This is a genomic window from Streptomyces sp. NPDC002669 (assembly GCF_042889165.1).
Lineage (GTDB): Bacteria > Actinomycetota > Actinomycetes > Streptomycetales > Streptomycetaceae > Streptomyces.
In genome coordinates this window covers 170,997-284,484 of record NZ_JBIAQQ010000006.1, presented here as the reverse complement: position 1 = coordinate 284,484, position 113,488 = coordinate 170,997, and the positions used below count along the sequence as shown (strand labels likewise).

The 113,488-nt window shown below is 72.3% G+C and carries 101 protein-coding genes and 1 tRNA gene (2 of these 102 only partly in view); 41 read left to right on the top strand and 61 right to left on the bottom strand.

All coding sequences use genetic code 11. The features are described 5' to 3' along the window. Together ACFYW1_RS12305 and ACFYW1_RS12300 are read right to left on the bottom strand one after the other, a co-directional pair. Positions 1-116, bottom strand: the start of a protein-coding gene (locus tag ACFYW1_RS12305) for a M48 family metallopeptidase (RefSeq protein ID WP_388990621.1). 2,797 nt of this gene lie to the left of the window's left edge; only the first 116 of its 2,913 coding nucleotides appear in the window; the start codon lies at positions 114-116; its stop codon lies off the left edge, out of view. A 3-nt stretch (positions 117-119) separates the two neighbouring features. Further along, positions 120-701 carry a hypothetical protein gene (locus tag ACFYW1_RS12300; RefSeq protein ID WP_388990619.1) on the bottom strand — a complete coding sequence of 194 codons (582 nt, stop codon included), beginning with the start codon at positions 699-701 and terminating at the stop codon, positions 120-122. Positions 702-913: 212 nt separating this feature from the next. On the opposite strand from ACFYW1_RS12300, the gene ACFYW1_RS12295 reads away from it, so the two are divergent. After that, positions 914-1,558: an XRE family transcriptional regulator gene (locus ACFYW1_RS12295; protein ID WP_388990793.1), complete on the top strand. Its 645-nt coding sequence runs from the start codon at positions 914-916 to the stop codon at positions 1,556-1,558. A 92-nt stretch (positions 1,559-1,650) separates the two neighbouring features. On the opposite strand, the gene ACFYW1_RS12290 is transcribed toward ACFYW1_RS12295, so the two are convergent. Then, positions 1,651-2,664 (bottom strand): helix-turn-helix domain-containing protein, encoded by a 1,014-nt coding sequence (locus ACFYW1_RS12290; protein WP_388990617.1) that lies wholly within the window; start codon positions 2,662-2,664, stop codon positions 1,651-1,653. Between the two features lie 241 nt (positions 2,665-2,905). Continuing rightward, the gene (locus ACFYW1_RS12285) at positions 2,906-3,931 is read right to left on the bottom strand and encodes an ATP-dependent 6-phosphofructokinase (protein WP_356930727.1); all 1,026 of its coding nucleotides are present in this window, start codon (positions 3,929-3,931) and stop codon (positions 2,906-2,908) included. A 294-nt stretch (positions 3,932-4,225) separates the two neighbouring features. Between ACFYW1_RS12285 and pta the strand changes: the two genes are divergently transcribed. The 3 genes from pta (at position 4,226) to pyk (ending at position 9,061) form a co-directional block, all read left to right on the top strand. Then, a complete protein-coding gene (gene pta / locus ACFYW1_RS12280) occupies positions 4,226-6,301 on the top strand; it encodes a phosphate acetyltransferase (protein ID WP_388990615.1) in 2,076 nt (691 codons plus the stop codon). 4 nt (positions 6,302-6,305) lie between these two features. Next, complete coding sequence (locus ACFYW1_RS12275) at positions 6,306-7,556, top strand: acetate kinase (protein WP_388990613.1); 1,251 nt, start codon at positions 6,306-6,308, stop codon at positions 7,554-7,556. Between the two features lie 74 nt (positions 7,557-7,630). Next, positions 7,631-9,061 carry a pyruvate kinase gene (pyk, locus tag ACFYW1_RS12270; protein ID WP_388990611.1) on the top strand — a complete coding sequence of 477 codons (1,431 nt, stop codon included), beginning with the start codon at positions 7,631-7,633 and terminating at the stop codon, positions 9,059-9,061. A gap of 85 nt (positions 9,062-9,146) precedes the next feature. Here pyk and ACFYW1_RS12265 read toward each other — a convergent pair whose 3' ends face one another. The 4 genes from ACFYW1_RS12265 to ACFYW1_RS12250 all read right to left on the bottom strand — a co-directional run bounded on the left by ACFYW1_RS12265 (position 9,147) and on the right by ACFYW1_RS12250 (position 13,252). Then, positions 9,147-10,385 (bottom strand): hypothetical protein, encoded by a 1,239-nt coding sequence (locus ACFYW1_RS12265; RefSeq protein ID WP_388990609.1) that lies wholly within the window; start codon positions 10,383-10,385, stop codon positions 9,147-9,149. Further along, positions 10,375-10,941, bottom strand: a complete 567-nt coding sequence (locus ACFYW1_RS12260; protein WP_388990607.1) for a DUF6114 domain-containing protein — start codon at positions 10,939-10,941, stop codon at positions 10,375-10,377. The genes ACFYW1_RS12265 and ACFYW1_RS12260 overlap by 11 nt, the downstream gene beginning before the upstream one ends. 93 nt (positions 10,942-11,034) lie before the next feature. Continuing rightward, positions 11,035-11,676, bottom strand: coding sequence for a DUF6230 family protein (locus ACFYW1_RS12255; protein ID WP_388990605.1), 642 nt, complete (start codon positions 11,674-11,676; stop codon positions 11,035-11,037). Positions 11,677-12,277: 601 nt separating this feature from the next. Beyond that, complete coding sequence (locus ACFYW1_RS12250) at positions 12,278-13,252, bottom strand: tetratricopeptide repeat protein (protein WP_388990604.1); 975 nt, start codon at positions 13,250-13,252, stop codon at positions 12,278-12,280. 339 nt (positions 13,253-13,591) lie between these two features. Here ACFYW1_RS12250 and ACFYW1_RS12245 point away from each other — a divergent pair, with 339 nt between their 5' ends. Continuing rightward, entirely contained in the window at positions 13,592-14,221 is a 630-nt protein-coding gene (locus ACFYW1_RS12245) for a TetR/AcrR family transcriptional regulator (RefSeq protein WP_388990603.1), read from the top strand. A gap of 58 nt (positions 14,222-14,279) precedes the next feature. Here the strand turns inward: ACFYW1_RS12245 and ACFYW1_RS12240 are convergent, their stop codons facing one another. From ACFYW1_RS12240 to ACFYW1_RS12225, 4 genes are all read right to left on the bottom strand, one after another. After that, positions 14,280-15,980, bottom strand: coding sequence for a methylmalonyl-CoA mutase (locus tag ACFYW1_RS12240; protein WP_148839272.1), 1,701 nt, complete (start codon positions 15,978-15,980; stop codon positions 14,280-14,282). A gap of 110 nt (positions 15,981-16,090) precedes the next feature. After that, positions 16,091-16,423, bottom strand: a complete 333-nt coding sequence (locus tag ACFYW1_RS12235) for a DUF3817 domain-containing protein (RefSeq protein ID WP_388990602.1) — start codon at positions 16,421-16,423, stop codon at positions 16,091-16,093. 96 nt (positions 16,424-16,519) lie between these two features. Then, the gene (locus ACFYW1_RS12230; RefSeq protein ID WP_388990791.1) at positions 16,520-17,029 is read right to left on the bottom strand and encodes a MarR family winged helix-turn-helix transcriptional regulator; all 510 of its coding nucleotides are present in this window, start codon (positions 17,027-17,029) and stop codon (positions 16,520-16,522) included. Positions 17,030-17,039: 10 nt separating this feature from the next. Then, complete coding sequence (locus tag ACFYW1_RS12225; RefSeq protein WP_388990600.1) at positions 17,040-18,440, bottom strand: MFS transporter; 1,401 nt, start codon at positions 18,438-18,440, stop codon at positions 17,040-17,042. Positions 18,441-18,511: 71 nt separating this feature from the next. Between ACFYW1_RS12225 and ACFYW1_RS12220 the strand changes: the two genes are divergently transcribed. Next, entirely contained in the window at positions 18,512-19,498 is a 987-nt protein-coding gene (locus tag ACFYW1_RS12220; protein WP_388990598.1) for a DUF5937 family protein, read from the top strand. 50 nt (positions 19,499-19,548) lie between these two features. On the opposite strand, the gene ACFYW1_RS12215 is transcribed toward ACFYW1_RS12220, so the two are convergent. Then, complete coding sequence (locus ACFYW1_RS12215; RefSeq protein WP_388990596.1) at positions 19,549-19,842, bottom strand: MTH1187 family thiamine-binding protein; 294 nt, start codon at positions 19,840-19,842, stop codon at positions 19,549-19,551. Next, on the bottom strand, positions 19,839-20,189 hold the full coding sequence (locus ACFYW1_RS12210; RefSeq protein WP_384227851.1) for a DUF3817 domain-containing protein: 351 nt from the start codon (positions 20,187-20,189) through the stop codon (positions 19,839-19,841). The genes ACFYW1_RS12215 and ACFYW1_RS12210 overlap by 4 nt, the downstream gene beginning before the upstream one ends. 293 nt (positions 20,190-20,482) lie before the next feature. Between ACFYW1_RS12210 and ACFYW1_RS12205 the strand changes: the two genes are divergently transcribed. The 4 genes from ACFYW1_RS12205 to ACFYW1_RS12190 all read left to right on the top strand — a co-directional run bounded on the left by ACFYW1_RS12205 (position 20,483) and on the right by ACFYW1_RS12190 (position 23,165). Further along, entirely contained in the window at positions 20,483-21,115 is a 633-nt protein-coding gene (locus ACFYW1_RS12205; RefSeq protein WP_148840413.1) for an AIM24 family protein, read from the top strand. Next, positions 21,115-21,765 (top strand): AIM24 family protein, encoded by a 651-nt coding sequence (locus tag ACFYW1_RS12200; protein ID WP_388990594.1) that lies wholly within the window; start codon positions 21,115-21,117, stop codon positions 21,763-21,765. Before ACFYW1_RS12205 ends, ACFYW1_RS12200 begins: the two co-directional genes overlap by 1 nt. Then, positions 21,762-22,571 (top strand): AIM24 family protein, encoded by an 810-nt coding sequence (locus tag ACFYW1_RS12195; protein WP_388990592.1) that lies wholly within the window; start codon positions 21,762-21,764, stop codon positions 22,569-22,571. Before ACFYW1_RS12200 ends, ACFYW1_RS12195 begins: the two co-directional genes overlap by 4 nt. Before the next feature lie 117 nt (positions 22,572-22,688). Then, positions 22,689-23,165 (top strand): MarR family winged helix-turn-helix transcriptional regulator, encoded by a 477-nt coding sequence (locus ACFYW1_RS12190; protein WP_148839266.1) that lies wholly within the window; start codon positions 22,689-22,691, stop codon positions 23,163-23,165. A gap of 56 nt (positions 23,166-23,221) precedes the next feature. On the opposite strand, the gene ACFYW1_RS12185 is transcribed toward ACFYW1_RS12190, so the two are convergent. Then, positions 23,222-24,670, bottom strand: a complete 1,449-nt coding sequence (locus ACFYW1_RS12185) for an ATP-binding protein (RefSeq protein WP_388990589.1) — start codon at positions 24,668-24,670, stop codon at positions 23,222-23,224. Further along, positions 24,667-25,329, bottom strand: a complete 663-nt coding sequence (locus ACFYW1_RS12180; RefSeq protein WP_388990587.1) for a response regulator transcription factor — start codon at positions 25,327-25,329, stop codon at positions 24,667-24,669. The genes ACFYW1_RS12185 and ACFYW1_RS12180 overlap by 4 nt, the downstream gene beginning before the upstream one ends. Positions 25,330-25,447: 118 nt before the next feature. Between ACFYW1_RS12180 and ACFYW1_RS12175 the strand changes: the two genes are divergently transcribed. Continuing rightward, a complete protein-coding gene (locus tag ACFYW1_RS12175) occupies positions 25,448-26,071 on the top strand; it encodes a PepSY domain-containing protein (protein ID WP_388990585.1) in 624 nt (207 codons plus the stop codon). 24 nt (positions 26,072-26,095) lie between these two features. On the opposite strand, the gene ACFYW1_RS12170 is transcribed toward ACFYW1_RS12175, so the two are convergent. The 4 genes from ACFYW1_RS12170 to ACFYW1_RS12155 form a co-directional block, all read right to left on the bottom strand. Beyond that, positions 26,096-28,411 carry a protein kinase gene (locus tag ACFYW1_RS12170; RefSeq protein ID WP_388990583.1) on the bottom strand — a complete coding sequence of 772 codons (2,316 nt, stop codon included), beginning with the start codon at positions 28,409-28,411 and terminating at the stop codon, positions 26,096-26,098. Between the two features lie 28 nt (positions 28,412-28,439). Next, the gene (locus ACFYW1_RS12165) at positions 28,440-30,929 is read right to left on the bottom strand and encodes a protein kinase (protein ID WP_388990581.1); all 2,490 of its coding nucleotides are present in this window, start codon (positions 30,927-30,929) and stop codon (positions 28,440-28,442) included. A 342-nt stretch (positions 30,930-31,271) separates the two neighbouring features. After that, positions 31,272-32,231 carry a methylmalonyl Co-A mutase-associated GTPase MeaB gene (gene meaB, locus ACFYW1_RS12160; RefSeq protein ID WP_388990579.1) on the bottom strand — a complete coding sequence of 320 codons (960 nt, stop codon included), beginning with the start codon at positions 32,229-32,231 and terminating at the stop codon, positions 31,272-31,274. An 88-nt stretch (positions 32,232-32,319) separates the two neighbouring features. Then, positions 32,320-33,522 carry an acetyl-CoA C-acetyltransferase gene (locus tag ACFYW1_RS12155; RefSeq protein ID WP_388990577.1) on the bottom strand — a complete coding sequence of 401 codons (1,203 nt, stop codon included), beginning with the start codon at positions 33,520-33,522 and terminating at the stop codon, positions 32,320-32,322. Positions 33,523-33,657: 135 nt separating this feature from the next. Here ACFYW1_RS12155 and mce point away from each other — a divergent pair, with 135 nt between their 5' ends. The 7 genes from mce (at position 33,658) to ACFYW1_RS12120 (ending at position 43,338) form a co-directional block, all read left to right on the top strand. Beyond that, positions 33,658-34,086, top strand: coding sequence for a methylmalonyl-CoA epimerase (gene mce / locus ACFYW1_RS12150; RefSeq protein WP_283854063.1), 429 nt, complete (start codon positions 33,658-33,660; stop codon positions 34,084-34,086). 203 nt (positions 34,087-34,289) lie between these two features. Further along, complete coding sequence (scy, locus tag ACFYW1_RS12145) at positions 34,290-38,147, top strand: polarized growth protein Scy (RefSeq protein ID WP_388990574.1); 3,858 nt, start codon at positions 34,290-34,292, stop codon at positions 38,145-38,147. Positions 38,148-38,331: 184 nt separating this feature from the next. Beyond that, positions 38,332-39,270, top strand: coding sequence for a cellulose-binding protein (locus ACFYW1_RS12140; RefSeq protein WP_388990572.1), 939 nt, complete (start codon positions 38,332-38,334; stop codon positions 39,268-39,270). Positions 39,271-39,416: 146 nt separating this feature from the next. Continuing rightward, positions 39,417-40,421: an ABC transporter ATP-binding protein gene (locus ACFYW1_RS12135; RefSeq protein ID WP_388990570.1), complete on the top strand. Its 1,005-nt coding sequence runs from the start codon at positions 39,417-39,419 to the stop codon at positions 40,419-40,421. Between the two features lie 5 nt (positions 40,422-40,426). Further along, on the top strand, positions 40,427-41,206 hold the full coding sequence (locus tag ACFYW1_RS12130) for an ABC transporter permease subunit (protein ID WP_388990568.1): 780 nt from the start codon (positions 40,427-40,429) through the stop codon (positions 41,204-41,206). Positions 41,207-41,389: 183 nt separating this feature from the next. Then, on the top strand, positions 41,390-42,490 hold the full coding sequence (locus tag ACFYW1_RS12125) for an ABC transporter ATP-binding protein (protein ID WP_388990566.1): 1,101 nt from the start codon (positions 41,390-41,392) through the stop codon (positions 42,488-42,490). Next, on the top strand, positions 42,487-43,338 hold the full coding sequence (locus ACFYW1_RS12120; protein WP_388990564.1) for an ABC transporter permease subunit: 852 nt from the start codon (positions 42,487-42,489) through the stop codon (positions 43,336-43,338). The genes ACFYW1_RS12125 and ACFYW1_RS12120 overlap by 4 nt, the downstream gene beginning before the upstream one ends. Before the next feature lie 33 nt (positions 43,339-43,371). Here ACFYW1_RS12120 and ACFYW1_RS12115 read toward each other — a convergent pair whose 3' ends face one another. Continuing rightward, positions 43,372-43,701: an ATP/GTP-binding protein gene (locus tag ACFYW1_RS12115; RefSeq protein WP_388990562.1), complete on the bottom strand. Its 330-nt coding sequence runs from the start codon at positions 43,699-43,701 to the stop codon at positions 43,372-43,374. Between the two features lie 212 nt (positions 43,702-43,913). Between ACFYW1_RS12115 and ACFYW1_RS12110 the strand changes: the two genes are divergently transcribed. After that, positions 43,914-44,954: an LLM class flavin-dependent oxidoreductase gene (locus ACFYW1_RS12110; RefSeq protein ID WP_388990560.1), complete on the top strand. Its 1,041-nt coding sequence runs from the start codon at positions 43,914-43,916 to the stop codon at positions 44,952-44,954. 188 nt (positions 44,955-45,142) lie between these two features. On the opposite strand, the gene ACFYW1_RS12105 is transcribed toward ACFYW1_RS12110, so the two are convergent. Then, positions 45,143-45,535 carry an SCO5389 family protein gene (locus ACFYW1_RS12105; protein WP_129800535.1) on the bottom strand — a complete coding sequence of 131 codons (393 nt, stop codon included), beginning with the start codon at positions 45,533-45,535 and terminating at the stop codon, positions 45,143-45,145. A gap of 271 nt (positions 45,536-45,806) precedes the next feature. Here ACFYW1_RS12105 and nucS point away from each other — a divergent pair, with 271 nt between their 5' ends. After that, positions 45,807-46,478, top strand: a complete 672-nt coding sequence (gene nucS / locus ACFYW1_RS12100; RefSeq protein ID WP_148839250.1) for an endonuclease NucS — start codon at positions 45,807-45,809, stop codon at positions 46,476-46,478. 84 nt (positions 46,479-46,562) lie between these two features. Here nucS and ACFYW1_RS12095 read toward each other — a convergent pair whose 3' ends face one another. The 4 genes from ACFYW1_RS12095 to ACFYW1_RS12080 all read right to left on the bottom strand — a co-directional run bounded on the left by ACFYW1_RS12095 (position 46,563) and on the right by ACFYW1_RS12080 (position 51,661). Next, positions 46,563-49,070, bottom strand: coding sequence for an ATP-binding protein (locus tag ACFYW1_RS12095; RefSeq protein WP_388990557.1), 2,508 nt, complete (start codon positions 49,068-49,070; stop codon positions 46,563-46,565). Between the two features lie 376 nt (positions 49,071-49,446). Next, a complete protein-coding gene (locus ACFYW1_RS12090; RefSeq protein ID WP_072486732.1) occupies positions 49,447-49,770 on the bottom strand; it encodes an STAS domain-containing protein in 324 nt (107 codons plus the stop codon). 235 nt (positions 49,771-50,005) lie between these two features. Further along, a complete protein-coding gene (locus ACFYW1_RS12085) occupies positions 50,006-50,854 on the bottom strand; it encodes a 3-hydroxyacyl-CoA dehydrogenase family protein (RefSeq protein ID WP_148839248.1) in 849 nt (282 codons plus the stop codon). Between the two features lie 165 nt (positions 50,855-51,019). Next, positions 51,020-51,661, bottom strand: a complete 642-nt coding sequence (locus ACFYW1_RS12080; protein ID WP_388990554.1) for a TetR/AcrR family transcriptional regulator — start codon at positions 51,659-51,661, stop codon at positions 51,020-51,022. Positions 51,662-51,744: 83 nt separating this feature from the next. Here ACFYW1_RS12080 and ACFYW1_RS12075 point away from each other — a divergent pair, with 83 nt between their 5' ends. Genes ACFYW1_RS12075 through ACFYW1_RS12065 form a run of 3 tightly spaced genes read left to right on the top strand, consistent with a single transcriptional unit; the run spans position 51,745 to position 53,910 of the window. Continuing rightward, on the top strand, positions 51,745-52,527 hold the full coding sequence (locus ACFYW1_RS12075; protein ID WP_388990552.1) for an ABC transporter ATP-binding protein: 783 nt from the start codon (positions 51,745-51,747) through the stop codon (positions 52,525-52,527). Between the two features lie 8 nt (positions 52,528-52,535). Further along, on the top strand, positions 52,536-53,285 hold the full coding sequence (locus tag ACFYW1_RS12070; RefSeq protein ID WP_388990550.1) for an ABC transporter permease: 750 nt from the start codon (positions 52,536-52,538) through the stop codon (positions 53,283-53,285). Between the two features lie 52 nt (positions 53,286-53,337). Beyond that, positions 53,338-53,910 (top strand): cob(I)yrinic acid a,c-diamide adenosyltransferase, encoded by a 573-nt coding sequence (locus ACFYW1_RS12065; protein WP_388990548.1) that lies wholly within the window; start codon positions 53,338-53,340, stop codon positions 53,908-53,910. Between the two features lie 63 nt (positions 53,911-53,973). Here the strand turns inward: ACFYW1_RS12065 and ACFYW1_RS12060 are convergent, their stop codons facing one another. Then, positions 53,974-54,549: a hypothetical protein gene (locus ACFYW1_RS12060; RefSeq protein WP_388990546.1), complete on the bottom strand. Its 576-nt coding sequence runs from the start codon at positions 54,547-54,549 to the stop codon at positions 53,974-53,976. A gap of 151 nt (positions 54,550-54,700) precedes the next feature. On the opposite strand from ACFYW1_RS12060, the gene ACFYW1_RS12055 reads away from it, so the two are divergent. From ACFYW1_RS12055 to ACFYW1_RS12045, 3 genes are all read left to right on the top strand, one after another. Then, the gene (locus ACFYW1_RS12055; protein WP_388990544.1) at positions 54,701-55,894 is read left to right on the top strand and encodes a sensor histidine kinase; all 1,194 of its coding nucleotides are present in this window, start codon (positions 54,701-54,703) and stop codon (positions 55,892-55,894) included. After that, positions 55,891-56,544 carry a response regulator gene (locus tag ACFYW1_RS12050; protein ID WP_388990542.1) on the top strand — a complete coding sequence of 218 codons (654 nt, stop codon included), beginning with the start codon at positions 55,891-55,893 and terminating at the stop codon, positions 56,542-56,544. The genes ACFYW1_RS12055 and ACFYW1_RS12050 overlap by 4 nt, the downstream gene beginning before the upstream one ends. Positions 56,545-56,719: 175 nt before the next feature. Further along, the gene (locus tag ACFYW1_RS12045) at positions 56,720-58,591 is read left to right on the top strand and encodes a glycosyl hydrolase family 18 protein (protein ID WP_388990540.1); all 1,872 of its coding nucleotides are present in this window, start codon (positions 56,720-56,722) and stop codon (positions 58,589-58,591) included. Between the two features lie 253 nt (positions 58,592-58,844). Here ACFYW1_RS12045 and ACFYW1_RS12040 read toward each other — a convergent pair whose 3' ends face one another. From ACFYW1_RS12040 to ACFYW1_RS11920, 25 genes are all read right to left on the bottom strand, one after another. Then, complete coding sequence (locus ACFYW1_RS12040) at positions 58,845-59,291, bottom strand: DUF2550 domain-containing protein (RefSeq protein ID WP_148840410.1); 447 nt, start codon at positions 59,289-59,291, stop codon at positions 58,845-58,847. A 141-nt stretch (positions 59,292-59,432) separates the two neighbouring features. Further along, complete coding sequence (locus tag ACFYW1_RS12035; protein WP_388990538.1) at positions 59,433-59,807, bottom strand: F0F1 ATP synthase subunit epsilon; 375 nt, start codon at positions 59,805-59,807, stop codon at positions 59,433-59,435. 110 nt (positions 59,808-59,917) lie between these two features. Continuing rightward, the gene (atpD, locus tag ACFYW1_RS12030; protein ID WP_388990536.1) at positions 59,918-61,360 is read right to left on the bottom strand and encodes a F0F1 ATP synthase subunit beta; all 1,443 of its coding nucleotides are present in this window, start codon (positions 61,358-61,360) and stop codon (positions 59,918-59,920) included. Then, entirely contained in the window at positions 61,360-62,274 is a 915-nt protein-coding gene (locus ACFYW1_RS12025) for a F0F1 ATP synthase subunit gamma (protein ID WP_388990534.1), read from the bottom strand. The genes atpD and ACFYW1_RS12025 overlap by 1 nt, the downstream gene beginning before the upstream one ends. A 3-nt stretch (positions 62,275-62,277) precedes the next feature. Next, the gene (gene atpA, locus ACFYW1_RS12020; protein WP_388990532.1) at positions 62,278-63,849 is read right to left on the bottom strand and encodes a F0F1 ATP synthase subunit alpha; all 1,572 of its coding nucleotides are present in this window, start codon (positions 63,847-63,849) and stop codon (positions 62,278-62,280) included. Positions 63,850-63,984: 135 nt separating this feature from the next. After that, on the bottom strand, positions 63,985-64,800 hold the full coding sequence (locus ACFYW1_RS12015; protein ID WP_388990530.1) for a F0F1 ATP synthase subunit delta: 816 nt from the start codon (positions 64,798-64,800) through the stop codon (positions 63,985-63,987). Then, positions 64,797-65,342 (bottom strand): F0F1 ATP synthase subunit B, encoded by a 546-nt coding sequence (locus tag ACFYW1_RS12010; RefSeq protein ID WP_388990528.1) that lies wholly within the window; start codon positions 65,340-65,342, stop codon positions 64,797-64,799. Before ACFYW1_RS12010 ends, ACFYW1_RS12015 begins: the two co-directional genes overlap by 4 nt. Positions 65,343-65,380: 38 nt before the next feature. Beyond that, on the bottom strand, positions 65,381-65,614 hold the full coding sequence (locus ACFYW1_RS12005) for a F0F1 ATP synthase subunit C (protein ID WP_072483720.1): 234 nt from the start codon (positions 65,612-65,614) through the stop codon (positions 65,381-65,383). A gap of 72 nt (positions 65,615-65,686) precedes the next feature. Further along, positions 65,687-66,523, bottom strand: coding sequence for a F0F1 ATP synthase subunit A (gene atpB / locus ACFYW1_RS12000; protein ID WP_388990788.1), 837 nt, complete (start codon positions 66,521-66,523; stop codon positions 65,687-65,689). A 210-nt stretch (positions 66,524-66,733) separates the two neighbouring features. Continuing rightward, positions 66,734-67,171 carry a hypothetical protein gene (locus ACFYW1_RS11995; RefSeq protein ID WP_388990526.1) on the bottom strand — a complete coding sequence of 146 codons (438 nt, stop codon included), beginning with the start codon at positions 67,169-67,171 and terminating at the stop codon, positions 66,734-66,736. 263 nt (positions 67,172-67,434) lie between these two features. Continuing rightward, positions 67,435-68,826 carry an MraY family glycosyltransferase gene (locus ACFYW1_RS11990; protein ID WP_388990524.1) on the bottom strand — a complete coding sequence of 464 codons (1,392 nt, stop codon included), beginning with the start codon at positions 68,824-68,826 and terminating at the stop codon, positions 67,435-67,437. Between the two features lie 164 nt (positions 68,827-68,990). Then, the gene (glyA, locus tag ACFYW1_RS11985) at positions 68,991-70,256 is read right to left on the bottom strand and encodes a serine hydroxymethyltransferase (RefSeq protein ID WP_388990522.1); all 1,266 of its coding nucleotides are present in this window, start codon (positions 70,254-70,256) and stop codon (positions 68,991-68,993) included. Between the two features lie 242 nt (positions 70,257-70,498). Further along, on the bottom strand, positions 70,499-71,140 hold the full coding sequence (locus ACFYW1_RS11980; protein WP_148839229.1) for a protein-tyrosine-phosphatase: 642 nt from the start codon (positions 71,138-71,140) through the stop codon (positions 70,499-70,501). After that, on the bottom strand, positions 71,137-71,784 hold the full coding sequence (locus ACFYW1_RS11975; RefSeq protein WP_388990519.1) for an L-threonylcarbamoyladenylate synthase: 648 nt from the start codon (positions 71,782-71,784) through the stop codon (positions 71,137-71,139). The genes ACFYW1_RS11980 and ACFYW1_RS11975 overlap by 4 nt, the downstream gene beginning before the upstream one ends. Positions 71,785-71,848: 64 nt before the next feature. Further along, the gene (gene prmC, locus ACFYW1_RS11970; protein WP_388990517.1) at positions 71,849-72,694 is read right to left on the bottom strand and encodes a peptide chain release factor N(5)-glutamine methyltransferase; all 846 of its coding nucleotides are present in this window, start codon (positions 72,692-72,694) and stop codon (positions 71,849-71,851) included. Between the two features lie 40 nt (positions 72,695-72,734). Next, positions 72,735-73,811: a peptide chain release factor 1 gene (prfA, locus tag ACFYW1_RS11965; RefSeq protein ID WP_388990515.1), complete on the bottom strand. Its 1,077-nt coding sequence runs from the start codon at positions 73,809-73,811 to the stop codon at positions 72,735-72,737. Between the two features lie 151 nt (positions 73,812-73,962). Then, positions 73,963-74,187 (bottom strand): 50S ribosomal protein L31, encoded by a 225-nt coding sequence (rpmE, locus tag ACFYW1_RS11960; RefSeq protein WP_351204959.1) that lies wholly within the window; start codon positions 74,185-74,187, stop codon positions 73,963-73,965. 209 nt (positions 74,188-74,396) lie between these two features. After that, positions 74,397-75,500 (bottom strand): LCP family protein, encoded by a 1,104-nt coding sequence (locus ACFYW1_RS11955; protein ID WP_388990512.1) that lies wholly within the window; start codon positions 75,498-75,500, stop codon positions 74,397-74,399. Between the two features lie 398 nt (positions 75,501-75,898). Beyond that, complete coding sequence (gene rho / locus ACFYW1_RS11950) at positions 75,899-77,896, bottom strand: transcription termination factor Rho (protein ID WP_388990510.1); 1,998 nt, start codon at positions 77,894-77,896, stop codon at positions 75,899-75,901. 384 nt (positions 77,897-78,280) lie between these two features. Further along, positions 78,281-79,198: a homoserine kinase gene (thrB, locus tag ACFYW1_RS11945; RefSeq protein ID WP_388990508.1), complete on the bottom strand. Its 918-nt coding sequence runs from the start codon at positions 79,196-79,198 to the stop codon at positions 78,281-78,283. 542 nt (positions 79,199-79,740) lie between these two features. Next, complete coding sequence (gene thrC, locus ACFYW1_RS11940; RefSeq protein WP_388990506.1) at positions 79,741-80,811, bottom strand: threonine synthase; 1,071 nt, start codon at positions 80,809-80,811, stop codon at positions 79,741-79,743. A 6-nt stretch (positions 80,812-80,817) separates the two neighbouring features. Then, the gene (locus ACFYW1_RS11935; RefSeq protein WP_388990504.1) at positions 80,818-82,146 is read right to left on the bottom strand and encodes a homoserine dehydrogenase; all 1,329 of its coding nucleotides are present in this window, start codon (positions 82,144-82,146) and stop codon (positions 80,818-80,820) included. A gap of 95 nt (positions 82,147-82,241) precedes the next feature. Next, positions 82,242-83,633 (bottom strand): diaminopimelate decarboxylase, encoded by a 1,392-nt coding sequence (gene lysA / locus ACFYW1_RS11930; protein ID WP_384218681.1) that lies wholly within the window; start codon positions 83,631-83,633, stop codon positions 82,242-82,244. A 26-nt stretch (positions 83,634-83,659) separates the two neighbouring features. After that, the gene (nrtL, locus tag ACFYW1_RS11925) at positions 83,660-84,658 is read right to left on the bottom strand and encodes an ArgS-related anticodon-binding protein NrtL (protein WP_388990501.1); all 999 of its coding nucleotides are present in this window, start codon (positions 84,656-84,658) and stop codon (positions 83,660-83,662) included. 55 nt (positions 84,659-84,713) lie between these two features. Continuing rightward, positions 84,714-85,148, bottom strand: coding sequence for a response regulator (locus tag ACFYW1_RS11920; protein WP_388990499.1), 435 nt, complete (start codon positions 85,146-85,148; stop codon positions 84,714-84,716). A 231-nt stretch (positions 85,149-85,379) separates the two neighbouring features. Here ACFYW1_RS11920 and ACFYW1_RS11915 point away from each other — a divergent pair. Beyond that, a tRNA-Arg gene (locus tag ACFYW1_RS11915) sits at positions 85,380-85,451 on the top strand. A 138-nt stretch (positions 85,452-85,589) separates the two neighbouring features. On the opposite strand, the gene ACFYW1_RS11910 is transcribed toward ACFYW1_RS11915, so the two are convergent. After that, positions 85,590-85,967: a hypothetical protein gene (locus tag ACFYW1_RS11910; protein WP_388990497.1), complete on the bottom strand. Its 378-nt coding sequence runs from the start codon at positions 85,965-85,967 to the stop codon at positions 85,590-85,592. Between the two features lie 271 nt (positions 85,968-86,238). On the opposite strand from ACFYW1_RS11910, the gene ACFYW1_RS11905 reads away from it, so the two are divergent. From ACFYW1_RS11905 to ACFYW1_RS11870, 8 genes are all read left to right on the top strand, one after another. Beyond that, complete coding sequence (locus tag ACFYW1_RS11905; protein ID WP_388990495.1) at positions 86,239-88,200, top strand: protease pro-enzyme activation domain-containing protein; 1,962 nt, start codon at positions 86,239-86,241, stop codon at positions 88,198-88,200. A 408-nt stretch (positions 88,201-88,608) separates the two neighbouring features. Further along, complete coding sequence (locus ACFYW1_RS11900; protein ID WP_388990493.1) at positions 88,609-90,783, top strand: HEAT repeat domain-containing protein; 2,175 nt, start codon at positions 88,609-88,611, stop codon at positions 90,781-90,783. Next, on the top strand, positions 90,780-91,103 hold the full coding sequence (locus ACFYW1_RS11895) for a zinc-ribbon domain-containing protein (protein ID WP_388990491.1): 324 nt from the start codon (positions 90,780-90,782) through the stop codon (positions 91,101-91,103). Before ACFYW1_RS11900 ends, ACFYW1_RS11895 begins: the two co-directional genes overlap by 4 nt. Positions 91,104-91,323: 220 nt before the next feature. Next, the gene (locus ACFYW1_RS11890) at positions 91,324-92,082 is read left to right on the top strand and encodes a hypothetical protein (protein ID WP_388990489.1); all 759 of its coding nucleotides are present in this window, start codon (positions 91,324-91,326) and stop codon (positions 92,080-92,082) included. After that, positions 92,079-93,593, top strand: a complete 1,515-nt coding sequence (locus tag ACFYW1_RS11885; protein ID WP_388990487.1) for an ATP-binding protein — start codon at positions 92,079-92,081, stop codon at positions 93,591-93,593. Before ACFYW1_RS11890 ends, ACFYW1_RS11885 begins: the two co-directional genes overlap by 4 nt. 120 nt (positions 93,594-93,713) lie before the next feature. Continuing rightward, positions 93,714-95,093 carry an FtsW/RodA/SpoVE family cell cycle protein gene (locus ACFYW1_RS11880; protein WP_388990485.1) on the top strand — a complete coding sequence of 460 codons (1,380 nt, stop codon included), beginning with the start codon at positions 93,714-93,716 and terminating at the stop codon, positions 95,091-95,093. 97 nt (positions 95,094-95,190) lie between these two features. After that, the gene (locus tag ACFYW1_RS11875; RefSeq protein WP_388990483.1) at positions 95,191-96,648 is read left to right on the top strand and encodes a penicillin-binding transpeptidase domain-containing protein; all 1,458 of its coding nucleotides are present in this window, start codon (positions 95,191-95,193) and stop codon (positions 96,646-96,648) included. Between the two features lie 4 nt (positions 96,649-96,652). Next, positions 96,653-97,723, top strand: coding sequence for an amidase (locus ACFYW1_RS11870; protein ID WP_388990481.1), 1,071 nt, complete (start codon positions 96,653-96,655; stop codon positions 97,721-97,723). Positions 97,724-97,845: 122 nt separating this feature from the next. On the opposite strand, the gene ACFYW1_RS11865 is transcribed toward ACFYW1_RS11870, so the two are convergent. Next, the gene (locus tag ACFYW1_RS11865) at positions 97,846-98,742 is read right to left on the bottom strand and encodes an ADP-ribosylglycohydrolase family protein (protein WP_388990479.1); all 897 of its coding nucleotides are present in this window, start codon (positions 98,740-98,742) and stop codon (positions 97,846-97,848) included. 176 nt (positions 98,743-98,918) lie between these two features. Further along, positions 98,919-100,037, bottom strand: a complete 1,119-nt coding sequence (locus ACFYW1_RS11860; protein WP_388990477.1) for a ferritin-like domain-containing protein — start codon at positions 100,035-100,037, stop codon at positions 98,919-98,921. A gap of 177 nt (positions 100,038-100,214) precedes the next feature. On the opposite strand from ACFYW1_RS11860, the gene ACFYW1_RS11855 reads away from it, so the two are divergent. Continuing rightward, positions 100,215-101,150 carry a diiron oxygenase gene (locus tag ACFYW1_RS11855; protein WP_388990475.1) on the top strand — a complete coding sequence of 312 codons (936 nt, stop codon included), beginning with the start codon at positions 100,215-100,217 and terminating at the stop codon, positions 101,148-101,150. 49 nt (positions 101,151-101,199) lie between these two features. On the opposite strand, the gene ACFYW1_RS11850 is transcribed toward ACFYW1_RS11855, so the two are convergent. Beyond that, on the bottom strand, positions 101,200-101,697 hold the full coding sequence (locus ACFYW1_RS11850; RefSeq protein ID WP_388990473.1) for an SgcJ/EcaC family oxidoreductase: 498 nt from the start codon (positions 101,695-101,697) through the stop codon (positions 101,200-101,202). Positions 101,698-101,765: 68 nt separating this feature from the next. On the opposite strand from ACFYW1_RS11850, the gene ACFYW1_RS11845 reads away from it, so the two are divergent. The 5 genes from ACFYW1_RS11845 (at position 101,766) to ACFYW1_RS11825 (ending at position 107,515) form a co-directional block, all read left to right on the top strand. Further along, on the top strand, positions 101,766-102,230 hold the full coding sequence (locus tag ACFYW1_RS11845) for a MarR family winged helix-turn-helix transcriptional regulator (RefSeq protein WP_388990471.1): 465 nt from the start codon (positions 101,766-101,768) through the stop codon (positions 102,228-102,230). A gap of 42 nt (positions 102,231-102,272) precedes the next feature. Beyond that, positions 102,273-103,052, top strand: coding sequence for a TetR/AcrR family transcriptional regulator (locus tag ACFYW1_RS11840; RefSeq protein ID WP_388990468.1), 780 nt, complete (start codon positions 102,273-102,275; stop codon positions 103,050-103,052). Beyond that, positions 103,049-103,315: a hypothetical protein gene (locus tag ACFYW1_RS11835; RefSeq protein WP_388990466.1), complete on the top strand. Its 267-nt coding sequence runs from the start codon at positions 103,049-103,051 to the stop codon at positions 103,313-103,315. The genes ACFYW1_RS11840 and ACFYW1_RS11835 overlap by 4 nt, the downstream gene beginning before the upstream one ends. Before the next feature lie 138 nt (positions 103,316-103,453). After that, on the top strand, positions 103,454-106,114 hold the full coding sequence (locus tag ACFYW1_RS11830) for a PQQ-binding-like beta-propeller repeat protein (protein ID WP_388990464.1): 2,661 nt from the start codon (positions 103,454-103,456) through the stop codon (positions 106,112-106,114). A gap of 225 nt (positions 106,115-106,339) precedes the next feature. After that, the gene (locus tag ACFYW1_RS11825) at positions 106,340-107,515 is read left to right on the top strand and encodes an NlpC/P60 family protein (protein ID WP_388990462.1); all 1,176 of its coding nucleotides are present in this window, start codon (positions 106,340-106,342) and stop codon (positions 107,513-107,515) included. 89 nt (positions 107,516-107,604) lie between these two features. On the opposite strand, the gene ACFYW1_RS11820 is transcribed toward ACFYW1_RS11825, so the two are convergent. The 5 genes from ACFYW1_RS11820 to ACFYW1_RS11800 all read right to left on the bottom strand — a co-directional run. After that, positions 107,605-108,843: a styrene monooxygenase/indole monooxygenase family protein gene (locus ACFYW1_RS11820; protein WP_388990460.1), complete on the bottom strand. Its 1,239-nt coding sequence runs from the start codon at positions 108,841-108,843 to the stop codon at positions 107,605-107,607. A gap of 104 nt (positions 108,844-108,947) precedes the next feature. Beyond that, positions 108,948-109,598, bottom strand: coding sequence for an ATP/GTP-binding protein (locus tag ACFYW1_RS11815; protein WP_388990457.1), 651 nt, complete (start codon positions 109,596-109,598; stop codon positions 108,948-108,950). Next, entirely contained in the window at positions 109,579-109,992 is a 414-nt protein-coding gene (locus ACFYW1_RS11810; RefSeq protein ID WP_388990455.1) for a DUF742 domain-containing protein, read from the bottom strand. Before ACFYW1_RS11810 ends, ACFYW1_RS11815 begins: the two co-directional genes overlap by 20 nt. Next, the gene (locus ACFYW1_RS11805) at positions 109,989-110,468 is read right to left on the bottom strand and encodes a roadblock/LC7 domain-containing protein (RefSeq protein ID WP_388990453.1); all 480 of its coding nucleotides are present in this window, start codon (positions 110,466-110,468) and stop codon (positions 109,989-109,991) included. The genes ACFYW1_RS11810 and ACFYW1_RS11805 overlap by 4 nt, the downstream gene beginning before the upstream one ends. Further along, positions 110,465-113,488, bottom strand: partial view of a nitrate- and nitrite sensing domain-containing protein gene (locus ACFYW1_RS11800; RefSeq protein WP_388990451.1) — the 3' portion only. The gene runs 45 nt beyond the window's last position; the window shows 3,024 of its 3,069 coding nt (coding positions 46-3,069); the start codon falls outside the window, past its right edge; the stop codon is at positions 110,465-110,467. The genes ACFYW1_RS11805 and ACFYW1_RS11800 overlap by 4 nt, the downstream gene beginning before the upstream one ends.

Genomic DNA, 113,488 nt, shown 5'->3' with positions numbered 1-113,488 from the left:
ATGTACAGCAGCATCAGGCCGCTGGTCACCAGCACCAGCACGGCCAGCAGCACGAACCGCATGGTCGTGCCCGCGCCGACCGGCCCTCCCACCGGCCGGGCCGGTGCGCCCGTCACCCGCTACTCCCGCGGGCGGTCGCCGCCGTCGGGCGGGGCGCCGTCGGCTCCACCGTCCGCCGAACCGTCCCCGTCCGCCTCCGGCTCCGGTTCCGGTCGTGCCGGGCGGAGCATCAGCCGGGCCAGCACCGCGTCCGCGAGGATCTCGGCACGCTCCCGCTCGAAGCCGCGCCCGGTGGCCGCCTCCCGCACCTGCCGGTGGACCTCGGCGAGCTGGTCGGACGTCAGCGGCGGGACGGTCGCCTCGGCGCCCGGCCGTCGCCGCATCCGGCCCAGCAGCGAGCGGACCCCGGCGGTCACCCCGCCCGCGGCGGCGCTCCCGAGCTGCTGTGCCGTCTGGTCCACCACCAGCCACACCACCGGCGTGGCGATCACCGCGATCTCACCGAGGCCGAAACCGAGCGGTTCGCGGCGGCCTCCGCGTCTCCCGAGCAGCCGCACGACGGCCGCGTCGTCGAACCGGGCCAGCCCCTCGACGACGGGTGACTCCTCCGGAGCCACCTCGGCCACCACGTCACGCACCACGTCGCGCACCCGTACCGTGCCGTGCGCCGACGCGTCAGAACTCGTTCCGATCCCCCGCATGTCTTCAGTCTCGCCCGGCCGGTGAAACCGCGAAGAGGCGTATTCCGGCCGAGGTTCTCCCGGAAAGGAATCCTCTAGGAGGTTCCTATGATTCATGGATATCGGTGGAACACACCGTAGTCATGCCACTTCTTGACTCCTACGGTGGGGCCGTGCACCCCTCACCCCCCTTCGACGCCCCCGCCGCCCGCCGGCTCCGCGAGGCCCTGGGAATGCTGCCGGGCCATGTCGCGTACGGGCTCGGCGCCCAGTACGGACTGCGGGTCGCCACCGAAACCGTGATCGCCTGGGAGCGGGGCACCGCCGTGCCGAGCGAGTACGAACTCACGGCGCTGGCCGGAGTGTTGTGGTGCTCCCCGGGCGAACTGCTCACCGGGGCCCGCACCCTGCGGGAGCACCGGATGGCCAAGGGTCTGGACCCGGCGGAGTTCGCCCGGCTGCTGGGGCTGACCGGGGACGCGTACCGGCGGATGGAGGAGTCCGGGCGCTGGCGCGGCAACGACCGGCAGTCGGCGCTGCTCAACAAGGTGCTGGGGCTGACCGCCGCCGGGTTCGTGACGGTGTCCGGCCGGGACGAGGAGCTGACCGGGCTGCTGCGCGACGCGGTGACGACGCGCTGGCAGGCCCGGGTCCGGCCGGTGGCGAAACTGGTGCCGCTGGAGCGCGGGGCGGTCCAGGACGTGCTGGAGCAACTGCACGCCGACTACCAGGCGTTGATGGTCCCGACGCTGAGCTGGAGCGGTACGGGCACGGGTGCGGAGCGGGCCGGGACGACGGGTGAGGCGGGGCGGGACTTCCTGTCCGGGGTCCTGGAGCGGTTCTGGCGGACGGCCGGGGTGCACGGGCCGCACGTCTGAAGCCCGCTCCGGCCGGCCGCCCGCCACCGCTCCCGCGACCGGTCCGGAGCCGGTCGGCCCGGCAACGGACCGGGTACCGGCCCGGACCGTTCTCAGCCGTCCGTCCTCGGGGCCACCGGGTCGAAGGAGAACAGGCTCTTCCGCTCCCCCGCGCAGTTCGTCTGCACCAGCTCGGCGCCGCGCTCCTTGCTGTACTTCTCGGCACCGACGCACAGACGGGTGTGGACGGGGCGGATCCGGTAGCCCTCGACGGGGCTGCCCGCGGGCTCGATCCGGAACTGCTCCGCCTCGTCGCGCTTGCCGCACTCCTGGTCCTGGAGCGGGGCCCCGTTCTCCCGCACCCCGTTCCAGATCCCGGTGCAGCCCGGACCGTAGACCGGGTGGTCGGTGGCGATCCGCCAGACGTCCCCGCCCAGCGGCTGGAGGGAGAAGCCGGGGATCGTCTCCTCCTCGCACGGCACCTGGTGCAGCTTCCCGGACTCGGTCCCCCGTTCCTCGGAGAGGCAGAACCCGGAGTGCACGGACCGTATCTGCACCGTCCGCCCCGCCACGGGCCCGGTCGCCCGGCGGGCGTCCGGGCCGTCGTCGTCCCGTCCGAGCAGGACGACGGTCGTCGCGACGGCGGCGGCGAGCACGACCGCCCAGAGCACCGCCGCCAGGACGAGGGGGACCCTCCGGCGGCGGGCGGGGTCCGGACCGGCGGGCGGGGCGGACGGCGGCTGTGCCGGCCCGTCCGCGGGATCGCCCCCGACTGCCCCGGCCGCCCCGCCGCCCTCCACCCGGTCGCCGCTCCCGTTCCCGGCCGCCGCGCTCCGCCGCCCGTGCACGGCGAGTTCCTTGCGCACCGCGAGCCAGTCCCCGACCTCCGCGGGTCCGCATCCGCAGGCCCGTACGAACGCGGCGAGGAGTTCCTCGCGCGGGACCGAGGTGCGCCCGAGCATGTTGGCGATCGTGGACCTCGGCAGGACGTCCCCGACGGCGTCGGCACGCTGGCTCAGTTCGCGGAAGGTCAGCCCCGACTCGTCCTTGAGCGTCCGCAGAAGGGCGACGAACTCGTCCGCGCTCCGCGCCTCCCGGGGATCCGGAGCTCTGCCCTCGACCACCATGCTTCTGTGCCCCTCCCCTGGAATCCGTGTCCGGACAGCGTTGGGACATGTCCCGGACAGGGACAAGCCTTGTTGATCCGGGTCCCGGGCTCAAGAGTTGATTCCGGCACCGGGGCGGTCCGGCACCGGTGCCTCCGTACGGCCACGTGGCCGTGGGAACGGCGAGCGGCCCTGACCGTTCACGGGGGGACAGTCAGGGCCGCCGGGTGCCGGGGGGCGACGGCGTCGTCGCGCGGGTGGGTCAGAAGACCGATTCCGCCTCGTCCATCCGGTCCTTGGGAACCGTCTTGAGCTGGGTGATGGCGTCGGCGAGCGGAACCATCCGGATGTCGTTGCCGCGCAGCGCCGTCATCCGCCCGAAGTCGCCGCGGTGGGCCGCCTCCACCGCGTGCCAGCCGAAGCGGGTGGCGAGCACCCGGTCGTACGCGGTCGGCGTGCCACCGCGCTGGACATGGCCGAGAATGACCGGTCGGGCCTCCTTGCCGAGCCGGGTCTCCAGCTCGATGGCCAGCCGGTTGCCGATGCCCTGGAAGCGCTCGTGGCCGTACTGGTCGATCTCGCCCTTCGCGTACGGCATGGAGCCCTCGGCCGGGTGCGCGCCCTCGGCGACGCAGATGACCGCGAACTTCTTGCCGCGCGCGAAGCGTTCCTCGACCATCTTGACCAGGTCGTCGACCTCGAAGCGGCGCTCGGGGAGGCAGATGCCGTGCGCGCCGCCGGCCATGCCGGACTCCAGCGCGATCCAGCCCGCGTGGCGGCCCATCACCTCGACGACCATGACCCGCTGGTGCGATTCGGCGGTGGTCTTGAGACGGTCTATGGCCTCGGTCGCGACGCCCACCGCGGTGTCGAAGCCGAAGGTGCGGTCGGTGGCGGAGATGTCGTTGTCGATGGTCTTGGGCACGCCGACGACGGGCATCCCGGCGTCCGACAGCATCCGGGCGGCGGTCAGGGTGCCCTCGCCGCCGATCGGGATGAGGGCGTCCATGCCGTAACGGCGGCTCAGCTCGGCGCAGTTCTCGGCGGCCTCGCGCAGCCGGTCGCGCTCCAGCCGGGCCGAGCCGAGGATGGTGCCGCCGCGGGCGAGGATGCCGCTGACCGCGTTGAGGTCGAGGGGGCGGAAGTGGCCGTCGAGGAGGCCCTTGAACCCGTCCTCGAAGCCGATGACCTCATCTCCGTGCCCCACCACGGCGCGGTGGACGACCGACCGGATCACTGCGTTCAGCCCTGGGCAGTCGCCGCCTGCGGTGAGAACTCCGATACGCATCGTGCTGTGTCTCCTGCTCGTTCGTGCCGGGCGCCTGGGGTCGGTCGCCGACGTTCCCCGTACCGTGGCCACGGCAATTGTTCCACGCTGGTACGGACCTGGCGCTCCCGGCGGGCCGGGGACGCCCGCACGGGTGCTCCGACGGTGCGCCGGGCCGTGCCGACGACGGGGCCCGTCGGAGCCTTTCCCGGCCCTGTGACGGGGCCGTTCGCCCGGCGGGCGGCGCCTCGCCCCCCACGGGTATCGTCAACATGTCAATACCATCCCAAACCGCAATCGGACGGGAGAGCACGCGTGACGCGCAGCGTGTACGTGACCGGGATCGACCGGGGAGACGGCCGCCAGGTCGTCGATCTGGGAGTCATGGAACTCCTGACGCGTCAGGTGGACCGGGTCGGGGTGTTCCGGCCCCTCGTCCACGACGGGCCCGATCGGCTGTTCGAACTGCTGCGGGCCCGTTACCGGCTCTCCCAGGACCCCGGTTCGGCCTACGGCCTGGACTACCACGAGGCGTCCGCGCTCCAGGCGGAGCAGGGCACCGACGAGCTGGTGGCCCGGCTCGTCGAAAGGTTTCACCAGGTCGCCCGGAAGTACGAGGTCGTGCTGGTGCTCGGCACCGACTTCGCCGAGACCCAGCTCCCCGACGAGCTGGCGCTCAACGCCCGCCTGGCCAACGAGTTCGGCGCCTCGGTGGTCGTGGTGGTCGGCGGGAAGGGCCAGGACGCCCGGTCCGTGCGGGCCGAGGCCCGCAACGCCCACCGCGCCTACGCCGGGCTGGGCTGCGACGTCATCGCGATGGTCGTGAACCGGGTGGCGTCCGAGGACCGCGACGCCATCGCGGACCGGCTGACGGCCCGGCTGCCCGTCCTCTGTTCGGTCCTGCCCGACGATCCGGCGCTCTCCGCGCCGACCGTCGCCCAGATCACCGCGGCGCTGGACGGCACGGTGCTGCTCGGTGACGACTCCGGCCTGGCCAGGGACGCGCTGGACTTCGTCTTCGGCGGCGCGATGCTGCCGAACATGCTGAACGCGCTGACGCCGGGCTGCCTGGTGGTCACCCCCGGGGACCGGGCGGACCTGGTGGTCGGCTCGCTGGCCGCGCACAGCGCCGGGACGCCGCCCATAGCCGGTGTGCTGCTGACCCTGGACGAGCGTCCCGGCGAGGAGATACTCAAGCTGGCCGCGCGACTCGCACCGGGCACCCCGGTCGTGTCGGTGGCCGGCGGCTCCTTCCCCACCGCGGCCAGGCTCTTCGCCCTGGAGGGCAAGCTGAACGCGGCGACGCCCCGCAAGGCGGAGACCGCGCTGGGCCTGTTCGAACGCCATGTGGACACCGGCGCCCTGCTGGAGCGGATCTCGGTGGCCCGCAGCGACCGCGTCACCCCGATGATGTTCGAGCACGAACTGCTGGAGCAGGCCCGCGCCGACCGGCGCCGGGTGGTGCTGCCGGAGGGCACCGAGGAACGGGTGCTGCGCGCCGCCGACGTGCTGATGCGCCGCGACGTCTGCGACCTCACCCTGCTCGGCGACCCGGACCTCATCCGCAAGAAGGCGGCCGACCTCGGCATCGACCTCGCCGAGACCCGGATCGTCGACCCGCAGACCTCCGAACTGCGCCAGGCGTTCGCCGAGCGGTACGCGCAACTGCGGGCGCACCGCGGGGTCACGGTGGAGCTGGCGTACGACGTCGTCGCGGACGTCAACTACTTCGGCACCCTGATGGTCCAGGAGGGCCTGGCGGACGGCATGGTCTCCGGCGCCGTGCACTCCACCGCGGCGACGATCCGCCCGGCGTTCGAGATCATCAAGACCAAGAAGGAGGGCGCCTCGATCGTCTCCTCCGTCTTCTTCATGTGCCTGGCCGACAAGGTGCTGGTGTACGGCGACTGCGCGGTCAATCCGGACCCGGACGCGGAGCAGCTCGCCGACATCGCGGTGCAGTCGGCCGCCACCGCCGCCCGCTTCGGCGTGGAGCCGCGGATCGCGATGCTGTCGTACTCGACGGGCACCTCCGGTTCGGGTGCCGACGTCGACAAGGTGCGCGCGGCCACGGACCGGGTCCGGGCGGGCCGGCCGGACCTCAGGATCGAGGGCCCGATCCAGTACGACGCCGCGGTGGAGCCGAGCGTCGCCGCGACGAAGCTGCCCGGTTCCGAGGTGGCGGGGCAGGCGACGGTGCTGATCTTCCCGGACCTGAACACCGGCAACAACACCTACAAGGCCGTGCAGCGTTCGGCGGGCGCGGTGGCCGTCGGACCGGTCCTCCAGGGGCTACGGAAGCCCGTCAACGACCTGTCCCGCGGCGCGCTCGTCCAGGACATCGTCAACACCGTGGCCATCACGGCGATCCAGGCGCAGGGCGAGGAGTGAACGGATGACCATCCCGACCACAGAGGGTTCCGGCACGGCGGGCGCCTGCCGCGTACTGGTCCTCAACTCCGGCTCCTCGTCGGTGAAGTACCAGCTGCTGGACATGAACGACCGCTCCCGGCTCGCGGTGGGACTGGTCGAGCGGATCGGCGAGGAGACCTCCCGGCTGGTGCACACCCCGCTGCTGGGCGGGGGTGCCGAGCAGCGCGAGCGCGTCGGTCCGATCGCCGATCACGAGGCGGCGCTGAAGGCGGCGGCCGAGGAGCTGGCCGCCGACGGGCTGGGGCTGGACTCCCCGGAGCTGGCGGCGATCGGCCACCGGGTGGTGCACGGCGGGCTGCGGTTCACCGAGCCCGTGGTGATCGACGACGAGGTGCTGAAGGAGATCGAGCGCCTGGTGCCGGTGGCCCCGCTGCACAATCCGGCGAACCTCACCGGCATCCGCACCGCGCGGGCCCTGCGGCCGGACCTCCCGCAGGTGGCGGTCTTCGACACGGCCTTCCACACGACGATGCCGGAGTACGCGGCGCGGTACGCGATCGACACGGAGACCGCCGACGCGCACCGCATCCGGCGCTACGGCTTCCACGGCACCTCGCACGCGTACGTCTCGCGCAAGGCGGCCGAGCTGCTGGGGCGCACCCCCGAGGAGGTCAACGTCATCGTGCTGCACCTGGGCAACGGCGCCTCGGCGTCGGCGGTGGCCGGGGGCCGGTGCGTGGAGACCTCGATGGGGCTGACCCCGCTGGAGGGGCTGGTGATGGGGACCCGTTCCGGGGACGTCGATCCCGCCGTCACCTTCCACCTCGAGCGGGTCGCGGGCATGTCGACGGACGAGATCGACGTCCTGCTCAACAAGAGGAGCGGTCTGGTCGGGCTCTGCGGCGACAACGACATGCGGGAGATCCGGCGCCGGGTCGACGAGGGCGACGAGCGGGCGGCGCTGGCGTTCGACATCTACGTGCACCGGCTGAAGAAGTACATCGGCGCCTATTCGGCGGTCCTCGGCCGGGTGGACGCGGTGGTGTTCACGGCGGGGGTCGGGGAGAACTCGGCGCCGGTGCGACAGGCTGCCATCGCCGGTCTGGAGGAGCTCGGGCTGGTGGTGGACGCGGATCTGAACGAGGCGCGGTCCGGCGGGCCCCGGCTGATCTCGCCGGACTACGCGCGGGTCGCGGTCGCCGTGGTGCCGACGGACGAGGAGCTGGAGATCGCCGACCAGACCTTCGCACTCGTCGGACAGGCCCACAACTGAGCACCCCCGCGCCCCTTTGTACCTTCCACCAGACGGAATATTCCGTAGCGAAACAAACCGATAGGATCCGCCCCATGCGCCGTTCCAAAATCGTCTGCACACTCGGTCCCGCCGTCGACTCCCACGAGCAGCTGGTCGCTCTGATCGAGGCCGGCATGAGCGTGGCCCGCTTCAACTTCAGTCACGGCAGCCACGAGGAGCACCAGGCCCGGTACGACCGGGTCCGCCGGGCCGCCGCCGAGACCGGCCGGGCGATCGGCGTGCTCGCCGACCTCCAGGGGCCGAAGATCCGCCTGGCGAAGTTCGCCGAGGGCCCCGTCGAGCTGGTCCGCGGGGACGAGTTCACCATCACCGCGGAGGACGTCCCCGGCGACAAGTCGATCTGCGGCACGACCTACAAGGGGCTGCCCGGCGACGTCGCCAAGGGCGACCCGATCCTGATCAACGACGGCAACGTCGAGCTGAAGGTCGTCGCGGTCGAGGGCCCCCGGGTGCGGACGATCGTCATCGAGGGCGGCGTCATCTCCGACCACAAGGGCATCAACCTGCCCGGCGCGGCGGTCAACGTCCCGGCCCTGTCCGAGAAGGACGTCGACGACCTGCGGTTCGCCCTGCGGATGGGCTGCGACCTGGTGGCGCTGTCCTTCGTGCGGGACGCCGACGACGTCAAGGACGTCCACCGGGTGATGGACGAGGAGGGCCGCCGGGTCCCCGTCATCGCCAAGGTCGAGAAGCCGCAGGCGGTCGAGCACATGCAGGAGGTCGTCATGGCCTTCGACGGTGTGATGGTGGCCCGCGGCGACCTGGCCGTGGAGTATCCGCTGGAGAAGGTCCCGATGGTGCAGAAGCGCCTGGTGGAGCTCTGCCGCCGGAACGCCAAGCCGGTGATCGTGGCGACCCAGATGATGGAGTCGATGATCACCAACTCGCGGCCGACCCGCGCCGAGGCGTCCGACGTCGCCAACGCGATCCTGGACGGCGCGGACGCGGTCATGCTGTCGGCCGAGTCCAGCGTGGGCGCGTACCCGATCGAGACGGTCAAGACGATGTCGAAGATCGTCGTCGCCGCCGAGCAGGAGCTGCTCTCCAAGGGGCTCCAGCCGCTGGTGCCGGGCAAGAAGCCGCGCACCCAGGGCGGTTCGGTGGCCCGCGCGGCCTGCGAGATCGCGGACTTCCTGAACGGCAAGGCGCTGGTCGCCTTCACCAAGTCCGGCGACACGGCCCGCCGGCTCTCCCGCTACCGCGCGCAGCAGCCCATCCTGGCCTTCACCACGGACGAGTCCACCCGCAACCAGCTCGCGCTGAGCTGGGGCGTCGAGGCCCATGTGGTGCCGCACGTGGACAACACGGACGCGATGGTCGACCTGGTCGACGGCGAGCTGCTGAAGCTGGGCCGTTACAACGAGGGCGACACCATGGTCATCACGGCCGGTTCGCCCCCCGGCATCCCCGGCACGACGAACATGGTCAGGGTGCACCACGTCGGCGGCGGCGAGCGCGGCTGACCCGGCCCGTACCCCCGTACGGCGCGGCTGTGGGCCGCACTCCCCCGAGGAGTGCGGCCCACAGTGCCGTGCGGGGTTACGGTTTCTAGCCGTTCCCGCCGGTGAAGTAGTTGTGCAGCCCCGGGATGGTGAGGGTGCCGCCGAACTGACCGGCCTGGACCACCTTGACCTTGGTGAAGATGGCCAGGGGCACGTTCAGCGGGGGCGGTGCCTGGGGGCTGAACGTCACCGGGATCAGGCCGAAGAGATTGCCCTTCAGCTCCTCGGTGTACATCGTGACCTCGCCGTCGCGGATGGTGGACTTGGAGCCCTTCCGCGCCTCCACATGGGCCGTCGTGCCGTTCGGGCCGACGGTCTTCTGGTGGAGGTCGTCGATGTCGATGGAACTGGCGGTGAACTTCAGCACCTTCTTGACGGTGCCGCCGTACGTCTTCACCTCGACGATGCCCTTGTAGTCCAGCCCCTTGAGGGTGAGCGCCGAACTCTCCAGGATCCACGGGTCGTCCGGGAGCAGCGGGATGCCCGTCTCCAGGTCGGCCGCGGCCAGCGCCTCGGCGTCGAGGGTCGGACAGGGGAAGGGCTGCTTGGCGCCGTCCGGGATGTCCTCGTCCTTCTTGGCGTCGAGGCCCTTGACGCTCTCGTCGAGCTCCTCGACCGGCTTGCCCGCCTTGCCCGCGGCCTCGCGGATGGCGTCGGCGGTCCTGCCGGCCGTCTCGTCCGCCGTCTTCTTCGCGGTGTCGGCGGGCTTCTCGGCGCTCTGCGAAGGCTTCGGGGACTCGGTGCTCCCGGTCGGGGCCGGGTCCGCCTCCTCCTTGTCCGGTCCGTCGAAGAGGTCCCGCAGCGCGTCGCCGATGCCCAGCGGGTCGAGCGGGTTCCTCGACTGCGTCGGGGCGGGCGATTCGCTCGGCGTGACGGCGGGCGCCCCGGCCTTCGTCTCCGGCTTCGCCGCCTCGTCCGCGGACGGGGTGGCCGAGGGCTTCGGGGCCGTCGGGTCGCCCTTTCCGGCACCGGAGTCGGTGGCGGACGGGGACGGTGACCTGGTCTGCGAGGCGGACGGCGAGGGCGACTCGCTCGGCTCGTCGGAGCGGGTCACGCAGGGGCCGGGAGCGAACGGGATCTCCGGGTTGTCGTCGGCCATCGCGAGCTTGGGGGTGAGACCCATGCCCACGAGGACGGCCGTCGGCATCGCGGCGAGCGCGAACGCCTTGCCGACCGGTATGTGCAGCTTCGTCAGCAACGGCTTCCTGGGGGCCGCGTGACGCGGCCCGCCCCTCGGCCGGAGGTCCTCCCCGGTCGAGTTCAGCTGCGTCTCGTCACCCCGCACGATTCCTCCCGCCGTCGACGTCGACTGTCGTGTCGTACTGCTCCGGCTGCTGGGACACCGCCGCCGTGGTGTGGAACTCGGGGCCGGGCTCCTGTGCGCCCCGGCCGTTCCCGGCCGTCTCGAAGTCCACCGCGCCGGCGGACTCGGGCTCGGGCTTCGGCTCGCCCGGGGCCCACGAGACGGAGAGCGCGCCGCCCAGCATGGAGAACAGGAAGCCGATCAGGAAGCCGCCGAGGTTGGCCACCGGAATCGAGATCAGTGCCAGCAGGATCGCGGCGATGCCGGCGAACACCCGCACGATGTGGTGGAACCACATCGTGAGCCCCAGCGTGATCAGCAGGACCCCGATGATCAGGGACCCGGCCCCGGCGGTCGTGGACATCGCCAGCGTGACGTTGCCGAGGTGCATGTTGGCGTACGGGAAATACGCGATGGGAAGGCCACCCACCATGGTGAACAGGCCCGCCCAGAACGGCCGATTACCCCGCCAGACACGGAATGCGCGCCAGAAGACGCGAAGGTAATGGTCGTTCTGCCCTGTGGACTCGGGGCTCATGGAAAACAGCTCCCTGGAACCGGTACCGCTGTGAGAAGTGAAAGGGTGGGCGGCCGGGGCCCCGCGAGGAGACCCCGGCCACCCGGCGGGTGCCTAGTAGCACTCCTTGACGCCACTGTGCAGCCGCAGGCTCAGGTTGCTGAGCTTGAACGTACCGGCCGTGGTCGCCCACGCCGTCTGCTTCACGTTCTTCAGCGTCACCGACTCGGCGCGCTGCGCGAAGCCGTTCGGGTTGACCCGGTCCTCGGTCTTCGGCTGGATGCCGGGCTTGCCGACGTTACCGGCCGCGACACCGATGTCGATGTTCTTGAACGACGCGTCCGCGTCGAGCTCGGCGACATCGAGGTACAGGTTGGTCGCCCGGACCGGCTTGGCCGGGTCCGTACCCGCCTTCAGCTGCAGCGTGACGGTGCCGAGGCCGAACGGCAGGCCCGGCGTGACCACCGACTGGCACATGTTGGTGATCGTGGCCTTGCTGAAGCCGGACACGGCCACCGCGTGCGCCGCGTCGCCGCCCTTGAGGTCCTTGCCGACAGCGACGCTGCCGTACTGGACGAAGTCCTCACCGACGAGCTTGTCCGTGCTCACCTTGAAGCTCTGGCCGGACACGCTGAAGGACGCCGCGAGGGCACCCTGCGCGAGACCGACACCCACCGCCGCGGTCGCGACGACGCTCGGCACCATGACCAGAGCGAAACGCTTCCATCTGGTGCCGCCACGAACCTGGGAACTCATATTTTTCCTCCTTCTCGGACGTACATCTCCGGTCCGGGCCTCGGCCCGTCCTGGGATGGGAGAAGTGCTACGTCCTCGGGAAGGAGAGCGCCTGCGTACGGAGGCACGAACCGCGCCCGAATCACCGGCGATCACCCCCGAGCGACAACCACTGGTCACGCGTGCGCGCAACCCGTATCGGACAGGCCCTGCCGGACGACAGGAACCCCCCTGTCCGGAGCCGGCCACAGCTGCCGCCGACCCACTCGGTGGGGACCCAACGGGGCCGCCGCACCGACTGGCGGTCGGGCTGACGTTATTGGACCGAGCCCGGCCGATCGTGGTGCATTCCCGCCCGCGACACAAGGGGGTTCGTTACTCGCTAGTAACGGCCTGATAACCAACGCTCGACCGACCGAGACCGGGCCACCACACAGGGTGGCCCCGAATCGGCGGACGAAAGGGCGGATCGGGGCCTCAAAGGGGACAGATCCCGGGCTTCGATTTACTCCGAGTAACAGCCTCTGCCTTTATCAAGATTTGGTAAAGCAGAGGTGTCTCTTATCGCCCGATCGCGAAAACGGCCGCGGCAACCGGCGGGCGCCGCGGCCGTGTTGTCACATCAGAACAAGACCCGCGCCAGCGCCGTACGCGCGGCCACGACCCGCGGGTCGTCCGGACCGATCACTTCGAACAGTTCCAGCAGCCGCACCCGCGCGGCGTCCCGGTCGTCGCCGAAGGTGCGGCGCACCGTCTCGACGAGCCGGCCGAAGGCGTCCTCGACGTGACCGCCGACCAGATCCAGGTCGGCCGCCGCGAGCTGCGCGGCGACGTCGGCCGGCCCCTCGGCCGCGTCCTTGCGGACCTGCTGCGCGTCCATGTCCTTGACCCGGGAGAGGAGTTCGGCCTGGGCGAGGCCGAGCTTGGCCTCCGCGTTGGCCGGGTCGTCGGACAGGACGTTGCGGTACGCCTGGACGGCGCCGGCGAAGTCATTGGCGTCCAGCGCCTGCGCGGCGGCTTCGAGCAGGGCGTCGTACGGGCCGGCGGGCGCCTCGGCCGGGGCCCGGTCGGTGTCCTCGGCGGCGTCCTGGTCGACCACGATCCCGGTGAGCCCGAACCGCTCCTCGCCGACCTGGATCAGCTGGTCCAGCGTCTGCCGGATCTGGGCCTCGGGGGCCACGCCCTGGAAGAGCGGGAGGGCCTGGCCGGCGACGACGGCGAAGACCGCGGGGATGCCCTGGATGCCGAACTGCTGCATCAGCATCTGGTTGGCGTCGACATCGATCTTGGCCAGCACGAAGCGGCCGTTGTACTCACGGGCCAGTCGCTCCAGGAGCGGGCCCAGCTGCTTGCACGGCTCGCACCACTCGGCCCAGAAGTCGATGACGACCGGGACTTCGGCGGAACGCTGCAGGACATCGCTCTCGAAGCCCGCCTCGTCGACATCGATCACCAGGGCGGAGGGGGACACGGCACCGCCACCGCCCTGCCGGGCCGACTCGGCGCGGGCCTGCTCCGCTTTCGCCTTGGCCTCACCGGCCGCCTTCACCGCGGCGAGGTCGACGACGCCGCTCATGGACATGTTCCTAGGCTGCATGCGTACATCCTCCCCCCTTGGCACGCCGATCCGAAAAGCGAGACGGGAACCGCGCCCGTCCACCACCCCCGCCGGTGTGCGGGGGACGTGCGGACGGACACGGTCCGAGGGCCCCTGAAAGACCCGTTGGACCCCTGAAAGGTCCGTTTCGGCGCCGGGTCCCCACCCGGTGCCTGTGGTTGTCATTCGGTCGCGGCGTCACGACGGCATGACCGTCGCTCTTACGCTACGACCCGTAGCGTAACTTCCCCGTACCCCTCGCGCACAAGTGCGCCCGGTGATCTGTCTCACGGCTCCGGGGACCGGTCGGTTCTACTTACTGACCGGTATGGTCACGGCATGCCGAGCCGCCCCCACCCCGAACCCCCGCGAACGGGACGCCCTCGCAGCGTCGCGGCCGACGAGGCCATCCTGGAGGCGACCAGGGCCTCCCTGGTCGACCTCGGCTGGTCGAAGCTGACGATGAGCGACGTGGCGACGCGGGCCGGGGTCGCCAAGACCACCCTGTACCGACGGTGGGCGGGCAAGAACGAACTGGTCGTGGACGCCGTCGCGGTGCTCTTCGACGAACTGGAACTGCCCGACCTGGGCAGCCTGTCGGCCGATGTGCAGTCGGTGGTGCTCCAGTTCGCCGCGCTGCTGGAGCGGCCGGAGACCCGGACGGCGCTGATGGCGGTGGTCGCGGAGTCGACCCGCGACGAGGCGCTGCGGACCCGGATACGCGACTCGATCGTGGACCGGCAGAAGCGGCTGGTGCTCCAGGGGCGCCGACGGGCCCAGGAGCGCGGGGAACTGCCCCGGGAGCAGGACGAGGACGTGGCGGCGACCACCGCCGACCTGATCTTCGACGTGATCGCCGGGGCGGTGGTGCACCGGGTCCTGGTGAGCGCGGAGCCCGTGGACGCGGACTGGGCCCGTCGCTTCACCGTGCTGCTGCTCGCGGGGCTGGGCGCGGCGGCCGCCGTCTGAGGACCGCCCCGGGAGCGGGGCCCCGCCGCCCCGCCGCTCCCGGGAACCCGTCCGTCCGTCAGAAGCCGGGCGGCTCCGTGTAGATGCCCCACTCGTCGCGCAGGACGCCGCAGATCTCGCCGAGCGTGGCCTCGGCCCGCACCGCGTCGAGCATCGGCGCGATCATGTTGGAGCCGTCGCGGGCGGCGGCCAGCATCGCGTCCAGGGCCGCCTTCACCCGGGCGTCGTCGCGGGCGTCCTTGCGGCCGCCCAGCACCCGGACCTGCTCGCGCTCGACCTCGTGGCTGACCCGGAGGATCTCCAGGTCGCCGGTGACCGAGCCGTGGTGGACGTTGACGCCGACGACCCGCTTCTCGCCCTTCTCCAGCGCCTGCTGGTAGCGGAAGGCGGACTCGGCGATCTCGCCGGTGAACCAGCCGTCCTCGATGCCGCGCAGGATGCCGGAGGTGATGGGCCCGATCGGGTGCTGACCGTCCGGGTGCGCCCGGGTGCCGCGCTCCTTGATCTGCTCGAAGATCTTCTCGGCGTCGGCCTCGATCCGGTCGGTGAGCTGCTCGACGTACCAGGAACCGCCCAGCGGGTCGGCCACGTTGGCGACGCCGGTCTCCTCCATCAGCACCTGCTGGGTACGCAGCGCGATCTCGGCGGCCTGCTCGGAGGGGAGCGCGAGGGTCTCGTCGAGGGCGTTGGTGTGCAGCGAGTTGGTGCCGCCGAGGACCGCGGAGAGCGCCTCGACGGCGGTCCGCACGACGTTGTTGTACGGCTGCTGGGCGGTGAGCGAGACGCCGGCGGTCTGGGTGTGGAAGCGGAGCCACTGCGCCTTGTCGGTCTTCGCCCCGTAGACCTCCTTCATCCAGCGGGCCCAGATCCGGCGGGCGGCGCGGAACTTGGCGATCTCCTCGAAGAAGTCGAGGTGCGCGTCGAAGAAGAAGGAGAGGCCGGGCGCGAAGGTGTCGACGTCCAGGCCGCGGGAGAGGCCGAGTTCCACGTAGCCGAAGCCGTCGGCCAGGGTGTACGCGAGCTCCTGCGCGGCCGTCGCACCGGCCTCGCGGATGTGGTAGCCGGAGACCGAGAGCGGCTTGTAGGCGGGGATGTCGCGGGCGCAGTGCTCCATCAGGTCGCCGATGAGGCGCAGATGGGGCTCGGGCTGGAAGAGCCACTCCTTCTGCGCGATGTACTCCTTGAAGATGTCGGTCTGGAGCGTGCCGTTGAGCACCCCCGGGTCGACGCCCTGGCGCTCGGCGGCGACCAGGTACATGCAGAAGACCGGGACGGCGGGACCGCTGATCGTCATGGACGTGGTGACGTCGCCGAGCGGAATGTCCTTGAAGAGGATCTCCATGTCGGCGGCGGAGTCGATGGCCACGCCGCAGTGCCCGACCTCGCCGAGCGAGCGGGGGTCGTCGGAGTCGCGGCCCATCAGGGTCGGCATGTCGAAGGCGACGCTGAGCCCGCCGCCGCCGGCGGCCAGGATCATCTTGTAGCGCTCGTTGGTCTGCTCGGCGTTGCCGAAGCCGGCGAACTGGCGGATGGTCCAGGTGCGGCCCCGGTAGCCGGTCGGGTGCAGTCCCCGGGTGAAGGGGTACTCGCCGGGCCAGCCGATCCGCTCGAACCCCTCGTACGCGTCGCCGGGGCGGGGCCCGTAGACGGGCTCCACCGGGTCCCCGGAGAGCGTGGTGAAGTCCGCGTCACGCTTGCGGGCCTTGTCGTAACGGGCCTGCCAGCGGCGGCGGCCCTCCTCGATCGCGTCAGCGTCCATGTCTTCGAATTTACTAGGACGTCCTAGTAAATGTCGATGGCAAACCGCCCGGTGCTCGGCACGGGGCGGTTCGGGTGGTGCGGTGCGGACCGGCGCGGACCGGCGGCCTCTCAGGCCTTGGCGGTCGCCGGGGCGGCGGTGGCGAGCAGCGGCTCGACCTCGCGGACCACCTTGCGCTCGACGAAGAACGCGGCCGTCGGGATGGTGCCGGAGATCAGGACCCAGAGCAGCTTGCCCATCGGCCACTTCGCCTTGGAACCGAGGTCGAAGGCGAAGATCAGGTAGACGATGTAGAGCACACCGTGGACCTGGGAGACGACGAGCGTCAGGCCCTCGCCCTTGTCGAAGCCGTATTTGAAGATCATGCAGACGCAGAGGATGAGCAGCATGACGGCGGTGACGTAGGCCATCACCCGATAGCGGGTCAGCACGCTGGGTTTCATGGAACCGAGCGTAACCGCACGTCCGGGGCGATCTTGCAGCGGGCCGGGCCCTCGAAACGCCGTTCCATTTCCCGCCCCGGCGCCCCTCCCCCGCGCCTACGCCTCCTCGAAGTCGTGGGCCGCGACCCGCAGCGGGCGCAGCATGGCGAAGATCTCGGCACACTCCTCGGCGTCGTACACCCCGAGTCCGAACTCCATGTCGACGAGGTCCTTCGTCGCCGCCTCGACGACCTCGCGGCCCCTGTCCGTGATGGAGGCGAGGGTTCCGCGGCCGTCGTTGGGGTTGGGGCGCTTGGCGACCAGTCCGGAGCGCACCAGCCGGTCCACGGTGTTGGTGACGGAGGTGGGGTGGACCATCAGCCGCTCCCCGATCTTGGACATCGGCAGCTCACCGGCCTTGGAGAAGGTGAGCAGCACCAGCGCCTCGTACCGGGCGAAGGTCAGTCCGTACGGCTTGACGACCGCGTCGACCTCGGCGAGCAGGATCTGCTGGGCGCGCATGATCGAGGTGATCGCCCCCATCGAGGGCACCGGGCCCCAGCGCTGCTGCCAGAGTTCGTCGGCGCGGGCGATGGGATCGAAGGGAAGACTGAGCGGCTTCGGCACGGCATCGACCTTACCCATTGGTCACATGCTGGTCAGCCCCGTCTCGGACTTCGGTACCGCGCACTTGTTCCCCGGATCGCGGGCGGGTGGCGCGGACCTCGCGGATCACCAGCAGCGTGCACAGGGTGCCCACCGCCCCCGAGGCGGCGACGACCTGGTGGACCGGGAAGAACTCCGCGGCCAGCCCGGCGAGGGCCATCCCCAGGCCCTGGACCGTCATCAGCCCGGCGGTGAGCAGGGTCATCGCCCGGCCCCGCAGTGCCTCGGGCACCGCGTCGAGAAACCACTGGTCGAGCCCGATGATGTACGCCGCCCCCACCCCGGTCAGCACCAGGGCGGCGAGGGTGAGCACCATGCCGGGACGGGACGCGTACAGCAGCAGGGGGAGCAGTCCGAGGGCGGCCACGGGCAGCACGGTCCGGGAGCGGGCGCGGGGGCCGAGGACGGACCCCGCCCAGAGCTCCGACCCGATGTGGCCGACGGCCATCGTGCACATCATCAGCCCCAGCGCCGCGGGCCCGGCGTCGATGGCGTCGGCGTAGGGCGCGGCCAGGGCCTCCGGCGCGACCACGAAGAAGGCGGGCACCCAGAAGAGCAGCAGCAGCGCCCGGATCCGGCGGTCGGCGAGGACCGCGCGGGTGCCGGAGAGGGAATCCCCCAGCAGCGTCCCGCCGCCCCCGTCCGTCGCGGCCGACCGGGCCGGCCGGGCCCGGGTCCCGAAGCGGAGCAGCAGCGCCGAGCAGCAGAACGTGCCGACGGCGACCGCGATCGCCCCGCGCGGCGTCAGGGCGGCCAGCAGCAGTCCGCCGGCCCCGAAACCGATGAGCAGGGCGGACTGGGAGACGATCCGCAGCAGCGAGCGGCCCAGGACGTAGAGGTCGCCCTCGCCGAGGATCTCGGTGAGCGCCGCGGCCCGGGTCCCGGTGAACACCGGCGCGACCGCCGCCACGACGCACCGCAGCGCGAGGAGCCCTCCGACGGGGGTGCCGGGCAGCACCATCACCGCGACGCAGCAGGCACAGACCAGGTCGCAGACGACGAGGACGCGGCGGGCGGGGTACCGGTCGGCGATCCCGGCGAAGAGGGTGCCGCCGACCGCGTAGGGGAGGAGGCCCAGCGCGAAGGTGAGGGCGGAGAGCAGCGGGGAGCCGGTGAGGTCGTAGACGAGGACGGTGAGGGCGAGTTCGCTGACGGAGACGCCGAGCAGCGAGAGCAGGTGCGCCGTGAAGACGGCCCGGAACTCCCGTACCCGGAACACCGCCCGGTACCCGCCGCCCGTCTCGTTCCCGGAGCCCCGCGTCCGGCTCGGGTCGTGCGGCTCGCGGGGCTCCGGGGCGGGTGCCGGAGGCTTCGGCCCTGGGGCGGGAGGGGTGCGGGTCGTGCCCGCCTGTGTACGGTCGTCGCTCGGCATGGACGCAGCGTGGCCGAGCGCCCGGCCCCTCCGTAGACTTTCGGTTCAGGCCGAATCTTCCCGGAGCCCCCGTGCCCTTCCATCTGCATTTCGACGAGAGCGACCTGCTCCGCTGCCGCTTCGCGCTCTCCCCGCTCTGGGAGACGCAGGAAGCCGTGCGCACGCTCTCCCGGCGGGGCCGGCACGGTTACCACCTGCCGTGGCTGCGGCGGATCGAGAAGACCGCCGCCGGGCTGGACCTGGAACCGCTGTGGCGGCTGATGCCCGAGGGCGGGCACAACCCCGACTTCCTCTGCCCGCCCCCGATCGGCCCGCTGGCCGGCTTCGAGGAGGAGATCGCCGCCGTCCGCGCGGTCGACCCGGCGGTGGCCGCGGACGACATGGCCCTGGCCCTCGCCGACATGCCCGGCGGCACCGGTTCCCCGGCCGGGCGCCGGATGCTGGCCGATCCGGCGCGTACCGTCCAGGAGCTGGCGGACCTGCTGGAACGGGCCTGGCAGCTGATGATCGAGCCGCACTGGCCGCGGCTGCGCGCCCTGCTGGAGGCCGACATCGCCTACCACTCGCGGCGGCTGGCCGAGGTCGGCTTCGAGCGGCTGCTGGGCGAGCTGAGCCCGCAACTGCGCTGGACCGGTTCGACGCTCACGGTGACCGGCACCCGCGGGAACCACACCCGGGTGCTCGGCGGGGAGGGGCTGGTCCTGATGCCCAGCGTCTTCGTCTGGCCCGATGTCGTCGGCGGCTACGAGCCGCCCTGGCTGCCCGCGGTGATCTATCCGGCCCGCGGCATCGGCGGGCTCTGGACGGAGGCCGCGGACCGCACCCCCGACGCGCTGGCCCGGCTGCTCGGGCGGGCCCGCGCCGACGTCCTGTGCGCGCTCGACGAACCGGCCGGGACCACGGCGCTTGCGCACCGGCTCTCGCTCGCGCCCTCGTCCGTGTCGGAGCACCTGTCGGTACTGCGCGCGGCGGGGCTGCTCACCTCACGCCGGTACGGCCACCAGGTGCTGTACGAGCGCACTCCCCTGGGCATCGCGCTGACGGCCGGGGCCCCGTGAGAGGCCCGCGCGCGTGCGCGGGTTCACGGGGCCCCGGGAACCGGACCGGTTCACTGCGCCAGGTAGCGCTCGACCGTCTCCACCTTGGTGGTCAGGCCGTCGGTGACGCCGGGGCGGATGTCGGCCTTCAGTACGAGGGAGACGCGCCCGGCACGGGCCTCGACGGCGGCGACGGCCCGCTTCACCACGTCCATGACCTCGTCCCATTCGCCCTCGATGGAGGTGAACATGGCGTCCGTGCGGTTGGGCAGACCGGATTCGCGGACGACGCGGACGGCGTCGGCGACGTACTCGCCGACGTCCTCGCCCACGCCCAGCGGGCTGACCGAGAAGGCGACGATCATGCGCTGACCACGCCTTCGCGGCGGGCGCGGGCGGCGATGACGCCGTCGGCCTCGTAGCGCTTGAGCAGCTTGTCGCCGTACAGGCCGCCGAACGGCACCACCGCCAGCAGGAAGAAGAGCGCGACGCGCTTCAGCGGCCACTTGGTCTTGGCCCAGACGTCGAGCAGCAGGACGGCGTAGATCACGAAGAGCACGCCGTGCAGGATGCCGAGCGGCATCATCAGGAAGTCGATGTCCGAGACCCGGCTGAGGACCGAGCCGAAGATGATCAGTGCCGGGAAGGAGAGCGCCTCGGGAATCGAGATGAGGCGCAGCCGGTGCAGGGCGGTAGCGGTCTTGATGTCCACGGGGGCACCTTCGGTGGGAGGGTCGTGACAGCTTGTGAACGCGGGCACAAGCTCGCCCCATTGTGGCATCGGCGCGGAGGGTGCCCGGCGGCGGGGGCGGGTCCGGGACGGATGTGCGGTTCGGGGCGTCCCCGGGGGGCCGGCCTCGTACCGGGCCCCGTGCCCCGGGCCGTATCGTCCCGATCGCGTACGGATACCGTCCCGGATGCGTATCAGGGTTCCCTCGGGGGCCGGATCCTGCCCGGGACCCTGTCCCGGCCCGGGGCCCGCCGGTTAACGTCGGGTCCGTGGCAATGTTCCGACTCCAAGGCAGCAGAACGCTCGCCGTCGATCTGGCCGGTGACGCCGTCAAGGCGAAGAACGGCTCGATGGTCGCCTACGACGGCCGGATGACGTTCAAGAAGATGACCGGCGGCGGTGACGGTCTGCGCGGGATGGTGACCCGTCGGCTGACCGGTGAGCAGATGGCCGTGATGCAGGTGACCGGCGAGGGCACCTGCTACTTCGCGGACCGGGCGAGCGAGATCACCCTCGTCTCGCTGCACGGCGACAAGCTCCACGTCGAGGCGAGCAATCTGCTGTGCACCGACTCCTCGCTGCGCACCGGCACCACCTTCACCGGGCTGCGCGGCGGGGCGAGCGGCAACGGCCTGTTCACCACCACCGTCGAGGGCACCGGGCAGGTGGCGATCATGTCGGACGGCGCGGCGGTGGCGCTGCGGGTCTCCGGGCAGTACCCGCTGTGCGTCGACCCCGGCGCCTACGTCGCCCACCAGGGCGACCTGCGCCAGCAGTTCCAGACGGGGGTCGGCTTCCGGACGCTGATCGGCGAGAGCTCCGGGGAGTCCTTCCAGATCCGGTTCGAGGGCGAGGGCGTCGTCTACGTCCAGCCGAGCGAGCGGAACACCATCGGGGGCGATGTCTGATGCCGTTCCGCGAGATCAACTCAAGGATGGTCGAGGCGACGGTGGTCCCCGGCCAGAAGCTGTTCAGCCAGCGCGGGGCGATGCTCGCCCACCGCGGCGAGGTGTCGTTCACCCCGAACATCCAGGGCGGCCAGGGCGGCGTGCTGTCGATGATCGGCCGGCGGGTGGCGGGCGAGGCGACCCCACTGATGACGGTCGAGGGCAACGGCACGGTGATGTTCGGCCACGGCGGCCACCACATCCAGGTGATCAACCTGTCCGGCGACACCCTGTACGTGGAGGCCGACCGGCTGCTCGCCTTCGACGGGACGCTCCAGCAGGGCACCATGTTCATGGGTTCGCAGGGCGGCGTGATGGGCATGGTGCGCGGCCAGGTGACCGGCCAGGGGCTGTTCACCACCACCCTCAAGGGGCACGGCGCGGTCGCCGTGATGGCCCACGGCGGGGTGATCGAGCTGCCGATCGTCCCGGGCCGCTCGGTGCACGTGGACCCGCAGGCGTACGTCGCGCACCACGGCGAGGTGCGCAACAAGCTCTCCACCGCGCTCGGCTGGCGCGACATGGTGGGGCGCGGCTCCGGCGAGGCGTTCCAGCTGGAGCTGAGCGGCAGCGGCGCGGTGTACGTCCAGGCCTCGGAGGAGAAGCTGTGAGCACGCCCGTGATCTTCGATCCGATGACGCTGCCGTCGGACGACAACGTCAACGCGTACACCTTCTGCGTGGAGCTCAAGGGGAGCCAGTGGTTCCTGCAGAAGGGCAAGATGATCGCCTACTACGGGCGGATCGAGTTCGACGGCGTGGGCAACGGCCGCTTCGACCGGCTGCTCCGCACGAGCTTCCACTCGCCGCTGCACGCGGGCGACTGGGTGGTGGCCGAGGGCAGCGGCAAGATGCTGCTCGCGGACCGGGCCTTCGACGTGAACTCCTACGACCTGGACGACGGGAACCTGACGATCCGGTCCGGCAACCTGCTCGCCTACCAGCCGACGCTGGCGCTGAAGCAGTCGATCGTGCCGGGTTTCCTGACCCTGATCGGCACGGGGAAGTTCGTGGCCGCCTCCAACGGTCCGGTGGTCTTCATGGAGCCGCCGCTGCGGGTCGATCCGCAGGCCCTGGTGGGCTGGGCGGACTGTCCCTCGCCGTGCCACCACTACGACCACGGCTACCTGACGGGCGTGATCGGCGGCCTGCGGGCGCTGACCGGCATCGGGGGCACCTCGGGCGAGGAGCACCAGTTCGAGTTCGTCGGGGCGGGCACGGTGCTGCTCCAGTCGACCGAGGTGCTGATGGCCGAGCAGGCGACGGGGGCGGTGCCGGGCGAGCCCGGGGTGCCCGGCGGCGGGGGCCCGGGCCGCCCCGGCGTGCCGCCCCGGGCGCCCGGCGGTTCGGGTCAACCTGGCGCCTCACCCCGATTGCCCGGCCAGCTGGGGGATCTCCAGCGTCGCTTCGGTTTGTGAACGGTAGTCTGCGGAGCGTGACGTCGAACGTCTGCGCCCCGGCCCTCCTCCGGCGGGTACCGACCGTCACACCCCTCACTTCGTCCGGCTTTCAACTTCTTAGGTAGAATCCACATTATGGAGACCGAGACGGCCACCCGTTGGCTGAGCGATGCGGAGCAGTGCGCCTGGCGCACCCACCTGGACGTCAGCAGGCTGCTGATGCACCAGCTGGAGAAGGACCTCCAGCCGTTCGGACTGACCAACAACGACTACGAGATCCTGGTCAACCTCTCGGAGTCGGAGGACCAGCGCATGCGGATGAGCGACCTCGCCGCCGCGACGCTGCAGTCCAAGAGCAGGCTCTCGCACCAGATCACCCGGATGGAGAACGCCGGGCTGGTCCGCCGGGAGAACTGCGAGTCCGACCGGCGCGGTCTGTTCGCGGTCCTGACCGAGGACGGCGCGGAGACGATGCGGAAGGTGGCCCCGCACCACGTGGCCTCCGTCCGCAAGCACTTCATGGACCTGCTGACGCCGGAGGCGCTGGCGAACCTGCACGCGGCGCTGACGCCGGTCGCGGAACACCTGCGCGGACGCCGCGGCAAGATCTGACCGCACGGGGCCGGACGGCGTCCGGCCCCGTGCGGCGGTGCGCCCGTACGTGGTGCTCAGCCGGCGGCCGGCAGCCGGAGCGTGAACCGGGCGCCGCCCTCCGGCGCGCCGTCGGCCGTCAGCCCACCGCCGTGCCGGACGGCGACGTCCCGGGCGATGGCCAGACCGAGGCCCGCGCCGCCGTCGTCCCGGGTGCGGGCGTCGTCGAGGCGGACGAAGCGTTCGAAGATCCGCTCGCGCTCGTCCGCCGGGATCCCCGCCCCGTCGTCGGTGACCTCGACGAGCACGTCGCCCCGCTCCGACGCCCGCACCGATACCGTCACCGCGTCCCGCGCGTGGCGCTCGGCGTTGTCCAGCAGATTGCCGATCACCCGCGCCAACTGCCCGCGCGATCCGGTCACTTCGAGACCTCCGGAGTCCGGCACGGACACCGTCACCGGGATGCGGTCGCCGACCCGCTGGGAGACCTCCTCGCGCACCAGCGTCCCCAGGTCCAGCGTCGAACGCCCCGGCCGCTCCCCCGCGTCCAGCCGGGCCAGCAGCAGCAGATCCGCGGCCAGCGCCTGGAGCCGTACGGTGTCGGCGACCGCGCCCGGCACGTCCAGCAGCTCCGGATGGGCGGCGCCCACCTCCAACTGGGTGCGCAGGGAGGCGATCGGGCTGCGCAGTTCGTGCGAGGCGTCCGCGACGAACCGGCGCTGGCGGTCCACCGACGCCTCCAGGGCCGTCAGGGTCTCGTTGGTGGTGCGGGCCAGCCGGGCGATCTCGTCGCGCGAGTCGGGCTCGGGCACCCGGCGGCCCAGGTCCTCGGACGCGGTGATCGCGGCCATCTCGCGCCGGATGTCCTCGACCGGGCGCAGCGCCCGCCGGGTCACCAGCCAGGTCACCCCGGCGACGACGGACAGCAGCACCGGCAGCCCGATCAGCATCGCGCCGCGCACGGTCCCCACGGCCTCCTGCTCGGCGGCCAGCGGGGCGCCCGCGTGGACGGTCAGGGTCGCCCCCCGGGACGTGGTCGCCCGGACGGACGCGAAGCGGTAGTCGGCGCTCTCGCCGTCGACGGTGGCGGTGCCGTTGGTGAAGTCCGGTTCGTCCGGGTCGACTTCGCCGCGGTCCGGGTCGCCCCCGCCGTCGTCGGCCAGGTCGTCGTCGTCCCCGTCGTCGGAGCCGGAGCCCCGTCCCGGGGCGGCGGACGGGACCGGCGCCACCCGGTCCGTGCCGGTACCGGAGATCGCCTCCAGGTCCTTGGACACGGCGACCACGCGCCCGTCCCCGTCGACCACCTGGACCGGGTGGTCCTCCTCGTCGCGCATCTCCAGCCGGTCGTGGGGCACGTCGAGGGCCAGTTGGCCGGCCACCTCGCGGGCCACCACCTCGGCCTGGAGCCCCGCCTGCCCGGTGAGGTTGGCGCGCAGCACCAGGAGCACGGCGATCCCGGCGCCGATCAGCGCGAGGGCGACCACCACCGTGGCGCCCAGCGCGGCCCGGGCCCGTACCGACCTCACGGCGCCTCCAGCCGGTAGCCCGCCCCGCGCACGGTGCGGATGGCGGACGCGCCGAGCTTGCGCCGCAGCGTGCTCACGTACACCTCGACGATGTTCGGGTCGCCGTCGTAGGCGAAGTCCCAGACGTGCTCCAGGATGTCCGCCTTGCTCACCACCTGCCCGGACCGCAGCACGAGCTGTTCCAGCACCGCGAACTCCTTGGTGGTGAGGGCGATCTCGGTGCCGCCGAGGTGGACGCGGCGGGCCGCGGTGTCCATGCGCAGGGAACCGGCCTCGATCACCGGGGAGGCGCCGTGCCCGCCCCGGCGCCGCAGCAGAGCCCGGATCCTCGCCACGAGCACGACGTACGAGAACGGCTTGGTCAGGTAGTCGTCGGCCCCGGTGTCCAGGCCCTCCGCCTCGTCGTACTCCCCGTCCTTCGCCGTCAGCATCAGGATCGGCGTCTCGTGACCGGCGGCGCGCAGGGCGGCGCAGATCCGGTAGCCGTTCATCCCGGGCAGCATGATGTCGAGGACGACGAGGTCGTACACCCCCTCGGAGGCCCGGTGCAGTCCTTCGAGTCCGTCGTGCACGACGTCCACGGCGAAGCCCTCGGCGGTGAGCCCGGCGGCCAGGGACGTCGCCAGCCGCTTCTCGTCCTCCACGATCAACAGACGCATGGGCCCAGGGTCGCAAACCGAAGCTGAAGACGGCTTCAGCCGGCTTCAGGCTGCGTTCAGCATCACCCCGGCAGTGTGGTTCCCGTCGAGACCGGAGCACCCGATCGGGAGGAACCCCATGAAGCGCAAGATCGTCATCGCCGCAGTCGCCGCCGCCGTGCTGGTCGGCGGCGGTACCGCCGGCGCGGTCGCCTTCGCCGACGACGACCACGACCGCGAGGTGCGCAGCAGCGTGGCGGCCGACGGCACCGCCCGCGTCTCCGTGCAGGACGCCGTCGCCGCCGCCCTGAAGGCCGTCCCGGGCACGGTCACCGGGGCCGAACTGGACGACGAGGACGGCGGTCTGGTCTGGGAGCTCGACGTGTACGGCTCCGACAAGGTCTGGCACGACGTGACGGTGGACGCGGGCAACGGCAAGGTGCTCGGCAAGCACACCGACGATGACGACGACCGCGACCGGCACGCCCCCCGGTCGGCCGCCGGGTCGCTGGACTCGGCGACCGCCGCCGCGCTGAAGGCCGCCCCCGGGACCGTGACCTCCGTCGACCTGGACGGCGACCGCGACGACCGCGGTACGGCGCACTGGGAGGTCGAGGTCCGGGGCGAGGACGGCAAGGAGCACGAGCTGGACGTCGACGCGAGGACGGGCAAGGTCACCGCGGACCGTTCGGACGACGACGGGCACGCCGGGGCCGACGGCAGGCACGACGACCGGCACGAGGACGACCGCGACGGCGACTGACGGGCCCCGCCCGCCGGGGGAACGTCAGGGCACCAGGCCCGACAGGACCGTGCCGTCCTCGAAGGACAGGAAGACGACGTTTCCCCGCACGACGAGCGAGACGGTCGCCGGATCGACCTCGTCGTCCCACCCGGCCATGGGGTCGCTGGTCCAGTCCGGCTCCCCCTCGGTGTCCATGTCGATGCCGTCCAGCTTCGACTCGCCCACGACGAAGGCCCGGTCCCCGATCAGGACCGACGGACCCACCATCTCCAGGCCCTCGCCGCCCTCGTAGGTCGCCCAGTACTGCCGCCCGTCGGCCACGCCGAACGCGTACGTGCCGGTCCGGCTGCCGACCACGGCCTTGCCGTCGTCCGAGAGCGCGGGCCGGTAGACGATGTCCACCCCGGCGGCGACCGAACGGCGGTCCCGCAGGTCGGTCGCGTCGGTCACCGTCAGCCCGTCGGAACCGGCGCACAGCAGCACCCTCTTCCTCAGGACCGGCATGCGGCAGGAGATGTGCCCGGCCCCGACGGCGCTCAGCCGGCTGCCGTCCGCGCCCTTCAGGACGGTGACGCCGTCCCCGGCCACGACGAGCCGGCCGTCGGAGAAGGCCAGGGCGGCCCCGTCGCCCGGGTCGGCCCACTCCTCGTCCCACGTGACCGCGTGCTTGCCGGTGAGTTCCCGGGCGACGATCCGCGCGCCGCCCGTTCCGGCGGCCTTCAGCGCGTAGTAGAGGACCGTGCCGGACGGGACGGAGTCGGTCACCCGGGCGCCGTCCGGCAGCGGCTCCCGCCACCGCTCGGCCCCGTCGGCCAGGGCGCGCGCCACCAGGGCGCCGTCCTCGAAGGCGTACACGGTGGTGCCGACGACGGCGGCCACCGAGGACGGGGCGGTTCCCGCCCTCCCCGGCGGGGACTGCCAGCGCCGCTTCCCGGTCGCCGCCTCCAGCGCGGTGACGCGCGGCGAGCCGCCGCAGACCAGGGCCGTGTCCGCGAGGACGCATTTCGCCGGGCCGCCCTTGATCCGGACCTTCCACGGCTTCCAGCCCGCCGGACGGGCCGCGAGCTCCGTGGCCGCCTTCCCGAAATCCCCGGTGCGCCCGGCGTCCCCGCCGGGGTGGACGGCCGGGTACGCCGCGGTCCGGACGGCGCCGGACGCGGAGGCGGCCGGCCCTCCCGCGCCCCCGGTGCCGCCCGTCCCGCCGTCGCCCCCGCCGTCGAGGAGCCCCGGCAGCAGCACCGCGCCGAGCGCCACGCACACCACGGCGGCGGCCGCCGCCAGGCCGACGCGCAGCCCCCTCCCCCGCCGCCCCTCGCCCGGCACGGCCACCGGGACGACGGGGGTGGGGGCGAGCGCCGGATCGCCGGGGGCCGGGGGGCCGGACGGCGGCGGAGCGGCGGCCGGGACCACCGCGGCCCCGGCGGCGGTGCGCGCCCGCGCCGCGTACCCGGCGAGCTGCCCCCGTACCGCATCCGTCCAGGGGAACGGCCTCGCCGCGCCCCCGGATCCGTCGCTTCCCGGCCCGTCGCTCCTCGGGTCGTCCGGCAGGAGCATCCCGGCGAGCCGCTGCGGGGTCGGGCGGGCCCCGGCGTCACTGCGCAGACACTCCTCGATCACCGCCCGCAACCTCGGTGGCACGCCGGACAGTTCGGCCTCGCCCTGCGCGATCCGGAAGATCACGGCCGCCATGTCGGAGTCGTCGAACGGGCCCCGCCCGGTCGCCGCGAAGGCGAGCACCGCCCCGAGGCAGAACACGTCGGAGGCCGGCACCAGCGAGCGCGATCCGTTGACGTGCTCGGGCGAGATGTAGCCGGGGCTGCCCACGACCACACCGGTCCGGGTGAGCTGGGTGGCATCGAACGCCTGGGCGATCCCGAAGTCGATCACCTTGGGCCCGTCGGCGCCGAGCAGCACGTTGCCGGGCTTGAGGTCGCGGTGCAGCACGCGCACCGCGTGCATGTCGGCGAGCGCACGGGCCAGTGCGGCACCCATCGCCCGGACCACCGGCTCGGGCAGCGGTCCGCCGCGGGTCACCGCCTCGGCCAGCGAGGGGCCGGGGACGTACTCGGTCGCCAGCCAGGGCGGCCGGCCGTTCGCGTCGCCGCCGACGAGGGCCGCGGTGTGCACGCTGCGCACGGCGCCCGCCGCGTCGATCTCGCGGCGGAAGCGGATCCGGAAGCCCTCGTCGAGGTCGAGGTCGGCGCGGATGGTCTTCAGCGCGACCAGGCCGTCCGCCGGCCCCGTGCCGCCCGCGGGCCTGGCCAGGTACACCTCGCCCATGCCGCCCGCGCCCAGCAGTCCGAGCAGCTGGTACGGGCCGATCAGCCGGGCCCGGCCGGCCGGAAGCGGCTCGATCACTGTGCGATCCCCTCGTCCGTGCGGTGATTCACCCGGGCAGCGGTACGGAGAGCGTGGTGCCGTCGTCGTACACGACGTGCACGACGCCGCCGGCCGGCAGCACCTGCGGGTCGAGCAGTTCGTTCTCCAGGAAGACGCCTTCGGTCACGGAGTCGTACTCCTGTTCCAGGCTCGGGCCCGGGGCGCCCGGCAGCCGGGTCCTGGCCGGCGAGCCCAGGGCGCCGCCGGAGCGGACCGGGACCGTGTACAGCGTCGTGCTGTCCGCCCAGACCAGCGTGTCGGCCACGATCATGGGGGCGGAGACCGGGTTGCTCAGGCCCTGTTCCGTCTTCCCCCCGATCGGGTACGCGGCCAGCTTCCGGCCGTCGGCCAGGCTCGCGACGACGAGCTGCTCGGAGACGTCCGGCCCGGACGCGTCTCCGCCCCTGCGGAACACCGCCACCCGGTCGTCGAGCGCGACCAGCTCGGCATCGGCGACCAGTTCGGGGTCGATCGGCAGCCGCCCCCGCGATTCGAGCGTCCCGGCCGCGAACCGCAGCATGACCATGTCCTCGCCGAAGCCGGACGGGTCGTCGTTCGTGATGTACGTCGCGCAGAAGGCCGAACCGCCCCGCAGCCGCAGGTCCCCGCAGCCGGAGTTCGGCCGGCCGCCGGCCCCCTGCACGGCCTCCCCGCCGGCCGTGCCCAGCAGGGTGCCGTCCTTCGGCCGGAACGCCTTCGGCGCCTCCTCGCCGATCGCGTAGACCGCCTCGCCGTCGGTGGCGACCGGCCAGAAGTTGCCCTTCTGCGCGTTGGAGATGTCCTGCGGGGCGAGCGGCTCGTGCCACTTCTCGGTGCCGGTCCTCAGGTCGTACGCGGCGAGCTGCGCACCGTCGGGCTCCGAGGTGGTGGCGGCGAAGACCAGGCCGTCGAGGACGAGCGGGGCACTGCTCAGTTCGTGCGCGCCGCCGGACCGGGTCTCCCAGCGCACCGCCCCGGTCCTGGCGTCCAGCGACTGCAGCCGGCCGCCCGCGGCGAGCAGGACGGAGTCGTCGTGCACGGTGGGGCGGGTGGCGGAGGCCGGCATGAAGAACTGGCCCCGCGGTCCCCAGCCCGCGCCCCGGGACGTCTGCCCGGTGTCGAACGTCCACAGCCGGTGGCCGTCGGCCGCCGACAGTCCCTCGTACGTGCCGTCGACGAGCCGGCAGGCGATCACGTCGCGGCCCGCTGAGCAGCCGATCGGCTTGCCGGAGAACTTGCCCTTCCAGGACTTCTTCCACCCCGCCGGGCGGACGTCGCGGCCGTAGGGGACGGTGCCCGAGGCGTCCGGGCCGCCGTTCTCGCCCACGCCCGCGACGATCCGGGGGCCCTCGGCCCGGCCGCCGCCGGAAGCCGCCCCGTCGGAAGTGTTGTTCCTGTCCCGCCAGGCCAGGACGCCCCCGGTGGCCGCGCCCGCCACGATCAGCGCGGCCAGCGCGATGGCCAGGGTGCGCCGGGAGCGGCGCCGGGGCGGGGCGGCGAGGCCGGGGCCCCGGGTGGGCGCGATGTGCAGTCCGGGGGTGAAGTCCGTTCCCTGGGTGGGAAGTTGGTGGGGCGCGGGGCTGCTTCCCGCAGCCATCTCGGTCGGGGTGTATCCCGGCAGCAGCGGGCCGTCCAGGGCCACGACCCGGGCCAGTTCCCGCTCGTGCTCGGCGATCTGCCGCGCCACTTCCTGCGGCCACCGGTCGGCGGCGCCGGGGTCGAGCAGTTCCGCGAGCGCGGCGGCGCCCGGCCGGTCGGCGGGTTCGGCCACCAGGCAGCGTTCCAGTACGGCCCGCAGCGCGTCCGGAACGCCGTCGAGGTCGGCCTCGACGTACTTGACCCGGTAGAGCACGGCGGCGACCGGGCCGTCCCCGAAGGGCTCGCGGCCCGTGACGGCGAAGCAGAGCAGGGAGGCGAGGCAGAAGACGTCGGACGCGGACACGACGCGTCCGCTGCCCGCCACGTGCTCCGGGGACATGAAGGAGGGGCTGCCGACCATGCGGCTGGTGGTGGTGAGCGCGGTCGCGGCGGCGTCCCGGGCGATCCCGAAGTCGATGAGGCGCGGCCCGTCCGCCGCGAGCATCACGTTGCCGGGCTTCACGTCGCGGTGGACGATCCCGGCCCCGTGGACGGCGGCCAGCGCCCGGGCCAGCCCGGCGCCGAGCATCCGCACCTCGGCCTCGGCCATGGCACCGGCCCGGCGGACGGCGGCGGACAGGGTGGGGCCCGCCACGTACCCGGTGGCGAGCCAGGGGACCCCGGCGTCGGCGTCCCCGTCGAGCAGCGGGGCGAGGTGGGGGTCGGCGACGGACCGGGCGACGTCGATCTCGCGGCGGAAACGGGTACGGAAGCCGGGGTTCTGGGCCACGTCGCGGCGGACCGTCTTGACGGCGACGGGCTCGCCGCCGTCGTCCCGGACGCCGAGGAAGACCTCCCCCATGCCGCCCGCGCCGAGCCGGGCCCGTATCGCATAGGGCCCGATCCGTTCCGGCGAGTCCTCCCGCAGCGGACCCAGCATGCGCCACTCCCCCCGTCGTAGCCATGGACCGTCGGACACCCCGTGCCCTCGTCCGGCGGTCATCCTGCCACGGGCATGTCACCGGTCACAGCTGCGGGCACCGGGAGACGTCCTCCGCCCGGCGCCCGACCGGCAATCGCCCGGAAATCGCACCGGGCCGCCTGGACCGCGCCGTCACGCGGAACGGTCCCGGTCGCGGCCCGCACGCCACGACCGGGACCGTCCGCCCGTGTCACCTCCGGAACCGTTTCCCGGCCCGCCTCGGGTCCCGCGCCCGAGTCCGCCTCCCGGTTCACGCCCGGTCCGCGCCCCCGGTCCCGCGTCCCGTTTCCCGCGCGCCGCTCACGCCTCGCCGGTGAGTCCCGCCACCAGTTCGTCCGCCGCCGCGTACGGGTCGAGGCCGCCCGCCACGATCCGCTCGGCGAGCGCCCCGATGTGGCGGTCGCCGTGCAGGTCGCCGATGCGCTCGCGCAGCCGGGTGACGGCGATGGTCTCGACCTCGCGGGCCGCACGGGCCGTGCGCCGCTCGGCGAGCACCCCGTGCTCCTCCATCCACGCCCGGTGCTTCTCCAGCGCCTCGACGACCTCGTCGATGCCCTCGCCCCGGGCGGCGACCGTCTTCACGATCGGCGGGCGCCAGTCGCCGGGACCGCGCGCCTCGCCGAGGCCCAGCATGTGGTTGAGCTCGCGCGCGGTGGCGTCCGCGCCGTCCCGGTCGGCCTTGTTGACCACGTACACGTCGCCGATCTCCAGGATTCCGGCCTTCGCCGCCTGGATGCCGTCGCCCATGCCGGGCGCCAGCAGGACGACGGAGGTGTCGGCCTGGGAGGCGATCTCCACCTCCGACTGGCCGACGCCGACCGTCTCCACCAGGATCACGTCGCAGCCCGCCGCGTCCAGCACCCGGATCGCCTGCGGCGCCGACCAGGCGAGGCCGCCCAGATGGCCGCGGGTGGCCATGGAGCGGATGTAGACGCCCGGGTCGGAGGCGTGCTCCGACATCCGGACCCGGTCGCCGAGGAGCGCCCCGCCGGAGAAGGGCGAGGACGGGTCGACGGCCAGGACGCCGACCCGCTTGCCGGCCCGCCGGTACGCCGCGACGAGCGCCGACGTCGACGTCGACTTGCCGACCCCGGGCGAACCGGTCAGCCCGACGACGTACGCGTTGCCCGTCAGCGGCGCCAGGGCCGCCATCACCTCGCGCAGCTGCGGCGACGCCCCCTCGACCAGGGAGATCAGCCGGGCCACGGCCCGCGGCCGGCCCGCGCGTGCCTGCTCGACCAGGGTGGGGACGTCCACCATCACCGCTCCGTTCACTCGCTGCGTGCTGCGTGCTCTACGTGTACCGCGTCCTGCTCGCCCGGAGTACCGGCGGGGCGCCGCCGGGGTGCTACTTGCCCGGGACCCGGATGATCAGCGCGTCGCCCTGGCCGCCGCCGCCGCACAGCGCCGCCGCGCCGGTGCCGCCGCCGCGCCGCTTCAGCTCCAGCGCCAGGTGCAGCACCAGACGGGCGCCGGACATGCCGATCGGGTGGCCGAGCGCGATGGCGCCGCCGTTGACGTTCACCTTCTCCGGGGTGACGCCCAGGTCCTTCATGGACTGGACGGCGACGGCGGCGAACGCCTCGTTGATCTCGATCAGGTCGAGGTCCTCGACCTGGATGCCGGCCTTCTTCACGGCGTGCGCGATCGCGTTGGACGGCTGCGACTGGAGCGAGTTGTCCGGGCCCGCCACGTTGCCGTGGGCGCCGATCTCGGCGATCCAGTCCAGGCCCAGCTCCTCGGCCTTGGCCCGGCTCATCACGACGACCGCGGCCGCACCGTCGGAGATCTGCGAGGAGGTGCCCGCGGTGATCGTGCCGTCCTTGGCGAACGCGGGGCGCAGCCTGCCGAGGGACTCGACGGTGGTCTCCGGGCGGATGCCCTCGTCCTTGGCGAAGAGGACCGGCTCGCCCTTGCGCTGCGGGATCTCGACCGGGGTGATCTCGGCCTCGAAGATGCCGTTCTTCTGGGCGGCGGCGGCGCGCTGGTGGGAGAGCGCGGCGATCTCGTCCTGGTCGGCGCGGGTCAGGCCCAGGCGGGCGTTGTGCTTCTCGGTGGACTCGCCCATCGCGATGTTCTCGTAGGCGTCGGTCAGGCCGTCGTGCGCCATCGAGTCGAGCATCTCGATCGCGCCGTACTTGTGGCCCTCGCGGGACTTCGGGAGCAGGTGCGGGGCGTTCGTCATGGACTCCTGGCCGCCGGCGACGACGACGTCGAACTCCCCGGCGCGGATCAGCTGGTCGGCGAGCGCGATCGCGTCGAGCCCGGACAGGCACACCTTGTTGACGGTGAGCGCGGGAACGTTCATCGGGATGCCGGCCTTGACCGCGGCCTGGCGGGCCGGAATCTGGCCCGCGCCGGCCTGGAGCACCTGGCCCATGATCACGTACTCGACCTGGTCGCCGCCGATGCCGGCCCGGTCCAGCGCGGCCTTGATGGCGATGCCGCCCAGGTCGGCCCCGGAGAAGCTCTTCAACGAGCCGAGCAGACGTCCCATGGGCGTACGCGCGCCCGCGACGATCACTGAGGTGTTACCGGTCGTTCCAGACATGAGGCGCAGCCCCTTGGGATGAGAAGTGAACGAGGGTTTACTCGAATGTACTGAGCGGTACCGCGCCCGTCATCCGGCAGCGGGTGTGATGGCGCGCACGTTGCGTAACCATCCGTGTGGCGCTGCACTGGTGGCATGCTGACGCGAATCGACCACATCGGGATCGCCTGTTTCAACCTTGACGAGACCGTCGAGTTCTACCGCTCGACCTACGGCTTCGAGGTGTACCACTCCGAGGTCAACGAGGAGCAGGGCGTGCGCGAGGCCATGCTCAGGATCAACGGTACGTCCGACGGCGGCGCCTCCTACCTCCAGCTCCTGGAGCCGACCCGGGAGGACTCCGCCGTGGGCAAATGGCTGGCCAAGAACGGGGAAGGGGTCCATCACATCGCCTTCGGCACCGCGGACGTCGACGCGGACGCGGCGGACATCCGGGAGAAGGGTGTCAGGGTGCTGTACGACGAGCCCAGGAAGGGTTCCATGGGGTCCCGGATCACCTTCCTGCACCCCAAGGACTGCCACGGTGTCCTCACCGAACTGGTCACGTCCGCAGCGGAGCACTGACCCCCGGATACCCGGCCCGGTAGAGTGGGCGGTTCCGGGCCGGGGCCGGGCCGGGGCCGCGCCACGTCCCCAGCCGTTGATCTGTCACCATTCCCCGGGAGGCCGTTCACCGGCGAACGCTACTCGTAGGCGAGTTGCGACCAGGGTTGGGGTCTCCCCTGCTCGAACAAAGTCGAGAGCTCGGGGAAGGATGGGACCGCGCAGTGCGGGGCTACGAACGCCAGGAGAGCCACCGGGCTGAAGACGACCATCTCTCGCGGTTCGAGGCCGAGATGGACCGGCTGAAGACCGACCGGGAGAAGGCCGTCCAGCACGCCGAGGACCTCGGTTACCAGGTCGAGGTCTTGCGCGCCAAGCTGCACGAGGCTCGGCGCAATCTCGCGACCCGTCCCGCCTACGACAGCGCGGACATCGGCTATCAGGCCGAGCAGTTGCTCCGTAACGCCCAGATCCAGGCGGAGCAGCTGCGGACCGACGCCGAGCGGGAGCTGCGGGACGCCCGCGCGCAGACGCAGCGCATCCTTCAGGAGCACGCCGAGCACCAGGCGCGGCTCCAGGCCGAGCTGCACAACGAGGCGGTGCAGCGGCGTCAGCAGCTCGACCAGGAACTGGCGGAGCGCCGCCGGACCGTCGAGTCCCACGTCAACGAGAACGTCGCCTGGGCCGAGCAGCTCAGGGCCCGGACGGAGGCCCAGGCCCGCCGGCTGCTGGAGGAGTCGCGGGCGGAGGCCGAGCAGGCCCTGGCGACCGCGCGCGCCGAGGCGGAACGGGTCGCGGAGGAGACCCGCCAGCGGCTCGGCTCCGAGGCGGAGTCGGCCCGTGCCGAGGCCGAGGCGCTCCTGCTGCGCGCCCGCAAGGACGCCGAGCGGATGCTGAACGCGGCCTCCAGCCAGGCGCAGGAGGCCACCAGCCACGCCGAGCGGCTGCGCACGACCACGACGGCCGAGACCGAGCAGGCCCGCCAGCAGACCGCCGAGCTGAGCCGGGCCGCCGAGCAGCGCATGCAGGAGGCCGAGACCCAGCTGCGCGAGGCCCGGCTGACGGCCGAGAAGGTCACCGCCGAGGCGAAGGAGGCCGCGGCCAAGCGGCTGGCCTCCGCCGAGTCGGAGAACGAGCAGCGCACGCGTACGGCCAGGTCCGAGATCGCGCGGCTGGTCGGCGAGGCCACCAAGGAGGCCGAGGCCCTGAAGGCGGAGGCCGAGCAGGCCCTCGCCGACGCCCGTGCCGAGGCGGACCGGCTGAAGTCCGAGGCGACCGAGAAGGCCCGCACGGCCGCCGCCGAGGACACCGCGGCCCAGCTCGCCAAGGCCGCCAGGGCCGCCGAGGAGGTGCTGTCCAAGGCGTCCGAGGACGCGAAGTCCACCACCAGGTCGGCCGCCGAGGAGGCCGAGCGGATCCGCCGCGAGGCGGAGGCCGAGGCGGACCGGCTGCGCGGCGAGGCCGCCGAGCAGGCCGATCAGCTCAAGGGCGCGGCCAAGGACGACACCAAGGAGTACCGCGCCAAGACGGTCGAGCTGCAGGAGGAGGCGCGCAGGCTGCGCGGCGAGGCCGAGCAGCTGCGTTCCGAGGCGGTCGCCGAGGGCGAGCGGATCCGGGGCGAGGCGCGCCGCGAGGCCGTCCAGCAGCTGGAGGAGGGCGCGAAGACCGCCGAGGAGCTGCTCGCCAAGGCGAAGGCCGACGCGGAGGAGCTGCGCGGCGCCGCGGGCACCGAGAGCGAGCGGGTCCGCACCGAGGCCGCCGAGCGCGCCGCCGCGCTGCGCAAGCAGGCCGAGGAGGCGCTGGAGCGCGCCCGTGCCGAGGCCGAGCAGCTGCGCGCGGAAGCCGAGGAGCAGGCCGGTTCGACCACCGAGGCGGCCGAGCGGGCGGCGGCGGAGCTGCGCGAGGAGACCGAGCGCGCGGTCGCGGCCCGGCAGGCGGAGGCGGCCGAGGAGCTGTCCCGGCTGCACACGGAGGCCGAGACCAGGGTCGCCGGCGCCGAGCAGGAGCTGACGGACGCGCGCGCCGAGGCGGAGCGCATCCGGCGCGAGGCGAACGAGGAGTCCGAGCGGCTGCGCACGGAGGCCGCCGAGCGGGCGCGGGCGCTGCGGGAGCAGGCCGAGACCGAGGCGGAGCGGCTGCGCGACGAGGCCGCGTCGGACGCCTCGCAGTCGCGGGCCGAGGGCGAGTCGGTGGCCGTGCGGCTGCGCACGGAGGCCGCCGCCGAGGCGGAGCGGCTCAAGTCGGAGGCGCAGGAGAGCGCCGACCGGCTGCGTTCCGAGGCCGCCGCCGCCGCGGAGCGGGTGGGTGCGGAGGCCGCGGAGGCGCTGGCCGCCGCCCAGGAGGAGGCCAAGCGGCGCCGCCGGGAGTCCGAGGAGACCCTCGACGCGGCGCGCACCGAGGCGAACCAGGAGCGCGAGCGGGCCCGCGAGCAGAGCGAGGAGCTCCTCGCCTCCGCCCGCAAGCGGGTCGAGGACGCCCAGGCCGAGGCCCAGCGGCTGGTCGAGGAGGCGGACGGCCGGGCGACCGAGCTGGTCTCCGCGGCCGAGCAGACCGCCCAGCAGGTGCGGGACTCGGTCAGCGGGCTCCAGGAGCAGGCCGAGGCGGAGATCGCCGGGCTGCGTTCGACCGCCGAGCACGTCGCGGAGCGCACGAAGGCCGAGGCGCAGGAGGAGGCGGACCGGGTCCGCACCGACGCGTACGCGGAGCGGGAGCGGGCCGGCGAGGACGCGGCGCGGGCCCGTCGGGAGGCGCAGGAGGCGTCGGAGGCCGCGAAGGAGCTGGCCGAGCGGACCGTGGCCGACGCGGCCGCCGAGGCGGAGCGGCTGCGCGCGGACACCGCGGAGTACGTCCAGCGGATGCGCACCGAGGCGTCCGACGCGCTGGCCTCCGCGGAGCAGGACGCGGCGCGCAGCCGTGCCGAGGCCCGCGAGGACGCCAACCGGATGCGTTCGGACGCGGCGACCCAGGCCGACCGGCTGGTGGGCGAGGCGACGGACGAGGCCGAGCGGATCCGTACGGAGTCGACGCGGCAGGCGACCACCCTGGTCGAGGAGGCCACCCGGCAGGCGGCCTCGCTGGTCGAGGAGGCCACGCAGCAGGCGGCCCGGACGACGGGCGAGGCCGCGGACGAGGCCGAGCGGCTGCGGGCCGAGGCGGCGGCCGCCGTCGGGGCGGCGCAGGAGCACGCGGCCCGTACCCGTGAGGAGTCCGAGCGGCTGCGCGCGGACGCCGAGGCGGCGGCCGAGCAGATGCGCGCGGAGGCCCGTCAGGAGGCGGACCGGCTGCTCGACGAGGCGCGGGAGGCCGCGGCCAAGCGCCGGGCCGACGCGGCGGAGCAGGCCGACCAGCTCATCGACAAGGCCCGGGAGGAGGCGCTGCGCACCGCCACCGAGGCCGAGAAGCAGGCCGACACGATGGTCGGCGTGGCCCGCAAGGAGGCCACGCGGATCACCTCGGAGGCGACCGTCGAGGGCAATTCCCTGGTGGAGCGGGCCCGTACGGACGCGGACGAGCTGCTGGTCGGCGCGCGCCGGGACGCCACGGCGATCCGGGAGCGGGCCGAGGAGCTGCGGGCCCGGATCGAGGGCGAGATCGAGGAGCTGCACGACCGGGCCCGGCGGGAGACCGCCGAGCAGATGAAGACGGCGGGCGAGCGCGTCGACAACCTGATGAAGGCGGCGACCGAGCAGCGCGACGAGGCGGAGGCCAAGGCCAAGGAGCTGCTGGCGGACGCCAACTCGGAGGCCAGCAAGGTCCGGATCGCCGCGGTGAAGCGGGCCGAGTCGCTGCTGAAGGAAGCCGAGCAGAAGAAGTCCACGGTGGTCCGCGAGGCCGAGAAGCTGCGGGCCGAGGCCGAGGCCGAGGCGAAGCGCATGGTGGACGAGGGGCAGCGCGAGCTCGATCTGCTGGTGCGGCGCCGGGCGGACATCAACACCGAGATCTCCCGTGTCCAGGACGTGCTGGAGGCGCTGGAGTCCTTCGAGACGCCGACGGGTGGCAAGGGCGGGGGCGGCTCCTCCGGGGGCGTCAAAGCCGGGGCCTCCGCAGGCACTCGATCGGGTGGCAAGTCGTCCGAGGGGTAGTCGCCTTGCCGTTTCCCGTGCTTCGTCAGGAACGTTCAACCCTCCGAGTGGCAAGAGTTGCGGGGGTTAGCCACTCAAAAGGAGGGTCATTCTCCAGATCAAAAGGGCATCCACTCGATGACACGCCGTCCGGGCCCCTAGGATTCCCTCTAACACCTCACCGGTCTCATTCGACAGGAACCCCATGAGCGACCCTTCCTCCCCCTTCGGCTTCGAGCTCGTGCGACGTGGATACGACCGCGGTCAGGTGGATGACCGCATTACCAAGCTCGTCGCCGACCGTGATAGTGCTCTCGCCCGCATCACCTCTCTGGAAAAGCGCATCGAGGAGCTCCACCTCGAAACCCAGAACGCCCAGGCCCAGGTGAACGACGCGGAGCCGTCGTACGCCGGTCTCGGCGCGCGGGTGGAGAAGATCCTCCGCCTGGCCGAGGAGGAGGCGAAGGACCTGCGCGAGGAGGCCCGTCGCGCCGCCGAGCAGCACCGCGAGCTGGCCGAGTCCGCCGCCCAGCAGGTGCGCAACGACGCCGAGACGTTCGCCGCCGAGCGCAAGGCGAAGGCCGAGGACGAGGGCGTCCGCATCATCGAGAAGGCCAAGGGGGAGGCCAGTTCGCTGCGTACGGATGCCCAGAAGGACGCCGCGCAGAAGCGCGAGGAGGCCGACGCCCTCTTCGAGGAGACCCGCGCCAAGGCCGCCCAGGCCGCCGCGGACTTCGAGACCAACCTGGCCAAGCGCCGCGACCAGTCGGAGCGCGACCTCGCGTCCCGTCAGGCCAAGGCCGAGAAGCGGCTCGCCGAGATCGAGCACCGCGCCGAGCAGCTCCGCCTGGAGGCCGAGAAGCTCCGTACGGACGCCGAGCGCCGGGCCCGTCAGACGGTGGAGACCGCGCAGCGCCAGTCCGAGGACATCGTGGCCGACGCGAACGCGAAGGCCGACCGGATCCGCAGCGAATCGGAGCGCGAGCTGGCGGCGCTCACCAACCGCCGCGACTCGATCAACGCGCAGCTCACCAACGTCCGCGAGATGCTGGCGACGCTGACCGGCGCCGCGGTGGCCGCCGCCGGCTCTCCCGCCGACGACGAGCCGGTCACCCGTGGTGTCCCGGCCCAGCAGTCCCACTGACCCGGACGCCCCGGCGGCGGGTCCGCACGTGTGAGTGAGGGCGTCGAAGATTCCGGCCGGCCCTCGGCCGGGATCTTCGGCGCCCTCTTCGTGTGCCCGGCGCCGCCCCTGTGGCGCCGGGCGCGCGGCCGTTCTAGCGTGAACGCATGATCGAGCTCGACGGCCTCACCAAACGCTTCGGCAACAAGGTTGCCGTCGACCGGCTCTCGTTCCGGGTCAGGCCCGGGATGGTGACGGGTTTTCTGGGACCCAACGGGGCGGGCAAGTCCACGACGATGCGGATGATGCTCGATCTCGACAACCCGACCGGTGGTTCGGTCCGCATCGACGGCAAGCACTACCGCGAGCTGGCGGAGCCCCTCAAGTACATCGGGGCGCTGCTGGACGCGAAGTCGATGCACGGCGGGCGCAGCGCGTACAACAACCTGCTCTGTCTCGCGCAGAGCAACCGCATCCCGGAGAGCCGGGTGGCGGAGGTGCTGGACACCGTGGGGCTGACCGCGGTGGCGCGGAAGAAGTCGAAGGGCTTCTCGCTCGGCATGAGCCAGCGGCTCGGCATCGCGGCGGCGCTGCTCGGCGACCCCCAGGTGCTGCTCTTCGACGAGCCGGTCAACGGCCTCGACCCCGAGGGCATCCACTGGATCCGCAACCTGATGAAGACGCTCGCCGTGGAGGGCCGCACGATCTTCGTCTCCAGCCATCTGATGAGCGAGATGGCGCTCACCGCCGACCACCTGATCGTGATCGGCCAGGGCCGGCTGCTCGCCGACACGTCGATGGCCGACTTCATCCACCGCAACTCCCGCAGCTACGTGCGGCTGCGCTCCCCGCAGCGGGAACGGCTGCTGGACGTGCTGCACGAGGAGGGGCTGATCGTGGTCGAGTCGGGCGGCGGCACGCTGGAGATCGACGGCGCCACCACCGAGGCGCTGGGCGAGCTCGCCGCGCGGCACCAGATCGTGCTGCACGAGCTGAGTTCCCAGCGGGCCTCCCTGGAGGACGCGTTCATGCGGATGACGGCGGAGTCCGTGGAGTACCACGCGCACGCGGACCACAGCCCCGCGCCACCGCCCGCGGATCCGCGCTGGGGCGATCGGTGGGACCGGCGGACCGGTGGCGGCCCCGCCGGGGCCGACGGCGGGGAGGGGTGACGACGATGGCATCGGTACCCGCGGTCCTGGCCTCCGAGTGGACCAAGATCCGTACGGTCTCCTCGACCGTCTGGACGCTGATCTCCGCGTTCGTCGTCACCGTCGCGATGAGCGCGGCGCTCTGCGCCCTGATGAACGCCCAGTTCGACGACCTCCCCGCGATGGAGCGGGCCACCTTCGATCCGACCCTCATCAGCTTCTCCGGCATGGTCCTCGGCCAGTTGGCCATGGTGGTCTTCGGCGTGCTGGTGATCGGTACGGAGTACAGCTCGGGCATGATCCGGACCTCGCTGGCGGCGGTGCCCCAGCGCGGTTCGTTCCTGTTCAGCAAGGTCGTGGTGGCCGGTCTGCTGGCCCTGGCGGTGGGCATCGCGACCAGCTTCGCCTCGTTCTTCCTCGGCCAGGCCCTGCTGGGCGGGCACCGCACCGGCATCGGCGCGGACAACGTCCTGCGCGCGGTGGTCGGCGGCGGCCTGTACATGGGGCTGATCGGGATCTTCTCCATGGGTGTGGCGACGATGCTGCGCAGTTCCATGCTGTCGCTCGGCATCCTGATGCCGTTCTTCTTCCTGGTCTCCCAGATCCTGTCGGTGGTACCGGGGGCGAAGAAGGTCGCCCGGTACTTCCCCGACCAGGCCGGTTCCAAGATCATGCAGGTGGTCCCGGACGCGATGAACAGCGATCCGGCGCCGTACGGGCCGTGGGGCGGGCTCGGCATCCTGGTCGCCTGGGTGGCGGCGGCGCTGCTCGGCGGCTACCTCGTGCTCAAGAAGCGGGACGCCTGACGGGGGGCCGGGGCCGTCGGTACGGGGCCGGCTGCCGCCGGTCCGCCGGGCCCGCGGGGAGACAAGCCTTCCGGAACGACTTGGCCGGAACCGTCAGGGGCTGGTTATCCTCCTAACTCTTACGGGGGTGTGCGGCCGCTCGGTCCGGCCCCGACGACAGACGTGAGTCGATGGGGCTGAAGCATGATCGAGGCAGTCGGCCTGACCAAGCGCTATGGCGCGAAGACGGCCGTGCACAACCTTTCCTTCCAGGTGCGGCCGGGCGCCGTCACCGGCTTCCTCGGTCCCAACGGGTCGGGCAAGTCCACCACCATGCGCATGATGCTGGGCCTGGACCGGCCGACCTCCGGTCACGTCACGATCGGCGGCCACCCCTACCGCAGTCTGCCGAACGCGCCGCGGCTGGTGGGCGCGCTGCTGGACGCGAAGGCCGTGCACGGCGGCCGCAGCGCCCGCAACCACCTTCTCTCGCTCGCCCAGCTGGCCGGCATCCCGGCCCCCCGGGTCGACGAGGTGCTCGGTGTCGTCGGCCTCCAGGAAGTGGCGCGCAAGCGGTCCAAGGGCTTCTCGCTCGGCATGGGCCAGCGGCTCGGCATCGCGGCGGCGCTGCTCGGCGACCCCCAGGTGCTGCTCTTCGACGAGCCGGTCAACGGCCTCGACCCCGAGGGCATCCTCTGGGTCCGCAACCTGATGAAGATGCTGGCGGCCGAGGGCCGCACGGTCTTCGTCTCCAGCCATCTGATGAGCGAGATGGCGCTCACCGCCGACCACCTGATCGTGATCGGCCGCGGGCAGCTGCTCGCCGACATGAGCGTCACGGACTTCATCTCCGCCAACTCGGCCGACTTCGCCCGGGTGAGGGTTCCGGACGGGGCCGCCGAGCACCGCGAGAAGCTGACCGCCACGCTCACCGGGGCGGGCGGGCAGGTCATGCCCGAGCCGGACGGGGCCCTGCGGGTCACCGGGCTTCCGCTGCCCCGGATCAGCGACCTGGCGCACGGGGCGGACGTCCGGCTGTGGGAACTCTCGCCGCACCAGGCGTCGCTGGAGGAGGCGTACATGCGGATGACGCAGGGCGTCGTGGACTACCGTTCGACGGCGGACGAGCGGGCCGGCCTCCAGGAACCGGTGCCCGACGGGTACGGGGGCGTGCAGCCGCCGGTCCCGCAGGCCCCCCAGCCCAACTGGTACGCCCCGCCGCCGCCCGGACAGAACCCTTACGCGCAGCCCCCGGCCGCTCCCGCGGACCTGACCAAGCACGACACCAGCGAGGACGCCCGATGACCACGCCGCCGCCCCCGCAGGCACCGTACCGGGAGCAGGACCTGTCGGCCGCGCTCGGCCCCTACACCTCGCCCATCCCGGTGCGCGCCGCGACCCTCCGCGACGCGCTCGCCTCCGAGTGGACCAAGATCCGTTCGGTGCGCTCCACGATCTGGACGCTCGGCGTCATGGTCGTACTGCTGGTCGGGATCGGGCTGCTGACCGCGGTCGCGGTCAACGCGGCCGATGCCGACATGGGCTCGATGCCGGTGCTCAGCCTCGGCTTCTACGGGGTGCTGCTCGGCTCGCTCTGCGTGATCACGCTCGGCGTGCTGACCATCGCCTCGGAGTACGGCACGGGCATGATCCGTACGACGCTGACCGCCTGCCCCAGCCGGGCCCGGGTGCTGTGTGCGAAGGCGATCGTCTTCTTCCTGCTGACCTTCGTCATCACGACCGTGACCACCGCCCTGGTCGCGGCGGCGCAGACCGCCATCGTCGGCGGCGGGACGCCCTCCGGCGACGACTGGCTGCGCGCGACGGTCGGTGTCGGTCTCTACATGGCGACGCTGGGCCTGTTCTCGCTCGCGGTCGGCGCCCTCATCCGGCACTCCGCCGGGGCGATCACGATCATGATCGGCCTGGTGCTGCTGCCCCTCGTGCTGGGCATGTTCATGTTCTCGGAGTCGCTCTCCGGCCTGCGGATGAAGCTCTTCGAGTACTCGATCCCCAACCAGCTCAGCGCGTTCTACTCGGCCCCGGTGACCGATTCGGGGCCGTCCGGCTGGGACCCGCTGTGGATCATGCTCGGCGTCTCGGCCGTGGCGCTGTTCTGCGCCTGCCTCGCCATGGACCGCCGGGACGTCTGACCGGTTCCGCCCCACCCCCGCGACGGGGCGTCATCAGTAACGGGGCGCGTTCCTGGACCGCTGCACCTGCGTGGTGCGGCGGTCCTTCGCGTTCCAGCAGGCCTTGTGCCAGTGTCTGCGGTCGTCGATGCCGGCGTACTCGGACCAGGCCACCAGATGCGGGACGCCGGACGGGATCTCCTGGTCGCAGCCGGGGCAGCGGTAGTGCTTGCCCACCGCGCTCGCCCCGCTCACCGGGCGGACCGACCACTGCTCGCCCCGCCACTCCTCCGTGCGTCCGCCGCCGCCGTACCGGGCTCCCGGTTCCGCCGCGCTGTCGTGGGAACTCTCGCCGCCTCGGGAGCGGTTTCGGCGCGGGGACACGTGACACCTCACAAAACAGGCCGGGCAGTTCCCGTCCAAGCGTAGGGCCATCCGGCCGATGGCGGTGCCCGGTGCCCTCCCCGGCGTCACCCCCGAAGGGGGTGAGTTACCGGAAAATCGCAACAACCTGCCTCCGGCCCGTGCCCTTGGCACGTGTCAGGCGTTGATGCCTGTAGGGGAGAGCCGCGTCGGCCGCAAGGAGGCAATTGGCGATGCGTGTGGGAACGTTCGTACTGGCAGCCCAGTTTCCGGGGCAGGGGCCGGGGGAAGCGCTGCACCGCGCGGTCCGGTCCGCCGAGGTCGCGGAGGAAACCGGGCTCGACTCGGTCTGGCTGGCGGAACATCACTTCGTGCCGTACGGGGTCTGCCCGTCCGCCGCCACCCTGGCCGCGCTGCTGCTCGGCCGCACCCGCAGGATCCGGGTGGGCACGGCGGTCAGCGTGCTGCCCACCCAGCACCCGGTCGCGCTCGGCGAACAGGCCGCGCTGCTCCACCTCACCAGCGGCGGCCGGTTCACCCTCGGCGTCGGCCGGGGCGGGCCGTGGGTCGACCTGGAGGTGTTCGGGAGCGGCCTTGCGGCGTACGAGAAGGGCTTCCCGGAGTCCCTGGGACTGCTGCTCGACTGGCTGCGCGAGCCGCGGGTGGCCGGACGCGGGGAGCGGTACGGCTTCCGCGAGGTCGCGGTGGTCCCCCGGGCCGACGAACTGGCCGACGAGAACGGCGACGGTCTCGGCGGCCCCGAGGTGATCGTCGCGTGCACCTCGCCGAAGACGGTGCGGCTCGCGGCGGAGAACGGGCTGCCGATGCTGCTCGGGATGCACTGCGCGGACGAGGAGAAGGCCGACATGGTCGCCCTGTGGCGCTCCACCGCCCTCGCCGCGGGCCGTTCGCCCGAGAGCGTCCGCACCGCCGGGCACGTCTCCGCCGGGGTGGTCCAGATCGCCGACCGGCACGAGGACGCCGTGGAGACGCTCGTGAAGACGATGCCCGGCTGGCTGCGCCAGGGGCTGGACGCCCATGTGACGGTCGACGGACGGCACCGGGTGATGCGCGATCCGGTCGCGTACACGGAATTCCTGTGCGGCCTTCATCCGGTGGGCCCGCCCCGGCTCGCCGCCGACCGGCTCGCCGCCACCGCCGAGCGGACGGGCATCACTCGCTTCGCGCTCCTGGCGGAGGGCTCGGGGGATCTGGCGGCCACGGAGGAGAACGTGGCGCGGCTGGGCACCGAAGTGCTCCCGCTGCTCTCATGACACCCCGCCAGGAGCACGCGCACCCCCGCTCCGGAACCGGCCGGAACCCCTCCGGTCCGGGACGGCGGGCGGAAGCCCCCGGGCCCCGTACGGCCGCGCCGGGCCGGACGGGGCCCGGCGCGTGTCGCGGAAGCGACGTCGCCCGCCCGCGGGCGGGCCGGGGGCGGACGGGACTTCCGGAACACGCCCTAACAGTCCCGCAACTCGGGGGACTGGTTGAGCAGTTGGCCCCGCACCGAGGTGAAGCGGGCCAGCCGCTCGTCGGCCGAGGCGTCCAGCGGGAACACCGCGACGCGGTGGCAGTTCTGGAATGCCAGACGCACCCCGAAGTGCCGTTGGAGCGCGCCGCGGATCGCGTCACTCGCGAGTGCGCGCAGCAGCTGACCACGTGCCTGCTCGTCCGGCGGGGGCGTCTGGTTGTCGGCGAACTCTCCGCCGTCCACCTTCAGCTGGGCCACCAGAGAGCTGATCATCTCCCATGCGTAGGGCAGGGAGGTCCGGACGCAGTCGACGAAGTCCGCTTCGTCGACCTCGCCTCGCTCGGCCTGTTCCAACAGCGCCGGTGAGACGTCGAGCGACATGGGTTCTCCTCTCGCGACCCCGACGCCTTGGCCGGGGCCTTACGGGCAGGGAAGGAGGACGGCGACGCAGCGTACACGGACGGCGACCTCCTGCTTACACGGTACGGGCGCAGTCCTGGCCGCACCAGGAGATTGGGAACACAACCGGCCATCGACGAACGGGCCCAAAGAGGGGCAAGCCCCGTCGCGGGCCGTCAACGTGTGGGCGGAGTGATGGGGGTGACGGGGGAGAATCGCGTGGAGCACCCCTCGTCGAGTAGCGTTGCCGACCATGCGTCTCGTCATCGCCCGCTGTTCCGTGGACTACGCCGGCCGGCTCACGGCCCACCTGCCCTCCGCTCCCCGTCTGATCCTGGTGAAGGCGGACGGGAGCGTGTCGATCCACGCCGACGACAGGGCGTACAAACCCCTCAACTGGATGTCACCGCCCTGCACCCTGAAGGAGGGCACCGGCGACACCGCGGACGTCTGGACCGTGGTGAACAAGGCGGGCGAGAAACTCATCATCACGATGGAGGAGATCCTCCACGACTCGTCCCACGAACTGGGCGTCGACCCGGGCCTCATCAAGGACGGCGTCGAAGCGCACCTCCAGGAACTCCTCGCTGACCGGATCGAGACCCTCGGCGAGGGCTACACCCTGATCCGCCGTGAGTACTTCACCGCCATCGGTCCGGTGGACATCCTGTGCCGGGACGCCGACGGGGGGACCGTCGCCGTGGAGCTGAAGCGGCGCGGCGACATCGACGGAGTGGAGCAGCTGACCCGTTATCTGGATCTGCTCAACCGCGATCCCCATCTCGCCCCGGTGAAGGGCGTCTTCGCGGCCCAGGAGATCAAGCCGCAGGCCCGGGTGCTGGCGACGGACCGCGGGATCGACTGCGTCGTCCTGGACTACGACGCGCTGCGCGGCATCGAGGACGACAAGCTGCGGCTGTTCTGACCCCGCAGGTCCCTCTCCCCCGACCGTCTCCCCGGACGCCGGACGCGTGCATCGCGTCCGGCGTCCGCCCGTTGCGGGGTGGGTTCAGGCCGCCACCGGGCCGCCGTCCGGGCCCGCCGCGGCCGAGGCCGACGAGGAGGAGGGTCCGCTCGCCGAGTCGGAGGTGTCGGGCGAGGTCGGCTCGGGTTCGGTGGCCGTGTCCGTCGGTTCCGGGGTCTCGGTCTCCGTGGGGGTCGGGCTGGGGCTCTCCGACTTCGTCGGGGAGGAGGACTTGGTGGGGCTCGACGACTTGGTGGGCCGGTCCGAGGACGGTTCGTCGCTGGTGGGCCGGTCCGAGGACGGGGTGTCGCTGGGCCCCGTCGATCCGGTGGACGGCGAGCCGCTCCCGCTCGGCGTGATCTCGCTGCCGGACGGGCCGGGGGTCGCCCCGTCGCCGCCGGAGGCGGTGGAGCCGGCGGTCGAGTCGCCCGACGGGTCGCCCGCCGGGTCCTCCTGCGCGTCGCCGTCCTGTTCGCCGGACGACTGCTCGCTCGTGACGCCCCGGTTGCCCGGTGCCTCGTCGCTGCCGGACGTCAGGCCCAGCACCACGACGGTGCCGAGCACCCCGGCCAGGAGCACGCCCGCGGCCGTCGCGACCAGGTTGCGCCGGGCGAGGCCCAGTACCCCGAGCCGGCCGCCCCGCGCGGCGGGCGCGGCGGGGGCGCTCTGCCGCGTCATCACCGTGGTGGGGCCCTCGTCGGGCCGCGACGGCGACAGCGGCTGCGTCGTGGCCGCCATCGGGCGGGCGGGCGGCTGCGCCTGTTCCACCGGCTCCGCGAACGGCACGTCCTCGCCCACCTGTGCGAGGGCGCCGGGCAGCGGTCCGCCGGAACGGTCGGCGACCAGGGCGAGCGCGCGCCGTCCGGCCACCGCGCCCGACTTGTCGGCGAGCGCCCCGCGCATGCCGATCGAGGTCTCCAGCTCGGCGCGGGCCCGGTCCGGGTTGCCGGAGAGGAGCGCGAGGACGCCCAGTTCGTGGTGGAAGTACGCCTCCTCGGCGACCTCCCCGGCGATCCTGGCCGCCTCCTGGCCGATCCGCAGCGCCCGCTCCCAGGCCCCCCAGTGCAGTCCCGCCGCGAAGGCCGGGGCGGCGCTGCGGGCCAGCAGCACGGCCGCACTGGTCTGTCCCGCGCCGTCACCGGGCACCAGCTGTGCCATCGCCGCGACGACGGCGTCGGCCTCGGCCGCCGCCCGCTCGGGGGTGACGGAGGGGTGCCCGGCCCACCAGGCGTAGTGCTGGGCCGCGGTCCGGGCCCGGTCGGTGGCGTCCTCGCCGTATCCGGCGGCCTCCAGCTGGGCGAGGACCCCGGCGGCCAGCCGGTAGCGGGGACCGGCCGGGGAGAGCAGTCCGCAGCCGGCCAGCTCGCCCAGCGCGGCGTCCGCGTGGGTGTCGCCGACGAGCGCCGGCAGATGGGCCTGGTGCGGCACCTCGCCGCCGAGCGCCACGGCGAAGCGCAGGGTGTCGCGGGCCGGCTCGCTCAGCCGTGAGGCGAGCAGGGCGGCGGGGGCCGCGCCGTCGCCGAGACTGGGCAGCGGTACGCGGGTTCCGTCGTGCCCGAAGAGCGGGCCCGCGGGCCGGTCCCCGCCGCCGTACGCGTCGTACGCCTCGGGGGCGGCGCCCAGCAGGTCCCGCTGGCGCAGCAGGGCGCCCGCCTGGACGAAGCGCAGCGGCAGTCCCTCGGACTCGAACCAGAGGTCGCCCGCCCAGTTCCGCTCCTCCTCGGTGAGGGGGCGTTCGACGACCTGCTCCAGCAGCTCGACCGAGGCCTCGCGGCCGAGACCGGCGAGGAGGACCTCTTCGAGGTACGGGTCCGCGCCGGGGGCGGCGACGTCCGGAGTCGTCGCGAACAGGAAGGCGCACTCGGGGGTGGCGTCGAGCAGTTCCTCCAGCGCGGCCCCGCCGATTTCCAGGTCGTCGACCAGGACGACGGCGCCGATGCGCCGGACCTCTTCGAGCAGGGCGGCCCGGTCGGGGCGGTACAGCGGCGCCTCGTTCACGGCCTCGAAGAGCCCGTGCAGCAGGTCGGTGGTGGTCCTGCGGTGGCCGGAGAGCCGTACGACTCCGTCCGGCGCCAGGCCCGCGCAGTCGGCGGCGACGGCGTCCAGCAGGGCGGTGCGGCCCGATCCGGCCGATCCGACGAGCCGCACCGAGCGGCCCCGGGACATCAGGCGCACCAGTCGTTCGCGTTCCTCGGCGCGCTCCAGGAGCGGGAGCTGCGGGGCGGGCGGCCCCGGCGGCACGGGCGGGGCGAGGGCGCGTTCGTGGTCGGCGCGTGCGGCCTCGGTGCGCCGGACCGGGGCGGCGGGCTGCTCCCCCGGCGGGCACAGTTCGACCTCGCTGCCGTCGACCGGGTTGACGGTGAGGAGGTAGTCGCCCGATATGAGGCGGACGAAGCGGGCCTGTTGCGGCGTTTGCCGACCGAAATCCGGAGCGCCGGGGGCGCCCTTGGCCGAGCGGCCCCGGGAGTCCTGGGAACGGCCGCGGTCCGGTCCGTCACCGGGCCCGTCGTGGTCCCGGCCGAACTCTTCCGGCTCCCGGTGTGTCGGGTCCATCGTCAAAGCCCCCAGACGCGTCGTGCACGATTGCCCCTCCGGCCTCGCACGCCCCGCTGTCGCTTCCGGTCCGGTTTCCGCCGGGTGGGTTCGTCAATGGGCGGACGGCCGAACCCTAGACCGTCGGCCGGGGTCCCCGCACAGTCGGGGGGTGGTGCCGCCCGAAGCGCGTGCTCTCATGCGGATTGCGCGCTTTCGTTCGCAACGCCCCCGGACCGGGCGCGGCGCGGGAGTCCGTACGGCCGTGCACGGGGCGGCGGGCGGCCGCGGAGCCGGGCGGCGCGCACCGGATCCCCGGCGCCGGGCGGTCCCGTCCGGCGCGGGCTCACCGCGCACGGCGGTGAACGCTGCGCCCGATGCGGGGTCCACGCAGGTCCTACACGCGCGGCAGCGAGTCCGCAGCGATTCCGCCCTCGATGGCCAGAATGCGATGCAGCCGGGTTGCCACCAGCAGGCGCTGCATCTGCGGCGGCACCCCGCGGAGCACCAGTCGTCGGCCGGCGCGTCCGGCGCGGCGGTGTGCGCCCATGATGACGCCGAGCCCGGTGGCGTCCCAGGAATCCAGCTCGGTCAGATCGAGCACCAGATCGCCGACTCCGTCGTCGAGGGCCGAGTGCAGGGCCGTACGGGCGTCCGCCGCGCTTCGGACGTCGAGGCGGCCCCCGACGACCAGCTCGGCGTGGTCGCCCCTGATGTGCATATGCGCTCCCCGGAATGCTCCGTAGCAAGGTTCGTCTGTCTGTTCCGTCTCTCCCACAACTGACTGCGTCGGAGACGGAGAGGTTGCCGTCTGTAAGCGAACCGATACCGAATTCACCCTGTGGAGTGACCCAGGCCCGGCCAGGATCCGCGTGGATCTGCGGTCTCCGGAAGACGCCCCCCGGTCCCCCGGGTCCGATCGACGGCGGATCGGACGTCCGGGGGACCGAAAACGATCAGTACGTGTAGAAGCCCTGCCCGCTCTTGCGGCCGATGTCACCTGCGTCCACCATCCGGCGCATCAGCTCCGGCGCGGCGAACTTCTCGTCCTGGGACTCGGTGTAGATGTTGCTCGTGGCGTGCAGCAGGATGTCGACGCCGGTCAGGTCCGCCGTGGCGAGCGGGCCCATGGCGTGGCCGAAGCCCAGCTTGCAGGCGATGTCGATGTCCTCGGCCGAGGCGACGCCCGACTCGTACAGCTTGGCGGCCTCGACGACGAGCGCCGAGATCAGCCGGGTGGTGACGAAGCCCGCGACGTCGCGGTTGACGACGATGCAGGTCTTGCCGACCGACTCGGCGAACTCCCGCGCGGTGGCGAGGGTTTCGTCGCTGGTCTTGTAGCCGCGGACGAGCTCGCAGAGCTGCATCATCGGGACCGGCGAGAAGAAGTGCACGCCGACGACGCGCTCGGGGCGCTCCGTCACGGCCGCGATCTTGGTGATCGGGATGGCGGAGGTGTTGGAGGCGAGCACGGTGTCCTCGCGGACGATCTTGTCGAGCGCCCGGAAGATCTCGTGCTTGACCTCCAGCTTCTCGAAGACGGCCTCGACGACGACGTCCGCGTCGGCGACCGCGTCGAGGTCGGTGGTGGTGGTGATGCGGGCGAGCGCGGCCTCGGCGTCGTCCGCCGCCAGCTTGCCCTTGGAGACGAACTTGTCGTACGAGGCCTTGATGCCGTCGCGTCCGCGGGTCAGGGCCTCGTCGGTGACGTCGCGCAGCACCACGTCCCAGCCCGCCTGGGCGGAGACCTGCGCGATGCCGGACCCCATGAGTCCGGCTCCGATGACGGCGAGCTTCCTGGCCACGTCTGCACCCCTTGGTTTCTGCCCGCCTCTGCAGCTGGTCCCTGCACGGCCGGTCTCAACGGTTCTTCACATGCTCTCCGGCGGAGATTAGTACCCGTGAGGGGCGCTGGGGCCCCGAAGAGATGCGCGTCACGTCTCAAATGACGGACATCACACCGGGACCCGTCATCCGGCGGCGCGCCGGGCGTAGTTGAGGACCTTTTCGCCGAGGAGATCCTCGATCTCGTCGAGCAGGACGAGGGCGTCGCGGGAGACCTCGGCCGCCTTGCGCCCGGCCAGCATCTCCTGGCCGATGTGACCGACCAGGGCCCCCTCGATCCAGGCGAGCTGACCGCCGACCAGTCCCGGCAGCGGATCGTCCGCCGCCGCGCCGGTCTCCTCGCGCAGGGTGGTGACGACGGCGTCCAGCACCTCGGCCTGGAGGCGGGCGAGACGGGCCTGGAGGGTGGGCGCCTCCTCGATGACCCGCATGAAGTCGGCGTAGCCGTCCATCAGTCCGAGCTCCGGCGAGACCGCGACGACCAGGGCCCGCAGCTCCCGCAGGACCGCCTCGGCCGCCGACTCCCCCTTGTCGCGGGCGCGGACGAACCGGGCCACCCGCCGGGTGACGCCCTTCGTCCGGTCGAGGAAGAGGTCCTCCTTGGCGGGGAAGTAGTTGTACACCGTGTTCACGGAGACGTTCGCCAGCTCGGCGATCTCGGCGACGGTCACCGGCACGAAGCCGCGCTCCAGGAACAGCCCGGTCGCGAGGTCCGAGATGTGCTGCCTGGCCTGGCGCTTCTTGCGCTCCCTGAGTCCCTCGGTCATCTCCCCATCGTAGGTGTCGGGCATGAGCCGATAAAAAATTGGCGTCATTGCATTTTTGGGGTCTCTCTGTTTTTGTGGTCACCATGCCAATCATCAGCGCGACCGGGCTCGCCCGGTCCTTCGACAGCAGGAGCGGGCCGGTGCACGCCGTGCGGTCCGTCGACCTGACGGTCGCGGCCGGCGAGATCGTCGGCCTCCTCGGCCCCAACGGGGCGGGCAAGACCACCACCCTGCGGATGCTCACCACGCTGCTCGCCCCGACCGGCGGCACGGCCGCCGTCGCCGGGCACGACCTGGCCGGTGACCCGGCCGGGGTCCGTGCGGCGTGCGGATACGTCGCCCAGTCCGGCGGCGTCGACCCGCACCTCACCGTCCGGGAGGAGCTGATCACCCAGGGACGGCTGTACCGGCTGGGCAAACGGGAGGCGACCGCACGGGCCGCGGAACTGGCGCACGGGCTCGGTCTCGACGGGCTGCTCGACCGGAGGGCCGTCACGCTCTCCGGCGGTCAACGGCGGCGCCTGGACATCGCGATGGCCCTCACCCACCGCCCGTCCGTCCTCTTCCTCGACGAGCCCACCACCGGACTCGACCCGGCCGGCCGCGCCGACCTGTGGGAGCTGGTGCGCGGACTGCGCGACGACTCCGGCACGACGGTCGTCCTCACCACCCACTACCTCGACGAGGCCGACGCGCTCGCCGACCGGCTGATCGTGATCGACCGGGGAGCGGTGGCGGCCGAGGGCACCCCGGCCGCGCTGCGGACCGAGTACACCGGCTCCCCCGCCGCCTCCCTCCAGGACACCTTCCTCGCGATCACCGGCCGCGCCCCCGCGCCCGCCGACGCCGCGCCCCTCTCCGTCTAGGACCGCCGATGCTCCTGCACGACACCGCGCTCGTCCTCGGGCGGTACGCCCGCCAGACCCTGCGCTCCCGTTTCCAGATGCTCTTCGGCGTCCTGATGCCGCTGCTGTACCTGCTCTTCTTCGGCCCGCTCCTGAGCGGTCTGCCGCTCGGTCCGACCGGTGACTCCTGGCAGGTCCTGGTCCCCGGGCTGCTGCTCCAACTCGTCCTGTTCGGCGCCTCGTTCTCCGGGTTCTCGATCATCGTCGAGAAGTCCTCGGGGGTGGTGGAACGGATGCGGGTGACCCCGGTCAGCAGACTGGCGCTGCTGCTGGGCCGGGTCCTGCGGGACGCCGTGCTCTTCGTGTTCCAGGCGGTGCTGCTGGTGCTGGCCGCCCTGGTCATGGGGTTGCGCGCGCCGCTGCCCGGGGTCCTGATCGGCTTCGCGTTCGTCGGGCTGCTGACGGTCGCACTGGCCTCGCTGTCCTACGCGCTGGCCATGAAGGTCGCGACGCCGCAGGAGTTCGGTCCCGTCATCAACGCGGTCACCATGCCGGTGATGCTGCTCTCCGGCCTGATGCTGCCGATGACCCTGGGACCGGCCTGGCTGGACGTCGTCTCGCGCCTCACCCCGCTGCGCCACCTCGTGGACGCGGTGCGGGACGCGTACGTGGGCGCGTACGCCACCGCGGACATGCTGTACGGGGCGCTGGTGGCGGTCGCCCTCGCGGCCGGGTCCGTGGCGCTGGGCGCCCGGGTCTTCCACCGGGCCGGGGCCTGAGCCGTGCCCCGGCCGGGCCCGTCCCGCCGGGGCGGGGCACTAGCCTGACGGCATGGTCAACCTGACACGTATCTACACGCGCACCGGCGACCGGGGCACCACGGCCCTCGGCGACATGAGCCGGACCGCCAAGACGGACCTGCGGATCTCCGCGTACGCCGACGCCAACGAGGCCAATGCCGTCATCGGCACCGCCATCGCGCTCGGACAGCTCTCCGAGGACGTCGTGAAGGTCCTCGTCCGCGTGCAGAACGACCTCTTCGACGTGGGCGCGGACCTGTCGACACCGGTCGTCGAGAACCCCGAGTACCCGCCGCTGCGGGTCGAGCAGAGCTACGTCGACAAGCTGGAGGCGGACTGCGACCACTTCCTGGAGCAGCTGGACAAGCTGCGCAGCTTCATCCTGCCGGGCGGTACGCCGGGGGCCGCGCTGCTGCACCAGGCGTGCACGGTGGTCCGGCGCGCGGAGCGGTCCACCTGGGCGGCGCTGGAGGTGCACGGCGACACGATGAACACGCTGACGGCCACGTACCTCAACCGCCTCTCCGACCTGCTGTTCATCCTCGCGCGGACGGCGAACAAGGAGCTCGGGGACGTGCTGTGGGTGCCGGGCGGCGAGCGGTAGCCCACCGGCCTCCGTCCGTCCCCGGTCCCCGGGCTCCCCGGGGACCGGGGGCCGGGGCGGGCCTCAGCGCAGCGTCTTCGGCTTCGACTCCGGCTCCGACTTCGGCCCCGGGTCCGCCTTCGGGAACAGGGTGTAGCTCCCCGCGATGACCACGTTGATCCCGATCACGAACAGCATCTTCTGCTGCCACGCCTGGAGCGTCGAGGCGTCCCCGTCCCCGCCGACGTACCAGATCGCCAGCTGGAGCAGCGCCAGCGCCGTCACCGCCGCGACGGTCCACCGCGCCGCCACCCGCCACTCGTGGGCCGCGCGCGCCATGCCGTACTTCGGCGGCTTCACCGGCGGCGGGCCGCCCGCGAAGCGGTGGGCCACCCGGGCGTCGACCCAGCGGATCGTCGAGTGGCCGAGGCCGACCGTGAAGCCGATGTAGACCGCGGCCAGCCCGTGCTTCCAGTCGGGCACCGCGCCGTTCTTCAGGTCGATCGCGGTGACCACCAGCAGCACCACCTCCAGCAGCGGCTCGCACAGCAGGACGGCTGCGCCCAGTCGTGGCTTCTTCGCCAGGTACCGCAGCGCGAGTCCCGCGGCCAGCAGCACCCAGAAGGCGACTTCGCAGAGCACGATCAGCGTGACGATCACGGCATTTCCCCTTCCGATCCCCTCCAGTCTTCCGGCCGGCCGGGGCCCGATCGTCGTCGGCGATGACGAACCCGGACTGCATCCTTCGATGTACTGGCGCCTCGGCCCCGGTAGGGAGGCCCGGGTGCGGGAGGCCGTGTTGGATGGGAGGGTGTTCTCCTTTCCCCGCCCGCACCGCCACGACGTGCTCCTGGCCACCCTCGGCCTGGCCGGCGGCGTGCTCCTGTGGCTGGTCGGGCTGCATCTCCAGGGCAACCGGTCCTTCACCGCTCCCTGGGTCTGTCTGGTGCCGCTCGTCGTCGTCTCCGGGCTCGAACTGCTGCGCAGGACCGCCCCGCAGACGGGGCTGGTGGTCGGCACGCTCGCCCTGGTCGCGGACCAGTTCACGGTCGGGAACCTGGCGACGGTCCTGATGTTCACGGACCTGGTGTACGCGGCCGTGCTGTACGGGAAGCCGTCCGCCGCCCGCCGCATCCCGGTGACCACGTTCCTGATCATGGTCGCCGTCACGATCGGCTTCCTGGCCTGGTTCCGCAACCCGCAGGCGCTGCTCATCGGTGTCGTCACCGGCATGATCTCGTTCCTGCCCGCCCTCACCGGGGTCAGCGTCCGCAACCACCGCGACGCCGCCGAGACGGCCCGGCTGCACGCCGAACAGACCACGCTGCTGGCCGAGATGGACCGGGCGCAGGCGGTGGCCGCCGAACGCGCCCGGATGGCCCGCGAGCTGCACGACGTGGTGGCCAACCACCTGTCGGCGATCGCCGTCCACTCCACCGCCGCCCTCTCCATCGACAAGCCGGCCACCTCGCGCGACGCGCTGGGCGTGATCCGGGAGAACAGCGTCGCCGGCCTCGCCGAGATGCGCCGGCTGATCAAGCTGCTGCGCACCGGCGGCTCCTCGGAACCGGCCGCCTCGCCCACCCTCGCCTCGCTGGACGCACTGGTGGAGCAGGCCCGTACGAACGCCGCTTCGAGCGGGCTGACCTGCACGTTCGAGGACACCCGGGAAAAGCGGGAGCCGCTGCCCGCGCCGGTCGAGCTGGCCGCGTACCGGATCGTCCAGGAGTCCTTGACCAATGCGCTCAAGCACGCCGCACCGGGCCCGGTCGAGGTGCGGCTCGACCGGGCCGGTCAGCTGCTCACGATCGAGGTCAGCAGTGTGATCGGGGAGCGCCCCGGGCCCCGCGCGCCCGGATCGGGGGCCGGCCTGGTGGGGATGCGGGAACGGGTGGCGCTGCTGGGCGGCACCATCGAGGCGGGACCCTCGGTCACCGGTGACGGGGCGACAATATGGCGGGTACGGGCCGAACTGCCCACGACGGAAGGAACATCGAGAACATGACGATCCGGGTGGTGGTCGCCGAGGACCAGTCGGCCGTCCGTGCCGGGCTGGTGCTCATCCTGTCCAGTGCGTCCGACATCGAGGTCGTCGGTGAGGCCCGGGACGGCGAGGAGGCGGTGCGCCTGGCCCGCGAGCTGCGCCCGGACCTGGTGCTGATGGACATTCAGATGCCGCGACTGGACGGGGTGTCGGCGACCGGGCAGGTGGTGTCCGAGCGGCTCGCGGACGTCCTGGTGCTGACCACGTTCGACCTGGACGAGTACGTCTTCGGGGCGCTGCGCGCGGGGGCGGCGGGCTTCCTGCTGAAGGACACCGACGCGCACGACCTGATCGAAGCGGTGCGCACGGTGGCGCGCGGCGAGGGGCTGATCGCCCCGGCCGTGACGCGGCGCCTGATCGCGGAGTTCGCCGGAACCGCTCCCCCGCGGCCGGCGAGGACGCCCGACCCCTCGGTGCTGGACGCGCTCACCCCGCGGGAACGGGAGGTCCTCGGCTGCCTCGGCGAGGGGTTGTCGAACGCCGAGATCGCGGTACGGCTCTCCATGGCGGAGGCGACGGTGAAGACGCACGTCAGCAGGCTGCTGGGCAAGCTGGAGCTGCGCAGCCGGGTCCAGGCGGCGGTGCTGGCACAGGAGTTGGGCGCGCGGTGAGCGAACGGTCGCGACGCGATCTTTGGTCTGGACCTCTTGACGATTGGTCCAGACCTTCCTAATCTCACCGGACACACTGCGGTGAGTACGCCATGACAAGGCGCGCTCAGGGCGGCGCAGGGTTTGCAGTCCACGGACCACCCCCGTTTGTCCGGACCTCACCCGAGGAGCACCGTTGAGCACTGAAACCCCCCTACGCCGTACCCGACTCAGATTCGGGCACGGAAGAGCCAACAGATCCAGAGCGGTCGCGGGCCTCACCGCCCTGATCCTTCCGCTCGCCGCGATGGTCGGCCTGGCCTCCCCCGCCGAGGCCGCCACTTCGGCGACCGCCTCCTTCACCAAGAAGTCCGACTGGGGCAGCGGCTTCGAGGGCCAGTGGACGGTGAAGAACACCGGCACCACCGCCCTGTCCTCCTGGACCATCGAGTGGGACTTCCCCTCCGGCACCGCGGTCGGCTCCGCCTGGGACGCCAGCGTCACCAGCTCCGGAACCCACTGGACCGCCAAGAACCTCAGCTGGAACGGCACGGTCGCCCCCGGTGCCTCCGTCAGCTTCGGCTTCAACGGCACCGGCCCCGGCGCCCCCACCGGCTGCAAGCTGAACGGCGCCTCCTGCGACGGCGGCAGCGTCCCCGGCGACAACGCCCCCTCCGCGCCGGGCACCCCCACCGCGAGCGCCGTCACCGACACCTCGGTCAAGCTGAGCTGGGCCGCCGCGACCGACGACAACGGCATCAAGAACTACGACGTCCTGCGGGACGGCGCGGTCGTCTCGACGGTCACCGGCACCACGTACTCGGACTCCGGCCTCACGGCCGGCACCGACTACTCGTACACCGTGCGGGCCCGTGACACCGCCGGCCAGACCGGCCCGGCCAGCGGCGCGGTCAAGGTGCGCACCACCGGCGGTGGCGGCACCCCGGGCACGGGCGACAAGGTCAACCTCGGCTACTTCGCCAACTGGGGCGTCTACGGGCGCAATTACCACGTCAAGAACCTGGACACCTCGGGTTCCGCCGCGAAGATCACGCACATCAACTACGCCTTCGGCAACGTCCAGGGCGGCAAGTGCACGATCGGCGACTCGTACGCCGACTACGACAAGGCGTACACCGCCGACCAGTCGGTCGACGGCGTGGCCGACACCTGGGACCAGCCGCTGCGCGGCAACTTCAACCAGCTGCGCAAGCTGAAGGCGAAGTACCCGCACATCAAGATCCTGTGGTCGTTCGGCGGCTGGACCTGGTCCGGCGGCTTCGGTGACGCCGCGAAGAACCCGGCCGCGTTCGCCGAGTCCTGCTACGGCCTGGTCGAGGACCCGCGCTGGGCCGATGTCTTCGACGGCATCGACATCGACTGGGAGTACCCCAACGCCTGCGGTCTGACCTGTGACACCAGCGGCCCGGACGCGCTGAAGGGCCTCACCTCGGCCCTGCGCGCCAAGTTCGGCAAGGACTACCTGGTGACCGCCGCCATCACCGCCGACGGCTCCGAGGGCGGCAAGATCGACGCCGCCGACTACGCCGGCGCCGCCCAGTCCCTGAACTGGTACAACGTGATGACGTACGACTTCTTCGGCGCCTGGGAGGCCAAGGGTCCGACGGCCCCGCACTCCCCGCTGACCTCCTACGACGGCATCCCGCAGGACGGCTTCAACTCCGCCGCCGCCATCGCCAAGCTGAAGGCCAAGGGCGTGCCCGCCTCCAAGCTGCTGCTCGGCATCGGCTTCTACGGCCGCGGCTGGACCGGGGTGACCCAGTCCGCCCCCGGCGGCACCGCCACCGGCCCCGCCGCCGCCACCTACGAGCCCGGCATCGAGGACTACAAGGTCCTCAAGAACAGCTGCCCCGCCACCGGCACGGTCGCCGGCACCGCCTACGCACACTGCGGCACCAACTGGTGGAGCTACGACACCCCGGCCACCATCACGTCCAAGATGACCTGGGCGAAGAACCAGGGCCTGGGAGGCGCGTTCTTCTGGGAGTTCAGCGGTGACACCGCCAACGGCGAACTCGTGGGTGCCATCCACAACGGCCTGAAGTAGTCCGTCCGGCACCGCGCGAAACCCCGCGAAGCAGCCGGGGAGACAGGTCCGCCCCCTGTCTCCCCGGCTTTCGCGTGCCCGCACTCCCCCGCCGGGCTTCCGCCCCGTCCCGGCCCCGCCGGCCGTCCCCTGTCGTCGGCCGCCACCGGGACGGCACGAGGCCCCGGCTGCGATCGCTCGCGTCCGGGGCCTCGTGGGCGATCCCTCATTCGTCGTACGGGCCGGACGGCCCGCGGTACAGGCCCTCGGGCCCTCAGGCCACGTTGACCCGCTGGCCGGGCGGGGCCGCCTCCAGCCAGGCCAGGAAACCGGTCAGCGCGTCCTCGCTCATGGCCAGCTCCAGGCGGGTCTCCCGGTGGAGACAGCCGAGCACCACGGCGTCGGACAGGAGCGCCAGCTCCTCCTCGCCCTCGGGCATCCGGCGCGCGACCACCTCGATCGCGGAACGCTCCAGACCGCGGCGCGGTCGGGGCGAGTACGAGAAGACCCGGAACCAGTCGATCCGGTCCTCGCTGTACCGGGCGACCCCGTACACCCAGCCCTTGCCCGAGAGATCGGGCTCCTCCGGAACGTTCCACCGCAGACTGCAGTCGAAGGTCCCGCCGGAGCGCTGAATCAGCCGCCGGCGCAGACCGAAGACGAAGAGTCCGATCAGAATCAGTGCGACGACCAGGGCGCCCACCCACAGCGCGAGGAACATCTCCACCGACCTCCTCGCGTCGTCGAGTAACGGATACCACCAGGAATACAACCGCACCTGCATCGCCTCAGCCGCGACACGGTCTGGAGGGGTCTCCAGCTCGGGCCGCGGCTGAGGGTAAAGCTACGTGGTCGCGGAGCGCTAGCGCACCGCCACCGCACGCAGTCGCACATCGGCGCGCCGCTCGGAAGCGGCGTCCGTGTCCGACTTCGCACGCTCCAGCGCACGCTCGGCGCGCTGGACGTCGATCTCGTCCGCCAGCTCCGCGATCTCGGCGAGCAGCGAGAGCTTGTCGTCCGCGAACGAGATGAAACCGCCGTGCACAGCGGCGACCACGGTCTGGCCGTCGCTCGTACGGATCGTCACCGGGCCCGACTCCAGCACACCCAGAAGCGGCTGGTGACCGGGCATGACGCCGATGTCGCCGGACGTGGTGCGCGCGACGACCAGGGTGGCCTCGCCGGACCAGACACTGCGGTCCGCGGCGACCAGCTCGACGTGCAGCTCAGCAGCCAAGGGTGGCTCCTCGGGTCACCACCCGGCCGTTCGAGCCGGGTGTTGGGTCAATTCTACGGGGCGTGGTGAGGGGGACGGGACACGCCCGTCCCCCTCGGTGAGCCATGGGCTCAGGAGACGCCGAGCTCCTTGGCGTTGGCCTTGAGGTCCTCGATGCCACCGCACATGAAGAACGCCTGCTCGGGGAAGTGGTCGTACTCGCCGTCGCAGATCGCGTTGAACGCGGCGATCGACTCGTCGAGCGGGACGTCCGAACCGTCCACGCCGGTGAACTGCTTGGCGACGTGGGTGTTCTGCGACAGGAAGCGCTCGACGCGACGGGCACGGTGGACAACGAGCTTGTCCTCCTCGCCCAGCTCGTCGATACCGAGGATCGCGATGATGTCCTGGAGGTCCTTGTACTTCTGGAGGATCCCCTTGACGCGCATGGCGGCCGCGTAGTGGTCCGCCGCGATGTAGCGGGGGTCCAGGATGCGGGACGTGGAGTCCAGCGGGTCCACGGCCGGGTAGATGCCCTTCTCGGAGATCGGACGGGAGAGAACCGTCGTCGCGTCGAGGTGGGCGAAGGTGGTGGCCGGGGCCGGGTCGGTCAGGTCGTCCGCGGGGACGTAGATCGCCTGCATCGAGGTGATCGAGTGACCACGGGTCGACGTGATGCGCTCCTGCAGCAGACCCATCTCGTCGGCCAGGTTCGGCTGGTAACCCACCGCGGACGGCATGCGGCCGAGCAGGGTGGACACCTCGGAGCCGGCCTGGGTGTACCGGAAGATGTTGTCGATGAAGAAGAGCACGTCCTGCTTCTGCACATCGCGGAAGTACTCCGCCATGGTCAGACCGGCCAGCGCGACGCGAAGACGCGTGCCCGGCGGCTCGTCCATCTGACCGAAGACCAGGGCGGTCTTGTCGATGACGCCCGAGTCGGCCATTTCCTCGATGAGGTCGTTGCCCTCACGGGTGCGCTCGCCGACACCGGCGAACACCGACACACCGTCGTGGTTGTTGGCCACGCGGTAGATCATTTCCTGGATCAGAACGGTCTTGCCGACACCGGCACCACCGAACAGACCGATCTTTCCACCCTTGACGTACGGGGTGAGGAGGTCGATGACCTTGACGCCGGTCTCGAACATCTCGGTCTTGGACTCGAGCTGGTCGAAGTTGGGCGCCTTGCGGTGGATCGCCCAGCGCTCGGTGACCTCGGCCTCGGCCTCGGGCTTGTTCAGGATCTCGCCGAGGGTGTTGAACACCTTGCCCTTGGTGATGTCACCGACCGGGACCGTGATGCCGGTGCCCGTGTCGGTCACCGGGGCCTGGCGGACCAGACCGTCGGTGGGCTGCATCGAGATCGCGCGGACCAGGCCGTCGCCGAGGTGCTGGGCGACTTCGAGGGTCAGCGTCTTGAGCTTGCCGTCCTCGGCCGGGTCGGCCACCTGGACGTTCAGCGCGTTGTAGATGTCCGGCATCGCGTCGACGGGGAACTCCACGTCGACGACCGGGCCGATGACCCGGGCGACGCGGCCCGTGGCAACGGCCGTCTCAACTGTCGTCGTCATTACTTGTCACTCCCCGCGGTCGCGTCGGCCAGCGCACTGGCACCACCGACGATCTCGCTGATTTCCTGGGTGATTTCGGCCTGGCGGGCCGCGTTGGCAAGCCTGGAGAGCGTCTTGATGAGCTCACCGGCGTTGTCGGTGGCCGACTTCATCGCGCGGCGGCGGGCGGCGTGCTCGGAAGCAGCGGCCTGCAGCAGCGCGTTGTAGATCCGGCTCTCGACGTATCGCGGAAGCAGGGCGTCGAGGACGTCCTCCGCCGACGGCTCGAAGTCGAACAGCGGCAGGATCTCGCCCTTGCCGCCCTCCTCCTTCGTGGCGTCGAGGCTGAGCGGCAGCATCCGGTTGTCCACCGGGTTCTGCGTCATCATCGACACGAACTCCGTGTAGACGATGTGCAGCTCGTCCACACCGCCCTCGGCGGTCTCCTGGGTGACCGCCTCGATCAGCGGGGCCGCGGCCCGCTTGGCGTCCTCGTACGTCGGGCTGTCGGTGAAGCCCGTCCACGAGTCCTCGATCTTCCGCTCGCGGAAGCCGTAGTAGGCGACGCCCTTGCGGCCGATCACGTAGGTGACGACCTCCTTGCCCTCGCCCCGGAGCCGCTCGGTCAGTCGCTCCGCGGCCTTGATGGCGTTGGAGGAGTAACCGCCGGCCAGGCCGCGGTCGCTCGTGACGAGCAGGATCGCGGCCCGTGCCGGGGACTCGGCCTCGGTGGTCAGCGGGTGCTTGGTGGTGGAGCCGGCCGCCACCGCGGTCACCGCACGGGTGAGCTCGCTGGCGTACGGCGTCGATGCCGCCACCTGGCGCTGCGCCTTGACGATGCGCGAGGCGGCGATCATCTCCATCGCCTTGGTGATCTTCTTCGTGGCGGTGACGGAGCGGATGCGGCGCTTGTAAACGCGAAGCTGAGCGCCCATCGATCAGCCCTCGCCCAGGAGCTTGCCGTCCGAGGTCTCGAACTGCTGCTTGAAGGCGGCGACGGCGTCGGCAATCGCCTGCAGCGTGTCGTCGGACATCTTGGCGCCCTCGCGGATGCTGGTGAGGAGGTCCTTGCGCTCGCGGCGCAGGTACTCCAGCAGCTCCGTCTCGAAGCGGCGGATGTCCTCGACCGGCACGTCGTCCATCTTGCCGTTGGTGCCGGCCCAGATGGAGATGACCTGCTCCTCGACCGGGAACGGGGCGTACTGCGGCTGCTTCAGCAGCTCGACCATGCGCTTACCGCGCTCCAGCGAAGCCTTCGAGGCCGCGTCCAGGTCGGAACCGAAGGCGGCGAACGCCTCCAGCTCGCGGTACTGGGCGAGGTCCACGCGCAGACGGCCGGAGACCTGGCGCATCGCCTTGTGCTGGGCGGAACCACCGACGCGGGAGACCGAGATACCGACGTTCAGGGCCGGACGCTGACCGGCGTTGAACAGGTCGGACTCCAGGAAGCACTGGCCGTCGGTGATGGAGATGACGTTGGTCGGGATGAACGCCGACACGTCGTTCGCCTTGGTCTCGACGATCGGGAGGCCCGTCATCGAACCGGCGCCCATCTCGTCGGAGAGCTTCGCGCAGCGCTCCAGCAGACGCGAGTGGAGGTAGAAGACGTCGCCCGGGTAGGCCTCACGGCCCGGCGGACGGCGCAGCAGCAGCGACACGGCGCGGTAGGCGTCGGCCTGCTTCGAGAGGTCGTCGAAGATGATCAGGACGTGCTTGCCCTGGTACATCCAGTGCTGGCCGATGGCCGAACCGGTGTACGGCGCCAGGTACTTGAAGCCGGCCGGGTCGGACGCCGGGGCGGCGACGATGGTCGTGTACTCGAGCGCACCGGCCTCTTCGAGGGCACCCCGCACGGAGGCGATGGTGGAGCCCTTCTGACCGACGGCGACGTAGATGCAGCGCACCTGCTTGTTCACGTCGCCCGAGCGCCAGTTGTCGCGCTGGTTGATGATCGTGTCGACGGCCAGGGCGGTCTTGCCCGTCTGGCGGTCGCCGATGATCAGCTGACGCTGGCCGCGGCCGATCGGCACCATGGCGTCGACGGCCTTGTAGCCGGTCTGCATCGGCTCGTGCACCGACTTGCGGACCATGACGCCAGGGGCCTGCAGCTCGAGGGCGCGGCGGCTGTCGGTCGCGATCTCGCCGAGACCGTCGATCGGGTTGCCGAGCGGGTCGACGACGCGGCCGAGGTAACCCTCGCCGACGCCGACGGAGAGCACCTCACCGGTGCGCTGCACCGGCTGGCCCTCTTCGATGCCGCTGAACTCGCCGAGGACGATCGCACCGATCTCGCGCTCCTCGAGGTTGAGGGCGAGACCGAGGGTGCCGTCCTCGAACTTCAGCAGCTCGTTCGCCATGGCCGAGGGAAGACCCTCGACCTTCGCGATGCCGTCGCCGGCAACGCTGACCGTACCGACCTCCTCGCGCGAGGCCGCGTCCGGCTTGTACGCCTGGACAAAGTTCTCCAGCGCGTCCCGGATCTCCTCCGGCCGGATCGTGAGCTCCGCCATCTGGGTTCCCTGCTCTCCTTGTTGGGCCCGAAGTTTCTTAAGGGGGTCTGGGGGCCGACCCCCAGGAATCTTCTGCAATTTCTGCACGGCCCAACCGGGCCGCTGGTCTTGCTCTGTCTTTGCTTGCTGCGGCGGTCAGCCGGCCATGCGACGGGTCGCCTCTTCGAGACGCTCCGCGATGGTGCCGTCGATGACCTCGTCGCCGACCCGCACCGCGATCCCGCCGAGGACCGTGGGGTCCACGTCGAGGTTCAGGTGCATCGGGCGGCCGTAGATCTTCGTCAGCGCGGCGCCGAGGCGCTGCTTCTGCCGATCGCTCAGCGGCACCGCCGAGGTGACCACCGCGACCATGCGTTCCCGGCGCTCCGCGGCGAGCTTGGAGAGGGACTCGAGTCCCGCTTCCAGGCTACGTCCACGCGGCTGGGTGACGAGGCGGACGATGACGCGCTCGGTGGCGGGCCGCGCCTTGCCGCCGAGCAGGCTGTGCAGCAGCTGCCCCTTTGCGGCGGTGGACGCGGACCGGTCGGTGAGCGCGGCGCGGAGCTCCTTGTCGGAGGCCACGATCCGGCCGAACCGGAACAGCTCGTCCTCGACGTCGTCGAGTTCACCGCTGCGCTGGGCGGCCGTGAGGTCGGCGAGGTTCGCCAGCTCCTCGACCGAGTCGACCAGGTCGCGCGACTGCGACCAGCGGGAGCGGACCATGCCGGAGACCAGGTCGACGGTCTCGCCGCCCACCTGCCCGCCCAGCAGTCGTCCTGCCAGCTCCGCCTTGGCCTCGCCGGCCTGCGACGGGTCGGTCAGGACCCGCCGCAGCGACACCTCGCGCTGGAGCAGCGCCGTGACGGCGGCCAGCTCCTCGGCGAGCTTCGCCGCGTCGACCGACGTGTTGTCGGTCAGCGCGTCGAGACGCTCACGTGCGGCAGCCAGTGCCTCGCGGCTCGAGCCGTTCATCGGACGGCCTCGGCCTTCGCCTCGAGCTCGTCGAGGAAACGGTCCACGGTGCCGCTCTGCCGGGCGTGGTCCTCGAGGGACTCGCCGACGAGCTTGCCGGCCAGGTCGGTGGCGAGCTTGCCCACGTCCTGACGCAGCGCGGCGGCCGCGGCCTTGCGGTCGGCCTCGATCTGGGCGTGGCCGGCAGCGATGATCTCCTCGCGCTGCCGCTGGCCTTCCGCCCGCATCTCCTGCAGGATCACGGCGCCCTGCTCCTGTGCCTCCTGGCGCAGGCGCGCGGCCTCGTGACGGGCCTCGGCGAGCTGAGCCTTGTACTGCTCGAGCACGCTCTGGGCCTCGGTCTGGGCCGCATCGGCCTTCTCAATACCGCCTTCGATTGCATCGCGGCGCTCTTCCAGAACCTTGTTGATGTTCGGGAGGAGCTTCTTGGCGAGGAAACCGAAGACGATGACAAAGGCGATGAGGCCGATGACGAGCTCGGGGATCGGCGGGACGAGCGGGTTTTCCGCTCCCTCCGATGCGAGCTGAACCAGGTGGTTCACATCAGTGCCTTCCGTCGAATGGGCTGTTCGCGACCAGGTCAGGAGGTCGGGTAAACGAACGGCATGACCAGACCGATCAGGGCGAGCGCCTCACAGAAGGCGAAGCCGAGGATCTGGTTGGCGCGGATCAGGCCGGCAGCCTCGGGCTGACGGGCGAGGGCCTGGGTGCCGTTACCGAAGATGATGCCGACGCCGACGCCGGGGCCGATGGCGGACAGGCCATAGCCGACGGAGCTGAGGGAACCGGTGACGGCGGCAAGGGTCTGGGACATGCCAGTTCTTCCTTCTCTTTCACGGACCGGCGGGGGTTGGCCACCGGACGACTGGGGGTAGGGCAGGCGCGATCAGTGGTGCTCGGCGACAGCGCCCTGGATGTAGGTGCACGCCAGGAGCACGAAGACGTACGCCTGAACGGCCTGGATGAAGAGCTCGAAAGCCGTCATCACGATGACCATCACGAACGACACACCCGCGTAGGCGATACCGATGCCGTTGAGCAGGTACCAGCTGGCGATGGTGAAGAGCAGCAGCAGCGTGTGACCCGCGAACATGTTCGCGAAGAGTCGGACCGCGTGCGTGAAGGGACGGACCAGGGTGTTCGAGAAGAACTCGATGACCATGATCAGCGGCAGGACCGGGCCGAGCGACTTGTCGTAGCCGGTCAGGTTCTTGAAGCCGCCGACGAAGCCGTGCCGCTTGAAGGTGAGGCTCATCCAGAGGATGTAGACGATCAGCGCCAGGGCGGCCGGGTACGCGATGATCGACGTCACCGGGAACTGGGCGAGCGGGATGATCGACCAGAGGTTCATCATCCACACGAAGAAGAAGATCGAGACCATCAGCGGGACGTACTTCTCGCCCTCGCGCTTGCCGAGCGTCTCGTAGACGATGCCGCGGCGGACGAAGTCGTAGCCGGCCTCGGCCACCATCTGCAGCTTGCCCGGGACGATCTTCGGCTTACGGAAGGCGGCCCAGAAGAAACCGACGATGATGACCGTACCGAGGAGCGCCAGCAGCATCGTCTTGTTGAAGTAGACGTTGCTGTTCGCGTCACCGAAGATCGGCTCGAACAGGAAAGAGTGCAAGCCGGGACCCGGGAAACCACAACCGTCGAAGATGTGGCAATCGGTCTCGAAGGCGAGCACCTGTGTCGGGTCAGCACTCACCGCGGGCTCCTTCAGCGTGGCGCATAGGTACGGCAACCTCGTTGTGTCGGCGCGGCGCACAGCCGCGGTTCGGCACTGGACTGGTGTTACGGATGTGTGAGCGGCAGTCAGGCATTGAGCCTCGCGATCGAGCAGGCGTCAGCTCACATGCCCGCGCCCGCAGTGCCGCAGTTGGAACCGGACGATAGCAGGGTCTTGAACCCTCACTTATCCCGCCCCTACCCTTCACGACTTCGAGCCCGTGTTCTTGGGCTTTTCCGCATTGTCGGACTCGGGTTCGACGTAAAGGATCTTGGCCTTCATGTGCGCGCGCGTCTGCGCGCCGATCCACACGAGGGTCAGTGCGACCAGAGTGATCGCGAACGCCTTCGGGTTGAACATCGTCGTGTCCTTGAAGGCGGCGACGAAGACGAACAACAGCAGAAGTTGCGTCGTGTAGAGCATCAGGCCCATTGCCTGGAACAGCTGGGGCAGGGACCGCGCGGTCCGCTGCAGGACCACCAGGCCGATCCCCATGAAGAGGACCACGACGAGCGTCGCGACGAGCGCGCCGATGGCTCCCTTGCCGCCCGCGACACCAGCGCTGACAGCGACGGCGACGGCGCCGGCGACAGCGGTGGGTACGGCGGTCTGGAGGAGAGTCCGGGCGTCGTTGGACGGCATGGCGGCAGCTCCGCTTGCAGGGGGTGGGCAGGGTGTCGTCATGGACGATCGTAGGCCCGGTCCGAGTCGATGCCTCGGGCCGATGGACCGCGCTACTACAAGTCCTTCGGCTCCGTCACCGGGCTTCGTGAACGGTATCACAAACTATTTGATGAGGTCTTTACCAAGAAAGTGTGCTCACAGTCACACGTGAGAGTGAATTCGCGCATGTGAGCAAGACAACTCGACGGCTTGCCTGGTATTGCCCTCTGATGACCGAATCATCAACGTGCGGATTCAGCCTTGCCTCTGTCCGAAAAACGAGTTCGATCGCCGATCGCGGTCGCTCCGTTGACGCCGGAAACGCCCACCACGACCGGGCTCCGCTCCGCCGGCGCCGGCTCCTCGCCCTGCCCCATCTCGCCCGCCACGGCCCCCTGTTGGGCCTCGGAGGCCGCTGGCAGGGGGGCCTGGGGATCGCTGTCTCCCCCGCGGCGCCGACGGCGGTAACGGGGCGGCAGGAAGCGTTCCGCCCAGTACGGCGCCTTGGGCGTGAAGCGGGGCATCAGCAGCAGTACGAGGCCCAGCGCGCTCAGCCCCATGACCACCAGGACGATCCACAGCGACGTCGAATGCACCGAATAACCGACCGTCCCGAAGGCGATCAGGGCCGACCAGAAGTACATGATCAGCACCGACCGGCTGTGCGAGTGGCCGATCTCCAGCAGCCGGTGGTGCAGATGGCCGCGGTCCGCGGCGAACGGCGACTGCCCGTTCCAGGTACGGCGCACGATCGCCAGCACCAGGTCCGCGGCCGGGATCGCGATGACCGTCAGCGGCAGCAGCAGCGGGATGAAGACCGGCAGCATCGCGTGCGTGCTCTCGCGCTCACCGCCCGCGAAGAGCTTCATCGTGTCCGGGTCGACCTGCCCCGTGATGGAGATCGCCCCGGCCGCCAGCACCAGGCCGATCAGCATCGAGCCCGAGTCGCCCATGAAGATCCGGGCCGGGTGCATGTTGTGCGGCAGGAAGCCCAGGCACATGCCCATCAGGATCGCCGTGAAGAGCGTCGCCGGGGCCGCGGCCTCGATCGTGTGCCCGTACCAGAGCCGGTACGTGTACAGGAAGAACGCGGCGGCCGCGATGCAGACGGTGCCGGCCGCGAGGCCGTCCAGCCCGTCGACGAAGTTGACCGCGTTGATGGTGATGACGACCAGGGCGACCGTGAGCAGCGTGCCCTGCCACTGGGTGAGCGCGACGGTGCCGACGCCGGGGATCGGCAGCCACAGGATCGTCAGACCCTGGATGACCATGACCGCGGCGGCGATCATCTGGGCGCCGAGCTTGATCAGGGCGTCTATCTCGAACTTGTCGTCCAGCACCCCGATCAGCCAGATCAGCGCGGCCCCGGAGAGCAGCGCCCGCGGTTCGTTGGAGAGCTGGAAAACCCAGTCGAGGTTGTGGAGGTGGGCCGCGACGATCAGCCCGGCGCACAGCCCGCCGAACATGGCGATGCCGCCGAGTCTCGGTGTCGGTTCCCGGTGGACGTCACGCGCACGGATCGCGGGCATCGCCCCGATCGCGATGGCGAACTTGCGCACCGGGCCGGTCAGCAGGTAGGTCACCGCAGCCGTGACACAGAGCGTCAGCAGGTAATCACGCACGGGCTGCCCCATAGATTTCGCCGGCCATCTCAGCCCACACCTTAGACCGTCCGGCGGTTGCGGACGGCCGCGCTGCGTCGGCCTCACGGATGAGGACACGGAGACCGGGCCGAACGGTTGCAGGGAGGCCGACCAGCGGGTTTCCGGACGGACCCGGTCCGTCCGGACGGACCGCCCTACCCCGGGTAGGGCGGATGCCTGCCGACCAGTTCCCGCACCTCGTCACGGACGTCGCCCTCCTGCCGCACCGCCGTTCCGAGGAGCACCGCGAGCCGTGCCATGTCGGTCTCGTCCATGCCCTGGGTGGTGACGGCCGCGGTCCCGAGCCGGATGCCGCGGGCGTCCCCGTAGGGCAGCGCGCAGGTGTCCAGCACCACACCCGCCGCCGCCAGCCGGGTGCGGGCGCCCGGCCCGTCGACGCCCAGCGGGGCCGGGTCGGCGACGATCAGATGGGTGTCCGTGCCACCGGTGGTGATCTCGAAGCCCTCCGCCGCCAGGCCGGCCGCCAGCACCCGCGCCCGTTCCACCACCTGGTGGGCGTACGCCGTGAACGCCGGGGTGGCCGCCTCCCCGAACGCGACGGCCTTCGCGGCGATCGTGTGCATCTGCGCGCCGCCCTGGGTGAACGGGAAGACCGCCCGGTCGATCCGCTCGGCCAGCTCCGCCCCGCACAGGATCATCCCGCCGCGCGGCCCGCGCAGCACCTTGTGCGTGGTCGCGCAGACCACATCGGCGTACGGCACCGGGCTCGGCGCCGCTCCCCCGGCGATCAGCCCCATCGGGTGCGCGGAGTCGGCGATCAGGTACGCGCCCACCTCGTCGGCGATCTCCCGGAACAGGGCGTAATCGGGATGGCGGGGGTAGGAGATCGAACCGCTCACGATCGCCTTGGGCCGGTGCGTACGGGCCAGGGCGCGCACCTGCGCGTAGTCGATCAGGCCGCTCTCGGAGTCGACGCCGTAGCCGACGAACTCGAACCAGCGGCCGGAGAAGTTGGCGGGCGAGCCGTGGGTGAGGTGTCCGCCGTACGGGAGCCCCATCGCGAGCACCGTGTCGCCGGGGCGCAGCAGGGCGGCGTAGGCGGCGAGGACCGCGGAGGAGCCGGAGTGCGCCTGGACGTTGGCGTGCTCGGCGCCGAAGAGGGCGGTGGCCCGGCGGCAGGCGATGCGTTCGGCGGCATCGGCCTGTTCGCAGCCGCCGTGGTGGCGGGCACCGGGGTAGCCCTCGGCGTACTTGTTGGCGAGCGGCGAGCCGAGGGCGGCGAGGACCGCGGGGGAGGTGAAGTTCTCGGCGGCGGTCAGCTGGAGGGTGTCCGACTGCCGGTGCAGCTCCCCCAGCAGCACGTCGGCGATCTCCGGGTCCTCCCGGAGCAGGGCCTCGAAGTCCTGCGGCAGGACGGTCCCGGGGGCGGAGGAGGGTGCGGCGGGAGTGGTGACCGGCATCGGGGAACTCCGGACCTGGAGAGGGGTGCGCTGGCGTCAGCTCCAATGTAGGCCCGTGACGGCCCTCCTGCCCGCTGTGCGGCGCCGCCGTCCCTCCGACGGCCCTGGGTACCCGGCCGGTGCGTACGGCCGCCGGAGTGGCGCGGACGGGGCGTCACGGGGGCGGGCCGGGGCGGTGCGGGGGTGTGGTCGGGTACGGCGCGGCGGCCCTCCGCCGCGGGTGCGGCGCGGGGGCGGGCGCGTCAGTGGTGTGCGGGAACGCCCGTCAGCGCGGTGACCACCGGGTCGAGTGCCTGGTTGATCTCGTCGCCGATGGACCGGAAGAAGGTGATCGGGGCCCCGTACGGGTCGTACACCTCGTCCGCCTCGGCGGTGGGGGCCAGCAGCCAGCCGCGCAGCGCGGCGGCGGCGCGGACCAGCGCGCGGGCGCGCTCGACGACGCCCTCGTCCCGCGGGTCCGGCAGGGTGGCGGGGTCTATCGCCCGGACCAGCCGGGTGAACTCCTTGAGCGTGAAGGTGCGCAGGCCCGCCGAGTGCCCCATCGAGATCACCTGGGCGCGGTGGTCACGGGTGGCGGTGAGCACCAGGTCGGCGCGGATCACGTGCTCGTCGAGGAGTTCCCGGCCGACGAAGCCGGCCGGGTCGGCGCCGAAGTCGGCGAGGACGGTCTCCGCGTTGGCCTCCATGGGTGCCCCCTCGTGCCCCCAGGTGCCCGCGCTCTCCACGATCAGCCCGCCGCCGAGCGGATCGCCGAGGCGGTCCACCAGGGCGTGCCGGGTCAGCCGCTCGGTGATCGGTGAGCGGCAGACGTTGCCGGTGCTGACGTGGAGGATGCGGAAGGTGTCGGCCCGCCCCGTTATGCCACGCCCCTCAGGGGCGGTCAATTCGCCACCTCGAGGTCGGGTACCACCTTGCGGAGTTCCTCGACGGAGAGCGCGCCGGCCCTCAGCAGCACGGGGACCTTGCCGGTCACGTCGACGATCGACGACGGCACGATGCCGGGCGTCGGGCCGCCGTCCAGGTAGACGGAGACGGAGTCCCCGAGCATCTCCTGGGCCGCGTCGCAGTCCTCGGGGGCCGGGTGGCCGGTGAGGTTGGCGCTGGAGACGCCCATCGGGCCGACCTCGGTGAGCAGCTCGATGGCGACCGGGTGCAGCGGCATCCGGACGGCGACGGTGCCGCGGGTGTCACCGAGGTCCCACTGGAGCGACGGCTGGTGCTTGGCGACGAGCGTGAGGGCGCCGGGCCAGAAGGCGTCGACGAGCTCCCATGCCTGCTCGGAGAAGTCGGTGACCAGGCCGTGCAGGGTGTTCGGGGAGCCGATCAGGACCGGGGTGGGCATGTTGCGGCCGCGTCCCTTGGCGTCCAGCAGGTCGGCGATGCCCTCGGAGCTGAAGGCGTCCGCGCCGATGCCGTACACGGTGTCGGTGGGCAGCACGACCAGTTCGCCGCGGCGGACCGCCGACGCCGCCTCGCGCAGGCCCGTCTTGCGGTCGGTCGCGTCGTTGCAGTCGTATCGCCGTGCCATCAGCCGGCCTCCTCAAGCGTGTACGGGTATGACGGGTACGGGCCGGACGCGCGGTGGTCCCCGGTCACGGCATGGCCTTGCGGGCCGTGGCGAACCTCGGCCGGTTGTTCAGGTCGGGGTGGTCGGCGGCGTCCGCCCAGCCCCGTTCCTCGGTGAAGATCCACGGCACCTGGCCGCCCTGGGTGTCGGCGTGCTCGATGACGACGAGTCCGCCGGGACGCAGCAGGCGGTGCGCGGTGCGCTCGATGCCGCGGATGGTGTCGAGGCCGTCCTCGCCGGAGAACAGGGCCATCTCCGGGTCGTGGTCGCGGGCCTCGGGCGCCACGTACTCCCACTCGGTGAGCGGGATGTACGGCGGGTTGGAGATGACCAGGTCGACCTGGCCGTCGAGCTCGGGCAGGGCGGTCAGCGCGTCCCCCTGGTGGACGGTGACCCTGGACCCCTCGGCGTTCTTCCGGGTCCACTTCAGGGCGTCGTCGGAGAGCTCGACCGCGTGCACGCGCGAGCGCGGCACCTCCTGGGCCATGGCCAGGGCGATGGCGCCCGAGCCGCTGCAGAGGTCGACGACGACCGGTTCGACGACGTCCATCGCGCGCACGGCGTCTATCGCCCAGCCGACGACCGACTCGGTCTCCGGGCGCGGCACGAAGACGCCGGGTCCGACCTGGAGTTCCAGGTAGCGGAAGAAGGCGCGGCCGGTGATGTGCTGGAGCGGTTCGCGGGCCTCGCGGCGGGCGATGGCCTCCCAGTAACGGGCGTCGAAGTCCGCGTCCGGCACCCGGTGCAGCTCGCCCCGATTGACGCCGTGCACGAACGCGGCGAGTTCCTCCGCGTCGAATCGCGGCGAGGGCACACCGGCGTCGGCCAGCCGCTGGGTGGCCTGGGCCACCTCGGCGAGCAGCAGGTTCATCGCGGTTCTCCGTACGGTGTTACGGGCGGGGCTGGCTGGTTTACGCGGCTGCGAGCTTGGCGGCCGAGTCGGCGTCGACGCATGCCTGGATCACGGCGTCCAGGTCGCCGTCGAGCACCTGGTCCAAGTTGTACGCCTTGAAGCCGACGCGGTGGTCCGAGATCCGGTTTTCCGGGAAGTTGTACGTACGGATCTTCTCGGAACGGTCGACCGTGCGCACCTGGCTGCGACGTACGTCCGAGGCTTCCTGCTCGGCGGCCTCCTGCGCGGCGGCGAGCAGCCGCGAACGCAGGATGCGCATGGCCTGCTCCTTGTTCTGGAGCTGGCTCTTCTCGTTCTGGCAGGAGGCGACGACGCCGGTCGGCAGGTGGGTGATGCGGACCGCGGAGTCGGTGGTGTTGACGGACTGGCCGCCGGGGCCCGAGGAGCGGTAGACGTCGATGCGCAGGTCGTTGGCGTGGATCTCGACGTCGACCTCCTCCGCCTCGGGCGTGACGAGGACACCGGCGGCGGAGGTGTGGATGCGGCCCTGGGACTCGGTGGAGGGCACCCGCTGCACGCGGTGCACCCCGCCCTCGTACTTCAGCCGGGCCCACACGCCCTGGCCGGGCTCGGTGGCGCCGTTGCCGCCCTTGGTCTTGACGGCGACCTGGACGTCCTTGTAGCCGCCCAGCTCGGACTCGGTGGAGTCGATGATCTCGGTCTTCCAGCCGACGCGCTCGGCGTAGCGCAGGTACATGCGCAGCAGGTCGCCGGCGAACAGGGCGGACTCGTCGCCGCCCGCGCCCGCCTTGATCTCCAGGAGCACGTCCTTGTCGTCGCTGGGGTCGCGCGGGACCAGGAGGAGGCGGAGCTTCTCGGTGAGCTCCTCGCGCTGCTTCTCCAGCTCCTTGACCTCGGCGGCGAAGTCGGGGTCGTCGGCGGCCAGCTCGCGGGCCGTCTCGATGTCGTCGCCGGTCTGCTTCCAGGAGCGGTACGTCGCGACGATCGGGGTGAGCTCCGCGTAGCGCTTGTTGAGCTTGCGCGCGTTTGCCTGGTCGGCGTGGACCGCCGGGTCCGCGAGCTGCTTCTCCAGATCGGTCTGCTCGCCGATCAGTTCCTCGACCGCCTCGAACATCTTCGGGCTCCTGGTTCCTTCATTCTGCGTGCCTGCTGGACGGCGTGGTGCCGGCCGGGCGGGGACGTGGTGGGTCCCGCGCCCCCGGCCGGAAAAAACGCCGGTCCCGATGCCCCCGGAAGAGGGCACCGAGAACCGGCGCAGTGGCTCGCTACTTGCTGGCGGAGCCGGCAGCCTTGCCGAAGCGGGCCTCGAAGCGGGCCACGCGGCCACCGGTGTCGAGGATCTTCTGCTTGCCCGTGTAGAACGGGTGGCACTCGGAGCAGACGTCGGCGCGGATGCTGCCGCCGCCGATGGTGCTCCGGGTGGTGAACGACGCGCCACAGGTGCAGCTGACCTGCGTCTCGACGTACTCGGGGTGGATGTCGCGCTTCAAGGGTTTCTCCTAGGTTCGGGAGGGCGCCGGGTCGCACGCGCGGATTGCACGTCCGTGAACCGGGGCCGACGTACCAGTCTGCCAGGACCGGCCGTATCTCCCAAAACCGGGGGCGGTCCGCAACTATTCCCGGCTTGTCCGGTCATCGTTCCCGGGCCGCGCGACCGCCCGCCCCGGCCCGTCCGGCCGTCCGCTCCCGGGGTCCGGGGTCACCGGACGACGCCGCCCGCGACGCCCTTGTCGCCCGCCGACCCCTTGGTGGCGGAGGCGGGGATCGCCCGGTCCGCCTTCAGCGCCGCCCACACCTGCCGGGCGGACTTCTCCAGCGGCACGACGCGGTTCGGGTCGGCCGGGTCGTACTGCACGGGCAGGGTCACCATGTGGACGTTCTTCGGGGCGAGGCCCTTGAGCCCGTTGGCGAAGGAGGTGAGCTCCCCGACCGAGCCGAGGTCGGAGTCGGTGGTGACGGCCTTGGTCGCGGTGTCCGCGAGGCCGAACAGCTTCTGCGGGTTCGAGAACACCCCGACGCTCCTGACCTGCTCCATCAGCGCCTTGACGAACGCCTGCTGGAGCTGGATGCGGCCGAGGTCGCTGCCGTCGCCGACGCTCTTGCGGGTACGGACGAGGCCGAGCGCCTGTTCGCCGTCCAGGGTGTGGGTGCCCGGTTCGAGGTTCAGGTGGCTCTTGGGGTCGTCGATCGCCCGGGTGGTGGTGAGCTCCACCCCGCCCAGCTCGTCGATGAGCTTCTTGAAGCCGGTGAAGTCGACTTCGAGGTAGTGGTCCATGCGGATGCCGGACATCGACTCGACGGTCTTGACCGCGCAGGCCGGGCCGCCGACCTCGTACGCCGTGTTGAACATCGCGCGCCGCTCACCGGCGACGGGCTGCCCCGTGGTGTCGCTGGTGCACTCGGGGCGGGTGATGAGGGTGTCGCGCGGGATGGAGACGACGGAGGCCGTTTCGTGGCCCTTGTTGATGTGCAGGACCATCGCGGTGTCGGAGCGTGCCGTGCCCTCGTCGGCGCCGTACGCGGAGTTGGCCCCGGACCGGGAGTCGGAGCCGAGCACGAGGATGTCCTGGGAGCCGTCGTCGACGTCGTCGGGGCGGTCCTTGCCGAGCGCCGCGTTGATGTCGACGGCCTTGAGGTTGCCGTTGAGCGTGACGTAGGCGTATCCGAGCCCGGCGCCGCCGAGGACCACGACGCCGGCCAGGCTCCAGGCCCCGATCACCGTCGCCCTGCGGCGACGGGAGGGCTTCTTCCGGCGCTTGCCGGTGGGACGTATTCGCCCGCCGCTCCCGCTCTGCTCGGCCATCCCTCTCCCTCGCTCGTCGGCGTCCGCCGGGGCCGCGCGGCCCCGGCCGCCGGACGGGTTCGCGCCGACGGCGCGCCCCGGTCACCTTTTCGCCGTCTTTGGCGACTTGTCGGTACTTGGTACGACGCGGCGGTACGAAGAAGGGTTGCACAGCCGACTGTTGGGTCCGTGTGAGGAAACACGGAGCGGTCGACACCGGTGGACAGCCGGTGACACCCCGCTCACCTGCGGTTTCTCGCCCTCTGTGGGCATCGCTGCGGCGTCCGGCGCGACGGCCGCCGTGTGGCGAAGGTCTCGGGCCGGCCGACGGGGCCGGTACGCGGAACGGGGCCGCCCCCGTCACCGAAGTGACGGGGGCGGCCCCGCGGTTCGACCGGTCCGACCGGTCCGCTGCGACGTCAGTCGTTGCCGTTGCCCGGCGCCGGCGTCGTCTTCTGGATCTGGAGCAGGAACTCCGCGTTGGACTGGGTCTTCTTCATCCGGTCCAGGAGGAGCTCGATCGCCTGCTGCTGGTCGAGCGCGTGCAGCACCCGGCGCAGCTTCCAGACGATCGCCAACTCCTCGCCGCCCAGCAGGATTTCCTCCTTGCGGGTGCTGGACGCGTCGACGTCCACCGCCGGGAAGATGCGCTTGTCCGAGAGCTTCCGGTCGAGCTTGAGCTCCATGTTGCCGGTGCCCTTGAACTCCTCGAAGATCACCTCGTCCATGCGCGAGCCGGTCTCGACGAGCGCGGTGGCCAGGATGGTCAGCGAGCCGCCGTCCTCGATGTTGCGCGCCGCACCGAAGAAGCGCTTCGGCGGGTACAGCGCGGTCGAGTCGACACCACCGGACAGGATGCGGCCGGAGGCGGGGGCGGCGAGGTTGTACGCGCGTCCCAGACGGGTGATCGAGTCCAGCAGGACGACCACGTCGTGACCCAGCTCGACGAGGCGCTTGGCGCGCTCGATGGCCAGCTCGGCGACGGTGGTGTGGTCCTCGGCGGGCCGGTCGAAGGTGGAGGAGATGACCTCGCCCTTCACCGACCGCTGCATGTCGGTGACCTCTTCCGGACGCTCGTCGACCAGGACGACCATCAGGTGGCACTCGGGGCTGTTGACCGTGATCGCGTTGGCGATCGCCTGCAGGATCATGGTCTTGCCGGTCTTCGGCGGGGCCACGATCAGACCGCGCTGGCCCTTGCCGATCGGGGCGACCAGGTCGATGATCCGCGTCGTCAGGACGTTGGAGTCGGTCTCCAGACGGAGCCGGTCCTGCGGGTAGAGCGGCGTCAGCTTCTGGAACTCCGGGCGGCCGCGGCCGCTTTCGGGCGCCATGCCGTTCACCGAGTCCAGACGCACCAGGGCGTTGAACTTCTCGCGGCGCTCGCCGTCCTTGGGCTGGCGCACCGCACCGGTGACGTGGTCGCCCTTGCGCAGGCCGTTCTTGCGGACCTGGGCGAGCGAGACGTACACGTCGTTCGGGCCCGGCAGGTAGCCGGAGGTCCGGATGAACGCGTAGTTGTCGAGGATGTCCAGGATGCCCGCGACGGGGATCAGGACGTCGTCGTCCGAGACCGCGACCTCGCCCGCGAAGTCGTCACGGCCCCGACGGCCGCGGCGGTCGCGGTAGCGGCCCCGGCGGCCGCGCCGGCCGCCCGCCTCGTCGTCGTAGCCGTCGTCCTGCGGGCCGCTGCCCTGCTGGCCCTGGCCCTGGCCCTGGCGCTGCTGGCGCTGGCCGCCCTGCTGGCCCTGGTCGTCGCCCTTGCCCCGGCGGTCGCGCTGCCGGTCGCGGCGATCCCCGCGCTCGCCGCGCTCCTGGCGGTCGCCGCGCTGGCCGCGCTCCTGGCGGTCGCCGCGACGGCCCTCGGCCGTGTCGGCGGCGGCCTCGGCGCGCTCCTCGCCCTTCGGCTCGGCCGGCGCCTCCGTCTTGGCCTCGGCGGGCTTGCTCTCCGCCTTGGTCTCCGGGCTGCCCGCCTGCGCGGTCGCACGGCGCCGACGGCGCTCGCCCGCGGGCTGGTCGTCGCTGGCCGGCTGGCCGGGGATGTCGATCTGCTGCTGGGCCGCGGCCTTCTCGGCGGGCGCTGCGGCGGAGTCGTCCCCGGTGCGCGCCTTGGAGGTGGTCCGGCGCTTCGGCTTGGTCTCGGCCTCCGCGGCGGGCGCGGCGGTCTTGGGCGCGGCGGAGCTACCGGCCTGCGCCTCCTTGATGACCTCGATCAACTGGCCCTTGCGCATCCGCGCAGTGCCCTTGATACCGAGGCCGGACGCGACCTGCTGCAGCTCGGCCAGGACCATGCCGTCAAGGCCGGTGCCGGAGCGGCGGCGCCGTGTGGTGGTGCCAGTGGCAGCACCTTCGGCGGGCGCGGCACTGTCGACGCTCTTGTCGGCAGTCACGCCCATCAGATCGGTGGTGTCGCTCACGAAGGGTCCTTCCCTGGAGCGGACGTCGGCCTTCTGGCTCGGCGACCGGTTGTGCTGTCCGACTGCGGTCTTTTTCTTGCGGACCGTGCCGGGGCGGTGGTCCGCCGGGTACGGCGGAGAGATGAAGGTGTGCAAGGGCCCGGCGCGAGGTCCCCCTGCTCGGCCCACTCCTGGACGAGCGAGGGGTGTCGTGCCGGTTCCGGAGCGTGCACGAAACTGCTCAGGCAGGCTGCTCAGGCAGTTGGGGAGGCTCCCGGAAGAATTGGTGGTCCCGGAAAGGGACACGAAGCAACGCGCCACATAGACGTCGGTTGCAGACTTGAGGTTAACACTACCGGCTCCAACAAACATTCCCCCTCTCACTCACCGGCAATCACTTCTCGGCTACGGGGCGAGCGGCAGCACACTCGCGCCCGGGGCGTCGAGGGCGAGACGGTTGGCCGCCCACCCCTCGCCCGCCAGCTGTGCGACCTTGTCGGCCGCACCGTCCTCGGCCAGTGCGAGCACCGTCGGCCCGGCACCGGAGATGACCGCGGGAACGCCCTCGGCGCGCAGTCGGTTCACGAGCTCCACGCTCTGCGGCATCGCCGGGGTGCGGTACTCCTGGTGAAGCCGGTCCTCGGTGGCGGTGAGCAGCAGCTCGGGCCGCCTGGTCAGGGCCTCGACGAGGAGTGCGGCCCGGCCGGCGTTGAAGGCGGCGTCGACGTGCGGGACCGTGCGCGGGAGCAGTCCGCGGGCGGTCTCGGTCAGGACCGGCTCACTGGGCACGAAAACCACCGGAACGATGGATTCTGCGGGGTCCATCCTGATCGCGCGCGCCGATCCGCCGTCCATCCACGCGAGGGTGAAGCCGCCGAGCAGGCAGGCCGCGACGTTGTCGGGGTGGCCCTCGATCTCGGTGGCGAGCTCCAGTAGCGCGGCCTCGTCGAGCCGGGTGTCGGCGCCGGTCGTCACGGCGCGGGCGGCGACGATCCCGGCACAGATGGCGGCCGAGGAGGAGCCCAGGCCGCGCCCGTGCGGGATGCGGTTGGCGCAGACGATTTCCAGGCCGCGGGGCTGTCCGCCGAGCAGGTCGAAGGCCGTGCGCAGGGAGCGCACGAGGAGGTGCCTCTCGTCGCGGGGCAGCGTGTCGGCGCCCTCGCCCGCGATGTCGATGTGCAGTCCGGAGTCGGCGACGCGTACGACGACGTCGTCGTAGAGCCCCAGCGACAGGCCGAAGGCGTCGAAACCCGGGCCCAGGTTGGCGCTGGTCGCGGGGACGCGCACCCGGACGGCGGCGGCTCGGAAGGCAGGACCGGCCATCGGTTGGACGACTCTCCTTGTGAGGCGGCGGGGGTGGTGAAGCGATTTCTCTGTCGGCGGGGGCCGTGGCGGCGGGGAGTGGAATTCCGGGGAACCCGACGGTCGCAACGGCCCTTGTACCGCGGCAGATGCGGCGGTACGGCTTGAGTACAGCTTATCGAAGGAAGGTTCTGTGGCGACATAGGGCGCACAGGAGGCGCACGATGCGTGTCGCACGCCTCCTATGCGCTCTCCGTCCCGAAAAGGGCGGTTGAGCTGGGTTCTTGCTCACCGGGGAACGGCTTTCCGGCAACGGTGTACGGCGTTTTCCGGCCGGTGCGCCGGGCTTTGCGGAGCGGTTCCGCGGGACCTTCGCCGGGCAGGTCCGCCGGGGCCCTTCCTCGCGGCTTTCCGGCGCCCGGAACGGGTTTTCCCGCTTTCTTCGGTGGCGCCCGGCCGGTTTTCCCGCCGGCCGGCCGCCCCGGCCCGCCGCGAACGGCTGCCGGGGGCTCCCCCGGGTCCGGCCGGCCGGAAAGGACCGCACCGGCCGGACCCGAAGGGTCCTACGCGAGGCCCAGTTTCTCGGCGGCGGTGGCCGCGTCGACGGGGACCGTGACCGGCTGCGGGGCGCCCGCGACGGCCCAGTCGGGGTCCTTGAGGCCGTTTCCGGTGACCGTGCAGACGATCTTCTGGCCCGGGTCGACCTTGCCCTCCTCGGCGGCCTTCAGCAGACCGGCCACGGACGCGGCCGACGCGGGCTCGACGAAGACGCCCTCCTGCGAGGCCAACAGCCGGTAGGCGGACAGAATCTGGCGGTCCGTCACCTCATCGATGAAACCGCCCGATTCATCCCTGGCGTTCAGTGCGTACTGCCAGGAGGCCGGGTTGCCGATCCGGATCGCGGTGGCGACGGTCGACGGGTCCTTGACGATCTCGCCGCGGACGATGGGCGCGGAGCCGGACGCCTGGAAGCCCCACATGCGCGGGGTGTGCGTGGACACGCCGTCCCCGGCGTACTCCTTGTAGCCCTTCCAGTAGGCGGTGATGTTGCCCGCGTTGCCGACCGGGAGGACGTGGATGTCCGGGGCGTCGCCGAGCGCGTCGACGATCTCGAACGCGGCGGTCTTCTGACCCTCGATGCGGACCGGGTTGACCGAATTGACCAGCGCCACCGGGTAGTTGTCCGAGAGCGAGCGGGCCAGCGTCAGGCAGTCGTCGAAATTGCCGTCCACCTGGAGGATCTTGGCGCCGTGCACGAGCGCCTGCCCCATCTTGCCGAGCGCGATCTTGCCCTGCGGCACGAGGACCGCGCAGACCATGCCGGCCCGTACCGCGTACGCGGCGGCGGAGGCGGAGGTGTTGCCGGTGGAGGCGCAGATGACCGCCTTCGCGCCCTCCTCCTTGGCCCGGGTGATGGCCATCGTCATGCCGCGGTCCTTGAAGGACCCGGTGGGGTTGGCGCCCTCGACCTTGAGGTGCACCTCGCAGCCCGTGCGCTCGGAGAGGACCTGAGCGGGGACGAGCGGCGTACCGCCCTCACGGAGCGTGACGACCGGCGTCGTGCTCGTGACCGGAAGGCGGTCCCGGTACTCCTCGATGATGCCGCGCCACTGGTGGGTGCCCTTGCTGGTCATGGGTCCTTACTCCCCTTCAACACGCATGATGCTGGCGACACCGCGCACGGTGTCGAGCCCGCGCAGCGCTTCGACGGTCGCCGAGAGGGCGGCGTCGGCCGCGCGGTGGGTGACGACGACGAGGGAGGCCTCGCCGCCCTGTCCGGCGCCGGCCTCGTCGCCGCCGCTCGGATTCCTGCCCTGCTGACGGACGGTATCGATCGATACGCCCTGTTCGGCGAAGACCGTCGCCACCTGGGCGAGCACGCCAGGCTTGTCGGCCACGTCGAGACTGATGTGGTACCGCGTGACGACGTCGCCCATGGGGCTCACCGGCAGTCGGGTGTACGCGGAGTCACCGGGGCCGGTGGCCTCGTTGAGCTTGTTGCGGCAGACCGCGACCAGGTCGCCGAGGACCGCGGACGCGGTGGGCGAGCCGCCGGCGCCGGGGCCGTAGAACATGAGCTGTCCGGCCGCCTCGGCCTCGACGAAGACCGCGTTGTACGCCTCGCGCACGGAGGCCAGCGGGTGGCTCAGCGGGATCATCGCGGGGTGCACGCGGGCGGTGACGGAGTTCCCGTCGGCGGCGCGCTCGCAGATCGCGAGGAGCTTGACGGTGCAGCCCATGCGGCGGGCGGAGACGATGTCGGCGGCGGTGACCTCGGTGATGCCCTCGCGGTGCACGTCACCGATCCTGACCCGGGTGTGGAAGGCGATCCCGGCGAGGATGGCGGCCTTGGCGGCGGCGTCGAAGCCCTCGACGTCGGCGGTCGGGTCGGCCTCGGCGTAACCGAGCGCGGTGGCCTCGTCGAGCGCCTCGGAGTATCCGGCCCCGCTGGTGTCCATCCGGTCGAGGATGAAGTTGGTGGTGCCGTTCACGATGCCGAGGACCCGGTTGACCTTGTCGCCGGCGAGGGACTCGCGCAGCGGCCGGACGAGCGGGATGGCGCCGGCGACGGCGGCCTCGTAGTAGAGGTCCCGCCCGTACTGCTCGGCGGCGGCGTGCAGGGCCGCGCCGTCCTCGGCGAGCAGCGCCTTGTTCGCGGAGACGACGCTCGCGCCGTGTTCGAAAGCGGTGGTGATGAGGGCGCGGGCGGGCTCGATGCCCCCGATGACCTCGATGACGACGTCGATGTCGCCCCGTTTGACCAGGGCCGTGGCATCGGTGGTGATCAGTGCGGGGTCGATGCCCTCGCGCACCTTGGAGGGCCGGCGCACGGCGACCCCGGCGAGCTCGACCGGGGCGCCGATGCGCGCGGCGAGGTCGTCGGCGTGCGTCGTCATGATGCGCGCCACCTCTGAGCCGACCACTCCACAGCCCAGCAGCGCCACCTTCAGCGGACGCGTACGCATCATCCGACCTCGTTTCCTTTACATCCGATGTGTGGACCAGTCTCACTCACCGGACGGGGGTTTCTGTCACTCGTCCGGATCCTGAGACATCTATTTCATCAGCCGACATCGAGACGCAGGAGATCTTCCTCCGTCTCGCGCCGGACGATCACTCGCGCCGCTCCGTCGTGCACGGCGACGACGGGCGGACGCAGGGCGTGGTTGTAGTTGCTCGCCATCGAGCGGCAGTACGCGCCGGTGGCGGGCACCGCGATCAGGTCGCCGGGGGCGATGTCGGACGGCAGGAACGCGTCCTTGACCACGATGTCGCCGCTCTCGCAGTGCTTGCCGACGACGCGGACGAGCATCGGCTCGGCGTCGGAGGTGCGCGAGGCGAGCGCGACGGTGTACTCGGCGTCGTACAGCGCGGTGCGGATGTTGTCCGACATGCCGCCGTCGACGCTGACGTACGTGCGCAGCCCCTCCAGGGGCTTGACGGTGCCGACCTCGTACAGCGTGAAGGCGGTCGGTCCGACGATGGCGCGGCCCGGCTCGACGGAGATCCGCGGGGTGGCGAGCCCGGCGGCCTCGCACTCGCGGGTCACGATGTCGCCGAGCGCCTTGGCGATCTCGTGCGGCTCGCGCGGGTCGTCCTCGGAGGTGTACGCGATGCCGAGGCCACCGCCCAGGTCGATCTCGGGCAGTTCCACGCCGTGCTCGTCGCGCACCTCGGCGAGCAGCTGCACCACGCGCCGGGCGGAGACCTCGAAGCCGGCCATGTCGAAGATCTGCGAGCCGATGTGCGAGTGGATGCCGATGAGTTCGAGCCCGTCGAGGGTGAGCGCCCGGCGCACCGCCTCGGCGGCCTGTCCCCCGGCCAGCGCGATGCCGAACTTCTGGTCCTCGTGCGCGGTGGCGATGAACTCGTGGGTGTGTGCCTCGACGCCGACGGTGACGCGGATCTGGACGCGCTGCCGCCTGCCGAGCCGCTGCGCGATGTGCGAGACCCGGGCGATCTCCTGGAAGGAGTCGAGCACAATGCGCCCGACGCCGACGGTGACGGCCCGCTCGATCTCCTCGACGGTCTTGTTGTTGCCGTGGAAGGCGATGCGCTCGGCGGGCATCCCGGCGTCCAGGGCGCAGGTCAGTTCCCCGCCGGAGCAGACGTCGAGGTTGAGTCCTTCTTCCTTCAGCCAGCGCACGACGGCGCGCGACAGGAACGCCTTGCCCGCGTAGAAGACGTCGGCGTCCCGTCCGAAGGCGTCGGCCCAGGCCCGGCAGCGGGCCCGGAAGTCGCTCTCGTCGAGGACGTAGGCGGGGGTGCCGAACTCCTCGGCCAGCCGGGTCACCCCGATCCCGCCGACGGTGACCGCGCCGTCCTCGTCCCGGGTGACGGTACGGGCCCAGACCTTCGGGTCCAGGGCGTTGAGGTCGGCGGGCGGGGCCGTGTAGTGGCCCTCCGTCATGACGTCGGCGTGGCGGGGACCGGCGGGGTGTGCGGATCGGCTCATCGTGTTGCTCTGCTCTCTCGGGTCTCTCAGAGGACTTCGGGTGCGCTGACGCCGAGCAGGGACAGGCCACCGGCCAGCACCGTCCCGGCGGCTTCGGCGAGGGCGAGCCGGGAACGGTGGGCGGCCGAGGGTTTCTCGTCACCGACGGGGAGCGGCGAGGCGCTGTCGTGGAAGTCGAAGAAGGCCGCCGCGACGGCCTCCAGCTGCCGGGCGACCCGGTCCGGCTCGCGGTGCCGGGCGGCGGCGGCGAGCACGTCGGGGTGGTCGGCGAGCAGCGCGCCGAGCGCGGGCGCGTCCACGTCCTGCTCGTACGCGGCGTCGAACCCGAGCCGGTGGGCGTTGCCGCTCAGCGCGCGGGTCCGGGCGTACGCGTAGCGCACCCGGAAGAGCGGGTTGCCCTCCTGCTGCACGAGCAGTTCCGTGCCCCCCGTGCCCCGGGGCCGGTCGTGCGGGGCGGCCCGCAGCAGCGCCCAGCGCGCGGCGTCGGTCCCGAGCCGCTCGAAGAGGTCGCGGTCGGCGGCGGGCACCGGCACCACGTGCAGCGCCTCCCCGTCCGCGGTCCGCTCCCCCACCGTCGCCCCCCGGGCCCCGAGCAGTCGCTCGACGGTGTCGGTGACGACCCGGGCACGGAGTTCCTCGACGGGGGCGAACGAGACGGAGGTGCCGGCGAGGGCGTCCCCGTGCCCGTAGCCGGTGCCGCGCTCCCGGATGGTCCGGACGAGCGGTCCGAGCCCGCGCGCGGCGGCCGGCAGGGTGAAGTTCAGGAAGCCGGGTCCGGTGACCTCGACGCCCGCGATGCCCGGCGCCTCCCGGATCCGCTCCCGGAGGATCTCGGCCACGGCCCTGGCGGGCAGCTCGGCGGGTCCGGCCAGCTGGAGCGCGACGGCGCAGGCGTAGTCCCCGCGCCCGCCGGGCCTGGTCCGCTCCACCCGCACGCGCGCGGGGACGGGCGCGCGCAGGGCGTTCTCGTCGACCGCGCGGCGTACGGCGCGCAGCACGGTCCTGGAGAGGTCGGCGGGGGTCACGGGACAAGCGTATGGGAGAAAGGGGGGCACATCGCGACCCCGTTTCGCCATGCGGTCACCCCGCGGCGCTCTCCGCGCGCCCGGCCCCGCGCCTGCCGTCGCACGACGAGGGCGCCTCCCGGTCCGCCAGCCGCCGCACGAGCCGTACCAGCTCGCTCGGCTCGAAGGGCTTCGCCAGGAACGCGTCGACGCCCGCGGCGACCCCGCTGTCCACCTCGTAGGGCGTGCAGGCGCTGATGATCGCCACGGGCAGATGTCTGGTCCGCGGGTCGGAGCGCAATCTGGTGGCGGTCTGCAGACCGTCCAGCCGGGGCATGACGACATCGAGCGTGATCACATCGGGAAGGACCCGATGCACCAGATCCAGACACTCGACACCATCGGCCGCGGTCACGACCTCGAAGCCCTCAAGCTCGAGATTGACCCTGATCAACTGCCGGATGACCTTGTTGTCGTCGACAACAAGCACGCGGCCACACGCCCCTGACACACTCCGAGAGTAGGGGCGCCCCCGTGGCTGCGTCCGGGTTTTACCCACTTCCGCCCCCGGACGGGTGGCGCGAGGCGTTGGCCGGATGCATCCGGCGCACACCGCACGCCCCCTCCCCGGCCCTCCGCCGGGTCCCCTCGGCACCGTTCCCGACGGCCCGGAAATACCTGTTCACGGACACCCTCCGGAAGCTGGTAGTGTTTCACCCGTCGCCGAGCAACACAGCGATACGCCCCCGTAGCTCAGGGGATAGAGCATCGGCCTCCGGAGCCGTGTGCGCAGGTTCGAATCCTGCCGGGGGCACCTTGCAAAAGGTGCCGAACAGGCCCTCTGATCAGGCGACAAGCCCGATCGGAGGGCCTTTCTCATGCCCTCGTGCCCGCTTCCACCCGGGTGCCCCCCCCTGGCGTCCACCGGCCGGCCGATCGAAGTCGGGGCGGGTTACGCCCCCGGGTCCTCCGTCCCCCCGGAGCCGATCTGTTCGGCCTTCAGGGCCAGGTCCTGGAGCACGTCGGCGGAGGTCACGTCCGTCCGGCCGGAGTCGTGCACCTGGGCCAGCATCGCGAAGGCCAGGGTGAACGCACCGACCAGTTGTTCCACCGCGGCGCCGACCTCGCGGCCGACGAGTGTCGCGACCTCGTCGATCGAGGCGTCCTCGGGGACGGAGATCCGGGGCATGGTCTCGTTCAGGAGGACGGTCACCACGCCGGGGTCGGTGTCCAGGTCGTCACGGTCGGCGTCCTCCTCCAGGAGCCGACGGATCTCGCCCGCCTCCGTGAGGATGCCCACCACTCGCTTCACCACTTCGCTCTGCTCCATCCGGTGAGCATAGGTGCGGGGTGGCGCGACCGGCCCGCCGCCGGGAGCACCGACACGCCGCCGCCCGGGAGCGCCCGCGGGCACCCGGTGGGGCAATCCCGTGCTTTTGCTGCGAACCTCCCGCGAACTCCCTTTCCCAATCGACCATTTGGTCGATTCTTGGCGAATGCATGCCCCCTGCATGAGGGGTTCCTCGCCAGAGTGGCGCATTGCATGTGCACAACATCCGGTGCATGTGCCACACACGAGGACCCACATCGCAGGGGGTTGTATGAGAACCAGCCGCACCAGAAGGCGCGCCGCGCTGAACATCGCGGTGACGCTGCCGCTGCTCGCCGGTGCGCTCGCCCTCGGGGCACCGGACGCCGGCGCCGACTCCGCGCCGGCCGGGCGCGACGCGCTGCGGGGCACCAAGCCCGTCTGGGCGACCGCCGGGGCCGACCGGGGGGCCGCGGCCGACGGCGGCACCGTCCACGTCCGGGTCCATCTGGCGGGACGGGACCCGAAGGGGCTGGCCGCCTATGCCGCCGCCGTCTCCGACCCGCGGTCCGCCTCGTACGGGAAGTATCTGAGCGCCGACCGGGCGCAGGCCAGGTTCGGGGCGACCCCGCAGCAGATCGACCGGGTCGGCGCGTGGCTGAAATCGAACGGGCTGACCGTCACCGGCGCCGACCGACACTACGTCTCGGCCACCGGTGACGTCGCCGCGGCCGAGCGGACCTTCGGCACCCAGCTGCGCAACTACCGCAGGGGCGACCACACTTACCGCGCCCCGGCCTCCACCGCCTCCGTGCCCGCCGCGCTGGGCGACGCCGTTCTCGCCGTCTCCGGCCTGGACAACGCACCGCACCGGGCGAGCCACGACGAGGTGCTGCCGCCGCCGGACGCGGTGTTCCGCAACTCCGGCCCGTTCTCCACCCATTACGGTTCGAGGACCGCGACGACGCTGCCCGACGCCTACGGGACCAAGGTGCCGTACGCGGTCCGGGGCTACACCGGCAAGCAGCTGCGCGCCGCCTACGGGGCGGGCCGGTGGACCGGGAAGGGCGTCACCGTCGCGATCACCGACGCGTACGCCTCGCCGACGATCGGGAAGGACGCCGCCGAGTACGCCCGGCGCAACGGCGACGCCCCGTACCGTCGCGGACAGCTCCGGCAGGTGCTGCCGGACGACTACACGAGGACCGAGGAGTGCGGCGCCTCCGGCTGGTACGGCGAGGAGACCCTCGACGTGGAGGCCGTGCACGCGGTCGCGCCCGCCTCGGACATCGTGTACGTGGGCGCCGCCTCCTGCTACGACGCCGACCTGCTGGACTCGCTGAACAAGATCGTCGACCGTCGGCTCGCCGACATCGTCTCCAACTCCTGGGGCGACATCGAGGCCAATGAGACCCCGGACGTCGCGGCCGCGTACGACCAGGTCTTCAAGATGGGGGCGGTCGAGGGGATCGGCTTCTACTTCTCCTCCGGCGACGACGGCGACAACGTCGCCTCGACGGGCACGAAGCAGATCGACGTCCCGTCCAACTCCGCCTGGGTGACCTCCGTCGGCGGCACCTCCCTGGCCGTCGGCAGGCACGACACGTACCGGTGGGAGACCGGCTGGGGCACGCTGAAGGCGAACCTCTCCGACGACGGCGGGAGCTGGACCGGCTTCCCCGGCGCGTACACCTCCGGAGCCGGCGGCGGCACCAGCTCGACCGTGGGGCAGCCGTTCTACCAGCGCGGCGTCGTACCCGACTCACTCGCACGGGCGAACGGCGAACGGCGGATGCGCACGGCCCCGGACATCGCGGCCGTCGCCGACCCGAACACCGGTTTCCTGGTCGGCCAGACCCAGACGCTGCCCGACGGCTCGCTCGGCTACGACGAGTACCGCATCGGCGGCACGTCGCTCGCCGCCCCGGTCGTCGCGGGTGTCCAGGCCCTCGCGCAGCAGGCCCGGCGCGGTCTGCCGATCGGTTTCGCCAACCCGGCGATCTACGCCCGGTACGGCTCGAAGGCGTACCACGACGTCACCGACCATCCACTGGGACCGAACCGTGACCTCGCGGTGGCCCGCGTCGATTTCGCCAACGGCGTGGACGCCTCGGAGGGGCTGCTGACGTCGGTGCGGAGCCTGGGCAAGGACGCCTCGCTCAAGGCGGTCGAGGGCTACGACGACGTGACGGGGGTCGGTACTCCGGCGGCCGGATACGTCGACTCGTACCGCCCGCGCCACCGGCGCCACTGACCCGACGCCGGTACCGGCCGGGGCGGCTGCCGGGGTGAACCTCCTTGCGGACAAGCGCCGTTGGGCTTTCGCCTCCTCGCGCCGCCGCCCCTTCGCGCCGGTGGACGCGTGCCGGTGGGCGCGCCCCGGCACGCGCGGCGCGGCGCGCGTGCGCCGAGGGCCGTCCCGGGCCCGCTCCGGGGCGGCCGTCGGCCGCGCACACGTGTGCGAAGGGCAGTGCCTGATGGAGTGTCAGAAAGGTTTTGGGTGGCCGATTCTGGCTGCTCGTCAGCGCGCGCCGATAGCGCATGGAACCGGCCTTTGTCATGCCCGCCGGGAAAAGACCGCATGTGGAGGGCGGATCGTCCGGCCCGTGGTGCACACTCCTCGCAGACACTGCTTCGTTGAATTGCGTGGGGAGGCGATGGCGTGTTCGCAGGAATCGACGAAGTCGACTGGGCCTCGATGGAGCATGCCTACGGGCCGGCCGATGACGTGCCCGCGATGCTGCGGGGCCTGGCGTCCGCCGACCCGGCGGAGCGCGAGACGGCCCTGGACGGAATGTACGGGGCCGTGCACCACCAGGGCGACGTGTACGCCTGCACGCTGGCCAGCATTCCTTTCCTCTTCGAGCTGGTGGCGGATCCGGGCATCCAGGACCGCGGCAGCATCGTCGAGTTGCTCACCAGCATCGGCGGCATCGATCTGGACGAGGACGACGAGGAGGAGATCGACGAGGAGGAGATCGAGGGCGCGGCCAACTATGCGATGGCGGCGACCGCCGTCACCGCGGGCGCCGGGATCTTCTTCGAGCTGATGGCCGACGAGGATCCGGGGGTCCGGCTCTCCGCTCCCCTGGCGCTCGCCGCGCTGCACGGCCGGCCGGACCGGGTCCTCGCGCTGCTGCGGGAGCGCATGCCGATCGAGCCGGCCGAGGAGGTGCGGCTCGCCCTGGTGGAGGCGGCGGGGCGGGTGGCCCTGCGCCACGGCGCGCTGGCCGGGCAGGCGGCGGCGTGGCTGAGCCGGCTGGCGGGCGAGGGCTTCCCGCCGGGGCTGCGGCTGGCCGCGCTCGCCCAGCTGGCGCGGTGCGCGCCGGACGCGCTGCCCGGTGACGTCGTACGGGTGGTGACGGGGCTGCTGCGGCAGCTGCGCTCGAAGCCCGTGCGCCGGGGCGGTACGGCCCCCGCGGCCGACCCGCAGCAGGCCGAGGCGGTCGGGGGCGTGGAGGCGTACCCGGACCCGGGCGGGCCCGGCGAGCCGCCCGCCGAGGAGCGGTCCGCGCCGGCGACCCTGGTGGGGCAGTTGCGGGGGCTTTCCGACGAGGAGGACACGGAGCACCCCGCCCCCTGGACCGCGGATCTGCTGCGCACCCTGCACGTCGGGCTCGACGACCGGGTCGCCGAGCGCACGGCACTCCTGGCCGACCAGCTGCGCAGCCCCGACCGCCGGCAGCGGATCGACGCGCTCCGGATGAGCAGCGGGCTGGTCCGGGTCTGGCGCGGTTCGTACGGGGAGCTCGTCCGGCTGGTCGGTGAGCAGCTCGCCACTCCCGATCCGCAGCTGGCCGAGGCCGCCTCGCACGTGCTGGAGGACCTCTTCGGGCTCGCGGCGCCCGCGGCCGACGCGCTGGCGGCGCGGGTGGCGGCGGATCCCGGTGCCTGGGTGAAGGACTGGTCGAGCGGCCCGCCGGGACTCGGCAGCGCGGTGAAGGCGCTGGCCCGGCTGGGGGACGCCCGGTCCCTGCCCGCGCTGGCCGCCGCGCTGGAGCGGCCCGAGGTGCCGCACGACGTGGGGTTCGCCATCGGCTTCCTGGGGGCGACGGCGGACCCGCTGGCCGAGGCGCTGTGCCGCAGGCTCGGCGAGGTCCCGCTGGACGGCAGGGCGCACGACCGGGCGGGCCCGCTGCTCACCGGGCTGGCCGCGCTGCGGGCGCAGGAGGCGCTGCCGGAGGTGCTGCGGATACTGCGGGGCGCGCCGGCGCACCGGGGCGAGTGGCTGCGCACCGCGGCGCTGCGGGCGCTCGCCGCGTTCGGGCCCGCGGCGCACGGTGCCGTGCCGGAGCTTCGGACGCTGCTGCGGAGTCCCGGGTCGGCGTCGGCGACGGAGGTCGCGCAGGCCCTGTGGGCGGTCGACGGGGACGCCGACGCCGTGCTGCCGGTGCTGATCGAGGGCCTCCAGGCGGAGCGCGTCCACGAGCGGCGGTCCGCGGTGAACGCGCTGGGCGGGCTCGGGGCCCGGGCGGAAGTGACCGCGCCGCGGCTGCGCGCGCTGCTGCGGCACGAGGATCCGTGGCTGCGGCTGGACGCGGCGATCGCGCTGTGGGACGTGACCGGGCGGGCCGACGAGTCCGTACCGCTGCTCCTTGCCGCCTGGGAGGCGAACCGTCACTCCAGGGTCCGGGTGGCGGAACGCCTGGCGCAGTCGGGGGTCGCTGGTGCAGGGTCGGAGCCGGCACGCGCGCTGCGCGCCGAACTCGCCTCCGTCCGCCGTCACAACGCGATGGACGGCGGATACGGCAGCCACGACACATACGAGGACGAAAAACTGCTGGCGTTCTGCCGGCAGGCCCTTCGGGGCGGTACGGGGAAGGGACCCGCCACATGATCATTTTCGGCACGCGAGGCTATCTGTACCAGCTGGCCATATTGACGCTCGTCTGCGGCTGGTGCGGCAATCCGGCCGCCCACACGCTGCGCAAGAGGGTCACCAAGTTCACCCTGTTCTTCGTGCCGCTGTTCCCCTTCTCGACGAAGTACGCGACCCAGTGCACGTTCTGCGGCGGCGAGCAGCAGATCCCGAAGGAGCAGGCCGACCAGCTGCTGGCTCAGCAGGCGGCCGCGCAGAACGGCAATCCGTTCGGCGGGCCGCAGGGACAGCCGGGGTACGCGCAGGGCGCCCCGGGGCAGAACCCGTACCAGGGCTGAGGCCCGTGCCCGTACCGGCGGGGCGGACCCCGTCGGGACCGGGCGGGCGGGCGGCGGCGCCCCACGGCGCCCCCTGACATCCCGCACCGCCCCACGGCGTTCCGTGGCACCCCTCGCCGCCCCACGGAATCGGGCCACCCCTTCCCCGCACTGAACGGGCACAACGGACTTACCTCCCCATAAGGTCTATCTGGTATGGACTGCCGGAAGGGAGGGAGTCATGCGCCCGGAACGCCGGACGTGGCGGCGTGCGGCGGCGGCCCTCGGGGTCGTCGCCGGCGTCGCGCTGTCGTCCGGCTGCGGCGACACCGGCGGGCTGCACAGCGCCGGGCCGACCCCGCCGGCCATCGGCCCCGCCCGGCTCTGGCCCCGGCTGCCGCCCGCCTCCGCCGCCCCGTACGACTACGGCGAGGGCGAGACGGCCCGCATTCCGGGGATCACGGTGCCGGGCGGCGACGTGCGGCGGCTGGACCCGGTGGCGGTGGTACGGGCCGGTGTCGGGGCCCGCACCAACCGGACCAGCGGCACGACCGAACTGCCCGCGGACATCGTCCGGAAGATCGAGGCGTGCCCCACCGAGCCGGCCTCCTGTCCCGTGCTCCCGCCCTACTTCCGCGATCTGACGGGCGACGGCCGGGAGGAGATGGTCCTCGGCATCGAACTGCCCGGCCGCCAGCTCTCCATCCGGGTGTACATGCCGGATTCGGGCGGCCTGACCCGGATCCTGTCCACCTCGGACGCCGTGATCAGCGTCGAGCTGGCCGGGCGGGACCTGATCGTGCGGGCGCCGTCGGTGATCACCGGGTACGAGTACCGCACCGCCTGGTCCTGGGACGCCGGACAGCGCGCGATGCTGCCCGCCCGGGACGAGATCCTGCGGATCCCGCCGTCCCCGACGCCGCGGCCCTCCCTCACCGCCTCCCGGCCCGCCGTCCCTCCCCCGGCCACCTCGCCCGGGGTCCTCGCGGAACGCCGATGAGCCGCCGCGACACGGGTGACCGGGAGCCGGGCCGGGGCGACGCGGGGCCGCGCGGCGCGGCGCGGGACGACGAGGACGCCCGGGGGGCCCGCCGGAGCGGCACGCGACCGCGTCGGCGCAGGGTGCGGGTGCCCGCCTGGGCCGCGACGCTCACCTGGAAGGCGGCCCTCTTCATCACCGTGATGTGCTGCACGCTCGCCGCGCTGCTGGGCGCGCTCGTGCACACCGGGATGACCCGCGAGACCGTCGGTCAGTCCCGCGAGAAGGCCCTGGCCCGGCTGGCGGACGCCACCGTCGCGTACCAGACGGGCGAGGCGATGCCGCCGGGTTCGGGGATCGACCCGCCCGGGCTCCCCGCCGGGCTGCGCGCCCTGGCCGTGAGCGGCGAGCGCGGCACGCTGGTCGGCAGCCTGGCCGGGCGCCCGGTCATGTGGGCGGCGGCCCCGGCGGACGGCCGCGCACTGGCCGCGGTGGTGGACTACGGCCAGAGCGCCCGCACGATCGACAACCTCGACAGGGCGATCATCGGTTCCGCCCTGCTGGCCATCGTCGCCACCGTGCTGGCCGGCGCGTTCGCCGTCACCCGGGTCACCCGGCGGCTGCACCGGACGGCCCGGGTGGCCCGCCGGATCGGCGCGGGCGACCTGGACGCCCGGGTGGCCGACCCGCGCACGACGGACCCCTCGCGCCCGCAGGACGAGGTCGCGATCGTCGCCGGGGCGCTGGACACCATGGCCGCCACGCTCCAGCGCAAGCTGCAGGCCGAGCAGCGTTTCACCGCCGACGTGGCGCACGAGCTCCGCACCCCGCTGACCGGTCTCTCGGCCGCCGCCGAGCTGCTGCCGCCGGGGCGGCCGTCGGAGCTGGTGCGCGACCGGGTCCAGGCGATGCGGGCGCTGACCGAGGACCTGCTGGAGATCTCCCGGCTCGACGCCCGCACGGAGCGGGTCGACCTCGCCGTGCACGAACTGGTCCCGCTCGTCGAACGGGTGGTGCGCGCCTCCGGGACGCAGACCTCGGTCCGGATCGCGGACCCGGCTCCCGGCCGGCCGGGGCGGGCCGCGCGGGTGTGGGTGGAGACCGATCTGCGGCGGCTGGAGCGGGTGCTGGGCAATCTGATCGCCAACGCCCACAAGCACGGCCGTCCCCCGGTGGTGCTGACGGTCGACGGGCCGGTGGTGACCGTGCGCGACCACGGCCCGGGTTTCCCGGCGTACCTGCTGGCCGACGGCCCCCAGCGGTTCCGCACCGAGGGCGCCGGGCGGGGGCACGGCCTCGGGCTGACCATCGCCGCCGGGCAGGCCGGGGCGATCGGTGCCGAACTCTCGTTCCACAACGCCCCGGACGGCGGGGCGATGGCCCGGGTGGTGCTCCCCGAGCCCCCGGACCCGAACGGCGACGCGCCCGCTGACGACGCGCCGGGCGACGGGGCACGGGGCGGCGGCGGGGCCGGCGGCGGTGCGACGGACGGTGGCGGCGGTGCGGAATCCGGCCCGCGCGAGGAGAGGTGACGGACCGTCGGGCGCCGCCCCGGAAACGGGTCCGGCCGGTCCGTGCCCCCGTCGGCCCGCCCGGACATACTTGCTACGACATAAGGGAAATGAGCACCCGCTCTTGCTACGTTGCGTGGCATGACCGCAACGACGGCGGACGCGCTCCCGCCCGCTCCCCGCCTGCCCAAGCGGCGCGGGGTCGAGCTGCTGCTCCTCGTCGGGGCCGTGTTCGTCCCCGTCTACGGTTACGCCGCCGTCGGCCTGGCCAGGAACGGCGTGGTGCCGCCCGACGTGGCCGGTTACGGCGCGGGCCTGGGTCTGCTCGCCCTCCTCGCCCATCTCGCGGTGCGGTTCCGCGCCCCGTACGCCGATCCGCTGCTGCTGCCCATCGCCGTCCTGCTCAACGGGCTCGGCCTGGTGCTCATCTACCGGCTCGACCTGGAGACGCCGAAGGACCAGGCGGCCCCCACCCAGCTGATCTGGTCCACGCTCGGCGTGTCGCTGTTCATCGCCGTGGTGGTCCTCCTGCGCGACCACCGGGTGCTCCAGCGGTACGCGTACCTGTCGGTCGCCGCGGCCCTGGTGCTGATGATCGTGCCGATCTTCTTCCCGGCGGTGAACGGGGCCAAGATCTGGATCCGGGTCGGCGGTTTCTCCTTCCAGCCGGGCGAGTTCGCCAAGATCCTGCTCGCCGTGTTCTTCGCCGCGTACCTCGCGGCGAACCGCAACGCGCTCGCGTACACCGGCCGCCGGTTCTGGAAGCTCCAGTTCCCCACCGGCCGGGTGCTCGGCCCGATCGTGGCGATCTGGCTCCTCAGCGTCGGCGTGCTGGTCCTGGAACGCGACCTGGGCACCTCGCTGCTCTTCTTCGGCCTCTTCGTGATCATGCTGTACGTGGCGACCGGCCGGACCGGCTGGATCGCGGTGGGACTGCTGCTCGCCGCCCTCGGCGCGTTCGTCGTCGGCTCCTTCGAGCCCCATGTGCACAGCCGGGTGCAGGACTGGCTCGATCCGTTCGCCTCGATCGACGCCGGTCGGGGGCCCGGCCAGCTGGCCCAGTCGCTGTTCGCGTTCGCCGCGGGCGGGATGCTCGGCAGCGGGCTCGGTCTCGGCCACTCCATCCTCATCGGCTTCGCCGCCAAGTCCGACTTCATCCTGGCGACGGCGGGCGAGGAGCTCGGACTGACCGGACTCACCGCGATCTTCCTGCTGTACGCGCTGCTGGTGGCCCGCGGCTACCGGGCCGGTCTCGCCCTGCGCGATCCCTTCGGACGGCTGCTGTCGATCGGCCTCGCCTCGATCCTGGCGCTCCAGGTGTTCGTGATCGCGGGCGGGGTGATGGGGCTGATCCCGCTGACGGGCATGGCGATGCCGTTCCTCGCCCAGGGCGGTTCGTCCGTCGTCACCAACTGGATCATCGTGGCGCTGCTGATCCGGGTCAGCGACCAGGCCCGCAGACCGCAGCCCGGCGCCGTGGAGACCGGAATCATCACGCCGGTGGCGGAGGGCGACCGGTGAGCCCGTCCCGCCGCCCCCGGGGCGCGGCGCCCCCGTACCCGTACCCCCAACCGTCGGCCGGGCCCTCGTCCCCGCCCCGAGCACCGGAGGCCCGGTCGTGATCCGCTGCATCCGCCGCGCCGCCGCGCTCTGTCTGCTGCTGCTCGTGGCGCTGCTCCTGAACGCCGCCCGCATCCAGGTCATCGAAGCCGACGGCCTGGACCACAACCCCGCCAACCGCCGCCTCACGATCGCCCGTTACGGCCAGCCGCGCGGCAACATCCTGGTCGACGGCAGGTCCGTCACGGGGTCCGAGGACACCGGCGAGCAGCTCAGGTACGAGCGCACCTACCGGAACGGTCCGCTGTACGCCCCCGTGACCGGCTACGCCTCGCAGACGTACGGCACCTCCCTGATCGAGTACACCGAGGACGACGTGCTCTCCGGCACCGATCCGATGCTCGCCCCGTTCCCGCTGTGGAACGACATCACCCGGGCCCAGCAGCCCGGCGGCAACGTGGCCACGACCGTCGAGGACGCCGTGCAACGCGCCGCCTACGACGGGCTCGGCGGGCGGCGGGGCGCGGTCGCCGCCCTGGAACCGGCGACCGGCCGCGTCCTGGCACTGGTCTCGACCCCCTCGTACGATCCCGGGCTGCTCTCGGGCACCGGTTCGTCCGTCACCGACGCCTGGCGGCGGCTGAACGCGGCGGAGAGCCGGCCGATGCTCAACCGGGCGATCCGGCAGACCTACCCGCCGGGTTCCACCTTCAAGATCGTGACGGCCGCGGCGGCGCTCGACGCGGGGGTCGTCACCGATCCGCACGCGGAGACCGACACCCCGTCCCCGTACGTGCTGCCGGGCACGAGGACGACGCTGCCCAACGAGTCCCGGGGCTGCGAGCAGGCGTCGCTCGCCGAGGCGATCCGGATCTCCTGCAACACCGTGCTGGCGGACCTGGGGGTGCGGGTCGGTCCGGCGGACATGGTGGAGGCGGTGGAGAAGTTCGGCTTCAACGACACCGGGCTGAAGATCCCCCCGGGGGTGGCGAAGAGCAATTTCGACACCGGGATGTCCGACGACCAGCTCGCGCTGTCCTCGATCGGGCAGTTCGACACGACGGCGACCCCGCTCCAGATGGCGATGGTGGCGTCCGCCGTGGCCAACGGCGGCGATCTCAAGTACCCGTACCTGGTGGACCGCACGACCACCCGGAGCGGGGCGACCGTCCGTCAGAACGGATCGCGCACCTACCACCGGGCGATGAACCCGCGGACGGCGATACAGCTGCGCGAGATGATGGTGGACGTCGTGGAGAACGGCACCGGGTCCAACGCCGCGATCGACGGGGTGACCGTCGGCGGCAAGACCGGCACCGCGCAGCACGGCGTCGACAACACGGGCACGCCGTACGCCTGGTTCATCTCCTGGGCGCAGGCGCCCGGTTCGGCGCAGCCGGCCGTCGCGGTCGCCGTGGTCGTGGAGGACGCGGCGGCGCGGCGGGCCGACATCAGCGGCGGCGGCAACGCGGCCCCGATCGCGCGTTCCGTCATGGCGGCGGCCCTGCGAGACTGACCGGATGGACGATGCGACGGACGGGGTGCGCCGGACCCTGGAGCGGATCGACCGGACGGACCCGCGGCTGTGCGCGTTCGTCGAGGTGTGGCACGAGCGGGCGCTCGCCGGCGCCGGGCCGGCCCGGCGGCTGCCCCTGGCCGGTCTGCCGTTCGCGGTCAAGGGACGCTCGGGCATCCGGTCGTACGCGGCCCGGCGGCTGATCGCGGCCGGTGGCGTCCCGGTCGGCTCGACCTCGGTGCCCGGCCCCGGCACGTCCTGGCAGACCTGGGGGCTGGGCGCCCACGGCCGTACGGTCAACCCGTGGCGCCCCGACCGCACCCCGGGCGGCTCCTCGGCGGGCTCGGCGGCCGCGGTCGCGGCGGACCTGGTGGAGCTGGCGACCGGCAGCGACGGGGCCGGGTCGGTACGGATCCCGGCCGCGTGGTGCGGGGTGTTCGGCCTGAAGACGACAAACGGTCTGCTGCCCTCCCCGGACCGTTCCGGGCTGGCGTCCGCCGGGGTGCTGGCCCGGTCGGCGGCCGGGGCCGGAACGTATCTGCGCACCGTCCTGGACGCGTACGAGCCGGTGCCGCCGGTCCTTCCCGCGCCGGCCGTCTTCAGCCCGGACCTGGGGTACGCCGAGGTCGATCCGGAGGTCGCCGCGGTGGTGCGGCGCGCGGTGGAACGGCTGGTGGCGGCCGGGGTGGTGCGGCTCGTGGGCGGTGGGTGCGAACTCCTCGACCCCCGCGAGGCGTGGTCGGCGGTCCGGGGCGGGGAGGAGGCCCCCGCCGCCGTGGAGGTCCGGCGCGAGAACGGCCTCCGGCTCGACGCGCTGTTCGCCCGCGCCCCGCTGCTGCTCACCCCGACCACGCCGAACCGCCCGCATGGGCACGACGGACCGGGCGAGCTCTACTCGACCGCGCTGACCTGGGCGTTCAACCTCAGCGGGCATCCGGCCGCCAGTGTGCCCGCGGGCTTCACAGCGGACGGCTGCCCGGTCGGGCTGCAACTGGTCGCGGAGCGCGGCGCGGACGTCTCGCTGCTCGCGGCGGCCGGCGCGGTGGAGAGCGCCCTGCCCGCCCTGCGACCGTGACGTGCCGCTGCCCCCGTCGACGGTGACGACCTCGTCGGCGGTGGCGGTCCATGCCGACGGGGTGGCGGCCTCCGTCGTCGGTGGTGCCGGCCCCTGTCGTCGGTGGCGGGCGCCGTCCCCGTTCAGTCCAGCGGTTCGCGGCGCCGCAGCCACGATTCGGGCGCCCCGTCGACGCCGGTGGCCGCGCCCACGACGCCGCCGGTGATGGCGCAGGTCGTGTCGACGTCACCGAGGCCCTCGGCCGTCGCCCAGAGCGCCGCCTCCAGGTCGTCCGGATGCCGGGCCGCGGTCCACAGGGCGAACGGGACCGTGTCGTCGGCGCGGATGCGCTGCCCGTTGCCCAGCAGATCGGCCGCCTTCCACGGCTCGGTGGTGAAGGGGACGTCGACGGCCCGGCGCAGACCGTCGTGCACGAGCCCCTCGGGGGTCCGGTCGGCGACCGCGGCCAGGGTGAACTCGCCGCGGACCGTCAGCGCCGCCGCGACCGCGACCGCCACCGCGCCCGCGATTCCCTCCGGGTGGGCGTGGGTGACGGTCGCCTGGGACGCCGCCTGCTCGGCGGCGAACCCGACGTCCCGGTGGAAGTACGCGCCGAGCGGTGCGACCCGCATCGCCGCGCCGTTGCCGAGGCTGCCGCCCTCGAAGAGTCCGGGCGCCAGGGTGCGCCAGTCGGCCGGTGCGGCCAGCAGCTGGGGCAGCAGCATGTGCATGCCGTGCCCGTAGCCGCGGGCCCGATCGGCCTCGTAGGCGAGGGCGAAGCAGAGCGCGAGCCGGTCCTGCTCGACCCGGCCGTGCTCCTCCAGGACCCGCAGCAGGGCGCGGGCCAGCGCGGTGTCGTCGGTCCAGTGCCAGTCGGCTTCCTCGGGGGTGCGGCGCGCCTTGATCTCGTCGAACGCCCGGCGGGGCTCACGGAAGAGGGGGAACCAGCGCTCGCCGAACGCGTCGCCCAGGGCCAGCGCTTCCAGGCTGCGGCGGGCGGCTGCGGGGTCTGCGGCAGGGAGCGGCGACAGTGACGTCATGCCGTCATCCTTCCCGCCCCGGCCGACGGCGTACATCCATTTGCCCCGTCGTCCCACGAAGACGCCCCGTTCCGTCACCCCGCCGGGGTGCCTCCGGGCAGCCGTTCCCGCCGACCGGCTCCTCGCCCCGCGCGATCCCTCCGGGCAGCTCCCGTCTCCGGGCGGCCGACGCGCCGTCAGTCCCCCGGCGTGCCGGAACCGCCCTGGGTTATCGCCTCCTCGACCTCGGCGACCCTGGCCCGTTCCTCCGCCGCGAAGCGGTCCCGGTCGAGCTGTTCGGCTATTTCCTCGTCCTGGGCCATCAGCAGGTCGAGGTTGGAGTCGCCGAGTTCGAAGACGCCCATGTCGACGTATGCCTTCTGGAGCCGTTCGCCCCACAGACCGATGTCCTTGACGCACGGCACTATCCGGCTGAACAGCAGCTTCCGGAAGAGCTGCAGGAACTCCGAGTGCTCGGAGAGGTCCTTGGCCTCCTGTTTGCCGATGCCGAAGTTCTCCAGCACCTCGACCCCGCTGAGCCGGTCCCGCATCAGGTAGCAGCCCTCGATGACGAAGTCCTCGCGCTCGCGCAGTTCGGCGTCGCTCAGCTGCTTGTAGTAGTCGCGCAGCGCCATCCGTCCGAACGCGACGTGCCGGGCCTCGTCCTGCATCACATACGCGAGGATCTGCTTGGGCAGCGGCTTGGTCGTCGTGTCGCGGATCATGCCGAACGCGGCCAGGGCGAGCCCTTCGATGAGGACCTGCATGCCGAGGTAGGGCATGTCCCAGCGGGAGTCGCGCAGGGTGTCGCCGAGCAGCCCCTGGAGGTTGTCGTTGATCGGGTAGAGCATCCCGACCTTCTCGTGCAGGAACCGTCCGTAGATCTCGGCGTGCCGGGCCTCGTCCATGGTCTGGGTCGCGGAGTAGAACTTCGCGTCCAGGTCGGGGACGGACTCCACGATCCTGGCCGCGCACACCATGGCGCCCTGCTCGCCGTGGAGGAACTGGCTGAACTGCCAGGCGGTGTAGTGCTTGCGCAGCTCGCCCCGGTCCTTCTCGGTCATCTTCGCCCAGTGCGGGGTGCCGTACAGGGTGAGGGCCTCGTCCGGGGTGCCGAGCGGGTCGGCGGGGTCGACCTCCAGGGACCAGTCGATGCGCTTGTTGCCGTCCCACTGCTTGTCCTTGCCCTTCTGGTAGAGGGCGAGCAGGCGGTCCCGGCCGTCGTCGTAGTCCCAGGTGAAGCGGGCGGCGCCGGAGGCCGGCACCTGCCACAGCGGTGCTTCGGGGGCAGTGGTGTAGAGGTCGTGTGTCGACACGGACGGCTCCTTCGCCTGGCATGTTCCGACAATTCCCGTGGCGCTTGCGTCAGTTGGCAGGTTCACACGTTGGTAGACACGGGGTCAACAAGTCGCACCCAAGGGATTGACGGCCTTGCTGACGGGGCGTCTCATAAGGAGTGACCCCCGGTAACCCATGCGCGAGGTGCCCCAGTCATGACCACAGTGTCCGAACGCGACATCCAGCTGCTGCGCGACGCACTCGGCCCGCTCCGGGACCGGGAACAGGTCGCCGAGCGGCTGCTCGAATCCTCGGCCAGGCACTCCTTCGACCCGGACAAGGAGCTCGACTGGGCCTCGGCGGTCGAGGAGGGCAAGTGGTTCTGGCCGCCCGAGCTCGTCTCCCTCTACGACACCCCGCTGTGGCGGAAGATGTCCGAGGAGCAGCGGATCGACCTCTCCCGGCACGAGGCGGCGTCGCTGGCCTCGCTGGGCATCTGGTTCGAGATCATCCTCATGCAGCTGCTGGTCCGGCACATCTACGACCGCCCGGTGACCAGCAACCACGTCCGCTACGCGCTCACCGAGATAGCCGACGAGTGCCGGCACTCGATGATGTTCGGCCGCATGATCAAGTGGGGCGGGACGCCCGACTACCCCGTGCCGCGCGTCTACCACAACCTCGCGCGCGTACTGAAGACCATCTCCACCACCCCCGGTTCGTTCGCCGCGACACTGCTCGGCGAGGAGATCCTCGACTGGATGCAGCGGCTGACGTTCCCGGACGAGCGGGTCCAGACGCTGGTGCGCGGCGTGACCCGCATCCATGTGGTCGAGGAGGCCCGGCACGTCCGGTACGCCCGCGAGGAGCTGCGCCGGCAGATGGTGACCGCCCCTGCCTGGGAGCGTCGGCTGACCCGGCTGAGCTGCGGCGAGGCGGCCCGCGTCTTCTCCGTCTGCTTCATCAACCCCCAGGTGTACGAGAACGTCGGCCTGGACCGGCACGAAGCCGTCGCCCAGGTGAAGGCCAGCGGCCACCGGGCGGAGGTCATGCAGACCGGTGCGAAGCGGCTGACGGACTTCTTCGACGACATCGGGGTGCTCAACGGGGTGGGGCGCAGGATGTGGAAGAAGTCCGGCCTCCTGGCCTGAGCCGCCCGCCCCCGCTCGCCTCCCTTTCCACCCCCGCCCCGGGACCCGCTCAGGGCAGGGTGACCTCCCGCGCCCGGCCCACGCCGAAGCGCCGGGCGAGCCGCGTCATGCCCCGCGACATCCTCGCCGGCATCGAGCCCGGCTCCGGAATGGTCACCGGCCGCTGCCGCCCGTTCTGGATCGCCGCTATCCGCCAGCCCCGCGGCGTCCGGACACAGACGACGACCTGGCGCGACAGCCGCCGCTTCGGCAGCCTGTCGCGCCAGGGCATGAGGACCGATCCGTTGCCCACCAGCACGGCCACGGAGTCGGTGACGAAGCGCAGGGACTCGATCTCCCCGACCATCGCCGAACCGGCGATCACGCCGCGGAACAGCTTGTCGTGGTTGTCCTCCAGCTTCGCGGAACCGGCGGCCCAGCTTCCGTCGTAGGACACGTAGTCGGCGTCCTCGGTGAACAGCCGCCCGAATCCGGCGGAGTCCGCCTCCGTCCAGGTCCTGCAGTACTCCGCGAAGAGCTCGCGGACCTCCCTCTCCCCGGTGTCCATGCGCTTCCCTCTCCCCCGTCCACCTCTGCTATTATTTCGTTCGGTCGAACTAAATATATGGAGCGCTCATGGGAACGTCAAGGGAAGAACTCCTCGCCCGGCTCGGGGAGGCGGGGCGGGTGCACAGCAACGCGGCCGTCATGTACCACGCGGCGATCAGCGACCGAATGGGCCTCAGCGCGGTCGAGGAGAAGACGCTCGACCTGCTCCAGCGGTCGGGCGCGCTCAGCGCGGGCGAGCTGGGAGAGCTCACCGGCCTGGCACCGGCCTCCGTCACGGGGCTGGTCGACAGGCTGGAGCGCAAGGGCTTCGCCCGCAGGGTAAAGGACCCGCAGGACGGCAGACGGGTCAACGTCGAGATCGACCCGGGCATCGAGGCCCGGTTCGCCCCGCTCTTCACCCCCTTCGCCGCCCATCTCGCCGAGCTGTACGCGGAGTACTCGGACGCGGAGCTCGCCGTGATCCTCGGCTTCCTCGACCGCTCCGCGCACATACAGCGGGAGGCGACCCGCGCGCTCGGGGAGCCTCGGTGACGGGCCGCCCCCGCCGGTCCCCCGGTCGTTAGGCTTCCGGTCATGACTGCCGCCACCGTGCCGCCGACCCGCGCGTACCGAAGGCTCAGCGTCGAGGAGCGTCGCGCCCAGCTTCTCGGCGCGGCCCTCACCCTCTTCGCCCACCGGGCCCCCGACGAGGTCTCGCTCGACGAGGTCGCCACGGTCGCCGGGGTGTCCCGGCCGCTCGTCTACCGCTACTTCCCCGGCGGGCGGCAGCAGTTGTACGAGGCGGCGCTGCGATCCGCCTCGGACGAGCTGATCCTGTGCTTCACCGAGCCACCGGCGGGGCCGCCCACCGAGCGGGTGTCGCGGGTGCTCGACCGCTACCTCGCCTTCGTCGACGAACACGACACCGGGTTCAGCGCGTTGCTGCGCGGCGGCAGCGTCGTCGGGACCTCCCGCACGACGGCGATCGTCGACGAGGTGCGGCGCGCGGCGGCCGAGCAGATCCTGCTGCACCTGGGCAGGTTCGGCGCGGGCACCGGGACCGCGCCCGGCCCCAGGCTCCGGATGATGGTGCGCACCTGGATCGCGGCGGTCGAGGCCGCGTCCCTGATCTGGCTGGACGAGGGGAAGCAGCCCGCCGCGGCCGAGCTGCGCGGCTGGCTGGTCGATCAGCTGCTCGCGCTGCTGGCCGTCACGGCCGCGACGGACCCGCAGACCGCTTCGGTGCTGGAGGCGCTGCTTCCGCTGGAGAACGCCGGGGGCCCGGCCGGGCGGCTGGCGGAGCGGCTGGTCACGGTGGCCGACGGGGCGGCTCATCTGCTGCCCGCGGACCCATCGGTCAGACTGGGGCGGTGAGAAGCGAGAACACCCCCTTCACCGGTGGCCCCCTGGACGGGCGGGTGCTGCCCGTCCTGGTGGGTGCGACCGGCCACCCGCCCAAGTGGTACGAGGTCCCGGTCCCGGCCGCCGACGGCGGTCCACCGACCGTGTACGCCTACCGTCGCGCACCGGCCGGTCATTCCAAGCGGCTGGGCATTCCGCGCGGCTGGGTGTATGAGTACGTCCCCGAGGGGCGGGTACGGAACACCCCCAAGTGGCCCTGGTCCAAACCGCGCTGAGAGCGTGGCGGGTGCGGGGCCCCGCACCGGTTTCCGGACGCTCTAAGATCGACGCTCCGGTGCTCGGGCAGGGTCAGCGAGGGTCTTTTCGTTCGGATCCGGCCTGATCCGAACGAAAGACCCTAGGGGGGATGCGCCATGGAGGCGCCGCGTCAGGACGATCCACGCCGCTTCGGTGCGTACACCGTGCTGGCACGGTTGCGCGAGACCGCGAGCGCCGTGCGGTACCTCGCGCACGACCCGGCGGCCGACGATCCCGTGGTGATCACCGCGGCCCGTCCCGAACTCGCCTCGCTGCCCGCCTTCCGGCGCCGTTTCCAGGCGGAGGCCCGTACCGAGGAGCGGCTGGCCGGCGACGGGCCCCGGCCGGAGGTCCCGGCCGACGCCCCGGACTCGGAGCTGCCGTGGACGGCCGGGCCCTACGTGCCCGCCACGGCGCTCTCCGAGGCGATCGGTTTCGCGGGGCCGCTTCCCGAGCACGCCGTGCGGGTGCTGGGCGCGGGCATCGCCGAGACCCTCGCCCGGGTGCACGCCACCGGGGCCGTGTTCCAGGGTCTGTCCCCCCGAACGGTGCTGCTGGCCGAGGACGGGCCGCGGCTCACCGCGTTCGGCCCCCTGGGTGCCGCGGCCTCCGCCGAGGCCCGGCCCGGCGGACAGCTTTCCGTACGGCTCGGTTATCTCACCCCCGAGCAGGTCGAGGGCGAGGAGCCCGGCCCGGCCTCCGACCTCTTCGTACTGGGCCTGCTGCTGGCGTACGCGGCGACCGGTACCACCCCGCTCGCCGACGGTCCGGCCGCCGAGGGGGCCGAGCGCATCGCCCGCACGGACCCCGAACTGGGCGCGGTTCCCGAGGAGTTGCGCGATCTGATCGCCCGCTGCCTGGCGAAGGACCCGGCCGACCGGCCGAGCGCGGAGACGGTGGCGGCGGAGCTGGCCCCGGAGGGGGTCGCGGAACTCGCGAAGGACGGCTGGCTGCCGGAACGGCTGGTCGCGTCGCTGGCGGAACAGGAGGCGCGGGTACGGGAGTCGACGGCGTCGGGCCTGCCGCTCGCACCTCAGCCGAAGGCCCCGGCCGAAGAGACGTCCGGGACACCCGCCGGGGAAACCACCGACGGAACGGCCGAGGCACCGGCCGACGGGTCGGGGGGCGGGGCCGCCGAGTCCTCCTCCTTCATCGAGGACACCCGGACCACCCAGCTCAGCGGCATCGGACGACGCGCCCCGAGGGCCGACCGCGCGACCACCCAGCTGTCCGTCCCGCCCGAGCTCACCGGCCCGCAGCCGGGCCCCGTCCCGGCCCTGCCGGCGGGATCCGGCTCCGGCCCCGGCACGGACCTCGTTCCCGCCGCTCCCGCCCTTCCCGCTCTGCCTGCGGCTCCCGTCCCCGCGCTTCCCGCGGCGCTCCCGCCCGCCATCCCGCCGACGGCGCCCCCGCTGCCGGTGCCCGCCGGGTCCGCCTCCGCCCCCGCCCGGCGGCCCGTCGAGGCCGCGCTCGGCCGGCGCGGGCTGCTCGTCGGGCTCGCGGCCGGGGCCGCGGGTCTGCTCGTCGGCGGGGGCGGCGTGCTCGCGCTGGGCGACGGCGACGGGTCGACGGACGACGCCAAGCCCGCGCCGAAGAGCAGCGCTCCCCGCCCCGCCGGGCTGCCGCCGTCCCCCCGCTGGATGTACGCCCACCCGGAGTCCCTGCCCGCACCGCTCACCGCCACCCTCTGGAACGACCGGCTGCTGGTGCTGACCGGGGAGAACGGGGCGACCGCCGTCGATCTGCGGACCGGCCGCCGGGCCTGGGAGAACGCGGACGCGGCCCGGGGGAAGGCGGCCGTCACCGCCGGGGATTCCGTCTGTTTCGTCATCGGCCCGTCCGAGTTCCTCTGGCTCTCGGCGAAGAACGGCAAGGTCACCCACCGGGAGGCCCACGCGGACCTGTTCGCCGGGGCGCCGGGCCTCACGATGCCGGAAATCGTCGGCTCGTCCGACCCGGTGGTCTGGTTCACCGGCTCCCACAGGGTCACCGTCAAGGCCCCGCCGCCGAAGAAGGGCAAGAAGCGCGGCAAGGACAGGCAGGTCGTCAAGTCGTACCTCTTCGCCTACGACATCGCACAGCGCAAGGAGCTGTGGCGGACCCCCGTGCCCAACGGACGCGGCGGCGCCCCCGTCCACCGGCTGATCGCGCTCCGGGAGAACGACATCGTCGTACGCCAGACCCAGGGCACGCTCTCTCCCGGCGACGTGCGCGCCGCCAAGGGGAAGGCCGTCTTCCGGTGCTTCGACCGGAAGACCGGCAAGCAGCTGTGGAGCAGGTCCCTCGGTTCCGTCGCACCGGACGGGGCGGCCTCGGGCGACGAACAGGGGCTGCTGTACGCGGCGGTGGGCGACGACCTCCTGGCGTTCGAGACCCCGTCCGGCAAACCGAAGTGGACGCTGAACGGCACCGGCGGACCGTTCGGGACCCCGGTCGTCAGCGGGGCGCTGCTCCACACCGCCAACCGCTCCCAGGAGGTGGGCGCGGTCGAGCGGGAGAGCGGACGGCTGCGCTGGCGGCGCTCCACCGAGGTGCTGCCCGGCACCTCCGCGCCCGCCGTCACGCTCAGCACGACCGGCAGAACGCTGCTGGCCTCGGACAGGTCCCAGGTCACCGCGTTCGCGGCGCAGGACGGGCGACGGTTGTGGAAGTTCCAGGACATCGGCGTCCAGGACCCGAAGGGCCCCGCGGTCACCGCCCCGTACCGGGTCCTGCCGACCGGGCGGCTGGTCGTCGTGCAGCGCGACCGGATGTTCTACGCACTGCCCGTCGACTGAGCCCCGGACCCCGGTCCCCTCGCCCGGAGCGGCCGCCGGAACACGCCGCTCCGGGCGACGGGGGCCCGGAACCCGGGCGGCGCACCGGCCCCGCCGCCTTCCGGGCGAACCCGTCCACCGCCGCACGCCCGGTTCTTGCATCTCCCGGCACCGAGTGACCGTATTGATCCGTTGCGTTCACTCATGGGGTAGTTTCGCGACCGCCCCGTCACCGGAGGTGATGTCGTGTCGGGCGGAGCCCTTCGTACGGTCTGCACCGCGACCCTGGCGGCCCTCGTCGTGACCTCGCAGGCGGTGGCCGCGCCCGGGGCCCCGGACCCCGTCGCGGGTGACACGCCCGGGTCGTCCGGCTCCCCCGCGACCGCGGGCAGGAGCGTCTCCCGGCTCCTGACCGACCTGCAGAAGCTGTACCAGCAGGCCGAGGAGGCCACCGAGACGTACAACGGGACCGCGGCGGAGCTGAAGAAGCGCAAGGCGGAGGCGAAGAAGCTCGACATCGCGCTCGTCGCCGCCCGCACCGCGCTGGCCGACAGCCGCGACGCGGCCGGGCGGCTGGCGCGGGAGCAGTACCAGGGGCGGTCCGACTTCTCCGCGTACATGCGGCTCCTGCTGTCCCCCGACCCCGAACACCTCCTGGACCAGGAGCACATGATCCGGCGGGCGGCCGCCGGCCGGGCGGCGACCACGAAGCGGCTCGCCGCCGCCGAGAAGCGCGCCGACGAGCTGGCGACCGAGTCCCGCAAGGTGCTCGACCGGAAGCGGGTCCTGGCCGCGCGGCAGAAGAAGCAGCGGGACACGGTCCGGACGCGGCTGCGGACGGTGGAGAAGGCGCTGTCCACGCTCTCCGGCACGCAGCTCGCCGAGCTGTCCCGGCTCGAACGGGAGGGCACGGCGAAGGCCCAGGGCGCCCTGGCCGCCTCGGGGGCGCTGTCCTCGACGAAGCGGCCGTCCGGGGCGGGCGCCGAGGCGGTGGCGTACGCGATCGGCCAGATCGGCAAGCCGTACGTGTGGGGCGCGGAGGGGCCGGACTCGTTCGACTGCTCGGGGCTCACCTCGCGGGCGTGGGCGCGGGCGGGCCTGGCCATTCCGCGGACCTCGCAGGAGCAGTGGCGGCAGCTGCGGAAGGTACCGCTGAACGCGCTGCGCCCGGGCGACCTGGTGATCTACTTCCCGAAGGCCACCCATGTGGCGCTGTACATCGGCAACGGCCTGGTGGTGCAGGCGCCCCGGCCCGGCTCGCGGGTGAAGGTCTCGCCGGTGGCCTCGAACCCGCTGCTCGGCGCGGTACGACCCGACCCGCAGGGCGCGTCGCTGTCCTCGTACCGCCTGCCGGCGCTCCCGCAGGGCGCCTCCTCCGGCTCGGACACGGGCTACGGGTCGTCGTCGGCGCCGGGGCGCTAGGGTCTCTCGCACGGCAGCGGAACGCCGACGGGGCCGGGCCGGGTTCGGTGTCCCCGACCCGGCCCGGCCCCGTCGCGTTGTCCGGACGTCTACGCGGCGCCCGACACCTCGGCGAGGTAGGCGTTGGTCTTCTCCGGGTCGAAGAAGAAGTTCTCGAAGTCCGCCGGGTCGTTGAAGCCGTTGGCGAAGCGGTCGGCGACCGGCTGGAGTTGGCCGGCGGCGCCGATCAGGTTCAGCACGTGCTCCGGCGGGACGCCGAGCATCGCGTTGGTCCACTTCACGACGTGCTGCGCGGTCTCCCAGTAGCGGTCGAACGTCGCCTGCATCCACTCCGCGTCGAACTCCCGGTCGCCGTGCTCGACGATCGCGTCCAGGTAGGCGTTGGCGCACTTGGAGGCGGAGTTGGAGCCCTGGCCGGTGATCGGGTCGTTGGCGACGACGACGTCGGCCACGCCGAGCACCAGGCCGCCGCCGGGCAGCCGGCCGATCGGCTTGCGGACGGTCGGCGCGTAGCGGCCCGCCAGGGTGCCGTTGGCGTCGGTCAGTTCCACCTTGGTGGCGCGGGCGTACTCCCACGGCGTGAACCGCTCCATGAGCTCCAGCGTCTTCGCGAGGTGCTCGGAGGGGTCCTTGATGCCCTGGAAGACGTCGAGCGGTCCGCCCGGGACGCCTTCCCAGAACAGGATGTCGGCGCGGCCGGACGTGGTCAGGGTCGGCATCACGAACAGCTCGCCGACGCCGGGGACCAGGTTGCAGCGGACCGCGTCGAAGTCGGGGTGCTCCGGGCGCGGGCCCATGCCGTGGACGTACGCGACGGCCAGGGCGCGCTGCGGGGCGTCGAACGGCGAACGGGACGCGTCCCGGCCGAACATGGAGACCAGCTCGCCCTTGCCGGCCGAGACCAGCACCAGGTCGTAGGTGCGGGAGAAGTAGTCCAGGTCGGAGACGGCCGCGCCGTGGATGACGAGCTGGCCGCCGCGCTGGGCAAACGTCTCCATCCAGCCGGCCATCTTCACGCGCTGGTCGACGGACTGCGCGAAGCCGTCCAGCCGGCCGACCCAGTCGACGGCGCGCGAGGAGTCGGGCGCGGCGACGGAGACGCCGAGTCCCTCGATGCGCGGGGCCTGGGACTCCCAGAAGTTGAGCTGGTAGTCGCGCTCGTGCTGGAGCGCCGTGTGGAACATGCACTGCGTCGACATGACCCGGCCGGACCGGATCTCGTCGGCGGTCCGGTTGGACATCAGGGTGACTTCGTAGCCCTTGGACTGCAGTCCGAGGGCGAGCTGGAGTCCGGACTGACCGGCTCCGACTATGAGTATTCTCCGCATCGCGGTTCTCCGTTACGTGTTGCGTACGAGCCGGGCGGGGGCCGGGAACGGGGCCGAAGGGCCCGGCCCGGGCCCCGCGAGCCCGGGCCGGGCTTCGGGCCGGGTCAGGCCGGGGTGGCGTCGAGGGCGTGGCCGACGAGGGCCAGCAGCGACTCGACGACCGTGATCCTGTTGCGCGCGTCCATGATCACGACGGGTACGTGCGGCGGTACCGTCAGGGCCTCCCTGACGTCCGCCTCCTCGAACGCCGTTGTTCCCTCGAAGTGGTTGACGGCGACGATGTACGGCAGGCCGCAGCTCTCGAAGTAGTCGAGTGCGGGGAAGCAGTCGGCGAGCCGCCGGGTGTCGGCGAGCACCACCGCCCCGATCGCGCCGCGCACCAGGTCGTCCCACATGAACCAGAAGCGCTGCTGGCCGGGGGTGCCGAACACGTACAGCACGAGGTCGTCGTCGAGCGTGAGCCGGCCGAAGTCCATCGCGACAGTCGTGGTGATCTTGTCGGGCGTGGCGGAGAGGTCGTCGGTCTCCTCGCTGGCCTGCGTCATCAGCGCTTCGGTCTTCAGCGGGGTGATCTCGGAGACCGATCCGACGAAGGTCGTCTTGCCCACGCCGAAGCCTCCCGCGACCACGATCTTCGTGGCGACGGGGGCCCTGGTGTGGTCCAGTTGCCATGCCTGCGGCGCTTCCTCGGCCTGGTTGCCGGTGCCCGGCTGACGAGGGGTGAAGAGCGGCGACTCAGAGACGACGGAGGCCATTGAGCACCCTTTCGAGCAGTGCGCGGTCGGGCTGGCCGGTGCCGTGACCGGTCCCGTACACGCGGATCTTTCCTTGGTCGGCCAAGTCGCTGAGCAGCACCCGGACCACACCGAGCGGCATCTTCAACAGGGCCGAGATCTCCGCGACGGTACGCATCCGGCGGCAGATTTCGACGATGGCCCGCAGCTCCGGCATGAGGCGGGCGGACCCGTTGCCCTGGGGCAGCTCGCGGCGCTCCTCGGGCGCTTCGAGCGCGGCGACGAAGGTCTCCACGAGCAGGACGTGGCCGAAGCGGGTGCGGCCACCGGTGAGCGAGTACGGGCGGACCCGTGCGGGCCTGCGGTCGGCGCCGCGGACGGGGAGCCTGCGGGCGGTTTCGGCGACGGGCTTCACTCGGCACCCTCCATCGACTTGCGCAGCTCACTGCGGAGTTCGGGGGTGAGTACGTGTCCGGCCCGGCCGACGAAGAGGGCCATGTGGTACGCGATGACGCTCATGTCGCAGTCCGGTGTGGCGTGCACCCCGAGCAGCGATCCGTCGCTGATCGACATGACGAAGACGCTGCCCTCGTCCATGGCGACCATGGTTTGTTTGACGCCACCGCCGTCCATCAGCCCGGCGGCGCCGATGGTGAGGCTGCCGATGCCGGAGACGACGGTCGCGAGGTCCGCGCTGGAGCCCCTGGGCCCGTCCTGCGGGCCCCCGGGCCGGGTGACCAGGTGGCCGGGGTCGGAGGAGAGCAGCATCAGCCCGTCGGACGAGACGACGGTGACCGAGTGGACCCCTGGCACCTCCTCCACCAGATTGCTCAGCAGCCAGTGAAGGTTCCGGGCCTCGGTGCTCAGCCCGAGCGTGCTGGGCGCAGTCAACTGTGTGCCTCCTCGACTGTGTCCCCCGTCTCATCCGTCGTCTGGTCGTTTCGGACAGTGCCGCGGTCGGTCACACCGCGGTCGCTCTCGCCGCGCCCGGGGTGTGCGGAACCCCCGCCGGGTGCGGCGGCCACCGGGAACGACCCGGTCGCCGTGAATTCGGCGATCTCCGCCTCGACATCCCTGCGGCCGTCCTTCGCGCCCTGGTGGAAGCCGCCGAGCCGACGGCGCAGCGCCTCCTTGTCCAGGGTTCCCTTGCGCTCGGCGGCGGGTTCCGTGGCGGGTTTGACGATCTTGGGGGTGCGCTTGGGCAGCCCCTTGTCCGTGAGGCGTTCGGCCGTCGCCCGCGACCGGTCCTCCTCCTGCTCCTGTTCCGGCTCCGGTTCCGGGCGCCGGGGGCCGGGCAGGGCTTCGGCCACGGTCGTGGGTGCGGGAGCCGGTGAGGTGGCCGGCTCCGGGGCCTCGTCCGCGGTGCGCTCGTGGCGGTCGGGGCCGATGGTGTACGGGCCGGACGCACCGGCCGCAGGAGCGGCCGCGGGGTCCGGCGGGGCGGGAGCGGCAGCCCGGGCGACCGGGAGCCGGACCTGCATCGTGGTCTCGGATTCGGACTCGGGGGCGGGCTCGGTGCCGGCCACGGCCTCCGTGCCGGCGCCCGGCTCCTCCGCGCTCGCCTCATCGGCGCTCGCCTCATCGGCGCCCGGCTCGTCGGCAGCCGTCTCTTCGGCGACTGCCTCTTCGGTGACTGCCTCTTCGGCGCTCGGCCCGTCGACGCCCGAGGCGCGGATCGCCCGCTCTGCGGCCTCGATCAGCGGGTCGCCGGAGCGGGCCGCCTCGCGTCCTCCCGGCAGCGCGTTGGAGTTGGCCTCGGCGACCGAACCCGGCAGGTTCAGCGCGGGCGCCTCGCCCGGGACCTGGACCGGCGGCGGCACGGCGGCCGGCGGGGCCTTCGGCAGCAGGGCCTCGGGCAGGACGACGACGGCCGTCACCCCGCTGCCCTTGTGCTCGCGCAGCTGGACCCGTACGCCGTGGCGCGCGGCCAGCAGGGAGGCGACCCGGAGACCGAGCCCGGCCTCCGGTGCGCCCTCGCCGTCCTGCTCGGCCGAGTCGAACAGCGCGGGGTCGCCGAGGCGGGCGTTGAGTTCGGCCATCCGCTCGGGCGACATCCCGATGCCCTCGTCCTGGACGGAGAGCATCACCTCGCCGCTCTCCAGCAGCCAGCCGGAGAGCTGGACGTGGGAGTCGGGCGGCGAGAAGGAGGTCGCGTTCTCCAGGAGTTCGGCGACGAGGTGGCTGAGGTCGTCGGCGGCGAAACCGGCGATCTGGGCGTGCGGGGGCAGGGACTGGATCGTGACCCGCTCGTACCGCTCGATCTCGGAGACGGCCGCGCGCGCCACGTCGACCAGCGGGATCGGTCCCGCGTGTCCGTGGCTGTGCTCGGTGCCCGCGAGGACCAGCATGTTCTCGCTGTGCCTGCGCATGACGGTGGCCATGTGGTCGAGCTTGAAGAGGGTCGCGAGCCGCTCCGGGTCGTGCTCCCGCTCCTCCAGGCTCTCGATGACGCCGAGCTGGCGCTCGACGAGGCCGAGGGTGCGCAGCGAGAGGTTGACGAAGGTGTGGTGGACCGTGTGCTCCAGCCGCTTCAGCTGGGCGGTGAGGTCGGCGGTCCGCGCCTGGAGCTCGGCGCGCTGGACGTCGAGGGCCTCGCGCCCGGCGACCAGTTCGGCGCGCTCGGTCCGCAGTTCCTCGAAGCGGCCGTTGAACTCCTGGAGGAGCCCCCGGAGCCTGTCGTGCAGGCTGTTGAGGGACCCCACGACCTGGGCGAACTCGTCGTTGCGGCCGGTGTAGCGGATCGGCTCGGCGGTCTCGGGCTCCGCGGCGAGGCGGGCGGCGCCGATCCGCAGGACGGCGAGCGGCTGGGTGAGGGTGCGGGCCACCGCCGTGGAGACGCCGACCGCGATCAGCAGGCAGCCACCGAGCAGCGCGATGCGCAGTTCGAGCGCGGTGACGTCGTCGTCGCGCAGCTGCTCCAGGCGCCGCACCTGCTGGGTGCCGAGGGCGGACTCGACGCTCCGCATCCGGTCGACCCGGGCGGAGAGTGCCGCCCGGGCCTTCTTGCGGCTGGTCCGCAGGTCCGATTCCGACAGCTCGGGGCGGTCGGTGAGGGTGTTGAGGTACTTCTCCGCGCTGTTGACCTCGGGCCCGGTGACGGTGGACGACAGCTTGTCGCGGGCGGTGGAGCCCGCGGCCTGGTCGAAGTCCGCGAGCGCGGCGAGTTCGCGGACCCGGGACTGCTGGGCGGCGGCGCTCAGCTCGTCGCGGACGCGCCCGTTCTTGTCGCCGCTCCCGTCCTGGGGCTGGACCGGCAGGCCGGTGATCGGGTCCAGCTGCGGGGTCGTGACCGGCCGGGGCACCGAGAGCGCGGCGATCAGCAGGCCCCGGGTGGCGGACGCCTGCTCGGTGGCCTGCCCGAGGGCGAGCGGGGCGCGGGTGGCGTCGGCCGCGCGCGGCGGGGTCTTCTCGGCGAGTTCGTCGGCGAGGTCGTGGAGTTTGGCGATGACCTCGGAGTACGCCCGGTGGGCGTCCAGTGCCGTGCCCTTGCCGCCGAGCGCGTCACGGCGCAGGGAGGGGATGGTGGAGAGGTCGCGGCGCAGTGCGGCCGGGGCCGCGTCCCTGATCTCGTCGACCTGCTGGTCGACGCGGGCGCTGCGGCTGTCGGCACCGTCCTCGCCGTCCGACGCCGGGCCGGACTTCTCGTCCCGGCCCGCCGCGATGTGGGCGGTGACCTCGTCGCGCTCGTCCGCGAGGGCGTGGGCGAGGGCGATGGCCTGCTGGTTCAGCTCGGCGAGGGTGACCAGCCGTTGTGAATCGTTCAGCACGGAGGAGGCGGTGAGGATCGCCGGGGCGCCCGCGGCGATGACGGTGATGCCGACGACGGCGACACCGGCGACCAGCCGGCTCCGTACGCGCACGGGGCGCCTGGTGCTCCCGCTCCCGGCGGCTTCCGGCGGCGTGACCCCGGA

What these genes read in the sequence shown, in the direction of transcription:
- ACFYW1_RS12300 (WP_388990619.1), bottom strand. Translation starts at nt 701, where the DNA reads ATGCGGGGGATCGGAACGAGTTCTGACGCGTCGGCGCACGGCACGGTA.
- ACFYW1_RS12295 (WP_388990793.1), top strand. Translation starts at nt 914, where the DNA reads ATGCTGCCGGGCCATGTCGCGTACGGGCTCGGCGCCCAGTACGGACTG.
- ACFYW1_RS12290 (WP_388990617.1), bottom strand. Translation starts at nt 2,664, where the DNA reads ATGGTGGTCGAGGGCAGAGCTCCGGATCCCCGGGAGGCGCGGAGCGCG.
- ACFYW1_RS12285 (WP_356930727.1), bottom strand. Translation starts at nt 3,931, where the DNA reads ATGCGTATCGGAGTTCTCACCGCAGGCGGCGACTGCCCAGGGCTGAAC.
- ACFYW1_RS12275 (WP_388990613.1), top strand. Translation starts at nt 6,306, where the DNA reads ATGACCATCCCGACCACAGAGGGTTCCGGCACGGCGGGCGCCTGCCGC.
- pyk (WP_388990611.1), top strand. Translation starts at nt 7,631, where the DNA reads ATGCGCCGTTCCAAAATCGTCTGCACACTCGGTCCCGCCGTCGACTCC.
- ACFYW1_RS12260 (WP_388990607.1), bottom strand. Translation starts at nt 10,941, where the DNA reads ATGAGCCCCGAGTCCACAGGGCAGAACGACCATTACCTTCGCGTCTTC.
- ACFYW1_RS12255 (WP_388990605.1), bottom strand. Translation starts at nt 11,676, where the DNA reads ATGAGTTCCCAGGTTCGTGGCGGCACCAGATGGAAGCGTTTCGCTCTG.
- ACFYW1_RS12250 (WP_388990604.1), bottom strand. Translation starts at nt 13,252, where the DNA reads ATGCAGCCTAGGAACATGTCCATGAGCGGCGTCGTCGACCTCGCCGCG.
- ACFYW1_RS12245 (WP_388990603.1), top strand. Translation starts at nt 13,592, where the DNA reads ATGCCGAGCCGCCCCCACCCCGAACCCCCGCGAACGGGACGCCCTCGC.
- ACFYW1_RS12240 (WP_148839272.1), bottom strand. Translation starts at nt 15,980, where the DNA reads ATGGACGCTGACGCGATCGAGGAGGGCCGCCGCCGCTGGCAGGCCCGT.
- ACFYW1_RS12235 (WP_388990602.1), bottom strand. Translation starts at nt 16,423, where the DNA reads ATGAAACCCAGCGTGCTGACCCGCTATCGGGTGATGGCCTACGTCACC.
- ACFYW1_RS12225 (WP_388990600.1), bottom strand. Translation starts at nt 18,440, where the DNA reads ATGCCGAGCGACGACCGTACACAGGCGGGCACGACCCGCACCCCTCCC.
- ACFYW1_RS12215 (WP_388990596.1), bottom strand. Translation starts at nt 19,842, where the DNA reads ATGATCGTCGCCTTCTCGGTCAGCCCGCTGGGCGTGGGCGAGGACGTC.
- ACFYW1_RS12205 (WP_148840413.1), top strand. Translation starts at nt 20,483, where the DNA reads ATGTTCCGACTCCAAGGCAGCAGAACGCTCGCCGTCGATCTGGCCGGT.
- ACFYW1_RS12200 (WP_388990594.1), top strand. Translation starts at nt 21,115, where the DNA reads ATGCCGTTCCGCGAGATCAACTCAAGGATGGTCGAGGCGACGGTGGTC.
- ACFYW1_RS12190 (WP_148839266.1), top strand. Translation starts at nt 22,689, where the DNA reads ATGGAGACCGAGACGGCCACCCGTTGGCTGAGCGATGCGGAGCAGTGC.
- ACFYW1_RS12180 (WP_388990587.1), bottom strand. Translation starts at nt 25,329, where the DNA reads ATGCGTCTGTTGATCGTGGAGGACGAGAAGCGGCTGGCGACGTCCCTG.
- ACFYW1_RS12175 (WP_388990585.1), top strand. Translation starts at nt 25,448, where the DNA reads ATGAAGCGCAAGATCGTCATCGCCGCAGTCGCCGCCGCCGTGCTGGTC.
- ACFYW1_RS12165 (WP_388990581.1), bottom strand. Translation starts at nt 30,929, where the DNA reads ATGCTGGGTCCGCTGCGGGAGGACTCGCCGGAACGGATCGGGCCCTAT.
- meaB (WP_388990579.1), bottom strand. Translation starts at nt 32,231, where the DNA reads ATGGTGGACGTCCCCACCCTGGTCGAGCAGGCACGCGCGGGCCGGCCG.
- ACFYW1_RS12155 (WP_388990577.1), bottom strand. Translation starts at nt 33,522, where the DNA reads ATGTCTGGAACGACCGGTAACACCTCAGTGATCGTCGCGGGCGCGCGT.
- mce (WP_283854063.1), top strand. Translation starts at nt 33,658, where the DNA reads ATGCTGACGCGAATCGACCACATCGGGATCGCCTGTTTCAACCTTGAC.
- ACFYW1_RS12140 (WP_388990572.1), top strand. Translation starts at nt 38,332, where the DNA reads ATGAGCGACCCTTCCTCCCCCTTCGGCTTCGAGCTCGTGCGACGTGGA.
- ACFYW1_RS12135 (WP_388990570.1), top strand. Translation starts at nt 39,417, where the DNA reads ATGATCGAGCTCGACGGCCTCACCAAACGCTTCGGCAACAAGGTTGCC.
- ACFYW1_RS12130 (WP_388990568.1), top strand. Translation starts at nt 40,427, where the DNA reads ATGGCATCGGTACCCGCGGTCCTGGCCTCCGAGTGGACCAAGATCCGT.
- ACFYW1_RS12125 (WP_388990566.1), top strand. Translation starts at nt 41,390, where the DNA reads ATGATCGAGGCAGTCGGCCTGACCAAGCGCTATGGCGCGAAGACGGCC.
- ACFYW1_RS12120 (WP_388990564.1), top strand. Translation starts at nt 42,487, where the DNA reads ATGACCACGCCGCCGCCCCCGCAGGCACCGTACCGGGAGCAGGACCTG.
- ACFYW1_RS12110 (WP_388990560.1), top strand. Translation starts at nt 43,914, where the DNA reads ATGCGTGTGGGAACGTTCGTACTGGCAGCCCAGTTTCCGGGGCAGGGG.
- ACFYW1_RS12105 (WP_129800535.1), bottom strand. Translation starts at nt 45,535, where the DNA reads ATGTCGCTCGACGTCTCACCGGCGCTGTTGGAACAGGCCGAGCGAGGC.
- nucS (WP_148839250.1), top strand. Translation starts at nt 45,807, where the DNA reads ATGCGTCTCGTCATCGCCCGCTGTTCCGTGGACTACGCCGGCCGGCTC.
- ACFYW1_RS12095 (WP_388990557.1), bottom strand. Translation starts at nt 49,070, where the DNA reads ATGGACCCGACACACCGGGAGCCGGAAGAGTTCGGCCGGGACCACGAC.
- ACFYW1_RS12090 (WP_072486732.1), bottom strand. Translation starts at nt 49,770, where the DNA reads ATGCACATCAGGGGCGACCACGCCGAGCTGGTCGTCGGGGGCCGCCTC.
- ACFYW1_RS12080 (WP_388990554.1), bottom strand. Translation starts at nt 51,661, where the DNA reads ATGACCGAGGGACTCAGGGAGCGCAAGAAGCGCCAGGCCAGGCAGCAC.
- ACFYW1_RS12075 (WP_388990552.1), top strand. Translation starts at nt 51,745, where the DNA reads ATGCCAATCATCAGCGCGACCGGGCTCGCCCGGTCCTTCGACAGCAGG.
- ACFYW1_RS12070 (WP_388990550.1), top strand. Translation starts at nt 52,536, where the DNA reads ATGCTCCTGCACGACACCGCGCTCGTCCTCGGGCGGTACGCCCGCCAG.
- ACFYW1_RS12065 (WP_388990548.1), top strand. Translation starts at nt 53,338, where the DNA reads ATGGTCAACCTGACACGTATCTACACGCGCACCGGCGACCGGGGCACC.
- ACFYW1_RS12050 (WP_388990542.1), top strand. Translation starts at nt 55,891, where the DNA reads ATGACGATCCGGGTGGTGGTCGCCGAGGACCAGTCGGCCGTCCGTGCC.
- ACFYW1_RS12040 (WP_148840410.1), bottom strand. Translation starts at nt 59,291, where the DNA reads ATGTTCCTCGCGCTGTGGGTGGGCGCCCTGGTCGTCGCACTGATTCTG.
- atpD (WP_388990536.1), bottom strand. Translation starts at nt 61,360, where the DNA reads ATGACGACGACAGTTGAGACGGCCGTTGCCACGGGCCGCGTCGCCCGG.
- ACFYW1_RS12025 (WP_388990534.1), bottom strand. Translation starts at nt 62,274, where the DNA reads ATGGGCGCTCAGCTTCGCGTTTACAAGCGCCGCATCCGCTCCGTCACC.
- atpA (WP_388990532.1), bottom strand. Translation starts at nt 63,849, where the DNA reads ATGGCGGAGCTCACGATCCGGCCGGAGGAGATCCGGGACGCGCTGGAG.
- ACFYW1_RS12015 (WP_388990530.1), bottom strand. Translation starts at nt 64,800, where the DNA reads ATGAACGGCTCGAGCCGCGAGGCACTGGCTGCCGCACGTGAGCGTCTC.
- ACFYW1_RS12005 (WP_072483720.1), bottom strand. Translation starts at nt 65,614, where the DNA reads ATGTCCCAGACCCTTGCCGCCGTCACCGGTTCCCTCAGCTCCGTCGGC.
- ACFYW1_RS11995 (WP_388990526.1), bottom strand. Translation starts at nt 67,171, where the DNA reads ATGCCGTCCAACGACGCCCGGACTCTCCTCCAGACCGCCGTACCCACC.
- ACFYW1_RS11990 (WP_388990524.1), bottom strand. Translation starts at nt 68,826, where the DNA reads ATGGGGCAGCCCGTGCGTGATTACCTGCTGACGCTCTGTGTCACGGCT.
- glyA (WP_388990522.1), bottom strand. Translation starts at nt 70,256, where the DNA reads ATGCCGGTCACCACTCCCGCCGCACCCTCCTCCGCCCCCGGGACCGTC.
- ACFYW1_RS11975 (WP_388990519.1), bottom strand. Translation starts at nt 71,784, where the DNA reads ATGGCACGGCGATACGACTGCAACGACGCGACCGACCGCAAGACGGGC.
- prmC (WP_388990517.1), bottom strand. Translation starts at nt 72,694, where the DNA reads ATGAACCTGCTGCTCGCCGAGGTGGCCCAGGCCACCCAGCGGCTGGCC.
- prfA (WP_388990515.1), bottom strand. Translation starts at nt 73,811, where the DNA reads ATGTTCGAGGCGGTCGAGGAACTGATCGGCGAGCAGACCGATCTGGAG.
- ACFYW1_RS11955 (WP_388990512.1), bottom strand. Translation starts at nt 75,500, where the DNA reads ATGGCCGAGCAGAGCGGGAGCGGCGGGCGAATACGTCCCACCGGCAAG.
- thrB (WP_388990508.1), bottom strand. Translation starts at nt 79,198, where the DNA reads ATGGCCGGTCCTGCCTTCCGAGCCGCCGCCGTCCGGGTGCGCGTCCCC.
- thrC (WP_388990506.1), bottom strand. Translation starts at nt 80,811, where the DNA reads ATGACCAGCAAGGGCACCCACCAGTGGCGCGGCATCATCGAGGAGTAC.
- ACFYW1_RS11935 (WP_388990504.1), bottom strand. Translation starts at nt 82,146, where the DNA reads ATGATGCGTACGCGTCCGCTGAAGGTGGCGCTGCTGGGCTGTGGAGTG.
- lysA (WP_384218681.1), bottom strand. Translation starts at nt 83,633, where the DNA reads ATGAGCCGATCCGCACACCCCGCCGGTCCCCGCCACGCCGACGTCATG.
- ACFYW1_RS11910 (WP_388990497.1), bottom strand. Translation starts at nt 85,967, where the DNA reads ATGGAGCAGAGCGAAGTGGTGAAGCGAGTGGTGGGCATCCTCACGGAG.
- ACFYW1_RS11905 (WP_388990495.1), top strand. Translation starts at nt 86,239, where the DNA reads ATGAGAACCAGCCGCACCAGAAGGCGCGCCGCGCTGAACATCGCGGTG.
- ACFYW1_RS11895 (WP_388990491.1), top strand. Translation starts at nt 90,780, where the DNA reads ATGATCATTTTCGGCACGCGAGGCTATCTGTACCAGCTGGCCATATTG.
- ACFYW1_RS11890 (WP_388990489.1), top strand. Translation starts at nt 91,324, where the DNA reads ATGCGCCCGGAACGCCGGACGTGGCGGCGTGCGGCGGCGGCCCTCGGG.
- ACFYW1_RS11885 (WP_388990487.1), top strand. Translation starts at nt 92,079, where the DNA reads ATGAGCCGCCGCGACACGGGTGACCGGGAGCCGGGCCGGGGCGACGCG.
- ACFYW1_RS11880 (WP_388990485.1), top strand. Translation starts at nt 93,714, where the DNA reads ATGACCGCAACGACGGCGGACGCGCTCCCGCCCGCTCCCCGCCTGCCC.
- ACFYW1_RS11870 (WP_388990481.1), top strand. Translation starts at nt 96,653, where the DNA reads ATGGACGATGCGACGGACGGGGTGCGCCGGACCCTGGAGCGGATCGAC.
- ACFYW1_RS11865 (WP_388990479.1), bottom strand. Translation starts at nt 98,742, where the DNA reads ATGACGTCACTGTCGCCGCTCCCTGCCGCAGACCCCGCAGCCGCCCGC.
- ACFYW1_RS11855 (WP_388990475.1), top strand. Translation starts at nt 100,215, where the DNA reads ATGACCACAGTGTCCGAACGCGACATCCAGCTGCTGCGCGACGCACTC.
- ACFYW1_RS11850 (WP_388990473.1), bottom strand. Translation starts at nt 101,697, where the DNA reads ATGGACACCGGGGAGAGGGAGGTCCGCGAGCTCTTCGCGGAGTACTGC.
- ACFYW1_RS11845 (WP_388990471.1), top strand. Translation starts at nt 101,766, where the DNA reads ATGGGAACGTCAAGGGAAGAACTCCTCGCCCGGCTCGGGGAGGCGGGG.
- ACFYW1_RS11840 (WP_388990468.1), top strand. Translation starts at nt 102,273, where the DNA reads ATGACTGCCGCCACCGTGCCGCCGACCCGCGCGTACCGAAGGCTCAGC.
- ACFYW1_RS11830 (WP_388990464.1), top strand. Translation starts at nt 103,454, where the DNA reads ATGGAGGCGCCGCGTCAGGACGATCCACGCCGCTTCGGTGCGTACACC.
- ACFYW1_RS11820 (WP_388990460.1), bottom strand. Translation starts at nt 108,843, where the DNA reads ATGCGGAGAATACTCATAGTCGGAGCCGGTCAGTCCGGACTCCAGCTC.
- ACFYW1_RS11815 (WP_388990457.1), bottom strand. Translation starts at nt 109,598, where the DNA reads ATGGCCTCCGTCGTCTCTGAGTCGCCGCTCTTCACCCCTCGTCAGCCG.